Raw genomic sequence first — 105,596 nt, 5'->3', positions numbered from 1 at the left:
CATTCAAGCAAGCGAACCACGCCATTGGCGTGATTACTTCCTGTATCCACCCATGCAGCACTTTGTTTGCACGGGCGGGCAGTCAGCAATAGGTCGCCGCCTTTTTAACCCTGAAGTAATTCATTTTACTTCAGGGTTTTTTTATGCCTAGAATTGTTATAACAGCTAAAATTCTCCGACGAAGCCCCAGAGTTTTATCAAGATTTATGCCAGCAGTATTTGAATTGTAATAGAGGGTAGTAAAGCTGGGCATTTACTAAATTGATGGCCATAACAAGGTAAAATAGAACACTATTAACCCCCCGGGGGACATACGTCCCTTTACCCCCATGTATAAAAAATAAGGTCTTATCCTGCACCTTCCTATCAGAACCCTACTTATGGATTTTTGAGATCAATTATACTATAAAAAAAAGCCTCAAGAAATAGATAGAAACACTATATACGTGGTAAATCTCCTTCCCCCTTCAGCGGTAAGGAAGAAGAGCCCATCAGGAAAGTATCAACGTGATATGCGGCCTGCCTTCCTTCAGAAATAGCCCATACAATTAAGGATTGACCGCGTCTCTGGTCTCCGGCGACGAACACCCCCGGAACATTAGACTGATAATCCTTAACAGATGCTTTTATATTGGTGCGAGGATCAACTTCCAGACCTAACTGATCAGCTAAAGTCAGTTCCGAACCCGTAAATCCAAGAGCGAGTAAAGCCAGGTCACAAGGCCATTCTTTTTCCGTTCCCTCGATTTCCTTCAATACAGGTCGTTCCCCCGGCTGTTTGATCCACTCTACTTCAGAAGTAATCAATGCCTTAAGATTTCCATCTTTATCCCCGACAAACTTCTTGGTAGAAATACTGAAAAAACGTTCAGCTCCCTCCTTGTGAGACGAACTCGTTCTTAAACGCATTGGCCAGAAAGGCCAGGGCTGATCCTGCGGTCTTTCCGTAGTCGGTTTGTTTAAAATCTCAAAATTGGTAACCGATTTTGCTCCCTGTCTAAAGGATGTTCCTATACAGTCAGATCCCGTATCACCCCCACCTATAACAATTACATTCTTGTCCGTCGCTTTAATTTCTTCCTTGAATTTCTTTTGCCCATCTACACGCCGGTTATTTTGAGCCAGGAAGTCCATTGCCTGCACGACACCTTTCAATTCAGATCCTTCAATGGGGAGGTTTCTGCGAACTGTTGCCCCACCGCAAAGTACAAGGGCATCAAAACTCTCTTTTAATTCCTCAGCAGAGATATCCTTGCCAACATGAATACCACACTTAAATTCAATGCCTTCATCCTCAAGGACCTTTAGTCGTCTGTCAATGATGTGTTTTTCCATTTTAAAATCCGGAATCCCATAGCGCAGTAACCCGCCCGGCTTTTCATCCCTTTCGTAGACCGTTACCAAATGACCGGCACGATTCAATTGCTGAGCGGCTGCCAGACCCGCAGGCCCCGATCCAATTACCGCAACCTTTTTGCCTGTTCTTGATTGGGGAGGGACCGCAATAATCCAACCTTTCTTAAAGGCCGTTTCAACTATATTTTTTTCAATATTCTCAATAGAAACAGGATCCTCATTAATTCCAAGAACACATGCTTCCTCACAGGGAGCCGGACACAACCTCCCGGTAAACTCCGGGAAATTATTCGTGGCGTGTAAAATTTCTGCTGCCTTTTCCCATTTACCCCTGTATACCGCATCGTTGAAATCCGGGATTAGGTTGCCCAGCGGACACCCGCTATGGCAAAAGGGAATTCCGCAATCCATACATCGCGCCCCCTGCTCCTTGAGTTCCTTTTCTTTCATCGGCACGGTAAATTCCCTGAAATTTTTAATTCGCTGGTCTACCGGTTTATAGGGCTCTGTCTTTCTTTCGTACTCTAAAAATCCTGTGATTTTTCCCATGCTTTCGTCCTATGTTATTTGTAATTTTTCTTCCTCTAACCTCAGAAGTGCCTGCCTGTATTCCTCTGGGAATACTTTTATGAATTTCGGCAGGTAATGTTCCCAGTTCTCTAAAATGCGCTGAGCCAGCGGACTGAAAGTCGCATTGTAATGATTTTCAATCAGGCCTTTCAGCGTTTCAACATCCTTATTATCCTCAACGGGAAGGAGATTTAAGGCTTCTTTATTGCACCTCTTCTCAAAAGTTTTCTTATCATCGAGAATGTAAGCAATTCCTCCACTCATTCCGGCTCCGAAGTTTCTTCCTACTTCCCCCAGAATAACGGCTGTACCTCCTGTCATATATTCACATCCATGGTCGCCAATTCCTTCAACTACGGCAGTAGCCCCTGAATTTCGTACACAAAATCGTTCTCCTGCTTTTCCATTGATGTACGCTTCTCCAGATGTTGCCCCGTAAAGGGTTACGTTACCTGTGATAATATTTTCTTCCGGCTTTAATGTCGACTTTGCCGGTATTTTAATAATCAGTTTTGCTCCACTTAATCCTTTCCCCAAATAATCATTGGTATTTCCATTGACGATCATGGTAAGACCTTTAGTGGCAAAAGCACCAAAGCTCTGTCCTGCTGAACCGGTGAAGTTTAGTTTTAAGGTATTATCAGGGAGACCCTCAGCCCCGTAGATTTTGGAAATTTCATTGCTTATTATAGCGCCAACCGTCCGGTCTGTATTGTGGATAGAGAAGTCCAGACTAGTTTTTTCTTTTCTGAAAAGTGAAGGATGGGCCTTTGAGATAATTTCAAACTCTATGGAATCATCCACATGGTGTTCCTGTTGTTGTGTATTGTACAGTTTTGTTCCCTGTGTAACATCGATCTTATGTAAAATGGGGGTAAGATCCAGGCCATTTGCTTTATAGTGATTAATCGCTTTATTCCTGTTAAGTTTCTGCACCTGGCCTACCATTTCACTAATGGTCCTGAACCCGAGCTTTGCCATGATCTCCCTTAATTCCTGTGCCACGAAGTACATATAGTTTACCACGTGTTCTGGTTTTCCTTCAAACTTCTTTCGCAACTCAGGATTTTGTGTAGCGATGCCCACCGGACAGGTGTTGAGATGGCAAACTCGCATCATAATACAACCTGAAGCCACAAGGGGTGCAGTTGCAAATCCAAATTCTTCCGCCCCGAGTAAACAGGCCACTGCAACGTCTCTTCCCGTTTTCAATTGTCCATCACATTCCAGTACCACCCGATTCCTGAGGTCATTCATTACCAGGGTTTGCTGTGCCTCTGCAATTCCGAGTTCCCATGGAAGTCCGGCGTGTTTTAAGGAGGTAAGAGGTGAAGCCCCGGTACCTCCGTCAAATCCGGAAATAAGGATGACATCGGCCTTGGCTTTAGCAACTCCCGCTGCAACAGTTCCCACACCAACTTCTGAGACCAATTTTACATTGATCCTCGCTTCGCGATTTGCTGATTTCAGATCGTAAATCAATTGTGAAAGATCCTCGATGGAGTAAATATCGTGATGAGGCGGGGGTGAAATGAGTCCGACATAGGGTGTTGAATTCCTGGTCTTGGCAATAGAAGGATTGACCTTCGGTCCGGGTAACTGTCCACCCTCACCGGGTTTGGCACCCTGCGCCATTTTTATCTGAATCTCTTGTGCATTGGTCAGGTAATTGGAAGTGACTCCAAACCTGCCGGATGCTACTTGCTTAATAGCGCTGTTTCGCCAGTCACCCGATTGATTTTTGTAAAACCTTTCGGCATCTTCCCCACCTTCACCGGAATTACTTTTGCCTCCAATTCGGTTCATGGCAATCGCCAGATTTTCATGCGCTTCCTTGCTGATAGAACCATAAGACATCGCTCCTGTTTTAAAGCGCTTTACAATATTGGTCCAGGGTTCAACTTCATCGATCGGGATGGGATCGTAATTCGTAAACTCAAAAAGCCCCCTGAGTGTCATCAGGTCCCGCGATTGTTCATTTACAATCTTTGAATACTCTTTGTAGGTTTCCGGTTCGTTGTTTCTAACCGACTTCTGCAATTTCGCAATAGTAAGGGGGTTAAACATATGTTTTTCACCACCCCTTCGCCAACGGTATTCCCCGCCTATCTCTACATCAAGATTAGCAGCTACATGTTTATCTGCATATGCTTTTTTATGGCGTTTAGCGATCTCTTTTTCTATTTCATACAATCCTATTCCCTGAATTCTGGTAGGTGTATTAGGAAAATATGTATTAACCACATTAGTGTTAAGTCCGATACATTCGAAGAGTTGAGATCCGCGATATGAATTCAAAGTGGAAATGCCTATTTTATTCATCACTTTCACAATACCTTTTCCAATAGCCTTATTGTAATTTTTGATGGCTTCATCGAAAGTGTATTCAGTAATGTCGTTCTCTTCTATTTGTTCCCCTATAATTTCATTTACGAGGTAAGGATTAATCGCGCTTGCTCCAAATCCGAATAATAAAGCGAAATGATGAACCTCTCTCGGTTCTGCAGATTCTATGATGATACTCAGATTAGAACGCTTCCCAAGACGCTGCAAACCACTGTTGACAAAGGAACAGGCCAGTAAAGCAGGTATCGGTGCTTTTTTCTTGCTAACAAACCTGTCGGATAGAATGATAATATTTGCCCCCTGGTCTATAGCCTCTGATGCTTGTTTTAAGATTGATTCCAAAGCGTCTTCCAGCCCGTTGTGTCCTCTTTCGATTTCGTAGAGTGAAGAGATGGATACTACTTTGTAATCCGGACTGGCGTCGTAATTTTTAATCTTGTCCAGGTCTTCTTTGGAGATGACCGGATTCTGTATCTTGAGTTTGCGACAATGCAGTTCCGTGATCTCAAAAATATTACGATCTGTCCCAAGCGTTAAACTGATATCAGTAATGAGCTCTTCCCGGATTCCATCCAGTGGAGGATTGGTAACCTGAGCGAATAATTGTTTGAAATAGTTGTATATAAGCTGAGGCCGTTCTGATAAAACTGCAATTGGGGTGTCCGATCCCATAGAACCAATAGGTTCCTTCGCATTTTTTCCCATCGGCAGGATGATGGTATTGATATCCTCAAGGGTATACCCAAAAATCGCTTTTCTCGTCTCCACCGATTCTTCCCCCATGAACAGTGGGCAATCATTATAGGGAATGTCTCTCAGATGCACCAAATTATCTTTAAGCCACTTTTTATAGGGATGTCGTTTTGCTATTTCTTCCTTTATTTCAGTATCGTTGACAATCCTTCCCTCCTCCATGTTAACAAGGAACATCCTGCCAGGCTCGAGTCGCCCGTGATGCTCTATATTTTCAGGTGCAATGTCGAGCACTCCGGTTTCTGATGACATGATTACATAATCATCTTTGGTCACCGAATACCTCGAAGGTCTGAGTCCGTTCCTGTCTAAGACTGCCCCTATGTAGTTGCCATCCGTAAATGGTATAGAAGCCGGGCCATCCCAAGGCTCCATAACACAGGAGTTATACTCGTAAAAGGCCTTTTTTGCCTCAGACATTTCCGTATTTTTTTCCCAGGCTTCCGGAACAAGCATCATCATTACTTCGGGAAGAGAACGACCCGTCATCAATAGCAGTTCAACCACCATGTCCATAGTGGCGGAATCAGATTTGCCGGGAAGTATGATTGGAAGTATTTTTTTAATTTCCTCTCCAAAGAGGGGACTCTTCATTAATTCCTCCCTGGATCGCATCCTCGTCACATTTCCTCTGAGGGTGTTAATTTCTCCATTGTGACACATATATCTGAATGGTTGTGCCAGGTCCCAGGTAGGAAAGGTGTTCGTAGAAAAACGCTGGTGAACCAGTGCCAACCTGGTCACTACCCGTGGATCCATCAGGTCTTTGTAGTATAATTTGATATCCTGGGGCATCAACAGCCCTTTAAAAATGATGATTTTGGTAGAAAGACTTGGGATGTAGAAAAACTTGCTTTCAGAGAGCTTAGAGTTGATCACTGTATGCTCTGTAATCTTTCGGGCGATAAATAACTTTCGGTTTAAAGTGGCAATATCCTCTTCTTCGGAACCTTTTCCTACAAATATCTGCTTTACATACGGTTCGGTTTCAGAAGCCATTCTGCCGGGCACTCCCCTGTTAACAGGCACGTCGCGCCAACCCAGGAGTTGCAGGCCCTGTCTTTTGATCTCCGATTCAAGAATAGAGGTACAGAACTCGCGTTGGTTCTCCTTTTTAGGAAGGAAGACATTCCCGGTGGCATACGCCCCGGGTTCTGGCAATTCAAAATTACAGACTTCCTTAAAGAACTGGTGGGGAATATCTATAAGGATTCCTGCCCCATCTCCGGTTTTACCATCTGCACTAACCGCACCCCTGTGTTCCAGTTTATCCAGAATTTCAAGAGCTTTATGGATAATATCGTTAGATTTTTTTCCTTTCAGGCTACAGATAAACCCCGCACCGCAGTTGTCGTGTTCAAACTCCGGTAAATACAATCCTTGCTTCTTCAACATCAATTTAGTGTATTTTATCAAAAATATCAAAAACACTAAGAATCCTGTAGTGTTTAAAGCCATTTAGGATGAAAAATACATCGTACATAATTTTTTGTTGAAAAAAATGCAAAATAGAATATTTAACCCCGTTTTTATGGTTTTTTCACAATGGAGGAAATGAAAAAAGACCCTCAATGGGGTCTTTTTTTAAGGGCATTATAATTAAGGAATTAATTTTTGAATTCTTTAATCTTTGAGAACACTCCGCGAAATTACAATCTTCTGAATTTCCGAAGTTCCTTCATAGATCTGAGTGATTTTGGCATCTCTCATCAGTCGTTCTACATGGTAATCTTTTACAAACCCATTCCCACCGTGAATTTGAACGGCTTCTACGGTAGTTTCCATAGCCACCTGAGAAGCATAAAGCTTAGCCATCGCCCCGGAAAGGTCATAATTCTCACGACGGTCTTTGTCACAGGCCGCTTTGTAAACCAGAAATCTGGCGGCTTCTATCTGTGTGTGCATATCGGCCAGTTTAAAAGCGATTGCCTGGTGATTCATGATTTCGGTACCGAAGGCTTTTCTCTCCTTAGAGTATTTTTTGGCCAGTTCATAGGCTCCTGCCGCAATACCTAAGGCCTGTGCGGCAATTCCAATCCGGCCACCGGCAAGTGTCTTCATGGCAAATTTAAAACCAAACCCGTCTTCTCCTATCCTATTTTCCTTAGGTACTTTTACGTCATTGAAGTTAAGTGAATGAGTATCACTTCCGCGTATTCCTAACTTATTCTCTTTTGGCCCAATTTCAAAGCCATCCATATCTTTTTCAACGATCAGGGCATTGATTCCTTTGTGTTTTTTCTTAACGTCTGTCTGAGCAATCACAAGGTAAACATCGGCAGAACTACCATTTGTGATCCAGTTCTTTGTGCCATTCAACAGATAGTGATCGCCTTTATCTATTGCTGTTGTTTTTTGAGATGTGGCATCACTTCCTGCCTCGGGCTCGGAAAGGCAAAACGCTCCGATGATCTCACCTGTAGCGAGTCGTTTCAGATATTTTTCTTTTTGTTCCTTATTCCCAAAAGTCTCAAGGCCCCAGCAAACCAGTGAATTATTTACAGATACGATAACCGAAGCAGATGCATCCACTTTTGAAAGTTCTTCCATAACAAGGACATAAGAAAGCGTATCCAGGCCGCTTCCGCCGTACTCCGGGTCAACCATCATCCCCATAAAACCAAGCTCACCCATCATTTTAACCTGGGGGGCAGGAAACTTTTGTTCTTCATCTCGTTCGATTACTCCGGGGAGTAATTCCTGCTGTGCGAAATCACGTGCAGCCTGCTGTATCATCAATTGTTCTTCGGAAAGCGTAAAATCCATACTGCTTGTTATATTGTTAAAAAAGGCTTACAAATATACATCTAGATTAGATATTATTCAATGATTATATGGTCAATTTGAGAATCTCACAATTAAATCTTGCGGATTTGCAGAAGGACATGATGAAAACCTTTTATACCCGGGCAATATTTTTATATTTGTTGCAGACCAAAACGTAAGGGTAAATCTACATTGTATTATGAGACAACACTAGCTTAAATCACATCCAGGGCCTTGAAAATTGGCTGTTCAGCGGAAGTATTACAACTCATAATCTAATCCTTATTTAATGAAAGATCTTTTAAAGCAGTACGAAGACAGAGCTCCTGAAATAGTTTTTAATTGGAAAGACCCCGAAACGGAAGCGGAAGGCTGGACGGTGATCAATTCTCTTCGAGGGGGAGCAGCCGGAGGGGGTACGCGAATGCGGGAGGGCCTTGATATGAACGAGGTCCTGTCCCTTGCAAAAACAATGGAAGTAAAGTTCACCGTGTCTGGTCCTCCTATTGGTGGCGCAAAGTCAGGCATAAATTTTAATCCCAATGATCCGAGGAAAAGGGGCGTCCTGGAACGCTGGTACAGAGCTGTTTCCCCCTTACTTAAGAGTTACTACGGAACCGGTGGTGACCTCAATGTTGACGAAATTCACGAGGTGATCCCGATTACTGAAGATGCCGGAGTCTGGCATCCTCAGGAAGGCGTTTTCAATGGCCATTTCAAACCTACCGAGGCAGATAAGATTAACCGGATTGGTCAACTTAGACTAGGCGTTATTAAAGTACTGGAGAGTGCAGTGCATTCCCCTGATACCTCCAAGAAATACACAGTTGCAGATATGATCACCGGTTTTGGAGTCGCAGAGGCAATCCGGCATTACTACGATATTTACGGAGGCTCTGTAATCGGCAAAAAAGCAGTTGTTCAGGGATTCGGAAACGTAGGTGCTGCGGCAGCTTTTTACCTGGCACAAATGGGTGCTAAAGTAGTAGGTATTATAGACCGTGAAGGAGGTGTGATCAAGGAAGATGGTTTTACTTTTGATGAAATCAAATATTTTTTCCTCCACAAAAAGGGAAATACGTTGATTGCTGATGCCGACAGGATGATACCATTTGAAGAAATGAACGAACGGATATGGAGCTTACCCACAGAAATATTTGCCCCTTGTGCCGCTTCCCGACTCATTACCAAGGAACAGATTGCCCAGATGATCGATACGGGTCTGGAGGTCATTTCCTGTGGTGCCAACGTCCCCTTTGCCGATAAAGAAATTTTTTTCGGTCCCATTATGGAATTTACAGATGAAAAAGTAAGCCTTATCCCCGATTTTATCTCCAATTGTGGAATGGCCAGGGTTTTCGCTTATTTTATGGAAGGCAGGGTGGCGATGGATGATGACTTGATTTTTAATGATACCTCAGATGTCATAAGAAAAGCAATTTTGAATATCTTTAAACAAAATCACACAAGGACCAACATAAGTAAAACGGCTTTTGAAATAGCACTTAAACAACTACTATAAACACCAACTAGTATGGAAACTATTATCATTATCATCTTCGTAGCAGGATATTTGGCAATTACTTTAGAGCATAATTTAAAAATAGATAAGCTGATTCCCGCTTTGGCGATGATGGCTATTCTTTGGGCGATTATTGCACTAACGCATATGCCTGTTTTTGAAGTTAATGCAGATTTAAAGGAATTGGAGCCCTCACATATTGATGAAATGCTACTGCATCATTTGGGTAAGACTGCAGAAATATTGGTTTTCTTATTAGGTGCAATGACAATTGTAGAGATCATCGATTATTTTGATGGGTTCGCTACGATAAAAGGGTATATACGTACTAAAAAGAAGTCAAAACTCTTATGGCTATTTTCCATCCTGGCCTTTATTCTTTCGGCCATCATCGACAACCTTACAGCGACTATTGTTTTAGTTACAATTTTACAGAAGGTGATCAAAGACAGGGAGCTTCGACTTTGGTTTGCAGGTATGATTATTATCGCCGCGAATGCCGGAGGGGCCTGGTCTCCTATCGGAGATGTAACTACAACCATGTTATGGATTGCCAATAAAGTAAGTGCATGGCAGCTTATTGAACATGTATTTATTCCATCGGTGGTCTGTATGGTCGTTCCGGTGCTTTTTGCGCTCCGTTACAAGGTCTTTCAAGGAGAAATAGAAGGTGATCTGGAAGAAAAGGAAATTCCCAAATCGCCCTATGGTGCAACAATGCTATACCTTGGACTGGGATCTATAGTATTTGTGCCTTTTTTCAAGACCATTACTCACCTTCCTCCTTATGTAGGGATGATGTTATCTTTGGCAATTGTTGCTACTTTCGCTGAGATTTATAGTAATGCAAAATTTAGTATTTCTTCCGTTGATGCAGTTTCTGATGAAGCTGCACATCACAGTCCGGTGCATTCATCACTTTCTAAAATAGAGCTACCCAGTATTCTTTTCTTTCTCGGAATTCTTTTGGCAGTGGCAGCACTGGAATCCCTCGGGATGCTATTCGAATTTGCCGAAGTACTCGATAAAACGATGCCAATGATGGGCTCAGAGTCTATGGGTCAGTCAGTTTCTGATTTGGTTATAATGATTCTTGGCGTGGGTTCTGCGATTATTGACAACGTTCCCCTGGTGGCAGCCAGTATGGGTATGTTTTCAATACCCATGGATGATTCTGTATGGCATTTTATTGCGTATTCAGCAGGAACAGGTGGAAGCATGCTCATTATAGGCTCTGCCGCAGGGGTGGTAGCGATGGGAATGGAAAAAATTGATTTCTTCTGGTACTTCCGCAAAATAGCGTGGTTGGCTCTCGTAGGGTTTGTCTCTGGAGCAGCTTGTTTTATACTTATAAGAAATTTAGTGTTGAATGCATAATTAAATCTTCATAACTCCGTTATAGGGGCAAATTAACTAAGAGAATACCTATGATAATATTTCAAGATCTGGCCAATAAAGTCCAGGCAGGGGAGGTAATATCCGAAGAGAAAACACTTTCCGTCATCGATTTGATTCTAAACGGAGGCACAGGAAGTATAGTTATTATTTCTGTACTCTTCGCCATGCTTGCTGTTGCCCTTTACATTTATTTTGAGAGGCTGTTAGCGATTAAAGCCGCATCTACGATTGATAAAAATTTTATGAACCAGATCAGAGATCATGTCATGAACGGGAAACTGGATGCCGCAAAGATCCTTTGTGCGCAAACCGATTCTCCGGTTGCACGTCTTACTGAAAAAGGGGTATCACGGATCGGGAAACCTCTGGACGATATCAACGCTGCAATTGAAAATGCGGGTACTCTTGAGGTGTATAAACTTGAAAAAAACGTGAATATTCTGGCAACGGTAGCCGGCGCAGCACCCATGATAGGATTTCTGGGAACAGTAATAGGGATGATTTTGGCCTTCCATCAAATGGCCAGTAGTGGTGGCCAGGCAGAAATGGGTGCACTCGCCTCAGGGATTTATACGGCAATGACCACAACTGTGGCCGGTTTGGTTGTCGGTATTATAGCCTATATGGGGTATAATCACCTTGTAAACCGAACCGATAAAGTGATCCATAAGATGGAAGCAAATGCTGTTGACTTCCTCGATCTACTCAACGAACCTGTTTAAAGTAGGACCATGAAACTGAAAGGAAGAAATAAGATCAGCCCGGAATTTAGTATGTCTTCGATGACAGACATAGTATTTCTCCTGCTTATCTTTTTTATGTTGACAGCAAATTCACCGAATGCACTTGATTTACTTTTGCCAAAGGCCAAGGGAAAATCAACCAATACCCAAAATGTTTCAGTTTCCATAAATAAGAGCCTGGAATATTTTGTAGACAATCAGCAGATTAACGGAGCATATATTGAAATTGAATTAAAAAAAGCACTGGAAGGGAAAGAGAACCCCACCATTATTCTTAGGGCAGAGGAAAGTGTCGCCATCAAGGAGGCCGTCAATGTCATGGACATTGCCAATAAGAATAATTACAAGGTGATCCTCGCCGTGCGACCTAACTGATGTCGTTCCTGGATACGAGACACAAGAAAAAATCATTCTCACTTACCGTATTTGTGTTAAGTGCACTACTCCTATTGTTATTCTATATTGGATTAACATACATGGATCCGCCAATTGAAAATGGGATTACTGTCGACTTTGGCAGTATGGATTTTGGGTCAGGAAGAAATCAACCGAAAGAAATACTGCAGCCTAAACAAAGTGAAACACCCGAAATAACAGAAGCCGAAAAAGAAGAAGAGGTTGTTGAGGAAATAGAAGAACCTCAGGAAGAGGCAGCCCCCGATAAAGAAGCTGAAGAACTGCTCACTCAGGAAAGGGAAGAGGCTGTTAAAATTGAAAAACAAAAGGAAGCTCAGAGAAAGGCCGAAGAAGCTGCAGAAAAGATCAGGAAAGAAAAAGAAAGGGCTGAACAAGAGCGACTGGCAGCTATAGAGAAAGCAAGACAGGAGGAAGAAGCTAAAAAAAGAAAGTTGGATGCCCTGATGGGTGGAATAAATAACGCTGATGGAACCGCAGAGGGAAATGAAGGTGATGATGAATTACCTGGCGACAAAGGGCGGGCAGATGGAGATCCCTATGCCAATAGTTATTACGGAAGTCCGGGATCGGGAAGCGGAACCGGCGGCTACGGCCTGAAAGGCAGATCCCTTGTCAACCAGGGGAAGGTCCAGCAGGAATGTAATGAAGAAGGTAGGGTAGTAGTCAGGATTGTTGTAGACCGAAACGGAAAAGTAATCGATGCTACACCGGGAGTAAAAGGTACAACCAATAACCATCCCTGTCTTCTGGAACCAGCAAGGAAAACAGCATTTCTTCACCGATGGAATCTCGATCAAAAAGCTCCAAATCAACAAATTGGTTTTGTTGTGGTCAACTTTAAATTAGGCGAATAATAGATGACCTATCGCGACACCTTGGATTGGATGTTTGCTCAACTTCCAATGTACCAGCACAAAGGTGCTGGCGCGTACAACGGTAAACTTCAGGGAATACAGGCCTTCGCTACTCATTTAGGAGAACCACATCTCACTTTTAAAAGTATTCATGTAGCCGGGACCAACGGGAAAGGATCTTCGAGTCATATGCTTGCGTCCATCCTTCAGGAAGCAGGTTACAAAACAGGCTTATACACTTCTCCTCATTTAAAAGATTTCCGGGAACGTATTCGGATTGACGGGCAAATGATCTCGAAAGAAAGCGTAGTCAAATTCATTTCAGAAAACAGAAAATATATAACAAAGAACCGGATGTCGTTTTTTGAGATGTCCGTAGCTCTTGCGTTCGATTTCTTCTCAGAGGAAAAGGTGGATATTGCCGTTGTGGAAGTAGGTTTGGGGGGGCGACTTGATTCAACGAATATCATTTCTCCCGAGGTCTCCCTGATCACTAACATCGGAACGGATCATGCTGATTTGCTCGGAGATTCTGTTGAAAAAATAGCATATGAAAAAGCAGGAATAATTAAGCCATATACTCCGGTGGTGGTTAGTGAGAAACAAAACGAAACCCTCGAAGTTTTTACCGCGGTAGCAAAGCAACAACAGGCGAAATTGATATTTGCGAAAGATTTAGTTAAAAAAGAGTTTACTACTTCCCTGAAAGGAAATTACCAGGACAGGAATATAAAGGGAGTGGTTGCAACAATTGGGTTATTGGAGCAGTTTAACGTAACCGAGGATCATATTAGAGCAGGGTTGCAAAAAGTGGTGGAAAACACCGGACTTTTAGGTCGCTGGCAGGTATTATCACGGGATCCCCTGATTATTGCGGATACCGCGCACAACAGTGAAGGTCTTTCCCTGGTACTGGATCAACTTCTCAAAGTGGACTATAAAGAACTATGGATTATACTCGGAATGGTTAAGGAGAAAAACCTCGATCAGATCCTTCCTTTATTTCCCAAAAATGCCCGTTATCTGTTTAGCAAACCAGACATTCCCAGGGGATTGAATGCAGAGATTCTGAGTGAAAAAGCAAAGGTATTCGGACTTAAAGGTGAAATATCGGGTTCAGTTAAGGAGGCATTGGAAACTGCACAGAAGGCAGCTGGGAAGAACGATTTGATTTTTGTTGGGGGAAGCAATTTTACGGTCGCCGAGGTGCTGTGATTTTTTACTTTTTTTATTTTAGGTATTAAAAAAACTATTCTATATTTGCACCCCGTTTCGGGCTCTTAGCTCAGTTGGTTCAGAGCACCTGCCTTACAAGCAGGGGGTCACTGGTTCGAATCCAGTAGGGCCCACATCACTCAGAAAATCCACGCGATCTCGCGTGGATTTTTTATATCCGATAAACAGGGAACTCGTTCCTGTGTTTAGCGGATATAAAATATCAATGCCGATTTATATCGGCATTGGATTTTCTAATTGCATCAGCGGGTCGAATTGGATCACGAACGCAGTGAGTAATCCTTAACAAACTTGTTTGAGCGACTGCAGGGGATAAAAACATACGCCGCACTGAAGTGCGGTGTGATTTTCTAATTGCATCAGCGGGTCGAATTGGATCACGAACGCAGTGAGTAATCCTTAACAAACTTGTTTGAGTGACTGCAGGGGATAAAAACATATGCCGCACTGAAGTGCGGTGTGGTTTTCTATTTGCATCAACGGGTCGAATTGGATCACGAACGCAGTGAGTAATCCTTAACAAACTTTTTTGAGTGACTGCAGGGGATAAAAACATACGCCGCACTGAAGTGCGGTGTGATTTTCTATTTGCATCAAAGGGCCGAGTCTGGATCACGAATGCAGTGAGTAATCCTTAACAAACTTGTTTGAGCGACTGCAGGGGATAAAAACATACGCCGCAATGAAGTGCGGTGTGATTTTCTACCGTGCCTGCGGCAGGCAGGATTACATCAGCGAACCGAATTGGATCACGAATGCAGTGAGTAATACTTCGCCAAACCTCTTTTAAACAACTTGAGTGGGATATGGTTTTAGTACGGATCCATCCAGAGCAAGGCTCAAATTTCCGTATGTAATGTTGTTTACATAAAGAAAGATATGCTGAAATAAGATAAATATTCTTTGCAGATATCTTCTTATCTTCATGAGGAGAATAAATGAATAATTAGATTAAAAGAAGGACCTCTCTATTGAATAACAGGAGGTTCGTCTAGTGATTATGAATTCACATTTTCGAGCCAAAAAAGATGTCAAATATACTAGCATCCACAAAATCGAATTTTGGTACTCTGCCGGTATTCTTAACCGCCATTTCGACCATTTTGGGTGCCATAATGTTCCTTCGTTTTGGATTTGCAGTAGGTTCCGTGGGCTTTACGGGTACCCTGTTAATCATTTTTATTGGCCATTCGGTGACCTTTGCCACGGCAATGGCCCTTGCTGAAATCGCCACGAATCAAAAAGTTGAAGGAGGAGGGGAATATTTTATCATTTCCCGTTCCTTTGGATTTAATATCGGGGCGGCAATTGGGTTAACCCTCTATTTATCTCAAGCCATTAGTGTAGCCTTTTATGTTATCGCATTCGCTGAAGCTTTTGAGGCAATTAAGCCCTGGATAAATTCAGAATTTGGATTTGAATTAACTGACAACCGGGTGTTCAGTGTACCGGCATTATTGCTGCTCATTTGGCTAATGGTGTCAAAAGGTGCCAATTTGGGTGTTAAAGCACTTTATGTTGTCGTAAGTATTCTGGCCTTATCGCTTATCCTTTTCTTTATGGGCTCTACCCCTTATTCTGAAGCCTTTGACAACTCATTACTTTTTAAAAATGTAACAACAGACAAAGGTTTTTTTTATGTGTTTGCCATTATTTTTCCGGCTTTTACCGGAATGACTGCAGGTGTAGGCCTGTCGGGGGATTTGAGAAATCCCAAGAAATCGATTCCCCTGGGAACGCTTTCGGCTACTATTGTAGGTATGATCGTCTATGTGTTTATAGCTTACAAACTGGCTTCCTCTGCAAGTCCTTCAGATCTTGTGAATGATCAGTTAGTGATGAGCCAGATTGCATTGTGGGGTCCGATAATTCCAATAGGGCTGGCGGCAGCTACAATTTCCTCGGCCATAGGTTCCTTTATGGTAGCTCCAAGGACATTACAGGCGATAGGGGGTGATCAGGTCTTTCCAAACAGATTTATTAATTTCTGGGTAGCCAGGGGAACAAAAGATAGTAATGAACCCAGAAATGCTACTATTCTTACCAGCATAATTGCTTTGATCTTTGTACTGATGGGGGATGTTAATGCGGTAGCCGAAATTATCTCCATGTTTTTTATGGTGACTTACGGTTCATTATGTCTAATCTCATTTTTACAGCACTTCGCTGCTGATCCCTCATACAGACCTTCCTTTAAGTCGAAATGGTACTTTTCACTCTTTGGAGCCATTATGTGTATTTATCTGATGTTCAAAATAAATACTATATATGCCATCGCGGCAATATTGGTAATGGTGTTATTGTATTTTTATATCACCTACAGGGGCGATAACCAGAAGGGTATGGCCCGTATATTCCAGGGGGTGATCTATCAGTTCAGCAGAACCATGCAGGTATTTCTGCAAAAAACAGAAAAAGAAACCGCGGAAGAGTACTGGCGACCTGCTGTTGTGTGCTTATCAAAGGACAGTTTCGAAAGGTATAGCGCTCTGGAAATTATGAAATGGATATCCTATCGTTATGGTTTTGGCACATTTATCCATTTTGTACAAGGTTACCTGTCTAATGAATTGAAGGCTGATGCTAATAATAAACTGCAGAAACTTATTCAACTGGCTGCTTCGAGCAAATCAAATGTTTTTCTTGAAGCCCTTATATCTCCTTCGAATACCGGGGCCATTGCGCACGCTATTCAGCAACCGGGAATCTCCGGGCAACCTAATAATACCATGCTCTTTGAATTTAAAAAAGGAGAGCGGGATTGGCTTTTGGAAATTATTCAAAATTACAGCTTACTTAAGGTAGCCGAATATGACCTTTGTATACTGGCCAGTTCAGACAAAGGGTTTGGGTATAAGAAAAATATTCATATCTGGATTAGAAAGGAAGACTATGAAAATGTCAATCTGATGATTTTGCTCTCCTATATAATTCTGGGGCACCCTGACTGGAAGAAGGGTGAAATCAAGATTTTTGCAACTTTTCCTGAAAAGGATTTAAAACAGGAGCGAGAATATTTGACGGAACTCACATCTAGCGGGCGCCTGCCTATTTCTTCTAAAAATATAAGAGTGTTGCCTATTGAATCAGGCGTTAGTAGAAAAGAAGTAATTAATAAGTATTCTGTAGAAGCAGACCTTACGTTGATCGGTTTTCACGGAAGCATGATGAAATCAGAAAAAGCAATTGAATTATTTGAAGGTTATGATAGTATCGGTAACATCCTTTTTGTAAATACCCTGGTCTCAAAGTATATTAAATAAGTGAATATTTTTTCTTCTGCGAATAAGTACCATGATCGAGAGTAATAATTTTTTACCCTGAAGGGATTATAATATTTTTCTTACAAGTATTAGTTCCCTATCTTTTCTGCTCAATTTATAACCCATATTAAATTTTACGCATGAAAAAATTAATTTCTCTTGTTGTTTTTGCCTTTATCGGACTAACATCACTTCTCGCTCAGACCGATGGTATTAAGACCAGTGCAATTCCGGATGATGCTATTCCTGTCGATTCTGAAGTAAAGGTCGGAAAGTTGTCAAATGGTTTAACATATTATATTCGGAATAATGGTAAACCTGAGGATAAGGTGGAATTACGTCTGGTGGTCGATGCCGGTTCTATAATGGAAACAGAACGCCAACTTGGTCTTGCACACTTTATGGAACATATGAATTTTAATGGAACCAAAAACTTCAAAAAGAATGATTTGGTAGACTACCTTCAGAGTATTGGAGTAAAATTTGGTGCAGATTTAAATGCTTATACGAGTTTTGACGAGACGGTTTACATTCTGCCTATCCCAAGTGATGACCCGGAAAAGTTAGAACAGGGATTTCAAATCCTGGAAGACTGGGCGCATAACACTACCTTGTCTGAAGAAGCAATAGATGGAGAAAGAGGAGTTGTACTTGAAGAATTGCGATTACGCCTTGGGGCTCAGGAACGAATGCAAAAAGTTACACTTCCAAAAATTATGTACGGTTCAAAATATGCAGACCGACTTCCCATTGGGACCAAAGAAAATCTTGAAAATTTCACTTATGAGGATGTTAGAAATTATTATAATACCTGGTATCGCCCTGATTTAATGGCAGTCATCGCAGTAGGGGATTTAGATGTGGCTACCATGGAATCCAAGATCAAAGAACATTTTTCAAAAATTGATTCACAAAAAAATCCCACTGAACGCGAATCGTATGAGTTGCCAAATCACAAAGAAACACTGATTGCGATTGCTTCCGATAAAGAAGCTGCTTTCAGTAGTGTGCAGGTAATTTATAAAGATCCATTTCCTGCTCCCCGGATAACTACTGTAGGTGATTATCGTGAAAGGTTGGTTAAAAATCTCTTCTCAACCCTTATCAATAATCGATTGGATGAAATCCGCAATAGTGCGAATCCGCCATTTGTTTTTGCATACTCTTATTACGGAGGCACTTTCGCAAGAACAAAGAATGCGTACCAGTCTTTTGCACAAACTAGTCCTGAAGGGCAGATGGACGGACTTAAAGCAATTTTAGAAGAGAATGAAAGGGTAAAACGATTTGGATTTCAATCGGGGGAATTTGAACGGGCTAAAAAAAGCCTGTTAGCTCGACTTGAAAAACAATATAATGACCGCGATAAATTAGAGAGCAACCGTATGGTCAATGAATACATCTATAATTATTTGAGAAATGAACCAATCCCGGGAATTGCCTGGGAATTTGAAATGACAAAACGCCTGTTACCTACTATCAAACTGGAAGAGGTGGGAGTTCTTATCAATGATTTCCTGCATGACGATAACCGAGTAATTGTAATGACCGGACCGGAAAAAGAAGGCCTCAATCAGATTAAAGAAGAAGAGGTAACAACACTATTAGAGATGATCAAAACCTCCGACATTTCGGCATATCAGGATGAAGAGGTAAGGGCTGACCTTATTGAGAAAAAGCCCATTCCCGGGACTATTTTAAAGACAGAGGCAAATCCGGAATTGGGACTGACTACACTTACTTTGAGTAATGGAGCGAAGATAACTTATAAGGTAACAGATTTTAAAAATGATGAAGTGCTCTTTAGAGCATTTAGTCCTGGTGGTACCAGCTTGTATTCTGACGAGGAACTCAAGGCAACAGCTTTTGCAAATAACGGACTTTCAGAAGCAGGGATAGGAGGATTGTCCTTGACTGATTTGAGTAAGTTTATGAGTGGTAAAATAGTGAGAGTTTCACCTGGCATAAGTTCTTTTAGTGAAAATTTTAACGGCTCGGCAGCTCCAAAAGACCTGGAAATTTTATTCCAAATGGTTCACCTCTATTTTACTTCACTAAATAAGGATCAGGAAGCCTTCAATTCATTTATTACCAAGCAAAAAAGTTTTCTCGGTAATTTGATGGCCAATCCTCAATTTTACTTCCAGGATCAATTAGGTCAGATTAGAAATGAGGGTAATCCCAGATACACTGGATTCCCAACGATAGAAAAAATGGAATCAGCTGATTACGACCTTGCTTATAGTAAATATCAGGAAAGATTTGCAGACGCAGGTGATTTTCACTTTTACTTTGTGGGAAACATCGATGAGTCAAAATTAAAGGAATATGCCACATCCTATCTTGCTTCACTTCCAGGAAAGAATAGTAATGAGGAGTATATCCCCACAAAATTCAGAAGAAAAGATACATTTCAAAAACACGTGATTAACAGGGGCAGTGACCCAAAAAGCAATGTTAGTATTATATGGGAAGAGGTAATTCCCTATGATAAGGATACTGAAATGGCAGTCAAGGCACTGGGAGAATTATTGACAATAAAACTTGTAGAAAAGTTACGCGAAGAAGAAGGTGGGGTTTATGGGGTAGGTGCCAGAGGCAATTTATCTAAAATTTCTTATTCTAACCTAACATTTAGTATTTCCTTTCCCTGTGGGCCAGAAAACGTTGATAAATTGATCGACGCTGCATTAGGGGAAGTAGAAAAGATTAAAACAGAAGGAGTTAAGCCTGAAGATATGGCTAAAGTGAAAGAGACTTATATGGTGAAGCATAAAGAAGATATGAAGACCAATAGATTTTGGATTGGAAATTTGGTCAAAGCAGATCAGGAAGATCGCGATCTGGAGGGAATGATGCAACTTGAGGTTAATCTCGATCAATTAACGGCTAAGGATCTGCAGACTGTTGCACAAAAATATTTAGATGAAAATTACTTTCTCGGTATTTTAATGCCTGAGTCTGAATAGACTTTACGAGGAGGCTAATTCAATAATTTGTATAGTTAAGAGTAGACAATTTAATTCTGCATCCGTAAAATCATAAATATAATTTGATTTCGGTCTGTCTTCTTACGCAAAATATTTCCGATATTGCAGACCCGTTTAAACGGACCAATAATAGCTGCGGAGTGTTAGCTCAGTTGGTTTAGAGCACCGCCTTGACAGGGCGGGGGTCGTTGGTTCGAATCCAATACACTCCACATCAAGCACTAAATCCATCCGCATTTGCGGATGGATTTTTATTTTCCCGAAACAGCATATACTCGTATGATGATGTGAAGGGAAAATAAAAAACCTTCGGCGACTGAAGTCGCCGGGATTTAGTATTTGCATCAGCGGACTGGCTTTGGATCATGAGCGTTCCTGCCATGAGGCAGGCGAAGCGAATAATCCTTCACCGGAGGTAGTTTGAGATTTTGGTGGGAAATGCAAAAATAACTGCGCCTATGGCGCAGGATTTTCTACAGTGCCTGCGGCAGGCAGGAATGCATCTGCCGAATTAAGGCCAAGCCTCGTTCTCTAACCAGGCAGCCGCCTCTAAAAGGTAGGGCAAGTATAGGCAGGCCTCCTGATGAGATCGTCCTTCTGCTGTAATGACGGTGATGGATGATCCCATATCCCTGCTGTCCTGGACGGCCTGAAGGGCGAGATCATAGGGGTAAAGTTCGTCTTCAGTACCGTGAATGACACAAACTGGAATATTGATTTTCTCATCCCCGAAATAAGCCCCTGCCATCGGGATGGCAGCACTAAAATAATTGTCGTAACTCAAACTGTAATTCCAGGTTCCTGTTCCCCCCAGACTGTATCCGGTAACCGCCATTTTAGAGGTGTCAATCGGCCATTTTTGTCTTGCCAGATCCAGAAAAGCCAGAATCCTTTCTCTGGTCTCTTCCTCAAACCAATTCTCACCGAAACCAATTCTTGGGGAAAATATGATGTACCGTTTCTCTTTAAAAGCGGGTTCCACCAGACATCGCATAGACTCGATGTAACTGTCGTAATTACCAGACCAGTGTAGATTTAGAAGAAAGGGTACTTTTTCACCGTTTTCAAGATCGGGTACAGAGATACGATACTGCCAAACCGAACCATCGGCAAGTTTAATTTCCTCATTGCGTTCTCCCGCAACAAGTGAAATTTTTTCAAATTCTTCAAGGGTCGGAATGGAGTCCTTTTCCGCATCATCTTTATTACATCCTACGAAAAGAAATAGTATTAATACTACCTTTAATACTCGACCTACTTCTGACAAGCCCAATTGATTCGTTTTCGATCCAGGTTTCATGCAGTGCTGATTTAATCTTTTCCGTTTAATTTACTTTTTAAAGTAAATCTAGTATTCTCTCCAGGGCCATACCCCGGGATCCTTTAATCAAAACGGCACCATTTTCCAGGGGGTGTTTTCTTAAAAAGGTTGAAAAATCCTCAAATGATCTGAAGGTTTTGCCATTGGTATGTGTACCGGAAAAATTTTCTCCGACAAAATACCTGTTATCAAAGGACAAGCGTTCTGTCAGATTTGCAATAGCCTGATGTTCCCTGGCGGCATCATCTCCAAGTTCAAACATATCTCCCAGGAGTACAGTTTTTGGCCTTGAAGTGGTTCTGTCGAAGGCCTCAAGTGCTGCTTCCATACTGGTTGGATTTGCATTGTAAGCATCAAGGTAGATCACCAGGTCATTTTTCTTTATGATTTGAGAACGGTTATTCTCAGGCTCATAAGCTTCTATTCCCTTTTTAATTTTAGTCATGGGAACCTTAAAATACAAACCGATAAGAATCGCTATGGCAGCATTTGGAAAATTGTAGCCCCCTGGCAACTTTGTCTTTATTTTCGAGCCCTGTGTTTTAAGTCGAACAAAGGGATCTGCCCCCAGGAATATGATCTGATGGTCGGATGTTTTGGTCCGACTAAAACCTGTTTTATCCCCATAAGTTTCAAGTTTTTCTCTTTGTATGGGATCATCGGCATTCCAGAAAATATGAGCTTTTCGGGACATCAGATTCTGGTAGAGCTCACTCTTACCTTTAATAACTCCTTCAACACCTCCAAAACCTTCCAGGTGAGCTTTTCCGAAGTTGGTGATATAGCCGTAATCGGGAAGTGCGAGTTGACATAAGAACTCGATCTCTTTCTGATGGTTGGCCCCCATTTCAACTACAGCCATCTCGGTATCTCCTTTAATAGAGAGTAGGGTTAAAGGGACGCCGATATGATTGTTGAGATTTCCAACGGTGGCAATGGTATTGAATTTTTGCGAGAGGACTGCTGAAATAAGCTCTTTGGTTGTCGTTTTTCCATTACTTCCCGTAAGGGCAATTATTGTTGCCTCAGACTGGTTCCGATGATATGTACCTAAGCGCTGTAAGGTAGTCAGAACATCATCTACGAGAATACACCTTTCGTTCTGGACATATTCTTCTTCGTCAATAACGGCATAGGCTGCTCCTTCCTGTAATGCTTTTGCTGCAAAGGAGTTTCCATTGAAATTGGGTCCTTTAAGGGCAAAGAAGAGTCCACCTTTTTTAATCTTTCTCGAATCCGTTGATACTTCGGAATGCTTAAGAAATAGTTTGTGTAAAACCTCAATTGTCATGGTCTAAAGATAAAAAAAGCCCCGACTATTACATCGAGGCTTGCCCATTACTTACTGCTAATTAAACTAATCGAAATTTACTATGGTATTTTCAAAATGTTTTATTGTAATTGAAAAAAAAATAGCGCCCATTTCCCCCCGGGCACTATTTTATACATCCCTTGCCTTGATCCCTAATCAAATGCAAAACCTGTGGATGCCCTAAATATGAAAGCAAAAACAACTATTAAATAACTGGCTAAAAATAACCAGGATAAGATTTTTAAATAAGATTTAGCGAAATAACTGCTAATACTCTTAAATGCCTCCAGGTAAAGTACCTTCACTAACATTACATTTTTCATAACTGCTAAGATTTGGGTTCTTATATCTTTTTAATTCTGTTGAGTCATTCAATTACTTGCTAATACTAAAAGCCTTATTGCGATGGCCCGGTATAAGAAGGAATATTCTTACAAAATAGTATTATAAATCGACGAAATACATAAAATATCGATGAAATACATTTAAAATAGTATATCATATACAAAAATGTTGAATTTTAAGAAAGGTAGACTATCAAAAAAAGGATGATTCAAAGAGGTTGAGTGCTACTATTTACAATATAGTCATATTGATTATTCAAGTAATAACTAAAAGTGTCCTTTAATTACATAGGAGGGATCCATATCCCGGGTACAATATTGGAGAGTAAGTTTGTTAGCGCTTATCGGAGTAAAACAAACTCGTTGTATCTACTGCCCGGGCGGTTTAGGCTATTATTAGTAACCAGATATGCATAGTTATTAGTGCATGGTTGGGGTGTCATAAATAAAAAAAGCCCCGGCAGGATTATTGCCAGGGCTTTTGTACTGTATGTATATTCTATTTTTCTATTTCGCTTTCTTACCGCGTACGGTTTTGTTTTTGGTTTTAGCCTTTGAACCTACACGAGACATAGCACATCGGAATCCGATATAATCCGTTGCCATATACTGTGGCAGGAATCTTCGCTGAGCAGGATCTAACCAGTATGCGCGATCTCGCCAGGATCCTCCCTTGTATACACGAACTTCATCGTTGATAAGGGTAGTCCTCTCGTTACTGGTATCATAACCTCTGACAATGTTTCCTGTAGAATCCCTTTCCACTTTATGCTTTGGGGAATCGTACATTTTGCGTTGATTTTCCTGATCTTCCTCATCGCTAAATCTATTGAAAAATCTTGTAGAACCCGGATCACCATCCCTGTAACCCCTGTTATCACTTTTTGAAAAGTTGGTTCTGAGATAGGTTTCTTCCTCATCAACAGGCACCATCAGAATTTCACCTGGTAGATTAACGGCTACAACTTTACCATTTGGCAGAGTGTCATACACGATGCTGTCCCTAAGGATTTCTACTTTTCCGTCTTCGCCAATAGCGGTTTTGGAATAAATATTTCCCCGGTAATAATTAAAGTCACTTATTTCATCATCTACAATAGGTCGGTATACATCCGCTACCCACTCGGCAACGTTCCCTGCCATATCGTATAATCCAAGGTCATTGGGTTTATAAGACTTCACTTCAGCAGTAATATCTGCACCATCATCAGACCATCCGGCAATTCCGCCGTAATCTCCTTTTCCCTGCTTGAAGTTAGCGAGCTGATCACCCCTTCCGACTCTTTGACCGTTTCGGGTATACTCCCCTTCCCAGGGATATTTTTTCCTTCCTCTGTAATTATTGTACTCCCTGCTTCCCTGTAAGGCAGCAGCTGCGTATTCCCATTCCGTTTCGGTGGGAAGACGATATTCCGGACTTATTATTCCGCTACTTCGCTTCGCAAAAGTAGAGACAGAATCTTTTTTCTTATTTCCCTGAAGGGAATCGATCTGACCATTATAAACAGACTCTGGTCTATTCAGGTATGCCTCGGTACTAAATGTACCTGCAACTTCACCGGTTACGGCCTGATATTTTGCATCTTTGGCAAGAAATCCTTCCCGCTCAAGAACCGCTTCATTGACACGGTCGGTTCGCCATTCGGCGAACTGAGTGGCCTGTATCCAGTTTACACCTACAACAGGATATTCTGCATAGGCAGGGTGACGCAGGTAGTTATTGGTCATCGTCTCATTGAAACCCAATCGGTTACGCCATACCAGGGTATCCGGAAGGGCACCTTTATAGATATTAGCATATTTTGGGTTTTCAGGGGGGTATACACTTTTAAGATAGTCGAGGTACTCCAGGTACATAACATTGGTTACCTCGGTTTCATCCATATAAAATGACTGAACGTGTTGTTGTGTAGGGGTGTTATTCCAGTCGTGCATCACATCATCCTGGACTTTTCCTTTGGTGAAGGTTCCCCCTTCAATAAAGACAAGTCCGGGTGCTGTTTCCTGCTCTTTAAAATCTGAGTTGTATTGAAAACCTCCTTCTTTGGCATTGATCTTCCAGCCTGTGGCCCTGGATACATTTTTAGAACTAGAAGATTTTTTACAGCTGGTTACTGTAAATCCTGCTACTAGTACGGTGCAAGAGAGTACAACTTTGATAAATTGTTTTTTCATCTGTTGATCTTTGATTTAATAGTTTTTCAGATTCGGGGAGAATGAACTTTGTGCCGATGAATGCGTTCTTTCGTCAGAATCTGTTCCTTTCAGGACTTCCTTTGCTTTAGTCTGTTCAACCTCTTGAAAAGACTCGGTTTAATGATTAAATTTTACTTTCGGCTACTTAAACGATGTTTTACTTATAATATTTTATTACTCGGTAATTTCTTAAGGCCTGATCACCGTATAATCTGGCCAACATTACAAATTCATAACGGAACAAATATCATTATAGTATGGAGCGCTGTTTTTCTTTCTTGTTTGATGTTAAAAAAATATTAGGTTCTGCGGGCTAAGGCTATATCTTGCGGATGCAAATCGACGAACAGCCTTTTGTTTTCCAAGGGAGAAGCGCAAATTAAGCAGGGTTTTGTACAAGATATTCTCAAATTGGCCGTTTACCAGATGTATAAATAATAAAATTCTGTAGTGAACCTGAGGGTAAAGTAATAAACGGTAAGGACAATTGTCTTATTATCCCACGGCCGTTTTACCATTTCAATGCAGGTTCAGGAAAATATATTAGTTCATTTAAGTGTGAAAAATATGAGAAAATTAACGGGATTGATTCTTTTATTATGTGCTGGTAACCTTCTGGCCCAACAAGAAAGGGTAATCACAACGGCTGTTCCTTTTTTGACTATTGCCGCTGATGCACGTGCTGCGGGGATGGGAGATATGGGTGTTGCTACATCTACAGATGCCTTTTCCCAGCAATGGAACCCTGCAAAATTTGCTTTTGCAGAACGAAAAATGGGAATAGGTGTAAGTTATACACCCTATCTGGAAAGTATTATTACAGATATTTCCTTGTTGAATGGTAGTTTCTACAACAAAATCAATGATAGAAGTGCTTTTGCGTTTAGTCTGCGCTATTTTACCCTTGGTGAAATTGAATTAAGACAATTTGCCAATGATCCGGGGACACTGGCCAAACCCAACGAGCTTGCCCTTGATGGTTCGTATTCTCTGAAATTGAGCGAACAATTTTCCATGGCTGTTGCAGGTCGGTTTATACGATCCAACCTGAGATTACCGGAGATCAGTAATGTTGATTCTCAGGCCGCCAGCTCCTTTGCCGTAGACGTAGCCGGTTACTTTAGATCAAACGAAATTGCATTTTCCAATTTTAACGGAAGATGGAGAGCTGGATTTAATATCTCCAATCTCGGTGGAAAAATACAATACGATGAGGGAGGACAGGAAAACTTTTTACCTACCAACCTGAGATTTGGTGGTGGATTCGATTTTATCCTGGACGAGGACAATGTTCTCGCCATTACTACGGAGTTTAACAAATTGCTGGTTCCTACTCCCCGCGATTTTGACGGCGATGGGGATGTCGATTCTGAGGACAATGATCAATATCAGCAGATAGGTTTTCTTAAAGGGGTTTTTGAATCCTTTGGTGATGCCCCCGATGGAATGAGCGAAGAATTTCAGGAGATAACCTGGGCGCTGGGCGCAGAGTATTCCTTTCAGCAGTCCTTTATGGTACGTACAGGGTATTTTAACGAAAGTGAGAATAAAGGTTCTAGAAAATTCTTTTCCCTGGGTGCCGGATTTAAATTCAAGGCAGCACAAATAGATCTGTCATATCTGTTCTCTTCTTCACAGGTGAGAAATCCGCTTGAAAATACGTTGCGTTTTTCACTGACCTTCAACCTGGGTGAAGAATTCATCAACAATTAAACGATATTACTAAAAGATAAAACCTGCCTCTGAGCAGGTTTTTTTATTTTCGGGTTTGGAGGAATCGTATATTTAGGTATGAAAAAACAAACCCATTCCTTTGATCTTACTATTTATCATTCCATCGCTGAACTATCAGCTGAAGATGCAGCTTTGATAGCACAGGCAAAAAGGGCAAGGGAGGATGCCTATGCACCTTACTCAGCTTTTAAAGTGGGAGCCGCAGTTTTACTTCAAAACGGACAAGTGGTCATCGGGAATAATCAGGAAAATGCCTCATTTCCCTCTGGCTTATGTGCCGAGCGCGTAGCTGTTTTTCAGGCGGGTGCACAATATCCCGACATTCCCATTCTGAAAGTAGCCATCGTCGCCGGATCGGTAAAAAACTCGTCCAGTAAGCCGGCTGCTCCATGTGGCAACTGCCGACAGTCTATTTTTGAATACGAAAAAAGATATGAACAGCCCATTGAATTGCTTTTGATGGGCACCAATGGAGAAGTGTATAAATGTTCTTCTATTAAAGATATCTTACCCCTGGCATTTGGTAGTGATTTCCTCGATTAATCAGAAGAGAAAGAAGAAGAAAAATCATTGATTTGATCGACGAATCAAGGCCCTGTAAGCTTTTTTCTCAATTCTTTTTCACTATGAATATAATGTGTATTTTTGTTTTTCTGTGAATATCTTGAAGAGAGAATACCAGCCGAAGGCACTGTCAACCGAATAAACTACAATTTAAATGAAAAAAATTACCAAAGAGGTCTATCTAAAGTGGTATGAGGACATGTTGTTTTGGCGCAAGTTTGAAGACAAACTCGCCGCAGTCTATATACAACAAAAAGTACGTGGGTTTCTTCACTTGTACAATGGACAGGAAGCCGTGTTAGCAGGTGCCTTGCACGCTATGGATCTTTCTAAGGACAGGATGATCACAGCCTACAGAAATCACGTCCAGCCTATTGGTATGGGAGTTGACCCAAAAAAGGTGATGGCAGAATTATACGGAAAGGTCACAGGGACTTCTAAAGGAATGGGTGGCTCAATGCATATATTTTCCAAGGAACATAGATTCTATGGTGGACACGGAATTGTAGGAGGACAAATCCCATTAGGTGCCGGATTGGCTTTTGCCGATAAGTACTTTAAAAGAGATGCAGTTACGCTTTGTTATATGGGAGATGGAGCGGTTAGGCAAGGGTCGCTGCACGAATCTTTCAACCTGGCCATGTTATGGAACTTACCCGTGGTGTTTATCTGTGAGAATAATGGATATGCTATGGGGACCTCAGTTGCGCGTACTTCCCATTCTACGGAAATTTGGAAACTGGGCCTTGGTTATGAAATGCCATGCGGACCTGTAGACGGAATGGACCCCGTTACTGTTGCAGAGGAAATGAGTAAGGCTATAGAACGGGCAAGGAGCGGTGGAGGACCCACTTTTCTCGAAATGAAGACCTACAGATACAGAGGTCATTCGATGTCAGATGCCCAGCACTACAGGACGAAAGAAGAAGTTGAAGAGTACAAGAAAATCGACCCAATTACTCAGGTTCTGGAAGTTATCAAGGACAAGAAATACGCAACAGAAGACGAAATAAAAGAGATAGACAGCAGGGTGAAAAACATGGTGAAGGAGTGCGAAAAATTCGCAGAAGAATCGGATTATCCTCCGACGAATCAACTTTACGACATGGTTTACGAGCAGGAAGACTATCCGTTTATTGAACACAAATCATAATTAAATGGCAGAGATCATAAACATGCCAAGGCTTAGCGATACCATGGAGGAAGGTACCGTAGCTAAATGGCTGAAGAAGGTGGGAGATAAGATTGAAGAAGGAGATATTCTCGCCGAAATCGAAACCGATAAAGCTACAATGGAGTTTGAGTCTTTTCACGAAGGCACGCTTCTCCATATAGGCATTGCTGAGGGAGATGGTGCTCCGGTTGATTCGCTACTTGCCATTATCGGGGAAGAAGGAGAAGATATTTCTGCCTTGCTCGATGGAGGGACTCAGGAATCGGAAGCTTCTGAAAAGGCTCTGGAAACTTCAGGCTCACCCTCAAGTCAGGACATGGCTAAAGAGTCCAACGCCCCGGCATCATCCGGCGAAATCCCCGAAGGGGTTGAGGTTGTAAAGATGCCCAGGTTAAGTGATACTATGGAAGAAGGAACCGTAGCTACCTGGTTAAAAAAAGTTGGAGATGATGTGGAGGAAGGTGATATCCTTGCGGAAATTGAGACGGATAAGGCTACCATGGAATTTGAGTCATTTTATTCCGGAACCCTTTTGTACATAGGAATTAAAGAAGGGGAGTCGGCCCCTGTTGATGATATTCTCGCGATTATCGGACCACAGGGTACCGATGTGGACACGGTCTTGAATCAGACAACTTCGGGCGCTCAGCCCGATGCTTCCGCACGTCAGGAAGTTGAAAAATCAGAATCCCAGAGTCAGGAAACAGACAGTGCAGAATCACCTACTCCAGCCGTAACCCAGGACGGACAACGAATATTCGTTTCTCCCCTGGCAAGAAAAATGGCTGAAGAAAAAGGTATCGATCTCAAGGCGGTAAAAGGAACTGGAGACCAGGGACGAATAGTAAAACGAGATATTGAGAATTTCAGCCCTGAGGCTGCGAAAACAGTAGCAACTCCTGCAGAGGTCAGTTCGCCTCAGGCAGCAGCTCAACAACCTGTCATTCTTCCCGTCGGAGAAGAAGGATCAGAGGAAACGAAGAATTCTCAGATGCGGAAGGTAATCGCTAAAAGACTAAGCGAATCGAAGTTTACCGCACCACATTACTACCTTACCATAGAAGTGGATATGGCAAATGCGGCTAAATCGAGAGCACATATCAATGAACTTCCTGATACCAAGGTCTCATTTAATGACCTTGTTGTGAAAGCATGTGCAATGGCCTTACAGAAACACCCACAGGTGAATACCAGCTGGAATGGAGATACAACACGTTACAACAAACACATTCACGTAGGTGTGGCAGTGGCTGTTGAAGACGGGCTCGTTGTACCTGTTCTGAAGTTTGCTGATCAGATGAGCCTAACACAGATCGGGGCGGCCGTTAAAGACCTGGCCGGAAGGGCACGTATAAAGAAATTAACTCCGGCCGAGATGGAAGGAAGTACCTTTACGGTTTCCAATCTTGGGATGTTCGGTATCCTCGAATTTACTTCTATTATCAATCAGCCTAACAGCGCTATTTTATCGGTAGGGGCTATTGTAGAAAAACCGGTGGTGAGAAATGGAGAAATTGTCGTGGGCAAAACAATGAAACTAACACTAGCCTGTGATCACAGAACAGTGGATGGGGCTACCGGAGCTCAATTTCTTCAGACTCTCAGGGTATATATGGAAAATCCCGTAACTATGCTGGCCTGATGAAGTTGGTCAACAATAAATGAACCGTAAAAAAAGCATTCAACTAAGGCCTGAATGCTTTTTTTATAAACCTAAATTAATATAAATGCACAGAATTTATTTCCTACTTTTTTTGGGCTTATTGCTAGGAGCATGCAAGACTACCAAAAAAACAGCAATCGATGTAGCTAATTTCTCTTCCTCCCTACAGATGGAAGCTCATATGAAGTATCTCGCTTCTGATGAATTAAAAGGGAGGGATACAGGCTCAGATGGTATAGAACTTGCTGCCGGTTTTATAATGGACTTTTTAAAAGCGCAGGACATTGAACCTTATTTCGAGTCCTACCAGGACACTTTGGACAATTATACTCCAGTGGCCTACAATATTGTTGGTGTTATCCCTGGAAATGATCCCGAATTAAGAAAGGAATTTGTACTAATCGGAGCTCACTACGATCACATTGGAATGGGCAAGGTTAAGCTGGGCGACTCCATAGCTAACGGAGCTAATGATAATGCAAGTGGTACTTCTACCGTGCTTGAACTGGCTAGGTACTTCGCCAAAGCGAAAACTAATAAACGAAGCCTTTTATTTGCATGGTTTACTGCAGAAGAGAAAGGCCTCAAAGGGTCAGATCATCTGGCTAAAAAAATGAAAGCTGAAGGAGTAGACCTCTATACCGTATTGAATTACGAGATGACCGGAGTTCCCATGGTGGGAAAGGACCACCTTGTATACGTCAGTGGGTACAACAGATCAAATATTGCCGAGATTAGCAATTCCTATGCAGGTGAAAAGGTCGTAGGATTTCTCCCTACTGCAGAGGAGTTTAATCTTTTTATGCGCTCAGATAACTATCCTTTTTACAAAGCCTTTCAGATCCCGGCCCACACTTTTGCGACCTTTGATTTTACAAATTTTGACCATTATCATCAAGTAGGGGACGAGGCAGATCTGATGGATTTTGCTCATATGGCCAGGGTGGTAAATAAAATGATTCCGGCCATTGAAGGGATAGTCAATGCACCGAACAAAGAAATAATTCTGAAGTAATGGCAAATGTAATTATTACTGGCTGCAGCCGAGGAATCGGGTACCAGTTGGCTCAATTGTTTACAGCCGCCGGACACGAGGTTCTGGCGTTATCCAGGAATGAAGAACCCATTAAAGATTTGAACATCAGTAACTTGCATTGCTTTTCATTTGATATTTCAAAAGAAGATTCCCTTGCAAATGTCAGCGATTTTATCAATAAACACTGGAAGGAGGTTGATATTCTAATCCATAACGCAGGCATGCTTGTGAACCAGCCGTTTTTGGAGACTACTACCGAAATGTTCGAGGAAGTATATAAAGTAAATGTATTTGGCGTTGCTGCGCTAACAAGGACGGTATTGCCATTTATGACTGCAGAGGGGCACGTGTTAACCATAAGTTCCATGGGAGGAGTTCAGGGAAGTGCTAAATTCCCGGGCCTGTCTGCCTATAGTTCCAGCAAAGGAGCTGTGATTACGCTAACTGAATTACTGGCAGAAGAGTTTAAAGAAACCGGCCCTTCATTTAATGTTCTGGCACTGGGTGCAGTTCAGACCGAGATGCTCGAAGAGGCATTTCCGGGATATCAGGCACCCCTCAACGCTACTGAGATGGCCGCTTATATAATGGACTTTGCACTAAACGGTCATTCCTACTACAATGGCAAACTCCTGCAGGTTAGTAATTCCACTCCCTGAGAAAAGGCATTTCAATACTATTTCTGGTGATAACGTTTGGTATGAATGTCATTACGGTTTACCAGATTGACTTTTATCATTGGGCTAAGTTTTCACTTTTAATTTTCCTTATAAAGAACAACTAATTTCAGAACCTTTATTTTTGTCATAATGGATTCTGTTTTACAAAAGTACTTGCCGGAGCATGCAGTAGGTCCCTGCTTTGAATTGATCAGGACGTATTCTGTAAATCTTAAAGTGGTAAATGAAAGGGTGACACGGCATGGAGATTACCGGTTGCTGCCCGATGGCAGTCATCAGATTACGGTAAATGCAAACCTTAACCCGTATCGTTTCCTTATTACATTGGTCCATGAGATAGCTCACCTGGTTGCGTTTGAAAACTATGGAAGACGGATTAAACCACATGGTAAAGAATGGAAATATTCTTTTCAGCAACTGATGCTTCCGTTTTTAAGGCCTCAGATTTTTCCGTCGACACTTCTGCCCCTTTTGGCGAATCATTTCCGGAATCCAAAGGCCAGTAGTACTACGGATGCTAATTTGTCTATAGCTTTGAAGCAATTTGATCCCCCGGGCGAAGAATCGTTATTATATGAGCTTCCTCCGGGCAGCATCTTTCGGATAAAAAATGGTCGTACCTTTAAAAAGGGTCCGCGAAAGATAAAAAGATATCAATGTATGGAAGTGAAATCAGGCCGTATGTACCTGTTTCAACCCAATGCTGAAGTAAGAATAGTTAATGAAAAAACTTATGAAAAATAAAAACTACTATGCCGTTTTAATGGCCGGGGGTGTCGGATCCCGATTTTGGCCTGTGAGTACTACGGAAAACCCAAAACAATTCCACGATATGCTGGGAACAGGGGATACCCTAATACAGCGAACGTTTAAACGCCTTAATACTTTTGTCCCGACGGAGAATATCTTAATTCTAACCAATGAAAGATACAACGATCTGGTGCTGGAGCAATTGCCACAGATCGAACCCGGACAAGTTGTTCTGGAACCTGCCATGCGAAATACAGCCCCCTGTATTCTCTACGCTGCGCTCAAGATCCAGAAAATGAACCCGGATGGGGTGATGATCGTTGCACCCAGTGATCACTGGATCGAAAATGAAGAAGCCTTTGCCATGGATGTAACACGATGTTTTCAGATCTGTGAAACTGAAGAAGCACTTTGTACACTGGGAATCAAACCTTCATTTCCCAATACAGGTTTTGGATATATCGAATACGATAAACAAAGTACGGATGATTTAAAGCCGGTAGCACAGTTCAGGGAAAAGCCAGACTACCAAACTGCAAAGTCTTTCCTTGAGCAGGGAAATTTTTTGTGGAATGCAGGTATTTTTATGTGGAGTGTAAAGACCATAATTAAGGCTTTTCAAAAATACCAGCCTGAACAGTACCAGCTTTTTGAAAAGGGGATTCCATCTTACAATACGGAAAAGGAAGGTGATTTTATCAGACAACACTATTCCCAAGCAGATAATGTCTCTATAGATTATGCAATCCTCGAACGGTCTGACACTATTTATGTACTGCCTGCTAGTTTTGATTGGAATGACCTTGGAACCTGGGGATCCCTCTATGATAAACTGGATAAAGACTCCAATGACAATGCGGTAGTAAATGGCAAATTACTCGAGATGGAATCCAGAGGGAACATGGTTCGTTTGCCCAAAGGTAAAATTGCTGTAATTGACGGCTTAGAAGACTTTATTATTGTAGATAAGGAAGATGTACTGTTGATTGTTCCCAAGGCAAAGGAACAGGATATAAAGGCAATTGTTTCAAAAACAAAGGCTACATTTGGTGAGCAATATACTTAAGGATAGACTCAATTATGAATACAGGGAATGATCCCAATAATGATAAGGATCTAGAGGGAGCTGAGGAAGTAAAAAGGGAGATCAAGGGTGCGCTTGGATCTACCAGACAATTCCTTAGAGAGCTTTTAGATATTCGGAAAAATACGGATAGGGAAAATACCAAAGAAGCCATTATCGCCGATATCCCCTTTAAAGGGCATACCGCCTGGATTCTGGTCTGTTCCATTTTTATTGCCTCCATTGGCTTAAATGCCAATTCAACTGCAGTAGTCATAGGGGCCATGCTTATTAGTCCGCTTATGGGGCCAATCCTGGGTATTGGCTTGTCTTTGGCCGTTAATGACATTGATACCCTTAAGCGCGCATTGCGAAATTTTACAGTGATGGTGGTTCTGAGTGTATTAACCGCCTATCTCTTTTTCGAGTTTTTTCCCCTTAGGGACGAATCATCAGAACTACTCGCCCGTACAAAACCGGATATCAGGGATGTACTGATTGCATTTTTTGGCGGACTGGCCCTTGTCATAGCCCGGGCAAAGAAAGGAACAGTTGCCAGTGTCATTTTTGGAGTAGCTATTGCCACTGCACTTATGCCACCCTTATGTACGGTCGGATTTGGCCTGGCTATCGGAAATTTTGCGTTCGCCGGAGGGGCGATGTATCTTTTTATGATCAATACGATCTTTATAGGCCTGGCGACTTTTCTCGTACTTAAGCTGCTGCGGTTTCCCATGGTGAAATATGCAAATTCTACAAAAAGGCGTTTTATTGCGCGAATTGCTTCTCTTGTGGCAATCCTGGTCATGATTCCCGCAGGTTTCACATTTTACAATGTATTTCAGGAATCCCGGTTTATGAATCAGGCTAATGATTTGATACACAATACAATTGACCTGTATCAATTTAAAAACAGAGGTCGGTTTATGAATAATCTTACCGAAATCGATTATAACCCCAATGGAATTTCTACCATTGAACTGGTTACTATGGGCGACGAATCCATTCCGGAAAATGTGATCGCCACCTGGGAAAACCAAATGGCATCATATTCCAAATTGCAGAATACAGAACTAAAAATTCTTCAGGGAGGACAGGATGATTCTGATCAGATGTTAAACTATGTCAATGAACTCTACGAAGCCAAAAAATCTGAGTTACTCAGCAAAGATGAGCGGATTAGACTCCTGGAACAGGAACTGACGGAGTTGAGTAGTTTTGCCAGGAAACAGATTCCCTTCACAGATATAAGCGCCGAAGCTCAAAGTCAGTACGACAATCTTGAAAAATTGTCTTTTTCCTATATGATCACCACCGATTTTAAGTCGCTCGACACCATTCCCGTATTTGAGGTAAAATGGAAAGAAGGTATTCGAATAGACCAGCTCAATGCAGATTTGAAGAAGTTAAACGAATGGTTAAAGATCAGGTTAAAAGACACAAAAGTGCAGGTTAAGGTAAGCCCGGATTAATTGCGCTCTTCAATATACATTTGCCTCACTTTTTTAAAGAGTTCTGAGGAGTAAACAAAATTTGTCACTGCAGCGTTATCGGTTTTAAAGATCTCCTTGTTAGAGCCTTCCCATTCTTTAAATCCGTCTTTCAGGAAAATAATTTTTTCTCCGATCTCCATTACCGAATTCATGTCGTGACTATTGATCACTGTAGTGATATCGTACTCCTGGGTAATTTCCTGGATGAGGTTATCAATTAAGATAGCCGTTTTAGGATCGAGACCCGAATTGGGTTCGTCACAAAACAGGTATTTTGGATTCATCACAATGGCCCTGGCAATGGCAACCCTTTTCTTCATTCCTCCAGAAATCTCTGAAGGGTATTTGTGATTGGCGTCGATAAGGTTCACTCTTTTAAGTACAAAGTTGACCCGGTCTAACATTTCGGATTTCGATTGTTTTGTAAACATATCCAACGGAAACATAACATTCCCTTCTACAGTCATGGAATCGAATAATGCACTTCCCTGAAAGACCATCCCCATTTCCTGCCTGAGATCACTTCGTTCCCTTGGCCCCAATTCTGAATAGATCCTGCCGTCATAACTAATGGTACCTTCATCGGGTGTGAAGAGACCCAGCAAACATTTGATAAATACCGTTTTCCCCGAACCACTCTGCCCGATAATCAGATTTGTCTTTCCTTTTTCAAAAGAAGTGCTGATCCCTTTCAGGACATGACTCTCGCCAAACGACTTGTGTAAATTGTGTACTTCTATCATCAGCCTAACAATAATTGAGTGAGGATATAATTCAAAATGATAATCACAACACTGGTCCAGACAAAAGCCGTGGTACTCGCTTTCCCAACCTCAAGGGCTCCTCCTTTCATAAAGTACCCGTGGTAGGATGGGACTGTCGCAATGATAAATGCAAACACAACCGATTTAATAAAGGAATAGGTGACATGAAAAGGGATAAAATCGAGTTGCAGACCTTCTACAAAATCGGCGCTGGAGCTAAAACCTCCAAAAACCCCTGCAATCCATCCCCCGAAGATTCCAATATACATCGCAATGGCCACTACGAAAGGATAAAAGAACATAGCTATGATCTTGGGAAATACCAGGTAGTTCAGGGAATTGACGCCCATGACTTCCAGCGCATCAATTTGTTCTGTAACCCGCATAGTCCCTATGCTTGAAGTAATATATGAACCCACTTTCCCGGCCATGATGATCGAGGTAAATGTAGGGGCAAATTCGAGGATCACGGACTGCCTGGTAGCAAACCCTATCAGATTACGAGGAATCAGAGGATTGCTGATGTTCAGGGCAGTTTGTATAGCGACAACCCCGCCGATAAAGAAGGAAATAAAAATGATAATTCCCATGGAACCGTAAATGAGCTCATCAATTTCCTTTAAGATCAAAGATTTCATGATGGGCCATTTGGTAGGTTTCCTGAAAACATCACGGATCATGATGGAATAACTACCAATAGAGGTTACATAATTCATTGGAGATGGTATGCTTATTGCTGTAAAAATAACAATATTAACGCTCTTATAACTCTGAATTAAAATTTATAGGGTTTATTTAATTATTTTTGAGAATACGCTTAATTCTATGAAAAAATATATCAGGTCAATGCTGGTTTTTGGCTCTTTGGTTATAATTCCAGCACTTCAAACAACTGCACAGGAAAACCAGAAACCTATTAAAACAACTCCCAAACTAGTTGTAGGGATTGTCGTAGATCAAATGAGATATGACTATCTCACTCGATTCTGGGATCACTATGGGGATGGGGGTTTTAAAAGGCTGGTCAATGAAGGTTTTAACTGCAAAAACAATCATTTTAATTACGCTCCAACCTCCACAGGTCCGGGCCATACCTCTATTTATACCGGAACAACACCTTCCACACACGGTATCATAGGAAATAATTGGTATGACAAAACCACAGACAAAATTGTGTATTGTGCTTCCGATGAAAATTATGTTTCTGTAGGGACCAGTGCAGGTACCGGAAAAATGTCTCCTCACAGGATGACTGTCTCTACGGTAACAGATGAATTGCGTTTGTTTACTCAAAAAAGAGGCAAGGTAATAGCCCTGGCGTTAAAAGACCGCGGAGCTGTGTTGCCTGGAGGACATATGGCCAATGCTGCTTATTGGTATAATGGCGGTGCAGAAGGGGATTGGATTAGTAGTTCATATTATATGGATGAGCTTCCAAGGTGGGTTAAGAATTTTAATTCCTCTGATGTCGTTGAAAAATACAAGAAACCCTGGACTACTCTAAAAAGTATCAGCACCTATCTGGAAAGTGGCGCGGATAATAATATGTATGAAGGAATGTTCGCTGGTGAAACCGCTCCTGTATTCCCACATGATCTGCCTGCAATATGGGAAAATAACGGTCAGTTTGATCTCCTTAGGGGAACCGCCTACGGAAATAGTCTGACTACTGATTTCGCTCTGGCAGCTATCGATGGGGAAGACCTTGGGAAGGATGCCATCCCTGATTTCCTTGCTGTTAGCTATTCAAGTACCGATTACGTAGGACATCAGTTCGGGGTGAACTCAAAGGAAGTTCAGGATACCTATCTCCGACTTGATCAGGATTTGGAAAGATTACTCGAGGTACTCGACAGAAAAGTGGGAGAAGGGGAATATCTTGTATTTCTCTCTTCGGATCACGGAGCAGTAGACGTTCCGGCCTATTTAAGAGATCAGAAAATACCCGCCGGATATATGGATTCCCAGGGAATGTCTGCCAAGTTTAAGGAGTTTATGTCTTACACCTACGGCGATGCCGATGTGATAAAAAACTACAGCAACGCCCAATTTTTCCTAGATCACGATGTGATCCGAAACCTCGATCTTGAGGTAAAAGATGTTCAATATAAGATCGGACAGGAATTATTAAGCTATGACGGGATAAGCAGGGTATTTACCGGGTATCAGATGGAGCATAACGAATATAATCACGGAATCCCTTACATCATCCAGAATGGATATAATCAGAAAAGGTCAGGGGATATTCTTCTCGTGCTGAATCCGGGGGTAGTTTATTATCCTGAAACAGGATCAACCCACGGTTCACCTTATCCTTATGACACCCATGTACCCTTGTTGTTTTTCGGTAAGGGAATCCCTCAGGGAAGTACGGTAGAAAGAACAGAGATAGATGATATTGCTCCAACCATCTCAGCCCTGCTTGGCATAGCATTTCCAAGCGGAACAACAGGGCAGCCCATAGAGGAAGTACTAGATTAACTTACGCAGGATTCGCTTCCAGCGAAGTTTTCTGATAAATTTGCCCTCCTCGGGGGTGACAATATACGGGACGGCATTTTTCCTGGCGTCCCGATATCCATGAAGGTTATCGCGGATGATTCTCAATTTTCCGTTTTTCAAGGCCATTTTTAGGGAGGCGATCATCGTTATTATGATTCCATATCGCATAAGGAACATCGCCTTACCCTGTGACCTTCTGGCCTTTATATTATAGGCGGCTCCAATAGGCCTTTGATGCTTTACCTTCAGGGAGTTAACCGCGGCCGTTCTGAAGCCGTGGTACTGTGCAAGAAGTTCGTCAACGGTATCCCATCCCATGGCCGTTCTGAGTCCGTTCATAGCCTGAAAACAACTATTAGAGTACGCTTTAAAAGCTCCTCTTATATGATCTTTGTCCATGGGGTGTTTTAAGATCCATTTCCCTTCGGGATTTTTTTCATAAGCGTATCCCCCTGCTATCCCTATATCCGGCGATGACCGGAAGACTTCCGAAACTGTTTCAAAATAGTTGGCTGGTAGAACTACATCCGCATCGAGTTTCACAAGAAAATCATAGTCCTTGTTAAGAAGTGAAAGTCCCTTATTGAAAGCAGCTACTACTTTGCTTCCGGGTAAATGCTCGTCTGAGGAATGATTGTTAACGCCTTTAAAAAATGGATATTTTGAAGAATACTCATCAATTATCTTAGCCGTGCCGTCGGTTGAATGATCGTTTACAATGACTACTTTTTTTGGCAATACAGTCTGACGCGCAACACTTTCCAATGCATCTGCCAGGAATTCTTCCTCGTTGTGTGCGGGAATGACAACATAATAAGAAAGAGCGTCTTGCGATGACATGGTGGGTTCCTTATTTAGGGAGTTGATCGTTCGGCATACACAATGTAGTATCGAGGTGTAAATCGCCTTAAAATGGGTCTTACTCCTATTTTATTTACAGGATGTGTCCATTTTTTTGAGTCGATGATGTTCCACCCTGCTTTTTCAAGTAGCCAATCGAATTGCCAGGATTCGAATTCGTGGTAATGCCGGTCTCTTGGGTCGGTTTTACTTCTGTATGCTGAGGCAAACCAGAGTTTCAAGGGGACACTGGCAACTAACTTCGAGGCTTTAATTTCCCTGAGGACATTTAAGGGAGCCAGCATATGTTCAAAAATCTCAAAAGCCGTTACTACTGAGGCGTCTGAGGAGGAAACGGCAGAATAATCCAGATCAAGATCCTCACCCTGCGTATTTTTTACCCTATACCCATGTTTTTCCATAATATGAGTAAAAGGATTAACCACCCCTAAATCCAGGATTGTTTCTGAAGTGTTTACATGCTTTTGTAGAAAGGAAAGGGTATTCTCGTATCTTTTCTTAGGATAATTTGATTCGTACATTCACTAGCATCTATATACGACGGCATTGATATTCATACCTGCACCGACACTCGCAAAGATAACAACATCCCCTTTGCTGATCTGCTGATTTTTAATTTTTCCCTTTCGTACCATATCGAAGAGGGTGGGAACAGTCGCAACAGAGCTGTTGCCTAATTCGTGAATATTCATGGGCATTACCCCTTCCGGCATCTCCCGATCGTATAATTGATAGAATCGTTTTATGATCGCCTCGTCCATCTTCTCATTCGCCTGGTGGATAAAGATCTTTTTAACTTCGTCGATGGAAATACCACTTTTATCAAGGCATTCTTTCATAGCTCCCGGCACATAGGTAATCGCAAACTCGTAAATCTTCCTCCCGTACATTTTAATGTACCGCAGGTCGTCTGGAATTTCCTGATGGTATGAAGAGCCGTGAAACAAATAATAGGCCTCCTCATTGGCGTATGTAGCCGAGTTATGTGCAAGGATTTCACCTCCTCCTTCTTTTGCTTCCACAATACAAGCTCCTGCCCCGTCTGAATAAATCATAGAATCCCTGTCGTGTGGGTCTACAACACGGGACAGTGTTTCTGCCCCAATTACGAGGCATCTTTTGGCTATTCCACTCTTTATAAATGCATAGGCTTGTATCATACCTTCAATCCATCCCGGGCATCCGAAGAGCAGATCATAGGCAACGCATTTCGGATTTTTTATCTGGAGGTGGTTCTTTACCCGGGTAGCCAGACTTGGTAGTGTGTTTCCCTGGGAAGACCCATAAGAGACATCTCCGAAATTGTGTGCAAAGATGATATAGTCTAAATTTTCGGCACTGATGTTGGCATCTTCCAAAGCATTTTGTGAGGCAAAGAATGCCAGGTCTGAGGCATTGTATTCCTTCTTGGCATATCGACGCTCACTAATACCTGTAATCGCTTTAAATTTTTCAATTATTACGGTATTCGACTGTTGGAAGGTTGAACCGTCACTATTGAGGAAATGTTTGTCTTCAAAGGCTTTATTTGGAACCAGCACCTCAGGGATATAGCATCCTGTACCGGAAATGGCAATACTCATAATGCAAATGTTAATTTATTTCAGAAATGTAAATAAAAGCTGATCAAAATAAAAGTACAATGCAACCTAAATACGATGTCCAAAAAGGAAGAAACAAGACCTTAGTGCTCGTTTTACGAACAGTAAAAGGATAGTGAGCTAAAAAAGACCTATTCACTTTCGGCATATGCCTCGATTGGAGCGCAGGTACATATAAGATTGCGATCGCCATAGGCTTCATCAACACGCCTGATGCTCGGCCAGAATTTACTTTCCTCCACATAGGCTAAAGGAAAGGCGGCTTTTTCGCGTGAATAAGGGAAATTCCAGGTATCAGCCGTAACCATTTTTAATGTGTGAGGTGCATTTTTCATCACATTATTAACTTTTTCTTCCTCGATTTCATCAATTTCCTGCCGGATAGCGATCATCGCATCGCAGAAACGATCCAATTCGGATAACCCCTCACTTTCAGTTGGTTCAATCATCATTGTTCCTGCCACGGGAAAAGAAACTGTTGGAGCATGAAATCCGTAGTCCATTAGTCGCTTTGCAATATCTGTAACTTCTACTTCCTTTATCTTAAATGGCCTGCAATCAATAATCATTTCATGGGCAGCCCTCCCTTGTTCACCAGTGTACAACACCTCGTATTTTCCCTCTAGCCTTTCCTTTATATAATTGGCATTGAGGATCGCAATTTCTGTTGCCCGACGCAGACCTTCTGCCCCCAGCATTTTAATATAGCCATATGAAATCAGGCAAGCCAGGGCACTGCCCCAGGGGGCTGCACTAATTGCTGTAATGGCCTTTTCGCCACCTGTCTTCACTACGGGATTCCCGGGTAGAAATGGTGCGAGCTGCTTTGCTACACATATCGGCCCAACGCCCGGACCACCGCCACCATGTGGGATAGCAAAGGTTTTATGCAAGTTGAGGTGACAAACATCGGCACCGATAATTGCCGGATTTGTCAGTCCTACCTGGGCATTCATATTTGCCCCATCCATATATACCTGTCCTCCGTGATCATGGATCAGTTGGGTAATTTTTCTTATCGATGATTCAAAAACTCCATGGGTAGAAGGATATGTCACCATGAGAGCTGCGAGATTTTCTGAATGCAACTTTACTTTTTCCTCCAGATCGTTGACGTCAATATTTCCTTTTTCATCGGTCTTTGTGACAATAACACGCATCCCGGCCATAACTGCTGAGGCTGGATTTGTTCCATGCGCGGAAGCGGGGATAATACAAATATTCCTGTGTGATTCTCCATTGGATTGGTGATATGCCCTGATGGTCATCAACCCTGCATATTCACCCTGGGCCCCTGAATTGGGCTGTAGTGATGTTGCTGCAAAACCCGTGATAATGCTGAGTTCGCGTGAGAGTTCCTCTAAAACCTCATGGTAACCTGCTGCCTGTTCCAAAGGAACAAAGGGGTGGATATTGCCCCATTCAGGCATACTCAGGGGTAACATTTCGGAAGCTGCATTGAGTTTCATTGTACAAGACCCTAAAGAGATCATAGAATGGTTCAGAGCAAGGTCTTTGCGTTCTAGTCGTTTCAGATAACGCATTAACTGCGTTTCTGAATGGTATGAATTAAAGACCTCATGAGTAAGGTAAACTGATGTTCTCTGCATATCTACACCTAGGAGGGATATTCTTTTACTGGCGTTACCAGTAGGCTTTTCTTTCCCAAGAGCTATTGCAAAAACAGTCAGGATTTCGTTTACCCTTTCTTTTGTGGTTGCCTCATTGAGGGAGATGGCAATGGTCTCCTTATCGACATAGAGAAAATTAATATGATTTTTTTCAGCAATCGGTCGGATCTGTTCCGAATTTGCTTTTACCAGAATGGTATCGAAGAAGGCTGAATTTAATTGGTAAAGTCCCATTTGTTCCAGCCCATCAGCGAGATGAAGGGTATGAGAATGAACCTTATCAGCGATATACTTTAATCCTTTAGGTCCGTGGTAAACGGCATAGGCTCCCGCCATTACAGCCAGTAAAACCTGAGCTGTACATATGTTTGAAGTGGCTTTATCCCTCTTTATATGTTGCTCCCTTGTCTGCAGCGCCATTCTCAGGCCCCGGGCACCATCAGAATCACGTGTAACTCCGATAATCCTTCCCGGAATACTGCGCTTAAAATCTTCTCTTGTGGCAAAAAAAGCAGCATGCGGTCCACCATACCCAAGCGGAATGCCAAAACGCTGAGTAGATCCGACAACTACGTCTGCACCGAATTCACCTGGAGGGGTAAGCAGCACCAGGCTCAAAATATCAGCGACAACAGCCACACGGATGTTATTGTTTTTTGCCTTCGAGACAAAGTCGGAATAATTAAAAATCGCACCGTATTTCCCCGGGTATTGCAGTAATATCCCGAAATAACCCGGGTTTAATTCAATTTCTGTGTGTTTTCCTATAACTAGTTCTATACCCAGGGGTTCTGCCCGCGTCTCAAGCAAAGAGAGAGTCTGGGGTAATACTTCTTCTGATACGAAAAATTTTACGACCTGGTTTTTTTTCTGATCTCTTGTTCTAACATCGAAGAGCATGGTCATGGCTTCTGCAGCAGCCGTACTTTCATCTAATAGTGAGGCATTGGCCAACTCCATCCCGGTGAGGTCGCATACCATGGTCTGAAAATTCAGCAAAGCTTCCAGTCGTCCCTGGGCAATCTCAGCCTGATAAGGAGTATAGGCCGTATACCATCCCGGATTTTCCAGGATATTTCGTTTGATTACCGAGGGCGTAATACTTTCGTGATATCCCAGGCCGATATACGATTTGAACACTTTATTTTTTCGGGACACCTCGTGAATGTGATTTAGAAATTCCTGTTCACTCATGGGTTTATCCAAAGGCAGGTCTTCCTTCAGGCGGATGTCTTGTGGGATGGTCTGAAAAATAAGTTCATCCAGACTATCGACTCCAATAGTTTTTAACATATCAGGAAGGTCCTCTTCTCTAATACCGATATGGCGAAGTGCAAAAGAATCTGTGTTCATAATCGATGCGTAAATTTACATTGCTAAAAGGAGCACAAAATTAGGTAATTATTCCTTTAAATCAGGCAGATAAAAGGCCTGCAAAGCCAAAGTTTTTAACCAAAACCAGTTGATAGAACTGCTTTGTCTATTTTTGTTTAATGCAGTGGGCAGGAAAGATTTTTGATTTTTATGTCAAAGCCAGTATCCATGTGTCTTTGGCCGTGGTTTCCTTTTTATTTCTAACCTCCTGTTTCTTAAACATTAGCGTGCCAAACAGCCTTTATCTTTTCATTTTTTTTGGTACAATACCTGCATATAATTTTATAAAACAAACCAGGGGCGGTCAAAATCAGTATTTCGGTTTATTATCAGGTGATAAAACGATACGCTGGTTCAGTGTTCTCTCCCTTACATTCGCCGCGTATTTTGGAACGCAGCTAACAGCCAATACCATGATGGGTGTTCTTATCCTTGCTGTACTCGCTGTATTTTATACCATACCCATTTTTCCGAGCCGGAAAACGCTCAGACATTCAGGGATCATAAAAATTCTCATAATTGCATTCGTATGGGCCGGCGCTACTGTATTATTACCGGTTATCGAAGTACAACAGAATTTGAGCTGGGATGTATGGATTGAAACTTTGCAACGCTTACTCGTGATTTTGGTCCTGATGGTCCCTTTCGAAATCAGGGACCTTGGCGTTGATCCCAATGAGATGATGACAATCCCTCAGCGATTGGGAATCAGAAAAACAAGACGACTTGGGATTATTTTATGCCTGATTGGCTTTCTGCTGACATTCATGAAAGACGAGCTGTTAGCCTATGAAGTACTTGGTAAATCGATTATTTCGCTTAGTCTTATCGGACTTCTGGTCTGGCTGCCCAAGAAGCAACACAGGTACTTTGCATCTTTTTGGGTGGAGGCTTTTCCAGTTTTTTGGGCTGGGTTCTTATGGGGTATACTTAATACTGTCTAGAGATTATCCCTGAGTTTTTGCTTTAGATCTTCTTTTGCAGCATCGCTGAGGACAATCAATTTGGCCTTTTCGAACAAGCTCGATAGTTGCTTGTTTTTTCTGGAGAAAGATTTGCATGTGCTGCAAAAAAGGATGTGCAGCTTTAGCTTTATCTTTTCAGATACACTTGCCTCATGGTATTGAGATTTATTGCAAATCAATGCGGCTTCATCACAAGAGATCATAACGTAAACCAGTTTTTATTAAGGCATCCCATCAGAGCTGTCCTGGCCCTGTGAATCATTACCCAAAGATTAGACGGATTTATATCGAGTTCTTTACAAATATCTTCAGTAGCAAGTCCGCGCACGGTTTTCATGGTAAATACACGGCGTTGGTTTACAGGTAATAAATCAATACAAGCCTGAATGGCCAACCCTAATTCCTTATTTTCAATAGCATCATTTTCAGTGATACTACCCGGATCTGCTACTTGTTCTTCAAGCCAATCCCCTTCATTTTCTGATGATGATTTATAATTACGGCGTACTTCAGCTTTGCCCTTTTTAGAATTGATCCGGCGATAATGATCAATGATCTTTCTTTTGAGGATTGAAATAAGCCAGGTTCTTTCAGACGCCTTTCCTTTGTAATTTTCAGCCGATTTCAAGGCTGCTATAAAGGTATCCTGGATAAGGTCCTTGGCTATTTCCTGGTCACTCACTCTGGAAATAGCGTAGTTAAAAAGATAGTCGGCATGAGCATCTACCCAGGAATCCGGCTCTAGTTGACGAGGTTTCATAGCGTTTTATTGCTTATAAAAATAAGGGTTTTTAAAGAAAAAAGGTAACTTTGATTCAAATGACAAAAAGGTGAAAAACTATCTATCTTTTTTTGTATTTCTGCTCGTTGCCGGGAGTTGCAAAAACATCACCAATCAATTGCCGATCAATCAGTTTCAGCAAGAGAATCTGGAGAACTACACCTTAGTGGATGTACGTACCCCGGAGGAATTTGAGGCAGGACATCTTGACAATGCGATCAACATCAACTGGTACGATACTGATTTTACTGAGAAGGTTGGTGTTCTGGACAAGGAGCATACCATCTATGTGTACTGCAAGAAAGGGGGTAGAAGTGCCAAAGCACAGGCCGTTCTCGATTCTTTGGGATTCAGGGCTGTAGACCTTACTGGGGGCTATGACGTGATAGCCGGTTCGGAAGAGGATTAAGCCGATCTCTTTAGCAGGCCTGCTCGTTCAAGCAACGCATCGAGCTTAGGTTCACTTCCTCTGAATTTCTTGTAAAGTTCCATAGGTTTTTCTGTACCTCCCTTACTAAGAATGTAGTCCTTAAACTTTCTGGCCACCTCTTTATTGAATATTCCATTTTCCTTAAAGTAGGCAAAGGCATCCGCATCGAGAACTTCAGCCCATTTATAACTGTAATAGCCCGCAGAATATCCTCCCTGAAATATGTGCGAAAACGCCGTACTCATACAGGTTTGGGGAATATCCGCAAATAGCTGAGTATCTTGGAAGGCTTGCAGTTCATATTCTTTCACTTCGTCAATCCCTGAGGGATCCCTGCCATGCCACGCCATGTCGAGAAATCCAAAACTCAATTGCCTTAAAGTCGCCATTCCCTCCAGGAAATTAGAGGACTCCTTTATTTTATCAATCATTTCCATGGGCAGGACTTCCCCCGTCTCATAGTGATGTGCAAATCGTTTGAGGGCTTCCTTTTCAAAGCACCAGTTTTCCATGATCTGGCTAGGTAATTCTACAAAATCCCAATAAACAGAAGTGCCTGAGAGGCTGGGATAGGAAGTATCGGCAAGCATACCGTGAAGGGCATGCCCGAACTCATGGAATAAAGTGGTTACCTCGTTAAAAGTGAGTAATGACGGCTTGGTTTTGGTGGGCTTTGTAAAATTGCAAACAATGGAAATATGGGGTCTTTCATTGTTACCTTCCTTTCTGAATTGAGGCTTGTAGGAGCACATCCATGCGCCTCCCCGTTTCCCCGGTCTTGGATGGAAATCAGCATAAAAAATCGCAATCAGTTCACCATCCTGACCAGTAACCCGATACGTTTTTACATCCTCATGGTAGGTGTCAATATCTGAAACTTCCTTGAACTGTATGCCGTATAATTCACTCGCAATACTAAAAACCCCGCTGATAACATTTTCCAGTTTAAAATAAGGTTTCAGCTTTTCATCATCAAGGTCGAATAGTTTCTGTTTTAGTTTCTCACTATAATAACTATTATCCCACTTTTCAAAAGTCTCTAACCCGTCCAGTTCCTTTGCAAACTCTTTAAGCTGATTTAATTCTCTGAAGGCAGCGGGTTTGGCTTTTTCTTTGAGTTCCTCGAGGAACGACAACACTTTTTCAGGAGTTTCTGCCATACGTTCTTCCAGCACGTAGTGCGCATGGGTGTCATACCCCAGCAATTTAGCCCTTTCATACCTCAGTTGAGAAATTTTCAGAACCAGTTTTTTATTATCGAGTTCATCGTCGTGGAAACCCTTGCTGCTGAAAGCAATTGCCAGCTTTTTGCGTAATTTTCTGTTCTTAGCATAGGTCATAAAAGGGACATAACTGGGATAATCAAGGGTGATGATCCAGCCTTTTTTTCCCTTTGAAGCAGCCAGTTGGGAGGCAGCTTCTTTTGCACCCTCGGGAAGACCTTCCACATCTTCAGCCCTGGTGAGATGCATTTCATATTTGTTGGTTTCGGCCAGCACATGTTCACCAAAAGTCAGTTTTAATTGGGCTAATTCCTTGTCGATGGCACGGAGTTGTGTTTTTTTATCGTCAGGAAGGTGAGCTCCGTTTCTGCTAAAGAATTTGTATTTTTTATCGAGTAACATTTGCTCCTCCTCATTGAGTGCCAAGGAGTCTTTTATTTCAAAAATTGCCGCTACTTTCTCAAACAGAGCCTGATTCAGCGCAATATCGTTGCTGAATTCGGTAAGCATGGGAGAAATTTCCTGAGCCAGTTTTTGAATTTCCTCACTGGTCTCAGCAGAATTCAGATTGAAAAACAGGCTGGAAAGCCTGTCGAGGTGTGCCCCGGCAAATTCGAGGGCTTCAATGGTATTTTTAAAGGTGGGCTTTTCCTTCGAACTTACAATCTCATCGATCTCCAGGCGAGCCTGTTCTAAAGCCTTTTCAAAGGCCGGTTTAAAATGAGCTGTTTTTATGGAACTGAAAGGAGCCAGATCAAATGGCTCTTGCAATGCGTTTTTCATGTACTTGTTAAATTGAATCAGACAAAAGAATGAGAATAGCTACAATTGAGGAAGTATATAATTTTCAACCCTTCTTTACTTCTTTTGCCCCTTTTATCACTTTTTCCTTTAGGCCTTTTTTGTAGAGTACAATTTTGTCAAGGACACAGCTATCCTGGCATCCAATGATCTGAGCGGCGAGTATTCCTGCGTTTTTAGCTCCATTCAGGGCAACAGTAGCAACAGGAACCCCACCTGGCATTTGAAGGATAGAAAGAACAGAATCCCACCCATCTATTGAGTTACTGCTTTTGATCGGTACACCAATAACTGGCAGCGGAGATAAAGAAGCCAGCATACCAGGTAGGTGTGCAGCGCCCCCAGCTCCTGCAATGATCACTTTAAATCCTTCAGTGTGCGCCGATTTTCCAAACTCAAAAAGCTTCTCAGGCGTCCTATGGGCCGAGATGATATCGACCATAACTTCCAGATCGAATCCTTTTAAGATATCAACGGCTTCCTGCATAACCGGAAGGTCACTCGTGCTTCCCATGACAATGGCAACTTTGCTCATACTTTTTGTTTACTGATTACATTGATCGTTTGTTTTACCTCTGCAGCAATTTTTCTGGCTTCCTGCATATCTTCATTTACAATGGTCACATGCCCCATCTTCCTGAATGGCCTGGTAAGGGTTTTTCCATAAATGTGTGGAGTTACCCCTTTCAGCCTAAGAATCTGCTCTATATTTTCATAAAAAACCTCTCCTTCATAACCTTCAGCACCAACCAGATTAACCATGACCCCCGCCACCTTGCTTTCTGTATTTCCCAGAGGTAAACCAAGAATACAGCGAAGGTGTTGTTCAAACTGATTGGTAAAACTGGCTTCAATACTGTAATGACCGCTGTTGTGTGGTCTTGGTGCTACTTCATTGACCAGGACTTCATCATCTTTGGTCTGGAACATTTCTACTGCAAGTAACCCAATATGTTGCAATTCTTCAGAAACTTTAAGAGCCGTTTTAATGGCTTTCCGGGCGATGTGATCTTCAATACGAGCAGGGCACAGTACGTATTCTACCTGATTGGCCTCCGGATGGAATTCCATCTCCACAACCGGGTAGTTAACGCTACTTCCATTGGCACTCCTGGCTACTATGACGGCTAATTCGGTCTTAAAAGGTATCAGCTCTTCCGCCAGACATTCCACATTGGGAAGATTTTTCAGATCCGAAACTTCCCTGATGATCTTAACCCCCTGTCCGTCATACCCAAATTGTGCGCTTTTCCACACAAATGGCAAGTTCAGCCCCCCGTGATTTATACTTTCCTGTATCTCGCTGGTATAGGCAAAACGGGAGAAATCTGCCGTAGGTATACCGTGATCTACATAGAACAACTTCTGGGTAATTTTATTCTGAATGAGCCTTAGTTCCCTGGGGGTTGGGAAAACCCGTACACCCTCTTCTTCCAATTTCTCCAGGGCCTCAATGTTGACATTTTCGATTTCTATGGTAAGTACATCCAGGTTTTTACCAAACTCGTAAACAGCCTGGTAGTCCATCAGATCACCTTGAACAAATTCATTGCAGGACAAACGACATGGAGCATCTTTTGATGGGTCCATAACCCTGGTTGCGATATCCCATTTGCGCGTTTCATAAAGCAACATTTTTCCCAATTGCCCACCACCTAAAATACCCAGGGTGAATGATGAAGAAAAATAACTCGAATTATCAGACGTAGACATGTAATTTGAAGAGGTTTTGACAAAAATACATCTTAATCTTATAAACCAAGGCCAGCGCCTCTAAAAAGAGATTTCAAAATGCTATATTTGCCCTCCTGATGGACAAAACGGACACCATAAAAATCCTTGATAAGAATTTTGAATTATTCCTTACAGAGGAAGAGATTCTCAATGCCGTTAAAAAGGTTGCCGGAGAAATAGCTGCCGACTATAAGGATGAGGTTCCCATTTTTGTCGGTGTGCTCAACGGAGCCTTTATGTTTGTGTCCGATTTCCTGAAGAATTATCCCTATCCTTGTGAGGTTTCTTTTGTGAAATTGAGCTCCTACAGGGGTCTCACATCTACCGGGATTGTGGAAACCCTTCTGGATGTACCCGACAATATAGAAGGACGCAGTGTAATTATCCTCGAGGATATTATAGATACAGGAAGGACTTTACAGGAATTGGTACACCTCTTTTCTAACACCAATGTCAAGAATTTTAAGATCGCCAGCCTCTTTTTTAAATCAGAGGTCTACAATGGGGAATACACCATAGATTATTTTGGAATGAAAATTCCTGATAAGTTTATTGTGGGATATGGCCTGGATTATATGGAGCAGGGGCGAAACCTAAAAGCAGTTTATCAAATTAACCAATCGCATATGATTAACCTCGTTTTATTCGGGAAGCCCGGAGCCGGGAAAGGAACTCAGGCAGGATATTTAAAGGAAAAGTACAACCTTAAGCATATTTCAACAGGAGATGTGTTTCGTTATAATATAAAGAACAATACCAAATTGGGGCAGTTAGCCAAATCTTATATGGATAAAGGCGATCTGGTTCCTGACGAAGTCACCATAAGTATGCTGAAGGACGAGGTTGAGAAAAACCCGGAAGCCAGTGGATTTATCTTCGACGGCTTCCCCCGAACTACGGCCCAGGCAGAGGCTTTGGATAATTTCCTGGATTCCAAGGACATGAAAATCCACGCAACAATAGCCCTGGAAGCTCAGGATGAAATTCTGATTAATCGACTTTTGGAACGTGGGAAGAGCAGTGGTCGTTCGGATGATCAGGACGAGGAAAAAATCAGAAACAGATTTGAAGAATACAATCAGAAAACAGCACCCCTCAAAGAGTTTTATGAGGCACAGGGCAAGTTTCACAGTGTCAATGGGATTGGTGATATTGAAGAAATCACTGAACGTCTGTCAAAGGTGATAGATACCCTTTCGTAAGCGGAACCTTTTTAATAGTTGAGCGCTCGAATACTAACATTCTTCCGGAGCATAATTATTTTGATTTATGACTGAAGGTAATTTTGTTGATTACGTCAAAGTACACGTTGTCTCTGGTAAAGGGGGCAAGGGCTCTACACACCTGCATCGCGAAAAGTATGTACCCAAAGGCGGTCCCGACGGGGGAGATGGTGGCCGGGGAGGTCATGTTATTCTCAAAGGAAACGAAAGCCTGTGGACCCTTTTGCATTTTAAATACAAACGCCATTTTAAGGCGGGTCATGGCGAAAATGGCAGTAAGAACAGGAGTACAGGCGCCGACGGTCAGGATGTATACCTGGAAGTTCCTTTGGGAACCGTAGTGAAGGATTCAGAGACCGGAGAAGTATTAATGGAGATTACCGAACACGGGCAGGAAGAAAAGCTTGCAGAGGGTGGAATGGGGGGTCGTGGGAACTGGCACTTTAAAACCGCAACCAATCAAACCCCCCGATATGCTCAACCGGGCATTCCGGGTCAGGAAAAAGACGTCATCCTCGAACTTAAAGTACTGGCCGACGTAGGTCTTGTAGGTTTCCCCAATGCCGGCAAATCTACCTTACTTTCTGTGCTTACTTCAGCCAAACCTAAGATTGCTGACTACCCTTTTACTACCTTAAAGCCCAACCTGGGGATTGTGGAGTACAGAGACTTTAAAAGTTTTGTGATGGCCGATATCCCAGGGATTATTGAAGGCGCTGCAGAGGGAAAAGGGCTTGGGCATTATTTTCTAAGACATATTGAACGAAATGCTATCCTGCTTTTCCTTATTCCTGCCGATAGTATCGATGTGTCCCAGGAATACGAAATACTTCTGAAGGAACTGAGGGATTACAATCCCGAACTCCTGGATAAGGAAAGACTGGTAGCTATTTCCAAGGCTGATCTTCTCGATGAGGAACTGATGGACGAAATGCGGAAAGAAGTTAAAAAAGACCTTAAAGACGTTCCTTTTATGTTTATTTCTTCAGTTTCTCAATACGGACTTCAATCGCTCAAAGACAAGCTCTGGGGGCTGTTAAACGAATAAGTTTTCTTTCTCTTCCTGAACATTCTGATTTTCCGTAAATTAGAGTTTGACCAACTTAAAGAGTTGAACACCTACGGGATTAATTCAGAAACTCTAGTTCAGAATTCATGAGAAACTGTCTGTTTTTTTTGCTCATTATGTTATCTGCCTGCTCTTCGCTGAAGGTAGATTACGACTATGACGCACAAACTGATTTTAGCAGTTTCCAGACCTACAATTACTATCCCGACATTCAGACGGGCTTAAGTGATTTAGATTCAAGGCGATTATTATCGGCTCTCGATTCAGTGCTTATCTCAAAGGGGTTCAAATCTTCCGAGGAACCCGATTTCTTTATCAATATCGAATCAAGAGAATTTGGCCCCACTCAAAACAGCAATGTGGGAGTTGGCATAGGAGGCGGAGGCAGAAATGTAGGTGGAGGTGTCAGTATTGGCGTGCCCTTGGGTGGGTCAGGGATAGAACGGGAGATTCTGTTCGATTTTATCGATAGTCAGAGGGATATATTATTCTGGCAGGCTATCAGTACAAGTAGCTATCGCGAAAATGCAAGTCCCGCAGAACGAGAACGGCTGTTACGGCAAATTGTAGTTAAGGTAATGTCTAAATATCCGCCCCTTTAGTGGGATAGCCTATGTTGATTATAATCACTTAGGATGTGTGAACATGTCCTTTTACCTGCCTAAAGGGATTTTAACAGGCCTCCGTCTATAGGGATATTGATTCCTGTGATATAAGCGGCCTGATCTGAGGCGAGAAAAGTTGCCAGGTAGCCGTATTCCTCTGGTTTACCCAACCTTTTTAAAGGGACATTACTCGTCATAAAATTCCTTACTTCGCTTGGTTCAATTTGCTGCTGTTCTGCTTTTTTTTGATTGAGTTCATTCAATCGTTCTGTGTCAAAGTATCCAGTTAGAATATTGTTGACCGTAATCTGATGCGGTCCGACCTCAGTTGCCAGACTTTTTGCCCAGGCCACCACGGCAGAGCGGATTGTGTTAGACAGCACAAGATATGACAAGGGTTCTTTTACCGAAACCGAAGCAACATTGATAATTCGGCCCCAACTCCGGGCTTTCATATGTGTTAAGGCCAGCTGTGTGGTGAAGACCACTGTCTTAAACATGGTATCAAAGGCATTTTGATAATCTCCTACCTCTTTTTCTGTAGCTGATCCAGCCAGAGGTCCCTGAGTATTATTGATAAGGATGTCAACAGTATTCGTAGCAAAGTACTCTTCCATGATTCCTTTGTACTGTTCATAATTGTTAAAATCCACTGCCAAATATTGGTGCTCTTGCTCTGGAGTACTTTTATGCAGTGAGGCTACAATCGACCTGAGTTTTTCTTCCCTTCTGGCCATTACTGTAACGCTGGCGCCGCTTTTGGCCAATTGGCGGGCAATGCCAAGTCCTATTCCCCGGCTGCTACCTCCAACAAGAGCATTTTTCCCATTTAAGTTAATGATCATAATCGTTTATCTATAGGCCTCTCTTACCGGACTGAATATATCCATTAGCAGACAGGGAGTTAATGCTTTGCCACTATGTGGGAGGTGTGGCGGAATAACAATGAGCTCACCGGATTTGTAAATTGCCGTACTTCCATCCACGGTAAATTCAAATTCGCCTTCGAGAACCTGCATGATCTGCTCATTTTCATGTGAGTGTTCCGGAACTTCTGCATCTTTCTTTACTTCCCAGTAAACCAGGGTCATTTTTTCTCCATGTATCATTTTGCCCAGAAAGCCCGGGATGATCTCTTCCGGAGTCATTTTTTCTAAATGTATTTTCATTTGATGATAAGTTCAGCTCTTTTGTATAAGGTACATATGTTCGTTGAGTATTTCATCTTCAGATATCGATATGTCTGGTTTGTATCTTGAAGCCAGACTCATGGTATCCTGGTGATCAATGAGGTGATATCCTTGAACGGATGTGTAGAATTCTTCCGGTACGGTCTGATAATTAAATTGCTGATTTTTCTCCAGATTCACTTCTACAAAATCGATTAACTTCTTAAAAACTTTTTGCTTTTCCAGAGAGGGCTCAAAGGAAACACTTCCAATGAAATCTTGCTTTTTCTGTAACCGATTGAAGAGATTAAAAAGTCGAGTAGTATCCTCCCTCCCCAAAAAAAACAAAACTCCTTCAATCAGAATAAATATTTTCTTACCCTCTGACAGCGGAAGTAATTTATTATAAAGATATTCCAGTGAAACCGCATTAAAGTCGGCCGACACATATTCGATATTTCTCTTTGGCAGTAATCCTTCAGCCTGCCATAGGTGGGTTTTATCCTTTTTAAAAGAAATGACATCGGTCGTATCAATTTCCACATATAGAACCGACGGGGGGAGGGTAAAAGGGTACATGCTGAATCCACATCCAAAATTCATAAGGATATCGATTTTATTTTCTTTTGCCAGGGTATTCAGGGTATCGAAAAAGTACCTGTTCCGAAGGCAGTGGGCAAGAGCTTCATAAGAAGATACAGCCTGACTATAGCGTTGGGCATGCACATTTGTAGCTTCATTTGCCCATAGATGGGCAAAAGGATCCAAACTCAGGGAAGGGTCTCCGGCCCTGAATGCAGCTGTGACAAAAGCGGTCTCGTGTATGTTTATTTTCTGTTCCAGAACAAAAATCCTATGCAGAATCTAAGATAGTAAGAATCTCCGTCCCTCTTCACTTTGGGAAGCATATTTCAAACCCTATCTTTGTTCGAAATTTTACTGGCAAATGCGGATCCATTTTATTGCTATAGGGGGAAGTGCCATGCACAACCTCGCCCTAGCCTTGCACGACAAGGGGTATGAAATTTCAGGGAGTGATGATGTTATTTTTGAACCCTCTAAATCGCGGTTAGAGCGGCAAGGCCTGTTACCAGAGCAATTTGGATGGTATCCCGGAAAACTTGACAAAAACATAAATGCTGTCATCCTTGGGATGCATGCAAAAAAAGACAATCCCGAATTATTAAAAGCTCAGGAGCTGGGGTTAAAGATCTATTCCTACCCGGAGTTCCTCTATGAGCAATCAAAAAATAAAACACGGGTAGTGATCGGCGGAAGTCATGGCAAAACAACGATCACATCAATGATACTGCATGTGCTCGCCTATAATGGAAAGGCCGTCGATTATATGGTAGGGGCACAACTGGAAGGATTTAACCGTATGGTTCATCTGACCGAGGAAAACGACTTTATAGTTCTTGAAGGGGATGAGTATTTGTCCTCTCCTATAGATAAACGCCCTAAATTCCACCTGTATCAACCTAATATTGCCCTTTTGAGTGGAATCGCCTGGGATCATATGAATGTCTTTCCCACTTTTGAGAATTACCTCCAGCAATTTCAAATCTTTGTAGATAGCATAGTTAAGGGAGGTAGTATTACTTACAACCAGGAAGACAAATGGGTTGCTGAAGTGGTGGAAAAGACGGAAAACACGATCAGGAAATTTCCCTACGGAACCCCTGATTACCAGGTTATAGAAGGCCAGACCTATCTAAGTACTGAAGAAGGCCCCTTACCCATTGAAGTTTTTGGGAAACATAACCTGAGTAATTTGGCCGGGGCAAAATGGATTTGTCAGCAGATGGGTGTTGATGAGGATGACTTTTACCAGGCCATAAGCACCTTTAAAGGAGCATCAAAGCGTCTGGAGAAACTGGGGGAAAGTAAGTCCTCTGTTGTCTTTAAAGACTTTGCCCATTCGCCTAGTAAAGTAGCGGCAACCACAAAAGCGAGTAAAGAACAATTTCCTGACAAAAAGCTGGTGGCCTGCCTGGAACTACATACTTACAGCAGCCTTAATGAAGCCTTTCTCTCACACTATCAGGGAACGCTTGACGTTGCAGACGTAAGGGCGGTATTTTATTCCCCTGAATCTGTGGCTATCAAAAAACTGGCGCCTTTGTCAGCAGAACAGATCAGAAGGGCTTTTAAAAATGAGAAGCTGGAAGTATTTACCGATCCCGCGGAATTTGAACAATTTTTATACCAGCAGGAAATTGATAATACTGTATTTCTGCTGATGAGTTCCGGAAATTATGGCGGACTAGACCTGCAGGCCTTCCTGGGTCACTTAGGGATTAGTTAAGTTTTCTTATTACAAGAAGGTCAGACACCAAATTGTCTGAGGTGATGATCTAGGTGTTTGTACTGCATCAAACCCCATTGTTCATGAGTAAGGCGCCCGAATAAGGGGTGAGGATTCCATGTTTTTCTGTTGTTCAGCTGGTGGAATTCAGTGATCAACGCCCGTAGTTTTTCTCTTTCAGTAGTAAAATCTTTTGCTTCAGTTGTTTTTGCAAAAGGGGAGGTGGGTAAATTTTTTCGCCACGGTGTGTCGTTATAGAGCGACTTTTTAAAAAACCATCTGACCAGCAGATTGCCTTTTTTTGAATTGGGTTTATTGGCAACAGCCACTTTTAACGGAACCTGACAATGCCATACCATCTGCCCAACAGTCATCTTTCCCCATTGTCCTCTGTCTGTAGCTTTTAATTGGTCTATCCTGTTCAGTATTTCCCTATAAACTTCACTGTCGAAAAGAGATTTCACAACTTGCTTTTTTATTGCACTGGGAAATGTACATTAAAAATATTAGTTGATTATCTTTAGACATGGAAAAAATGGCGGATTCATTCTCCATAAAATCGTGGGCCGACGACGACAAACCGCGGGAAAAATTAAGACAAAAGGGGAGGTCGGTACTCACAGACGCCGAACTTTTGGCAATTCTGATAGGCTCCGGTAGCCGAGAAGACAGTGCCGTTAGCCTTGCTAAAAAGATACTCAATAGTTCAAATGACAACCTTCATCAGTTGGGGAAGTTTTCTGTAGAACGCCTTATGAAATTTAAAGGAATAGGGGAGGCCAAAGCCGTAACTATTGCTGCAGCACTCGAAATAGGGAGAAGAAGAAGAGAATCGGGAAGTCATTCGCCAACCAAAATCAGGGGGAGTGCCGATGCATTTGCTGTACTAGAACCCATTATGGCCGAACTTGAACACGAAGAATTCTGGATACTTTATCTAAATAATGCCAATACTGTAATACACAGGGCTCAGCTTAGTAAAGGGGGGATTACGGGTACCCTGGTCGATGTAAGGCTCGTCTTAAAAAGGGCGCTGGAGCTCGGTGCTGTGGCCATAATCCTGGCCCACAACCACCCTTCCGGAGCTCTTGTTCCGAGCGAAGCAGACAGGGCCATAACAAAAAAATTAAAAGAAGCTGCGAAGGTACTCGATATAAGAGTCCTTGATCATCTGATCATCGCCGAGAAGTCCTTTTACAGCTTTGCAGACCAACAACTACTTTAATATGCTGTTGATCTACACCCATAAAATTACTCCGCGCTTCAGCTATATCATGAAACAGATATTTAAGCGGATGCTTCAGATTGAGGTTGGATATACTACCAAAATAGAAGATTTTATCAAACACTCAGGGCCAAAGATCACCTACACCAAACAGCCGCTACAAAATGAATTCTTTATTAAAAGCCATCCTTTGTTGTTTGAACAGGGTATTCGCAGTGTTGATATTACCATATCTCAATGGGATGAGGTACCCTGTTTTTTTCAGACAGGGGAAAGAAGTAATGTTCCTTTTGATATTTTCGCGGCGAGTTTTTATCTTTTGTCCCGTTATGAGGAATACTTTCCTCATGTTAAAGACCTTTTCGGCAGATTTCCTTTCAGGGAAAGCCTCGCCCATGAGCATAGTTTTCTAAAACGCCCCGTAGTTGATCTCTGGGCTCAGAAACTTCGCATTTTACTTCAGGAGCGATTCCCCGATTTGAAGGTCCCTGTAAGACAGGTGCGATATACTTCCGTTATTGACGTTCCAGTGTCCCACAGCTTTGGACACAGGGGATTTTTTCGCAGTGGAATAGGCTTGTTCCTCGATTTGTTCTCCCTGAAGTTCAGGAGGGTAGCACAAAGGATTATGGTCATTACCAGGCTGAGGAAAGATCCTTTTGATAACTTTTCTGATTTGATTGAGATTCATAAAAAACATGGGGTACCGGGGATGTTTTTCTTTCAATTTGCCCAATACTCGAGATACGATAAAAATATATCTACTGAAAACAACCACTTTCGGTATTTAATAAAATCGGTGGCTGATTACAATAAGGTTTCTCTGGCGGCATCGTATAGTTCTTTTACCAATTTTGATTTACTCAAGGATGAAAAGCTGAATTTGACTAATGTGATCAACAGGCCGGTGGATTATGTGCGGTTGCGCTACAACCGGGTCGACATTCCGGAAACCTACCGGAATCTGGTGGATGCCGAATTTACGGATGATTATTCCATGGGATATACCCATGAAACGGGATTCAAAGCAGGAACCTGCACCTCCTTTTACTTTTATGACATTCCCCTGGAAATACAACAACCGGTAAAGATCCATCCGTTTGCAGCGCATGATTATGCCTTGTTAAAGCTGGAGTCTGAGGAAGAAATATTTTCGGAATTAGACCGGTTACACCGGGAAGTAAAGAATGTCAATGGGCATTTTATCACTGTATTTTCTAACGAATTGCTTGGGACGGAACAAAAAGCAAACTGGCTCAAGTTATATTCAGAAATGATTGTCAGGTATTATGTATAGAGAAGTAGTGACTGATGTTTTCTTCGACCTCGACCATACGCTCTGGGATTTTGAAAAAAATTCTGCACTGACCTTCGAGAAAATATTTGAGGATCATGGTATCGATCTCGAGCTGGAGTTCTTCCTGAAAGAATATAGACCGGTCAATCTGGAATTCTGGAAATTATACAGGGAGAATAAAATTGAAAAAGGAGCTTTGCGTTATCAAAGGCTGCGTAAGGTCTTTGACAGGGTGAATTATGCTGTTGAGGATACTGTGATTAATAGCCTTGCTCATGCCTATATCGAACATCTTTCAACATATGGGCACTTACTGCCCTATACTCGTGAGATTCTTGATTATTTGAAACCGCGATATAAGATGCATATCATTACCAATGGGTTTGAAGAAGTACAGACGAAAAAGTTGTACAACGCAGGAATATCGGGATACTTTGATCAAATTATTAATTCAGAAATGGCAGGAGTTAAAAAGCCAAATCCAATAATATTTCAACTTGCCCTGGCCCGAACCATGGTACTTCCTCAGCATGCCGTTATGGTGGGAGATAACCTTGAAGCTGATATACTGGGTGCACGTGCAATGGGTTTACATACAATTCATCTTAATGTCCATGGCGATCCTCTTCACAAACATGGGGAAATCATTCACCATCTTAGTGAAATAAAATCTTTTTTATAAAGTTATATAGGGAAAGGAGGGCGTATCTCTTGTAAATTCCGATGCCTTTAACAGGGCCCTAAGATGCAGAAATTTAAATACTTCATATTGGTATTAGTGTTAGGTTTGACCTCCTGTGTGGAGGAGCAAAACTTCGATCAGTTTGACGACCTTGAGATCATTCCGACCATTGAAGCGAGCATTTTGTATGTGGAAAGTCCTGAAAGTGTAATTAATGACGCCAATGGTGCTATCTGGTATATTCAGACCTTTAATTTCGATGCTTTTAACGAGAGTTTTTTTGCGGATAACGTCTTGGATGGGGTAATGACTTATGAGCTTGAAAACACTACCAGTAAGGAGCTAGAGATTGTTTTTGAGTACCTCGATGAAGCCGGAAATGTCCTTGATACAGAATTTTTTTCACTCGATCCCGGCCCTGCATCAATAATAAGACGTGAGACCACCTATGGCACTCCGACAGGGCGAAGTTTAGATATTATCAGAAACACTTCGGCAGTTCGGGTAAGTGCCAGTAATCTGGGCGATACAACGAGTGTTTCATCTCTGCCAGACCCTATGGTTGTCTTCAGGTCTAGTGGTAAATTCAGGTTACAATTAAAATGAGATTCTGGGGACTCTTAATTATAGCTGCTCTCTGGGGTAGTGGCTCTCTTTTTAGCCAGAACAAGGAGTTACTCTACGATTTTACTGAGATACCACAGGCTATTTTATTGAATCCCGGGATGAACACCTCTTTTTCCTGGTATGCAGGAGTTCCTCTTGCATCCGGAATTTACGGCCAGGCCGGGACAAGCGGGATTACGGTGAATGATCTGTTTGCCAATGATGGGATTGATTTCAACATAAAAGTTCGTACACGTGCACTTAATGGCTTGTCAAAAAGGGATGAATTTGGAGCAACAGTACAATTAGACCTGCTTCACGGTGGATATAGAAGTAAGAAAAATCCAAGGCATTTTTATTCCTTTGGAGTGTATTTTGAATCGAGTACAATTCTTTACTGGCCACAGGATCTCGCTTATCTCGCCTTTGAGGGGAACGCAGATCAGCTGGGAAGAAGGTTTGATCTGGGGCACCTGAAGACCAGGGGTGAAGGACTTACGGTTTTTCATTTCGGCCTGAACAAAGAATTAAACCGAAGTCTTACCGTGGGTGCCAGAGCCAAGATATATTCCGGCATCTACGATTTCCATTCTTCAACGAATTCGGGTTATTTCGTAACCAATGAAGGTCAGAACAACCTTTTGGCTAATACCCTGGTAGCCGATATGCAATTGCGAACCTCGGGTGTAGAAGAGATAAGGGCTATCATAGATAACGAAGCAGCTGGTACCGTGGCGAATGTGATTACCAAAAGAGCCCTTCTTGGAGGGGACCTGGGTCTTGGGATTGATCTGGGTTTTACTTATCAACTCAATGAAAGAACAGTGGTGACGGGAAGCCTGCTCGATCTGGGATTTGTATATCATTCGGGAGACATCAAAGGATATTCCCTGCAGGGGAGTGCCACTACAGAAGGTATTGAAGTAATTCTGCCCGATGCCTTTGACGATGCCAATTCAGATTTCTGGCAGGATCTGGTCGATGAAATAGAAGCCCAATTACCCTTTGAGGATAACAATACAAGTTATATCACGTTCAGGCCCACTCAACTATACGGGTCGCTGAGATATAATTTTGGTGAACCTGTAAATGGTGATCTTGACTGTGATTGTGATATTGGGGTTACAGATGCTGATACGCGCTTTTCCTACCGAAATGCCCTGGGAGTGCAACTACATGCCATTAACAGACCCAGGGGGCCACAAGCAGCTCTTACAGCTTTTTATCTCCGTAGGATTGGAAATTTCCTTGGATTGAAAACAACCTATACCGTTGATAAATTTTCCATGACCAATATAGGACTAGGGATAAATTTTCAGGCAGGCCCCGTCAATTTTTATGTTCTGGGAAATAACCTCCTGGGATATCAGAACCTTGCCGACAGTCATTATGCGTCTTTTCAAATAGGATTTAATATCCTATCTTGGGGAACTAACCGATAGTTCCGATACATGAAAATTTACAGTACCGTTTTGCTTCTCTTTCTGGGGACCTTTTGCTTTGCGCAGTCTGTCATCAATAACTACAAATACGTCATTGTACCAAAACAATTCGAGAAATTTCGAAGTGAAAATCAGTATAAAACAAGTACGATGGTTAAGTTTTACCTTTCAAAACAAGGTATTAATGCTTTTTACGATGATGCTTTACCCCTGGAATTAGACTCGGATCGTTGTCTGGCGCTCTATACAAAACTGGATGAACAGTCGAACCTATTCTCCACTAAAGTAGCTATTGTATTTGAAGACTGTAAAGGGGAAGAGCAGTACCGTACCCAAATGGGCAGCAGTAAAACAAAAGAATATGTAAAAGCGTATCGGGAAGCCATATCTGAGGCCTTTAGTTCGCTGAGTAGTTTTCAATACGCCTATGCCGAATCAGAAAATAATTCTCCGGTTGTTCTGAATTTTAAGGACGATGTAAAAAAATTACCACCACCACCTCCGCCAGCCGTCGAACCCGAACCGGAGGCGGTTGAAGATACAGCTGAATCCACGCAAGAACAGCAGGATAAAGAAGAGTCGGCCTTACTGCCGATGCCTGAGGAACAAACGGAAGCAGTTACATTGCAGGACGCCGTTGCTGAGGTTGCTGAAAATGAACCGGTATTTTTAGGGACACTTTATGCCCAGAAAACCGAAACGGGCTTTCAATTGGTTGATACAACCCCAAGTATCCAGTTCTATTTAAATGAGACATCCCTTCCCAATGTATTTGTTGCGGAAAGGAAAGGGCAGACCGGCTTGTTGTTCCTGAGGGATGATATTTGGATATTTGAATTTTATCAGGGGGCAGACCGCATCCAGGAAGAATTGCAGATAAAGTTCTAGTACTGGTACTTATCTTTCCATCTTTGGTCCAGATAGTCTTTGATTGCCTTTTCACGTGAGTTGTCACCGGGGGAGTAAAAAACGGTGCCTGTTATAGCATCAGGCAGAAATTCTGCATCCACAAAGTTTTGTTGGTAATCGTGTGCGTATTTGTACTCTTTGCCATACCCGAGATCTTTCATGAGTCGGGTAGGGGCATTTCGCAGGTCTACAGGCACAGAGAGATCACCGTGCTGCCTTACGGCCTCTTGAGCTTTTTTTATGGCTGTATAACTGGAATTGCTCTTGGGGCTTGTCGCCAGATAAATAGCGCATTCACTCAATAGGATTCTTGCCTCAGGATAGCCTATGATTGTAACAGCCTGGAAAGTATTATTGGCGATAACCAGGGCAGTGGGATTTGCCAGGCCGATATCTTCAGAAGCGGAAATTAGCATTCGCCGGGCGATAAACTTTACGTCTTCGCCTCCCTCTATCATTCTTGCCAGCCAGTATACAGCTGCCTGTGGATCACTTCCCCTGATGGATTTTATAAAAGCGGATATAATGTCGTAATGCTGCTCTCCGGTTTTATCGTACAAAACAGTGTTCTTCTGCACTTTGTTCATCACCATTTCATTCGTAATGGTAATTTTCATGTCCGGCTCTGAAGAGACAACCAGTTCAAAAATATTCAGGAGTTTTCGTCCGTCACCTCCTGATAGTCTTAAGAGGGCTTCAGTTTCTTTTAGCTCAATATTTTTCTCTTTAAGGACACGATCTTCATCTATAGCCCTTTTTAATAAAATTTCGAGATCTTCTTTTCCAAAAGGGTTCAGTACGTATACCTGACATCGCGACAGCAAAGCGGGAATAACCTCAAAACTGGGATTTTCAGTGGTGGCTCCGATGAGGGTAATCCAGCCTTTTTCTACGGCACCCAGCAAAGAATCCTGCTGGGCTTTGCTAAACCGGTGAATCTCATCAATAAATAGGATGGGGTTTTTAGTAGTAAAGAGATTGCCTCTTTCCTTTGCCTTGTCAATGACTTCCCTGATATCCTTTACCCCGCTGTTGATCGCGCTCAAAGTGTAAAATGGCCTTTTACTCTCATTGGCGATGATCTGTGCCAGGGTTGTTTTTCCGGTACCGGGCGGACCCCAAAGCACAAGAGAAGGGATTGTTCCCTTCCTGATCTGATGTGTAAGAGATCCCTGCTCACCTACCAGATGGTGCTGACTAATATAGTCTTCCAGAGTCTTGGGCCTTACGCGTTCTGCCAGGGGTTCATTCATGACCTTAAAAGTACATTTTTTCTACGGATGACAAGAGGGCAGGAATTGGCAAAATGGTTCGAAATTTGTACTATTAGGGGAAAGATAACCCGATTGAAAGAAGAGACACATTTCAGGTATTCTAACGGGGTACTACTGGTGCCTATGATTGCGGTCCTGCTGATCTGGACGGTTTTCTGGCTGGAACTGCAATTCAACACTAACTGGAATGAATTTGGAATCTACCCCAGAACAGTTACCGGACTCCGGGGGATACTCTTTAGTCCTTTGTTGCATTCATCTGTTGAACATCTGTACAACAATACCCTGCCATTGGCTATTTTACTGGCCACACTCTTGTATTTCTACCGTAATATTTCCTTTAGATTTCTTTTCTGGGGATTGATTGCCACGGGAATTATCACCTGGGCGATTGGCCGACCTGCTTATCATATTGGGGCGAGTGGACTCATATATCTTCTGGCCAGTTTTATTTTCTTTAAGGGCATCTTTACCAAACATTACCGTTTGGTAGCTGTTTCTCTTGTCGTTTCCTTTATATATGGAAGTATGCTCTGGTATATATTCCCAATTAAGGAAGAGATTTCCTGGGAAGGGCACCTGGGCGGTTTCCTCGTGGGATTGCTGATGGCTGTCTTTTTAAAAGTGAGTCTGCCTCCTCCCGTAAAATACGCCTGGGAAAAGGAGGATTACAATGAAGAGGAGGACGAATTTCTAAAGCATTTCGATGAAGATGGAAATTTTATAGAAAATCTATCGGAGGAAGGGGAAGAGAATCTCAAAATCACTTACCACTATAAAAAGGCTAGGAAGGGTTCTGATAGTAAAAATGATTAACTCATTCTTTGCCTGACCACTTCAAATAAAAATATCCCACAGGCGACCGAAACATTCAATGAACCAATCTCTCCCATCAAGGGAAGTTTAGCCGTATGATCAGATTCTTTGAGAATAGAAGGGGAAATACCCGTGTCTTCAGCACCCATGATCACCGCAACGGCTCCTTTCAGATCCAGGGTGTATAACAAATTATTTGTTTTTTCAGTTGCAGCTACGACCATTACCCCCGATGCCTTTAGATAAAAGACAGCGTCTTTTATGTGGTCCGTTTTGGCAATGGGAATTTTAAAAACAGCCCCTGCTGAAGTTTTTACGGTATCTCCGGTGATTGGGGCAGCGCCTTTTTTCGGCATAATGATACCATCTACACCAGAACATTCTGCGGTTCTGATAATTGCTCCCAGGTTCCGAACGTCTGAAATTCCATCGAGTAAAAGGAAGAGCGGATCTTTTTTCTGCGCCAGGACCTTGTCGATTAAAGATTCCATGGTCTGGAAGGAAATAGGGGAGATTGTAGCCACAACTCCCTGGTGGTTATTCTGACTTAATTTATTGATCTTTTCCAGGGGTACAAAGGAAGCGGGAATACCCTCTTTACGTACGAGATTTTCCAATTCCCTTGAAAGATGGCCTTTCAGTCCTTTCTGAATATATACCTTGTCAATGGGTTCTTTAGACTCAATAGCCTCCATAACGGCTCTAATACCGTAAATCTGGGTGTTTTTAGACATAAGGCAAAGGTAGTGAACAATTACACTGAATAATGCGTGAAATCGGCTTAAAATAAGCCATAAAACAAGAGTTTACAACTCCGCTTCTTCCATATGGGAAATCGCTCTTATCAATTGTGTTTCTTCAGAGAGGTCGATCTTATTTTCTTTTAAATAAGCCTTCATCTTTTCTGCTGAGCTAGCATCTAGCTGTTTGAGGAATTTATTTTTCTTAAGGCTGATTTCCTTGATCTCACCGTCTTTTTTTTGTAGCAAATAAGAGCTGAAGGTGGTGAATTTGCTGGGAGTAGGATTTACCATTGAATTGGCAGCCGGTTTGGCCTCGGTATATTTCGATTCGAGATGTTTGTAGAGTTTAAAGGAGCTGCCGTTGTACAACCGGATAAGGTAGCCTTCTTTTTTTATCGTTTTATCGTTAATAAAAGGAAGATAAAAATATTCCTTGTCCCTTGTAGTAGAAGCAAGAACAACGTTGGGGTCCCTGATCAACGCCTGGTGTTTTTCTTCCGGAAGGTGAGTTCTTTTAAGTTCTATTTCATTAGAAAAAATGTTATACCTGTAATAGAATTCTCCCAGGTCTTCATCTTTATACCAAACATGTCCTTTTTTAAAATCAATTGTTTCATAGGGTGTTCCCACTTCGGCTCCAACATAGTGAGTTACCTTCCCGTCATCGTCACGAACAAGTTGGAATAGTTTCTGCATAGACGGGGTCCATCTTTGGTGGAAATTGGCAAATGGATCATTCTCCACACCTGCCATTTGGGGTGCGGCCTGGTCAACCAGTTGACCGCTCAGCACAAAGAATGATAAAAGAACTATGGGAAGGATTAAATCTTTCATGAGGAAGTGTCTATTGAATTGATATACTCAAAGGTACGAATCAGATCAGTTTCCTCGCTCAGATCAATTTTTTCTTCTTTAATAAATGAATTTACCTGGTCCCTGATTTCTTTATCGAGTATTTTCAAAAGGGCGCCTTTTTTCTGAGTGAGCTGATCAATCCGTTCAACCCCGGCTTTTTTGTAGTAGTATTCTACAAAATGGGCATATCTGCTGGGTATGGCCATCACCATGGAGTTGGCAGCAGCTTTACCTTCGCTGTATTTCACTGCAAGGCGGTGATAAAGAGTATATGAATCACCGGATGAGATAATAGAAAGGTATCCGTTCTTGGTTTCATTTTTTTTGTTGATATAGGTGGTAAACCTCAATTCACGGTTGCCGTATTTCACTCTGAGATCCTGATTGGCTAACAGGCGTTTGGGATTTTCTTCCTCAAGGTCTGTTTCCTTTATTTCAATCTCACTGTTTAATGCGTTGTATCGTACAAAGAAGTCGCCCACAAATTCTTCCCCAAAATACACTTTACTTTTAATGAAGTTTTCTGTGAGGTAAGGAGAACCTAGTATTTCCTCGCCTCCTTTAGTCTTTTCATTTACACGCAGGTTCATCATCACCAGGTTGAGCATGGGACTTCCTCCCTGGGCGGAATTAAATAGTCCGGTTTCACCTAATGGAGCAGCGCCGGTTACCTGAGAATATCCTGTAAAGGATAATATTGATACGAAAACTGCCAGGAATTTAAATTTCATAATTGATAAGTAATAATTTATACATTTAAGAAGTATCCCATGAGTTCTGTAAATAGCTTTGGAAATACATTCATTTTTAAAATTTTTCAAATGTAATAAAAAGAGTTTGGGAAATTCCCGACTAAGAATGAAAAAAGGCCATCTTATTAGGATGGCCTTTTCTGTTTTATATTATAATCCTTCTATGGACATATACTTAAACTACCGGTAAAGTCACCAATAAACGGACTAGGTCCATCTTCAAAGGCAATCTTGCCGTTTGGAGCGTACAATTGGTAAGTAACTTCCGAATCCCAGTCTCCTGAAACATATTCAAAAGTAACTGTTGTAGCTGTGTCAGGAATTGTAAATACCTCTGAGTTTGAGGCACCCTGAGCAGCAGAGATGGTATAATCTGTAGCTACACCATCAACTGTAACTCTAATAGAAGCACCGTTCCACCCATCACCAAAGGAATCCTGCATATCCAAAGTGTAATCACCAGGAACAGGACCTACAGGGATACATGCTACGACAACATCGTACTTATAAGGAGAACTGAAATAAGATCCCCCAAGAACGTTTTGATTACCATTTACATTGGTCCAGCTCGAGCCATCTGTAAGGTTTACTACAAATCGGTAGCTGAACACATCTCCTCCTGAATAATCTGTACCAACTCCTAAAAGGCTGGCCGACTCTGCAAGAGTAGTTGAGAATGTAAGTTCTGGAAGCCCCCGTGAACTAGTAGAGAATTCGCTTGCATCATAAGTGGCAATCAAAATCTCGGCTTTACTGTTGTCATTAGGATCTTCCTGGTTATCTGTAAATGAAGCATACAGATCAACTGAGGCTAACAAGTCTCCAAATTCTGAATCCTGCTCTTCTACGGTAACTGTAAAAACAGATTCCGGTACAAAGGCATTAAATGGATTACCTTCCTGGGTTCTTGTTCTCAACACCGCACCTACGGTGTAGTTTTCAAGTACCTGGTCCACTACTTTGTCATCCGTTTCACAGGAGACAAAGAAGACTGTGGACAACGCTAAAAGAAATACACTAACTTTTTTCATCGTAATTTTTTTTTAAATTAATTAGCAACTGGGAATGTTGGTGAGGAAGGATTAGTATCCCAGAACACCTGGTCTGTAACACCTGATTTCTGCGCTAAGGAAGAATTGGTGTTTGCAGCATTCGCCGGGTAGAAGAAGCTTCGGATAAATGCTCCTGGATTTGGCTCCAAATTAGGCTCCAAATTAGTAGGATATCCAGTTCTTCTATAAAAATTATATGCATCGTGACCGTTCCCTTTCAGGGCAACAAAGAATTGTTCGGCCATGATGTTCCATTTACCTTCATCATCTGCCGCGTCAAAGGCAGCATCGATGGAAGCGATAAAATCTGAAACGTCTGTCGCAGATGGCTCAAAGGAGAGATCCGCAGTGGCATCCAGGGAAGCAAAGGTCTGTACTTTCATAATAGACTTGTCTATCCCGGCAAGGATAAAAGGTTTTCCTGCGGCCGGACTTCCATTCATCGCAAGTTCTGCTCTCCAGAAATCGACTGTTGAGGCAAGGATAACAGGAGTAATACCTGCTCCGCCACCCCCAGTACCTAAACTGGTTTCTCCAAAACTGTTGTCGTCAAACTGACCTCCTTGTGGATAAACTCCAACGGCAGTCCTCAATAAACCATCTGGTGGAATACCAGAATCATTACCATGATTTCTACCCCAGTATCCGTTGTCTAAAGTACAGAATGGGAACCCACCTGCAGTATACTGAGCAGGAGGTGATTGTAGGGAGCAATCCAGTGTTTCTTCATTCGGTGCAACAGGATCACCATCGATATCGTTAGATCCCGGAGTACCTTCGTTTTGGCGATAATAATAGTATCTGATCCTTGGATCATCAGAGGTATCCATCAGGTTCATCATCCAGATTGAAGCATAATCACCACCACCTGTTACAGTATAGTTCTGTGCGTAATTAGGATGTCTTGTATCAGGCTGTACCTGGTTAGACCCCCACTGGAACTGCCAGTCATCATCTGTTGAAGCGATATAGTTTCCTCCGGAGATAATGCTGTTAAAAGCTGAAGTATTTCCAAGATTAAGGTGTAACCTCAATTTCAATGTATTTGCAGCTTTTACCCATGCATCCCAGTCACCGTCATAATAGAAATCAATAGCCGGATCAGCTAAAGCATTGGAATTAAAATTAGCTATTGCCTGATCTGTAAGAGCCAAAGCGGCTGTATAGATGTCAGTACCACTATCAGGAGCAGGATTAAGATTATCGGCCCCACCTATGGCTTCTGAGTAAGGAACATCTCCAAAGTAATCTACAAGCAGGGTCATCGTATATGCCTCGATCAACTGAGCGATGGCAACATGATGTGTCAGACCTGCTTCTTGCGCGATTGGCGTAAGATCTCTGGCGTTCTTGATAACTTCCTGGTAAGCATCTTCCCAGCTAACGTCAAAGCCAGACGGAGAATACGCATTCTGGTAGTTTCTGCTACCCATCCATTCGATACGGGTTACCTCAGCACCTGTTTCACCCAGGGACTCTACCACTCGGGCAAACCTTACCTGAACTTCATTGAGGTAGAAGTCGGGATCAGCCTGAGCAGGTGTCAGAGCATTGGGATTTTCGGTAAGGTCCAGATTGGAGGTTTCGCATCCTGTGAAAAGGACTCCACCCAACAGACCAATACTTAAATATTTAAATATGTTTTTCATGATCAATTTTTATTTTAATTAAAATGAAGCTTTAACACTGAATCCGTATCTTCTTGAACTAGGTCCATTAAGATAATCAAATCCTCTACCATTTCCAATACCGATACCGGCTACGTTGGGATCAAAATTTGTTCCCTTGGGAATGTTAATGGCTTCGTACCACATGTTGAATCCTGAAACAGTAAAGCTCAAGGAACCAAATGGTGTTTTATCCAGGAACTTAGCAGGCACACTATAGCCTAAAGAAACTTCCTGTAACCTTACGGTTGATGCGTCAAAGACTCCTAATTCATCAGGTCCGAATAAAACGTTGTTGAAGTAGAACGTTGAGTTGTTAATCTGAACATCGTTAGGTGTTCCGTCACCCTTCACACCTGGAAGGATAAAGGTATTTAAACGATCTACAACATCTGTGGTCAATCCCCTTCCGATTAATACGGATGCGGTTCTTGAATAAATATCTCCTCCATGTGTATAGTTGAACAAGAAATTAAAATTGAAGTTCTTGTAACTAAAGCTGTTTCCAACGTTTAGTACCCAGTCTGGGTTAGGATCTCCGATTTCAAACAATCCTTCTTCTTCGATATAGTCACCGGCGGCATTTACCACAAAATTATCATTGTCATCCCTTTGGATACGGGTACCTACCATTATTCCTAACGGATCTCCAACCCTTGCAGCATTACCTAAATTGGTAAATCCTGCGTACACAACGATATCAGTATCAAGACCAAGGTCGGTTACCTCTGATTCGTTAAAGAACCAGTTTGAATTCAGGCTCCAGTTTAAGCCTCCCGGCTCACTAGATCTGAAGATATCCAGGGTAGCGTCAACTTCCGTTCCCCATGACTTGATCTCACCCACGTTTGTTTGTGTAGTTGTATAACCAGTCGACGGGTCAAGTGGACGGTCGATAATAAGATCCTCTGTGATCCTTGAATAATAAGAAGCATCTAATGTAAGTCTGCTGTCAAAAAGTCTGGCTTCAATACCAAATTCTAATTCCTGCAGAAGTTCAGGCTTCAGGTTAGGATTACCCAACAAGTTAGCACTTACGTTGGTCACGGTATTGTTTCCGTCTCCATCCTGGAAGTTCTGTGTATCGAGGATCAGCGTGGAAGCTACCGGATACCCTGTTGGGAAGTTAGCCGATGTTCCGTAACCTGCTCTAAGCTTCATGTAGTTAACTCCGTTAGGACTTTGCAATCCTGGGATAAACTTGGTAGGAATAAGCGAAATACTAGCACTGGGGTAGAAGATCGCTCTGTTGTCCTGGGCAAGGTTAGATACCCAGTCATTCCTTCCTGCAAGCGTAAGATAGACCATACGATCGTAGTCGAAGTCTAACTGTCCGTAAACCCCTGCAATGTTTCTTTCTTGTAGAAACTGGATGGGTTCGAACAGGGAGAAGTTGAAATGTCTCAGTACTCCGAATACCTGCTGTCCAGAAGAAGCTACACCATTCTGATCGAATTTCTCGCTTCTTGTAGTAGCACCAGCGTTAAAGCTGAACCCAACTTTCTCTGAGATCTCGTACTGACCTGTAAGGATCAGGTTGTGATCAAAAAGGGTGTTAGTGTTGTTCCAGGTCTGGAGGATACCACTCTGTGTAGCAACGCTACCTCCGATACCACCTTTATTCTGAGACGTAATATTATTTTCACTGTAGACATCCAAACCAAAACGGTAAGTCAGGTTAAGGTTGTCATTGATATCATAAACAAGGGCCATATTTCCGAAAACCCTTTTGGTATCCTGCTCAGTCTTGGAGTTTTTAACGGTCCAAAGCGGATGCTGGATACTGTTGTTCTGACGATAGTATACACTGGAACCGTCAACAGGGCTCTCAAAAGGTAGTCCCTGAATGTCCACACTCCTTGGCGTATAGAATACGTTGGCGAAGACTGAAGAACCTGTACCGAAAACACTGTTACCTGTACTTGCAGCAACCGGTGGCGACTGGAAGTTAGTATTTGCAAAGTTCAGTGTACCTGAAGCAGTGATCTTATTGGAAAGCACTGCTCTACCACCAAGACCTACTGTATATCTTCTCAGGTTGTTACCTGGTGTAAATCCTTGATCGTCCAGGTGACCGAAGTTCATGTTGTAACTCATGCTTCCGTCATCGGAAGAACCGTTTACGTTTACAGAGTTTGTCTGAACAACTCCTTGCTTAAAGAATTTCTCTACACTGTCATAAGGTCTCCAAGGGTATCTGGCTCCCTGAAATTCCGGGAATGCAGCCTGGATAGCTGAAGTAGAAGTAGAGTATGGGTGAGCAAGAGTTCCTGCATCATCGATGGCCGACTGAGTTCCCCAGCCTGCTACTCCGTCTCTGTCGAAACTTGGTCCCCAGTTACTGAAGAACCAACCGAAAGCCTGGTCGAATCCGTTACCGAATTCATCCTGGTAATCAGGAAGGGAAGCAATCTCGTTGATAAAGATCGAGCTGCTCACTGTTACTTCGTTTTTCTTGGCCTGTCCTGTTCCGGCAGCACCGTTCTTGGTAGTAATGAGGATTACCCCGTTACGTCCGGCAGTACCGTAAAGTGTGGCAGCAGCCAAACCTTTTAATACGTTTACACTCTCTATGTTGTTGGGATCCAAATCCAGGAACCTACTGGAACCGTTGTTTCCATCAACGAAGCTGTTACCTTGTCCGTTTTGTGTTTGTCCGTTAGTACCACTGTCAAAAGGTACCCCGTCAACGATAAACAATGGCTGGTTACTACCACTAAAGGTACTGAGACCCCTGATGATAATACTGGTACCAGATCCGGAAAGACCACTCTGGGCCTGAATATTAACCCCGGAAGCCTTACCTGTTAAGATACGACCGACATCACCCTCGGCACGTTGCTCAAGTAGTTCATCACCTACTTCAGAAACCGCATACCCCAGGGCTTGCTTCTCTTTCTTAATACCCTGAGCAGTTACTACTACCTCTTCCAGTGCCTGAGCATCTTCCTGCATCTGCACATTGATAGTGTTGCTCGCTCCAATAGTAACCCGTACATCTCTTTGACCGATGTAACTGAAAAGAAGTGTCTGACCTGCACTACCTCTAATAGAGTAATTTCCGTCGAAATCGGTTTGAGTACCTGAGGTACTTCCTTCAACGACGATGTTTACTCCTGGAAGCGGAAGTCCGTCCTGGTCCGTCACGGTACCGGAGACCGTCTTCTCCTGCGCAAAAGTCAAATGCACAACAAACGCCAATAAAAGCGTCAAGATTCCATTTAAATTTGTTCTCATTTTAAAATTATTTGAATTAGCTAAGTGCGAAAATCACAATTCTATGTTAATAATCCAAACTTATTTTAATAAAACTTTAAGAGAATAATAGGGGTCTCCTGATTTTGAGAACAGTAAAAAGGGCAAATAGGAATTGGTTTTGTTAAAAAATTAATAAATCGAATCCGAATTCATGAGTTGAATTAGAAATGAATATTTAAGGATGTCTGATATTGTGCAGTTCGCAAATCCACTCTAAAAGGCTTAAAGATATTTTTATCGGGAATTATGTTCTAAAACTGTAAAAAATTTTTAAAATGAATTTCCTACATATATTAAGGTATAAACTATGGTGTAAATCAGTTTGGTTTTCAAAGGCAAAGACGACTCTGATTCTCAAAGTATTATGCGTGAAAAAAAAATCCTGCAAAATTAAGCCACAGGCATTTGAATTATAATGAATAATTACTACATTTGCCAGCCCTTAAAAGAGGGTAGATTTATACATTATATAATAGTATGCCAACAATTTCACAATTAGTACGAAAAGGAAGGGCCACAATTACCAAGAAGAGTAAATCGGCTGCTTTGGATTCGTGTCCCCAGCGAAGGGGTGTTTGTACGCGTGTTTATACCACTACACCGAAGAAGCCTAACTCGGCTATGAGAAAAGTAGCCAGGGTGAGGTTAACCAACGGAAAGGAAGTAAACGCATACATCCCCGGAGAAGGACACAATTTACAGGAGCACTCGATAGTATTGGTTAGAGGCGGAAGGGTGAAGGATTTGCCAGGAGTTAGATATCACATAGTGAGAGGAGCTCTGGATACTGCAGGTGTAGCCGGCAGGACACAGAGACGTTCTAAGTACGGTGCCAAAAGACCCAAAAAGTAAGCAACACTTTTAAGAAGAAGCAATGAGAAAAAGACAGGCAAAGAAAAGACCACTATTACCAGATCCAAGATTTAATGATCAGCTGGTAACCCGTTTCGTCAATATGATGATGTGGGATGGAAAGAAATCAGTGGCCTTTAAGGTGTTTTACGACGCGATTGATATCGTGGAAGAAAAAAAGACTGACGAAGAGAAATCAGGTCTCGAATTATGGAAAGACGCACTTTCCAATGTGATGCCTCACGTAGAGGTAAGAAGCAGAAGGGTTGGAGGGGCTACTTTCCAGATCCCGATGCAGATCAGACCGGATCGTAAAATATCAACTGCGATGAAATGGCTGATCAGCTTTTCCCGAAAAAGAAATGAAAAGTCGATGGCTCAGAAGCTGGCAGCGGAAATCCTGGCAGCATCAAAAGAAGAGGGCGCGGCAGTGAAAAAGCGAGTTGATACTCATAAGATGGCAGAAGCCAATAAAGCATTTTCTCACTTTAGATTCTAATACGCAAGATGGCTAGAGATTTAAAATTTACAAGAAATATAGGTATTGCCGCTCATATTGATGCCGGTAAAACCACAACCACAGAACGAATCCTTTTTTATACTGGTGTAAGCCACAAGATTGGAGAAGTTCATGATGGGGCTGCTACCATGGACTGGATGGAGCAGGAGCAGGAGCGAGGAATCACTATTACTTCCGCCGCCACAACCTGTACCTGGAATTTCCCAATGAAAAACGGTCAGCTTACTGATGAGTCAAAGCCTTATCACTTTAACATCATCGATACTCCCGGCCACGTTGACTTTACCGTTGAGGTGAACCGATCTTTGAGGGTTCTCGATGGTCTGGTATTCCTTTTTAGTGCTGTTGACGGAGTTGAACCTCAGTCTGAGACCAACTGGCGTCTGGCAGATAACTACAAGGTGCCGAGAATGGGATTTGTCAATAAAATGGACAGGCAGGGTGCCAACTTCCTGAACGTGTGCAAGCAGGTAAAGGATATGTTGAAATCCAACGCTGTGCCAATCGTACTTCCCATTGGAGATGAAGCTGATTTTAGAGGGATAGTTGATCTGGTTAAAAACCGAGCAATTGTTTGGAATGAGGAAGATCTAGGTGCAACGTTTGATGTGATCGATATCCCGGCTGAAATGGAAGCTGAGGTGAAGGAATACAGAGCGGCGCTTATTGAGGCTGTAGCTGAGTACGATGAAACCCTGATGGAGAAGTTCTTCGAAGACGAAGATTCCATCACAGAAGATGAAGTACATGCTGCCCTGAGAGCTGCGGTTATGGATATGAGTATTATTCCAATGATCTGTGGTTCTTCCTTTAAGAATAAAGGAGTACAATTTTTACTGGATGCCGTATGCCGATACCTTCCTTCTCCTATGGATAAGGAAGCGATTGTAGGAGTAAATCCCGATACAGGTGCTGAGATCTCCAGGAAACCGGATATTAAAGAACCTTTTGCTGCACTTGCTTTTAAGATTGCAACAGATCCTTTTGTGGGTCGACTGGCATTTTTCAGAGCGTATTCAGGAAAACTGGATGCTGGATCCTATGTTTTAAATAACAGATCTGGAAATAAAGAACGTATATCTCGTATCTACCAGATGCACTCCAACAAGCAAAACGCAGTAGATTCTATTGCTGCCGGTGATATTGGAGCTGCTGTTGGATTTAAAGATATCAAGACAGGGGATACCCTTTCTGATGAGAAACACCCTATTGTCCTTGAAAGTATGAACTTCCCCGATCCTGTAATAGGGATTGCTGTGGAGCCAAAAACCAAGGCTGATGTGGATAAATTAGGGATGGCCCTTGCCAAACTGGCGGAAGAAGATCCTACATTCCAGGTAAAAACAGATGAGGCTTCAGGCCAAACGATTATTTCAGGAATGGGAGAACTTCACCTTGATATCATCACCGATCGTCTCCGAAGAGAGTTTAAGGTTGATGTCAACCAGGGACAACCTCAGGTTGAATACAAGGAAGCGATCACAAGACCTGCTAATCACAGAGAGGTTTACAAGAAACAAACAGGAGGTAGAGGTAAATTTGCGGATATCGTATTTACCATGGAGCCTTCTACGGAAGATAAACCCGGACTCGAATTCGTCAATGTGATCAAGGGGGGTAATATTCCTAAAGAATACATTCCTTCTGTTGAGAAAGGATTCAGAGAGGCTATGAAAAACGGTCCTTTGGCCGGATTTGAAATGGATAGCATGAAGGTAGTCCTGAAAGATGGATCCTTCCACCCGGTGGATTCGGATTCTCTTTCTTTTGAATTGGCTGCCAAGCTAGGCTATAAAGAGGCCGCCAAAGCCGCCCGTGCCGTGCTGATGGAGCCGATAATGAAGTTAGAGGTGCTTACGCCGGAAGAGAACATGGGTGATATAGTAGGTGACCTTAACAGACGAAGAGGACAGGTAAACAACATGGACGACAGAGCCGGGGCCAAAGTGATCAAAGCAGAGGTGCCGCTTTCGGAAATGTTTGGATATGTTACTGCTCTGAGGACGCTATCTTCAGGTAGGGCAACAAGTACAATGGAGTTTTCGCACTATGCCGAAACACCTACAAATATTGCAGAAGAGGTGATAAAAGCAACCAAAGGGGTAACCGCTTAATTCTTAGGAGATGAGTCAGAAAATCAGAATAAAGTTAAAATCATACGATTACAACCTGGTAGATAAGTCTGCCGAGAAGATAGTTAAAACAGTAAAAACTACCGGAGCTGTAGTAACAGGACCTATCCCGTTGCCTACACACAAAAAGATTTTTACAGTTTTACGTTCACCTCATGTAAATAAGAAGTCGAGAGAGCAATTTCAATTAAGCTCTTACAAGCGATTACTTGATATTTACAGTTCTTCTTCCAAAACCATCGACGCGCTCATGAAATTAGAGCTGCCAAGTGGGGTGGAAGTAGAGATTAAGGTGTGATAAAAGAATTGGAAGGCAGGATGCTTTCCGCGACATGTCCGGAGCGATTTGCGAAGGAAAAACGGTAACAAAAATATATTCGGGGTCGAATTATTTTTGGCCCTGTTTTTTTGTCAGGTAATTTAGAATAGTAAAAACAATTAATAATAAATAGTATGTCTGGGTTAATAGGAAAAAAAGTAGGCATGACCAGCATCTTTGACGACAATGGAAAGAATGTTCCATGTACGGTCATTGAGGCAGGACCATGTGTGATTACCCAAGTCAGAACCGAAGAGGTAGACGGGTATAATGCCCTTCAGCTCGGTTTCGATGACAAGGCAGAAAATCGTGCTAAGAAGTCCGAAAAGGGACATTTTAAAAAGGCAGGTGCTTCTCCCAAGAAAAAAGTCGTCGAATTCCGTGATTTTGAAGGAGAGCACAAATTGGGAGATACCCTTGGGGTAGATCTGTTTGTGGAAGGGGAGTTTGTGGATGTAACTGCAACTTCAAAAGGTAAAGGTTTTCAGGGGGTTGTTAAAAGACATGGCTTCGCCGGTGTCGGACAGGCTACCCACGGACAGCACAACCGTTTAAGAGCTCCTGGATCTATCGGTGCAGCTTCATATCCCGCCAGAGTATTCAAGGGAATGAAAATGGCCGGAAGAATGGGCGGAGAACGGGTAACTGTTCAAAACCTGCGCGTCTTAAAAATAGTTCCGGAAAAAAACCTGATTGTTGTGAAAGGGTGTGTACCCGGGCATAAAAACGCATATATAACGATCGAGAAATAATGAAGGTAGCAGTCTTAGATATCAAAGGAAAAGAAACAGGGAGAAAGGCAGACCTTTCTGATGCTGTTTTTAAGATAGAGCCTAATACGCATGCCATTTACCTGGATGTAAAACAATACAGGGCTCACCAGAGACAAGGTACTCACAAGGCCAAAGAAAGAGCTGAAATTGTGGGGAGTACCCGTAAGATTAAAAAGCAAAAGGGAACCGGAACCGCAAGGGCAGGTAGCATCAAGTCGCCTATCTTTCGCGGTGGGGGTAGGATCTTTGGGCCAAGGCCTAAGGATTACAGCCTTAAGCTCAATAAGAACCTGAAGCGTCTGGCCCGTAAATCGGCACTGAGTATCAAGAATCAGGAAAAGGCGATTATGGTGGTTGAGGACTTTAATTTCGAGAGCCCCAAGACCAAGGATTTTCTAAAGGTTCTCAAAGGTCTCGGACTGGAAAATAAAAAGTCCCTCTTTGTCTTGGGCGAATCAAATAATAACGTATATTTGTCGTCGCGCAATTTGGAAGGTTCTGAGGTTATAACTAACTCAGAATTAAGCACTTACAAAATATTAAATGCAAATAATATTGTGCTATTAGAAGGGTCGCTGGAAGGTATAGAGGCCAACTTAAATAAATAGGAAATCATGAGTGTGTTAATAAAACCAATCATAACGGAAAAGATGACAGCCGATAGTGAGTTACACAACCGCTATGGTTTCATTGTAAATCCCGGGGCCAATAAATTGCAGATTAAGGATGCGGTTGAAGGAACATACGGGGTATCCGTAAAGAAGGTAAGAACCATGAATTATGGTCCAACCCGCAAGACCAAGTACACCAAAACAGGGGTACAACAAGGGAAGACAAAGGCTTATAAAAAGGCAATTGTTGATGTTGCGGAAGGTGATGTCATTGATTTTTACAGTAATCTATAAAGACACCAAATGTCAGTTAGAAAATTAAAACCGATCACTCCAGGACAGCGATTTAAAGTAGTAAACGGATTTGACGCGCTTACTGCTGATAAGCCGGAGAAAAGCTTGCTTGCTCCGTTAAAAAAGTCCGGAGGTAGAAACAGTCATGGAAAGATGACCATGCGCCATAGAGGTGGAGGTCACAAAAGAAGGTATCGCTTAGTCGATTTCAAAAGGATGAAGCACGGTGTTAACGCCGAGGTGAAATCGATTCAGTACGATCCAAACAGAACCGCCTTTATTGCTCTTATTGAGTATAAGGATGGGGAAAAGAGTTATATCATTGCGCAAAATGGTTTACAGATAGGCCAGAAGGTCACATCAGGAGCCGGTTCTGCACCTGAGATTGGAAATGCGTTACCTATGAATGAAATTCCTTTGGGAACGATCATTTCCTGTATTGAATTACGCCCCGGCCAGGGAGCAGTGATGGCGAGAAGTGCCGGAACATTTGCTCAGCTTATGGCTAAAGAGGGGAAATACGTAACTATTAAATTGCCATCCGGGGAAACCAGAATGGTACTGGGAAATTGCTTAGCCACCGTAGGTGCTGTTTCCAATTCGGATCATCAGCTGATCGTTTCCGGTAAAGCAGGAAGAAGTCGCTGGTTGGGTAGACGACCAAGGACCAGACCGGTAGCTATGAACCCTGTAGACCACCCAATGGGAGGTGGAGAAGGAAGAGCGTCCGGAGGACATCCAAGATCGAAAAATGGTATTCCTGCAAAAGGTTACAGGACTCGTTCCAGGACCAAGGACACCAACAGATATATAATAGAACGTAGAAAGAAATAAAAAGTAGAAAGAAATGGCACGTTCACTAAAAAAAGGACCCTACGTTCACCTGAGCCTGGAGAAAAAGGTAAGACAGAATGTAGATTCGAATAAAAAGACCGTCATCAAAACATGGTCAAGAGCTTCCATGATCACACCAGATTTTGTAGGCCAGACTATCGCGGTACACAATGGGAAGCAGTTTGTTCCTGTTTATGTTACCGAGAATATGGTAGGACATAAATTGGGTGAATTTTCGCCTACGAGATCTTTCCGCGGTCATGCCGGAGCGAAAAATAAAGGTAAAAAGTAAGCTATGGGAGTTCGAAAAAAACAAATGGCCGAAAGAATAAAGGCAGAGAAGAAAGAGCTCGCCTTCGCGAAATTAAACAATTGCCCTACTTCGCCTCGTAAGATGCGTTTGGTAGCAGACCTTGTAAGGGGTGCTGAGGTTGAAAAAGCCCTTGCAATTCTTAGGTTTAATCCTAAGGAAGCTTCCCGAAGGCTGGAAAAGCTCTTGTTGTCAGCCATCGCTAACTGGCAGGCGAAGAATGAAGATGCCGATATTGAAGAAGTAGAACTCTTCGTGAAGGAGATTCGCGTTGATTCTGGCAGAATGCTAAAGCGCCTCAGACCTGCACCCCAGGGAAGGGCTCACAGGATAAGAAAACGTTCAAACCATGTAACCTTGGTTTTAGGCGCTAACAATAATACAGAAGCTTAGTATGGGACAAAAGACAAATCCAATAGGAAACCGACTGGGTATAATCAGGGGATGGGAATCTAACTGGTACGGAGGGAACGATTACGGGGATAAACTCGCAGAAGACGATAAAATCAGGAAGTATGTTTACGCCCGATTGGCCAAAGCAAGTGTTTCCAGAGTCATCATCGAAAGAACATTGAAGTTGATCACTGTTACCATCACTACCGCAAGACCCGGAATCATTATCGGAAAAGGTGGCCAGGAAGTGGATAAACTGAAGGAGGAGCTTAAAAAGATTACAGATAAAGAGGTTCAGATCAACATATTTGAGATCAAAAGACCCGAAGTTGATGCAAACCTGGTTGCTGCCAGTATCGCGCGACAGATAGAAAACAGGATCTCTTACAGGAGGGCCATTAAAATGGCTATTGCGGCCGCAATGAGGATGAATGCTGAAGGAATCAAAATTATGATTTCAGGTAGGCTGAATGGTGCGGAAATGGCACGTTCAGAGTCTTATAAAGAAGGTCGAATTCCTTTATCTACATTCAGGGCTGATATTGATTACGCCATGGAAGAGGCCCATACCACTTACGGACGATTAGGGATCAAGGTGTGGATAATGAAAGGTGAGGTTTACGGAAAAAGAGATTTGTCGCCCTTAGTAGGAATGTCTAAAGGGACGGGCAAGGATAAGTCCGACTCCGGAAGAAAACGTAGAAGAAAATAAATTAATAAAGTAGGAAAAGATGTTACAGCCGAAAAGAACCAAGTTTCGTAAAGCGCAGAAGGGCCGAATGAAAGGAAATTCCGGAAGAGGCCACTTACTCTCTAATGGGATGTTTGGAATTAAGTCATTGGAATCCAGCTTTATTACATCACGTCAGATTGAAGCTGCAAGGATTGCTGCTACAAGATACATGAAAAGACAAGGTCAGCTTTGGATTAAAATATTTCCAGACAAGCCTATTACCAAAAAGCCTCTTGAAGTAAGGATGGGGAAAGGAAAAGGAGCACCGGAATATTTCGTTGCGGTTGTAAAACCGGGAAGAATCATGTTCGAAGTTGCAGGGGTTCCTATGGATGTGGCTCAGGAAGCTTTAAGGCTTGCTGCTCAGAAATTACCGGTGAAGACAAAATTTATTGTGGCTAGAGATTACGATGCCGCTTAATGATACTGATATAGAAGATCATGAAACAATCAGAAGTAAAAGAATTATCGGTAGAGGAATTAAAGGAAAAGATGTCCGATTTCAAAAGGAAACATGCCGATTTGAAAATGGCTCACGCTGTAACACCACTTGAAAATCCTCTTCAACTGAGGCAGGTGAAAAGGACAGTAGCACGATTGGCCACAGAATTAACAAAAAGGGAAAACCAATAACGGGTTCTGCTTTATGGAAAAAAGAAATTTAAGAAAAGAACGAGTAGGCGTTGTAACCAGCAATAGAATGGAGAAATCAATTGTGGTTTCTGAAGTAAAGCGGGTAAAGCATCCTATGTATGGTAAGTTCGTATTGCGGACAAAGAAATATGTTGCACACGATGAAACCAACGATTGCAAAATTGGTGATACTGTAAAGATCATGGAGACCAGACCTTTGAGTAAGACTAAGTGCTGGAGATTGGTAGAAATCCTTGAAAGAGCTAAATAATTATGTTACAGCAAGAATCTAGACTTAAAGTGGCAGATAATACCGGGGCGAAAGAGGTGTTGACCATTCGTGTACTGGGAGGAACCAAAAGAAGATATGCTTCTGTTGGAGATAAGATTGTGGTTTCTGTAAAAGAAGCTACACCTAACGGAACCATAAAAAAAGGAGCCGTGTCTACTGCAGTAGTAGTACGCACCAAGAAAGAGGTCCGAAGACCAGATGGTTCTTATATCCGCTTCGACGATAACGCCTGTGTACTTCTTAACCCAACCGGGGAAATGAGAGGAACCAGGGTATTTGGTCCTGTAGCGAGAGAGCTCAGGGACAAACAATTTATGAAGATTGTTTCATTAGCTCCTGAGGTGCTATAATCAGACAAGACAATGAAATTAAAAATAAAAACAGGAGATACAGTACGAGTAGTAGCCGGTGATCATAAGGGGTCAGAGGGTAAGGTGGTTACTGTAGACCTACAGAAGAATAAGGCGATTGTAGAAGGCGTCAATATGGTGTCTAAGCATGAAAAACCTAGCGCCAAGAACCCTCAGGGGGGAATAGTTAAAAAAGAAGCTCCTATCCATATCTCTAATCTTTCTCTGATCGACGGAAAGTCGGGAGAGACCACAAGGGTTGGTTTTGAGATCAGAGATGGTAAAAAAGTACGGGTTTCAAAGAAATCTAACGAGGTAATATAGTTATGACTTACGTTCCAAGATTAAAGAAAGAATACAAAGAGCGCGTGATAAAAGCGTTGCAGGAGGAATTCGGGTACAAGAACATTATGGAGGTGCCTAAATTGAAGAAGATTGTTGTGAGCAGGGGTGTAGGTGCCGCTGTAGCCGATAAGAAGCTCATCGACCACGCGGTTGAAGAACTCTCAAACATTACCGGGCAAAGAGCAGTCTCCACAATATCCAAAAAGGATGTGGCGTCTTTCAAACTCAGAAAAGGAATGCCTATCGGGGCCAAAGTTACTTTGAGAGGAGAAAGAATGTACGAGTTCCTTGATCGATTGGTAACAACGGCTTTACCAAGGGTACGTGATTTTCAGGGAATCAGAGCTACCGGTTTTGATGGAAGAGGGAATTACAACCTCGGAGTTACGGAGCAGATCATTTTCCCCGAAATCAATATTGACAAGATCAACAGAATTAACGGGATGGATATCACCTTTGTGACCAGCGCCGAAACCGATAAAGAAGCACAATCCCTTTTAGCAGAACTGGGACTACCTTTTAAAAAGAATTAGTATGGCTAAAGAATCAATGAAAGCCCGTGAACGTAAAAGGGCAAAAACAGTAGCAAAATACGCTGAGAAGAGAAAAGCTTTGAAAGAGGCCGGAGATTACGAGGCATTACAAAAATTGCCAAGAAATGCTTCTCCGGTGCGTATGCACAATCGTTGCAAACTCACAGGGAGACCAAAGGGCTATATGAGAACTTTTGGCTTGTCCAGGGTAATGTTCAGGGAAATGGCTAATAAAGGATTGATTCCGGGAGTTAAAAAAGCAAGTTGGTAACACCATAAAAGGCAAGAAGATGTTAACAGATCCTATATCAGATTATTTGACAAGAATTAGAAACGCCAGCAGGGCGGGTCACAGGGTTGTTGAGGTACCAGCTTCCAATCTAAAGAAAGAAATCACCAAGATTTTATTTGATCAGGGGTATATCCTGAGTTATAAATTCGAGGATGATAAAGTTCAGGGTATAATTAAAATTGCCTTGAAATACGATAAGCAGACCAAAGAGCCTGTTATTAAAAAAATTCAGCGAATCAGTAAGCCGGGATTGCGTAAATATGCCGGATCTGATGATATGCCGAGGGTTTTAAATGGTTTGGGTGTAGCGATTGTCTCTACCTCACACGGGGTGATGACCAGCAAACGAGCCAAAAAAGAAAATGTTGGGGGCGAAGTGCTTTGCTACGTTTATTAAACCGATAAAAGTTAAAAAGAAATGTCTAGAATAGGTAACAATCCGATAGCGATCCCAGAGGGAACCTCCGTAGAGGTCAAGGAGAATATCATTACGGTAAAAGGAAAGCTGGGTGAACTTACTCAGGAATACTCTGCCGTTGAGATCAAAGTGGAAGACGGACAAGTATGGATCACCAGGCCTTCTGATTCAAAAGAGCACAAGGCAAAACACGGACTGTACAGATCTTTGGTCTACAATATGATCGAGGGAGTATCCAAGGGTTGGACGAAGGAATTGGAATTGGTAGGTGTAGGATTCAGAGCGAGCAATCAGGGTCAGAAATTAGACCTTGCTCTCGGATTTTCTCACAATATCGTTTTTGACCTTGCACCGGAAGTAAAGGTGGAAACCACTTCTGAAAAAGGTAAAAACCCAACCATTAAACTAACGTCGCACGACAAGCAGTTAATAGGGCAAATTGCAGCCAAAATACGTTCATTCCGCAAACCTGAACCTTACAAAGGGAAAGGAATCAAATTTGTCGGGGAACAATTGAGAAGAAAAGCAGGTAAATCAGCATAAGAGTAAGATTATGGGATTATCAAAAACAGAAAGAAGAGATCGTATCCGTAAGAGAATCAGAAAAATCTCTTTTGGAACGGCAGAAAGACCAAGATTGTCTGTTTACAGAAGCAACAATGAAATCTATGCACAGGTTATAGATGACAATGAGGGCAAAACCCTGGTTGCTGCCTCGTCAAGAGATAAAGAATTGAGTAAAAGCAAAGGGACAAAAATGGAAATTGCCGCCCTGGTAGGGAAGGCGCTGGCCGAGAAAGCTAAAAAAGCCGGTATTGAAACTGTAGCTTTTGACCGTGGAGGGAATTTGTACCACGGACGGGTAAAATCATTGGCCGAAGGTGCCAGAGAAGGTGGATTAAAATTTTAATAGATACTATGTACGGCAAATACAAGAATGTAGAAACAGTAAAACCCGGAGGCCTCGAACTTAAGGACCGCCTGGTAGGCGTTCAAAGGGTAACCAAGGTAACCAAGGGGGGAAGAGCATTTGGTTTTTCTGCCATCGTGGTTGTAGGAGATGAAAACGGAGTTGTTGGCCATGGTCTTGGGAAATCCAAGGAAGTTGCTACCGCGATCGCGAAAGCCATTGAAGATGCTAAGAAGAATCTCATTCGTATTCCTTTGAACAAAGGAACTTTACCCCATGAACAAAAGGGGAAATACGGAGGAGCCAGAGTATACATTCAACCTGCCTCTCATGGTACAGGAGTTATTGCTGGTGGTGCTGTAAGGGCGGTATTGGAATCCGTAGGAGTACAGGACGTTTTGTCTAAGTCTCAGGGATCTTCCAACCCTCATAATGTGGTGAAGGCTACATTTGATGCCCTGCTGCAACTCAGAGATGCCAAAACAGTAGCGTCACAGCGTGGAATCGCCATGGAAAAAGTTTTTAAAGGATAAGGAACGATGGGAAAGATTAAAGTTACTCAGGTAAAAAGCGGGATTAAAAGACCTCAGAATCAAAAGAGGACCCTGGAAGCCCTAGGACTGCGTAAAATTGGACAACAGGTTGTTCACGACGATACGCCTAATATCCTTGGTATGATCAATAAAGTTAAACATTTGGTTTCTACAGAAGAAGCTTAAGAAATAAGTGTTGAAATGAATTTAAGCAATTTAAAACCAGCAGAAGGTTCTGTCCATAAGGATGGAAAGACCATCGGTAGAGGCCAGGGATCCGGGAAAGGCGGTACCGCCACAAGAGGGCATAAAGGAGCCAAATCCCGTTCTGGTTATTCTAAAAAGATTGGATTCGAAGGGGGACAAATGCCTTTACAACGAAGAGTACCCAAGTTCGGATTTACCAATATCAATCGGGTAGAATATCGCGGAATCAATCTCGATAAACTACAGGAGCTGGTAGATAACGGCGCAGTAAAAAAATCAGTGGGGTTAGAAGACCTCATTGCAAATAACCTGGCCGGTAAAAACGATTTGGTTAAAATACTCGGAGGAGGTGAACTCAAAGCTCCACTGAAAATAACAGTACACAAGTATACCGCCAGCGCCAAGAAAGCAATTGAAGCGGCTGGAGGAGAAGCGATAACATTATAAGAGAGTAGGCTCTATGAAGAAATTTTTTGAGATCATATCTAATATCTGGAAGATAGAAGAGCTGAGGAACAGGATTCTGATGACCCTCGGCCTTTTACTTGTCTACCGTTTTGGTGCACAGGTGGTACTTCCCGGTATTGATACCTCACAATTGGCAGCCTTATCTTCAAATACAGAACAAGGTATCCTCGGTATTCTGAATGCATTTACAGGAGGGGCATTTGCGAATGCTTCTGTTTTTGCCCTTGGGATCATGCCTTATATTTCGGCATCCATTGTGGTGCAGCTGATGGGGATAGCAGTACCGTACCTCCAAAAGCTCGATAAAGAGGGAGAAAGCGGCAGGAAGACCAAAAATCAGATCACCCGATGGTTGACTATCGGAATCTGTATCGTTCAGGCGCCTGCTTATTTGTACAGCCTTGGGGCACTTGGAGTTCCCGATAGTGCTTTCCTTCTCGGAAAAGGACTAGGCTTTATTGTACCTTCTGTGATCATACTGGTGACAGGCTGTGTCTTTGCCATGTGGTTAGGGGAAAAAATCACGGATAAGGGGATTGGAAACGGTATTTCCCTCCTTATTATGATCGGAATTATTGCAACAATGCCTCAGGCTTTTGTACAGGAAGCGATCACGAGATGGGACGGAAATGGAGGTCCTATGCTTATCCTGGTTGAAGTAATCCTCTGGTTTGTTGTCATCTTAGCGAGTGTGCTACTGGTGATGGCTACCCGCAGGATCCCTGTGCAGTACGCCAGGAGATCGGCCTCAGGAGGATACGAAAAAAATATAATGGGAAGCAGGCAGTATATTCCGTTAAAGTTGAATGCCTCAGGGGTAATGCCAATCATTTTTGCACAGGCAATTATGTTTGCCCCGGGATTACTTGGCAGAACGTTTAATGACACAGCAATTGGTCAGTGGATGGAAGTTCAGTTCCAGGATATATTTGGTCTGGCTTATAACATCTTATTTGCCTTGTTGATCATCATATTTACCTATTTCTATACGGCCATTACTGTCCCAACCAATAAAATGGCGGACGATCTGAAAAGAAGTGGTGGTTTTATTCCCGGAATCAGACCGGGAAAGGAAACGGGTAGTTTTTTAGATAAAATCATGTCATTGATTACACTTCCCGGTTCAATATTTCTGGCCTTTTTGGCGGTATTGCCGGCTATAGTAGTGAAGTTGATGGATATACAGGCAGGCTGGGCACTGTTTTACGGAGGTACCTCCCTGCTTATTATGGTAGGGGTTGCCATAGATACCGTGCAGCAGGTAAATGCCTACCTATTGAACCGTCATTACGACGGACTTATGAAAACAGGAAAGAACAGAAAAGTAGCATAAGATATGGCCAAACAAGCAGCAATAGAGCAGGATGGAAGTATCATAGAGGCATTGTCTAACGCCATGTTCAGGGTTGAACTGGAAAACGGACATGTGGTTACTGCTCATATCTCGGGAAAAATGCGCATGCATTATATTAAATTATTGCCCGGGGATAAGGTAAAACTTGAGATGAGTCCTTACGACTTGAGTAAGGCCAGAATTACATATAGATATTAAGAAACTCGAGACATGAAAGTAAGAGCATCGATAAAGAAAAGAAGTGCCGACTGCAAAATTGTTCGCAGGAAAGGCAGGTTGTACGTAATTAATAAGAAGAATCCCAGATTCAAACAAAGACAAGGGTAATTATGGCAAGAATTGCAGGGGTAGATATCCCAAAACAAAAAAGAGGTGTTATAGCCCTTACCTACATCTTCGGAATTGGTAAGAGCAGAGCTCAGGAAATTCTGGACAAAGCAAAGGTAAATGCTGATGCGAAGGTGTCTGATTGGAATGATAACGAGATCGGGAGAATCCGGGACGTGGTTTCTTCATACAAGATAGAAGGCGAATTGAGGTCCGAGAACCAGCTGAATATCAAAAGGCTGATGGATATCGGTTGTTACCGTGGAATCCGGCACAGATCCGGACTTCCGTTACGCGGGCAACGAACCAAGAATAATTCCAGGACCAGGAAAGGAAAAAGAAAAACTGTGGCCAACAAGAAAAAGGCTACTAAGTAATAAGGCGTAACATGGCAAAGACAGGTACAAAAACAACCAAGAAACGTAAGGTAATTGTTGAATCTACTGGTGAGGCTCATATTACTGCGTCGTTCAACAATATCATTATTTCCCTGACCAACAAAAAAGGGGATGTGATTTCATGGGCGTCGGCAGGTAAGATGGGATTCAGAGGTTCTAAAAAGAATACTCCTTACGCTGCACAGATTGCTGCAGAAGAATGTGCAAAAACAGCACATGAAGCCGGGTTAAGGAAAGTGAAGGTATACGTAAAAGGACCGGGAAATGGCCGCGAGTCTGCCATCCGTTCCCTGCACAATGCCGGAATAGAGGTTACTGAGATCATCGATGTAACTCCTATGCCTCATAACGGTTGCAGACCGCCCAAACGAAGAAGAGTTTAATCATTATATCCTATAATTAATTTCTCACAAAAGTGTAGTTACGATTATCGAAGGATAAGCCTTAATTCATAATCACACTTTTAATTTTAAAGAAGATGGCAAGATACACAGGACCAAAATCTAAGATCGCTCGTAAATTCGGCGAAGCGATTTTTGGCGACGACAAGTCGTTTGAAAAGAAAAATTACCCTCCGGGACAACACGGTAACAACAGACGCCGTGGAAAAAAATCAGAATATGCTATCCAGCTGATGGAGAAGCAGAAAGCCAAGTATACTTATGGTATTCTGGAAAGACAATTTCGAAACCTTTTTGCAAAGGCTAACCGAAGCAAAGGTGTTACCGGGGAAGTTTTACTTCAATTATGTGAAGCCAGGCTAGACAACGTAGTCTACAGAATGGGTATTTCCACTTCAAGAAGGGGTGCGAGACAATTAGTTTCTCACAGACATATTACTGTTAATGGTAATGTCGTGAATATCCCTTCCTACTCTCTTAAACCGGGTGACGTAGTTGGAGTAAGGGAAAAGTCAAAATCATTACAGACTATTACAGATTCTCTTTCCGCTAACAGCAGTGTATACGAATGGATCACCTGGAATAGCGAAAAGAAAGAAGGAACTTTTGTGGCCGTTCCAGAACGCCTTCAAATTCCGGAGAATATCAAAGAACAATTAATCGTTGAGTTATACTCTAAATAAACCACATATACCCGACTATGGCATTATTTAATTTTCAGAAACCCGATAAAGTTATAATGATCGATTCCTCAGATTTCGAAGGGAAATTTGAATTCCGCCCTTTGGAACCCGGATATGGTCTAACTGTTGGGAACGCACTTAGAAGAGTATTGCTTTCCTCCCTGGAGGGATTCGCCATTACTTCGGTAAGGATAGATAAGGTTGAACACGAATTTTCGGTAATCGAAGGTGTTGTAGAAGACGTTACGGAAATTATTCTCAACTTAAAACAAGTTCGTTTCAAGAGGCAGATCGACGATGTTAACGAAGAAACCGTTTCAGTTTCTGTCAGTGGGAAAGAACAGCTTACAGCTGGAGACTTTCAGAAGTTTATCTCTGGTTTCCAGGTACTGAATCCAGACCTTGTGATCTGCAATATGGATCCTAAGGTAAGTATCAACATGGAGTTGATCATCGAAAAAGGCAGAGGTTATGTACCGGCTGAAGAAAATAAGAAATCAAGTGCACCTATTGGAAGCATCGCTGTCGATTCCATCTTTACTCCGGTAAAGAACGTAAAATACAGCATCGAAAACTTCAGGGTTGAACAAAAGACCGATTACGAAAAATTGGTTTTTGAAATCGTTACCGACGGTTCAATTCACCCTAAAGAAGCACTCACTGAGGCAGCAAAGGTTCTTATTCACCACTTTATGTTGTTCTCTGATGAGCGTATCACCCTTGAAGCTGATGAGATTGCTCAGACGGAAACTTATGACGAGGAGTCTTTGCACATGAGGCAATTGCTCAAGACAAAACTCGTGGATATGGATTTGTCAGTTCGAGCCCTCAATTGCTTAAAAGCAGCAGAGGTGGATACATTGGGAGACCTTGTATCTTTTAACAAGAACGACCTGATGAAATTCAGGAACTTTGGAAAAAAATCCCTGACAGAATTAGAAGAACTTGTGATCAACAAGGGCTTGAATTTTGGAATGGATTTGTCAAAATACAAATTGGATAAAGATTAATTTAAGTTCTGTTTCGTTGCCCTAGAAGGCATACTGAACCAAAAGAACACATAGTACATAAGCATGAGACACGGTAAGAAAATCAATCACTTGGGTAGGAAAACGGCACATAGGTCGGCTATGCTGGCCAATATGGCCTGTTCCCTGATTGAACATAAAAGAATCAATACCACTGTAGCCAAGGCCAAGGCCCTGAAACAGTTTATTGAGCCCCTGATCACTAAATCCAAAGCTGAAAATAATCAGTCATTGGAAAAAGGAACCCATAACAGGCGAATCGTATTCAGAAACCTAAGAGATAAATATGCAGTATCTGAATTGTTCAGCACAGTTGCAGAAAAAGTAGGGGACAGACCAGGAGGATACACCAGAATTATCAAATTGGGAAACCGTCTGGGTGATAACGCTGATATGGCGATGATCGAATTGGTGGATTTCAATGAAATTTACAATGCCGGGAAGCCAAAGAAAAAGAAATCTACGCGTAGAGGCAGAAGCTCTAAGAAAGCAGAAGCTACCGCAGCACCTGCAGCTGAAAGCGTTGAAGAGGTGGAAGTAGCTGAAGCTCCTAAAGCCGAAAAGGAAACCAAAACTGAAGAGCCTAAAGCTGAAGCTCCAAAGAAGGAGAAAGCCAAGGACGCAGAAGAAACAAAAACAGATGACTCCAAAGAATAGGATGTTCATAATGTCTTTAAAATTTGAAAAGGATAGACCTGCAAGTCTATCCTTTTTTTATGTTTATTTGTGAAACCAAAAAATTGCAGTTTAATGAAATATCAAACCAAGAAGAAAGCACTCATATTGCTGGCAGATGGAACTATTTTTTATGGTAAATCGGTTGGAAATGCTGATGGCACGGCCTTTGGAGAGGTGTGTTTTAATACGGGAATGACCGGCTATCAGGAAATTTTTACAGATCCGTCCTATTTTGGACAGTTGATGGTGATGACTAATGCCCATATTGGGAATTACGGGGCCCATAACGAAGAGATTGAATCAGATTCTGTAAAAATTGCCGGCCTCATATGCAAAAATTTCAGTTATGATTATTCCAGGCCGGACGCTGATGAAAGCCTCTTAGAATTTCTAAACAATAATAAGCTCTTTGCTATTTCTGATGTAGACACGCGAGCCCTGGTAAGTTATATTCGGGATCACGGGGCCATGAATGCGGTGATTTCAACAAGAGTAGATGAGCTGGATGCCCTCAAAGCTGAACTTAAAAAGATACCCAGCATGGAAGGCCTGGAGCTTGCTTCAAAAGTATCGACCAAAGAACCATACTACTATGGAAAGGAAGACGCAACCTACAGGATTGCGGCACTTGACATAGGAATCAAAAAGAATATCCTGAGAAATCTTGCAGCAAGGGATGCTTATATTAAAGTGTTCCCATACAATACTCCCTTCTCAGAGCTTAAGGTATGGAATCCCGACGGATACTTTATTTCAAATGGCCCGGGAGATCCGGAACCACTGAAAGGAGTAATTGAAACGGCAAGGGAAATCATCGCCCAGGACAAGCCACTATTCGGAATATGTCTGGGGCATCAGATTATTGCTCTGGCAAACGGGGTTTCTACCTATAAAATGTTCAACGGACACAGGGGAATCAACCACCCGGTGATCAATTTTGAAACTGGGAAGGGGGAAATTACCTCCCAGAATCACGGTTTTGCTATAAACAGAGAAGAAACGGAGGCACATCCTGAACTGGTGATCACTCATGAACATCTCAATGACAAAACAGTAGCAGGGATACAGATGAAAGATAAAAATGTCTTTTCTGTGCAGTACCATCCTGAGGCGAGTCCGGGGCCACATGATGCTTCCTATTTATTCGATCAGTTTTTTCAATTGATTAAAGAGCATTCTAATACAGGAGTTTCAGTATAAAAAAAGAAGGGAGATCAACCATTTTTTGAGGAATCTTCACGATTCACCGGGGCCTTTTGTATCTTTGAAATGAAAGAAATCAACCCATAAAAAGCAAGAATTATGAGTATTATACTAGATGTCCATGCCCGTCAGATATTTGACTCCAGGGGTAATCCTACCGTAGAGGTAGATGTGGTAACACAAAACGGTGTAATGGGCCGGGCAGCCGTGCCTTCCGGTGCTTCTACCGGGGAACATGAGGCCGTTGAATTACGAGATGGCGGGAAAGCCTATATGGGGAAGGGAGTTATGAATGCGGTCGAAAATGTCAATACTAAGATAGCTGAAGAAATTAGGGGGATGATGGTGTTTGATCAGAATCTGATTGACCAGACCATGATCTCACTAGATGGTACCCCAAACAAGTCTAAACTCGGAGCAAATGCTATCCTGGGTGTTTCTCTTGCGGTTGCCAAAGCTGCAGCAAACGAAATGGGGATGTCACTATACAGGTACGTAGGCGGGGTAAGTGCCAATACCCTTCCAGTACCCATGATGAATATTATCAATGGCGGATCGCATTCCGATGCACCTATCGCTTTTCAGGAATTCATGGTGATGCCCGTAAAGGCGAAGAGTTTTTCGCATGCCATACAGATGGGAACGGAAATATTTCATCATCTTAAAAAAGTACTGCACGATCGTGGTTTAAGTACTGCAGTAGGAGATGAAGGTGGATTTGCCCCAACCCTGGAAGGTACGGAAGACGCTTTAGATACAATAAGCATTGCTGTTAAGAATGCAGGATATTCTTTTGGCGATGAGGTAATGGTAGCCCTTGATTGTGCCGCAGCCGAATTCTTTGTGGATGGCAAATACGATTACACAAAATTTGAAGGGGACAAAGGAGCCGTGAGAACTTCGGAAGAGCAAGCGAAATACCTGGCTGAACTTTGTGCCAAATACCCAATTATTTCTATTGAAGACGGAATGGATGAAAATGACTGGAATGGATGGAAGATCTTGTCTGATCTGGTAGGAGATAAGGTACAATTGGTGGGAGACGATTTATTTGTGACCAATGTCACAAGACTTTCAAGAGGGATCTCGGAAGGTATCGCCAATTCAATCCTCATTAAGGTCAACCAGATAGGAACACTCACAGAAACCATAGCAGCTGTAAACATGGCTAAGAATGCCGGGTATACAAGCGTGATGTCTCACCGATCAGGGGAGACTGAAGACAATACCATCGCCGATCTGGCAGTTGCCCTTAATACCGGGCAGATTAAAACTGGTTCTGCTTCTCGTTCAGACAGGATGGCCAAATACAACCAACTGCTTCGCATTGAGGAGGAACTGGGTGAAGTTGCCCATTATCCGGGTGTCGATGCGTTCAAGGTCGGACATTAATAATCAGTTAAGAATAGAAAAGCCTTTCGTAAATTGAAAGGCTTTTTTTAACTTCCCTTATTTCCAGAACTCATCTATGAATCACTTTTTATTTGTCGCCGCCGAAAATGACGCCATTCCTAATTGCAAAGCAGGAGGAATGGGAGATGTGGTACGTGACGTACCCAGGCAGATTGCCGAACGGGGTGATATGGTTCATGTGGTGGTTCCGAGCTATTCAAGATTACATCTCAATGGGGAATTCTTGTCAGAACTTAGCTTTAGTTTAAACGGGAGACCCTATACGGCCGAACTCTACAAGGTGCCACCCAAGAAAGAACTGGAGAATATTCAACACTATGTAATTCACCATCCGGAGATTAAGGCAGGAGAGATAGGTAAAATTTATCACAATGATCCGGAGAAGCCGTTTTTCACTGATTCGAACAAATTTGCCATCTTTTGCACAGCAGTGGCCACAGCGATCAATAACGAGGCTTTTGGAACTTTAGACATTGTGCATTTACACGACTGGCATACGAGTCTTTTACTCTTTCTAAAAACCTATCACGCCAAATACGCTTCCCTTAAGAAATACAGATTTGTTTATAGCATTCACAACCTGGCCATACAGGGCATCCGTCCTTTTGAAGGGAATGAGGCATCGGTCAATACCTGGTTTCCCGAAGTGAGCTATGATATAAAACGACTGATGGACTATCGCTATCAGGACTGTATAAACCTTATGGCAACAGGGATAAGGCTTGCTGATGCGGTTCATACGGTTTCACCTTCGTATAAACGGGATATTTTACAGCCCAGCAGACCGCCTGAATTCATTGGAGGAGAGTCGCTTGAGAAGGATCTTCTGCAGGCCGATAATCAGGGTCGTTTGTTTGGGATATTAAATGGGAGTAACTACAAAAACATTCGATCGGCAAAACGGAATATGCTCTTTAAAAATGCCGTAAAGGCTATTTTTGGTTGGCTGCAGGAAGAGTCAAAGAAATACAAAGCCGATTTTCTTGCTCATACCGGGGAAAAGTTACTTCCCTATTTATACGAAAAACCAAAATTTATTTGCTCCAGTGTTGCCCGACTAACAGAGCAAAAATTCTTTTTCTTTAAGGAATCGCCTGAGGCACTTCTGGCTATTTTAGAGAAACTTGAAAAAGTAAACGGCATCTATATGGTCCTTGGGACAGGGGCTCCTGAATATGAGGAGTTGTTCAGGAAACTAAGCCGGGAACAGGAAAACTTTATATTTTTTAACGGGCAGTCTGAAGATGTGATCGACTCTATTTATCTGGAAACTGATTTGTATTTTATGCCCAGTCAGTTTGAACCTTGTGGGATTAGTCAGATGCTGGCCATGAGAAACGGTAATCCATGCCTTGTACACAGTACGGGGGGATTAAAGGACACTGTATCTCATCTTAAAACGGGCTTCGCGTTTGACGGGGACAGTTATGATGACAAGATCGCCAATATGCTCAGTTGTTTTGATGAGGCCCTGGATATTTATCAGAACAAACCTGAGAAATGGAAGACGATTAAGTCTGAGGCCAAAAAAATGCGCTTTACCTGGAAGAAATCTGTCGATGAATACTATCAGAAACTCTATAGTATTCAAAATTAGACAGATGTTTTTATCACTCTGATAAATTCTTCTAAAAATGTTCATTGTGTACGTATAAAGCCTTGCTTAGAATTGTTAAGAAGGCCCCTTTTTCTTACCTTTAACATCCCGTCAAAATAATCTCAAAATCACCTGCATGAAAGACAAAGCAATACTCGAATACGAAGGAAAAAAATACGAATTCCCTGTGGTTGAAGGCACAGAGCAGGAACTGGCCATAGATATCAAAACCCTGCGTTCCTCTACGGGAATGATCACGCTGGATCCCGGTTATAAAAACACAGGCTCCTGCGAAAGTGCAATAACCTATCTCGATGGGGAGAAAGGTATTTTGCGTTATCGCGGATATAATATCGAGGAATTAGCTAAAAAGGCTGATTTTCTCGAAGTTGCTTACCTCCTTATTTTTGGGGAACTACCCAATAAAGAAGAACTAGAACAGTTCCACGAAGACATCAGGCAGGAATCTCATGTAGACGAGGAGATGAAAAAGATCCTTGATGCCTTTCCAAAATCGGCTCACCCGATGGGAGTTCTTTCCTCCCTTACCAGTGCTTTAATAGCCTTTAATCCTTCTTCCGTAAATATTTCTTCGGAGAAAGAAATGTACTGGGCCATTATCAGGATAATGGCAAAATTTCCGGTTTTGGTAGCCTGGACAATGCGGAAACAAAAAGGACTTCCTCTCGACTATGGGGATGATTCCCTGGGCTATGTGGAGAACCTCCACAAAATGATGTTTAAGAGACCCAATAAGGAGTATGTAAAGAATAAGATTGTCATTGATGCCCTGGATCAGCTCCTTATCCTTCATGCCGATCACGAGCAGAACTGCTCCACTTCTACGGTGCGAATAACGGGATCATCGCATGCCGGACTTTTTGTGTCTCTTTCGGCGGGTATATCGGCCCTATGGGGTCCTCTGCACGGTGGGGCCAACCAGGCGGTATTGGAAATGCTGGAGGCTATAGAAGCAGACGGAGGTGATACACAGAAATATATGAATAAAGCCAAGGACAAGGATGATCCATTCCGATTGATGGGCTTTGGCCACAGGGTTTACAAAAACTTTGACCCCCGCGCCAAGATTATCAAAAAGGCAGCAGATGAAGTTCTTGGTGATTTAGGGATCGAAGATCCTATTCTCTCTATTGCTAAAGGCCTTGAAAAGGTGGCCCTCGAAGATCCTTATTTCGTAAAGCGAAAACTGTATCCCAATGTAGATTTTTATTCCGGGATCATTTACAGGGCTTTGGGTATCCCTACGGAGATGTTTACCGTAATGTTTGCAATGGGTAGACTACCCGGCTGGATTGCCCAGTGGCGCGAAATGCGATTGAGGGGAGAACCCATAGGCAGGCCGAGACAAGTATACATAGGCGAGAATGAACGACCTTTCGTTCCTCTAAAAAAGCGTTAGGCAGCTATCTATGCTTCAACTTAATGTAAGGGATGAGACTTCCCCGCTAAAAGCAGTAGTCCTTGGAATTGCTAACAGTCCCGGCCCTATCCCAAAGCCGGAGGAAGCCTATGACCCCAAATCGCTTGAACATATCCTGGCAGGGACCTATCCAAGGGAAAAGGATATGATAGGTGAAATGGAGGCATTTAACAGCGTGCTCAGGAAACATGGGGTTAAAGTATTCAGGCCTGAGGTCCTGGAGAATTGCAATCAGATATTTTCGAGAGATATCGCTTTTGTTATTGAGGATAAACTCATCAAAGCTAATATCCTTCCTGAAAGGGAAAAGGAGTTTGAAGCAATTATCCATGTTCTCGATGTCATCGACCCCAATAAAATCCTTATCCCACCTGAACCCGTCCATATAGAAGGGGGAGATGTGATGCCCTGGAAGGATTATATATTTGTTGGAACCTACAGGGGAGAAGACTATTCCGACTATATCACCGCACGGACCAATACCGAAGCGGTTGCCTATTTAAAAGAAGCTTTTCCGCATAAAAAAGTAAAATCCTTCGATCTGAGAAAATCAAATACAGATCCAAAACAGAACGCCCTTCATCTCGATTGTTGTTTTCAGCCTATTGGGAGAGACAAGGCCATACTTCATAAAAACGGCTTTCTTGTGGAAGAGGAATACGAATGGCTGCTGAACTACTTTGGAAAAGATCGAGTCTTTGAAATTGACAGCGAGGAAATGTACCAGATGTTCAGCAATGTGTTCTCTATTTCACCTGAAGTGATCGTTTCTGAGCGATCTTTTACCCGTCTCAACAACTGGTTAAGGGATCAGGGATTTACGGTAGAGGAAGTTCCATACAACGAAATCGGCAAACAGGAAGGCCTTCTGCGATGTAGTACCCTGCCCCTGATCAGAGACTAACTCCAGCAATTTCTTCCGATAAAATAAAGGTGGAAGTCCATCAAAAAAATCCGGTTAAAGAGCTACCTTTAGCCTGCAAATTTTTTCCTTCTATGCAGATTACAAATACCATATTAATGGTGAGACCGGTTCGTTTTCGAATGAACGAGGAAACTGCGGTCAACAACTATTTCCAGGAAGATATCGATATAAAAAATCAGACGATCAACCTGAGAGCCCAGCAGGAGTTCGACCAATTTGTGTCCCTTTTGAGATCAAAGGGAGTTGATGTGATAGTTGTAGACGATATTTATGAAAGAGATACCCCTGATTCTATTTTTCCAAACAACTGGGTGTCTTTTCACGCAAGTGGTACCGTAGGATTATATCCGATGTTTGCCGAGAACAGACGCAGGGAGCGACGTGAAGATATTCTGGATGTTCTGGAAGAAAAAGGATTTGAGATCAAAACGGTCATCGATTATACCTCGGCAGAAGAAGAGGGTCTGTTTTTAGAGGGGACAGGCAGTATTATTATGGACAGGGATCACCAGAAAGCTTATTGTGCCTTATCCCCCAGAGCAGATGAAGAGCTTTTTATAGAATTTTGCGAGGATATGGAATGTACGCCAATTATTTTTACCGCTTACCAGTCGGTAGATGGCAGCAGAATGCCCATATATCACACCAATGTCATGATGTGTATAGCAGAAACCTTTGTGGTAATTTGTCTCGATGCGATAGACGACAAAAAGGAACGAAGGAACGTTTTGAACCACCTTAAAGAAGACGGAAAAGAGATCATCGCTATCACCGAAGTTCAGCTGCAAAATTTTGCTGGAAATATGCTTCAGGTCATTGGGAAAGAGGAAAAAAGGTATCTGGCGATGAGTTCAGCTGCGTTTACAAGTCTGACACCCGAACAGATCACGGCAATTAACCGGCATTGTGAGATCCTTCACAGTCCCCTGGAAACCATTGAGACTTGCGGTGGCGGTAGTGCACGCTGTATGATGGCCGAAATATTCCTGCCACGGGCGGTAGATTAGCCTTCTGTAAATTGGAACAAGGAGCCGTCGTAGGGACCTCAGGTTTTTGCCCTGGAAATATTTCGAATCATTCCTCCGAAAATAAAGTAGTGAAAAGGGACAATGGAGTACCAGTATAGGCGACCTCTGAGTCCCTTGGGCCTGAAAGTAGCTGTCTGGTGAAGGACATTGTTCTTGTCAATCTTAAACTCCAGCCAGGCTTCACCCGGCAATCGCATCTCTGCAAATAAGAGAAGGCGTTTTCCTTTTTTATCTGCCAGCAGCACCCTCCAGAAATCGAGGGAATCTCCGGGATAAATCTTATCGGGATGTGTACGTCCCCTGCGTAGACCCACTCCGCCTGTAAGCTTATCGATAAAGCCCCTGATTTTCCATAGCCAGTTCCCGTAGTACCAGCCCTGTTCTCCTCCTATTTTCCAGATATTCCGCAAAACCTGGTCGGGATCATCTACTTTTATCTTCTTTTCATCTTTCAAAACCCCGTATTTAGGGACCTGAATATATTTTTCGAGGTTTTTCTGAAACCGCCCGCTTACCATACTGTCCTTCCAGCTACTGATAACAAGGTTCTGTTCAATTTTTTTAAATGCCATGTCGATGGCTTCCATATAAGTATGGGATTCCAGCTTGAGAAGGTCCTGCAGGCGGTTGTCTCTGGCCACAACTTCCATCTTCATACTATCTACCAGATTTACGGCCAGCTTATAGGAGGTGGAAGTCACAAAGTACAACCAGTAGGAGGATAATTTGGGTGTCATAATGGGCACGGTGATTATCCAGTTTTTAAAACCCCTGGCTTTCGCATATTGATGCAGCATTTCCTTGTAAGTAAGAATATCTTTTCCCCCAATATCAAATGAATCGTCATAGGTGTCTTCTCTGCCCAATACTCCGGAAAGGAAATTGATCACATCCCTTATTCCAATTGGCTGTGTCCTGGTCAAAACCCACTTTGGGGTAATCATTACAGGCAGCTTTTCACAGAGATCCCGGATAATTTCGAAAGAAGAGCTCCCTGAGCCTACGATAATCCCGGCCCGGAGCACGGTGAGGTGATAGGATCCCTGATAAAGGATATTTTCAACATTTTTCCTCGATTTTAAATGCTTTGAAAGTTCTTCATCATTGACAATCCCACTGAGGTAAATGACTTGTTTTACCCCACTTTGATTCATATAGGTATTGAAGTTTTCGGCAGACAGGGCTTCCTTTTCATCAAAATCCTGGGTAGAAGAACTCATGGAGTGGATGAGGTAATAACCTACATCAATATCCCCTGGGATTAAATCGGCTTTCACCTCTTTAAGGAAATCAATTTCTACTATCTCAATACGTGATAGTGTTTCCTCATCAACAGAAAGCCGTTTCTGATCTCTTACGGCGCAGACTACCTCATGGCCCAGCTCTAATAGCCTAGGTAAAAGGCGCATCCCAATATATCCGTTGGCTCCGGTCAGGAAAATTTTCATCGGTTAGAGATCTTCAATATGTGTAGGCGCATTGTCGGCTTTGTAATCCATCAATTTTTTAAAGAATTTCTGAATTGCCTTGGTGTCTGATCTCACTTTGATAAAGTAATGGTCGCGATAGATGGAATATACGGCCAGATCGCCTTTATAAATAGTGAGCTTGTAAAATGGGATGACCAGAGCAAAGGTTTCGAGCAGAGAACGAAATCTGACAATAATTCCTTTCGGTCTTATCTCTACATTGCAGCTATCCAGGTTGTTGTCAAGAATAAGGAGATTTCTGATTTCCAGGCTGGCTTCGGTAATAAATAACTTTGGCGACCCAATTCCGCCCATGGCCCATCGATCTTTCAGGGGAAATGGTTTGCCCACTTCCTCATCTATTTTTTGGGTAATTTCCTTGTTGTTATACGATACGTTGAGTAACATATTCTTTCTTTTTCATTAGCTGCATAAAGTTACCGAAAACATTGGGGAATACCGATTTGAAAAGGTATAAAAGCTTAAAAAATACGTAGTTTTGCATCTTTAAAGCAGGTCATTTAAAAACTATGGAGCAGCAACTTGTCTCAAAGGTAAAAGAAGCGGTTAACAAGCTTTACGAAGTGGACTTACCTTCGGTTGAAGTTCAACCCACAAGGAAGGATTTTGAGGGTGACATAACCCTGGTAATTTTTCCCATGCTCCGTTTTGTCAAAGGAAATCCCGAAAAGATAGGTACGGCCATAGGAGACTATTTATTGGATAAGGTTGCCGAAGTTTCAGGATTTAATGTCATTAAGGGATTTTTGAACCTCACTTTCTCCGATGCGTATTACCTCAGAGAGTTCAATACGATTCTAGGAGAGGAGAACTTCGGAATTGCGGAGGAAAAGAGAGAAGGGGCTGTAATGGTAGAATACTCTTCACCAAATACGAACAAGCCGTTGCATTTGGGCCATATCCGCAATAATCTTTTGGGATATTCAGTAGCGGAAATTCTGAAGGCTTCCGGGAACAAGGTGTACAAGACTCAAATCATCAACGATCGTGGGATTCACATATGCAAGAGTATGCTGGCCTGGAAGCGTTTTGGTAAGGGTGAAACACCTGAGTCTACTGGCCTGAAGGGAGATAAATTGGTTGGGAATTACTACGTTGCCTTTGACAAGGCCTATAAAAAGGAAATAGAGCAGTTGGTCAGTGAAGGTAAGAGCAGGGAGGAAGCTGAACAAAAGGCACCGATTCTTCTTGAAGCCCAGGAAATGCTTCGCCAGTGGGAGGCAGGTAATCAGGATGTGGTGGCCTTATGGGAAACCATGAATTCGTGGGTGTATAAGGGATTTGAAGAAACCTATGCCAATCTGGGAGTCGATTTTGACAAGTTGTATTATGAAAGTAACACCTATTTATTGGGGAAAGATGTGGTAGAGGATGGCCTCAATAGAGGCGTATTTTTTAAAAAGGAAGATGGGAGTGTCTGGATCGACCTCACTGATGAAGGTCTTGACGAAAAGATCGTATTGCGATCCGATGGTACGGCGGTCTACATGACACAGGATATCGGTACTGCCATACAAAGGGTAAAAGATTTTCCCGATATCAGCGGGATGGTTTATACTGTAGGGAATGAGCAGGATTACCATTTTAAGGTCTTATTCCTGATTCTAAAGAAGCTGGGCTATAATTGGGCAGATCATCTTTATCATCTCAGTTATGGGATGGTTGACCTGCCCAGTGGGAAAATGAAGAGCAGGGAAGGCACTGTAGTTGATGCTGACGACCTGATCAGGGATATGGCACAAACTGCAGAGGCGATCTCAGAGGAATTAGGAAAACTTGATGCTTATACAGAAAAAGAAAAACAGGGGTTGTACAGGATCATAGGTTTAGGAGCGTTAAAATACTATATCTTGAAGGTGGATCCCAAAAAGAGGATATTGTTCAACCCTGAGGAATCTGTCGATTTCCAGGGAAATACAGGTCCGTTTATTCAGTATACATACGCCCGAATACAATCTATTCTAAGAAAGGCTAATTTTGATCAATCATTTAAAAGAAATACTTCAACAAAAACTATTGAAGAATTGCATCCGAAGGAAAAGGAACTGATCAAATTGCTGCAACTTTTTGCAGGTGTTATACAGGCTGCTGCGGAGCAGTTCAGTCCGGCTCTTATTGCCAATTATATTTACGATCTGGTGAAGGAATTTAATTCATTTTACCAGCAGGTATCAATTCTGGGAGAGGAAGAAGAAGCGATCAGAGATTTCAGGGTATTACTCTCTGCAGAAGTAGCCGTGGTGATAAAGAGAGGATTTGCACTGCTGGGAATTCAGGTTCCGGATAGGATGTAATAAAAAAGACCGCTCGAGAGCGGTCTTTTCTATAATTGATCAGGAAAATTATTTTTCTTTACTCTGTGCTACAGCAAGGCCGTAGATTACAAGTCCGAATCCAATTTTATTGACGGCATCACCAATGTTGTAAATCACGTCCATATTGAGTCCGATATTACCGAGCCCATCGTACCATCCCGGAGTTCCTGCCATATATCCAAGGGGATAAATAGCCCATCCTACTAGTACGAACCAACACAGTGTTTTGTGAGCGCTCAACACAGAGCCTCCCGCCTGAACCGCCAGCTTTTTTGCTTCGCCAAACCAGATCTCATATACGATCCAGAAGTATGCGAGACCGGAGATTAATCCCCAGAAAGCAGCACTGTCTCTGTATACAGCTTCTCCGAAGTATCCGGTAACAAGCATTATTACAGAGGCAAAGATAAGGCGCCACATCAGAGACTTTTTGGCTCCTGCCACCTTAAGTATTAAAAAGAACTCAACACACATTAGTGGAACAGTCAAAACCCAGTCCACATAGCGGAAGAAAGTTGGGGATTCTGCAAATCCTGCCCAGTAATCCCTCATGTACCAGTAATGTACGGCAGCGATAAAAGTAATTAATCCTGAAACCAGGATTGAAGTTCTCCATTTTTTGTCAAAACTACTCATCGACAAAAAGAAAAATGCAGAGGCTGCCATCATGGCCATACAGCCAACAAAGAAGGTAAACCCTACATAATCATCGGTCGCCATTCTGGAGACCAGTGAAATTGATGCTAAAAAATTTTCCATAGATATAGAATTAGTTAATTTTGTTTAAATAAAAATAATAAAGATTAAACAATATTTCATAAATTTACATCCAGTATTTTATCGATTTGGAAAAAAAACAACAAAATATTAACACTTTCAGCGGTTTTATGATCGTGCTGACGTTTTTCTTCCTCTGGATCACTGTTAGTTTTAACATTGAAGCAGAGGCGGTTTTGGCCTATTTTCTAATTTTTACTTTTGGAATCTTACATGGGTCTAATGATCTGAAGCTTATACAACAGACTTCCTCCGCATCAAAGAAGATGTTTTTCTTCAGAGCTCTGGCCAGTTATGTGGCTGTAATAGCAATGACAGTAGTGTTTTTTGCAATCGTCCCAGCCCTTGCCCTTGTCTTTTTTATTCTGGCCAGCAGCTATCATTTCGGGGAACAACACTGGTCTGCCAGGGTTAAACCCTCTCCACTGTCCTATATTTTTTACAGCTGTTACGGTTTGGTGATCTTTTTTCTTCTTTTTTATACCAATGCAGAAGAAGTATCTTCTATCATTTATCAGGTGACCGGAATACAAATCCTGTCCACCTATTATCTCTATGTCCTATGTACTTCCTTTGGAGGATTTCTGGGTATTTACCTGTGGAGTCAAAGAAAAAAGGAGGTCAAAGTAAATATGGTGAAGGAGCTATTCTATCTCCTGGTTTTTGCGATAGTTTTTAAAACTGCCTCCCTCTTGTGGGCCTTCAGCATCTATTTTGTAGTGTGGCATAGTATCCCTTCGCTTATGGATCAGACTACCTACCTCTATGGGAAAGTCAATAAAAGTACCTTGCTTAAATACCTGAAAACTTCTTTTGTTTACTGGCTGATTTCCATGATTGGTCTGGGGATTCTGTATTTCCTGTTTCATGAAAAACAAGGGTTGTTTCTCTCCCTTATGATCTATTTCCTTGCGGCGATTACCTTTCCTCATGTCATTGTAATGAACCGCCTTAATCAGGGTTAAAAGCTAACTCTGAAACTCGCATTAGGAGTAAGGCCTAAGGAAATACTCTCCACAGTTTCGATTTCATTCTGCTCGTTCAACCGGTAATATATATTTAATACATTCCGCTTCCCAAAAATATTCAAAACCGAAGCTCCTGCCGATGCCTTCACCTTTTCGCTTATCTTAAAGTTATAAATAAGCGATGCATCAGCCCGCAAATAATCGGGGAGTCTGCTGCTATTGGGATCCTGATAGTTGATCCTATTGGGAAACACAGTGGTGATAATGGAGTTATTTCCTTCCTGTGGTTTTGTGTAAGGCTTGCCGGTTCGGTAGTTTAACCCTATCCCCAATTTGAGATTCCTGTAGTTATAAGTGCTTGCCAGGGTAGCGGTATGCCTGATGTCCAGATTATTTGGAAATTCATTTGGGGTAATGTCCTCAAAAAAATAGGTGTTATCATTGAAGGCATAACTCAGCCAACTACTAAATCGGTTGTTCTTGTAATTGACAAGGAATTCGCCCCCTTTGATGGTATAACTCCCGAGCTCACCATTGAACTGGTCTTCATTCTGAAATCCCTGAGTAGCAGTGCTGACGCCGCTTACCTCTTTGTAAAATCCTTCTAAACCGATAAACCATCTGTTCTTATCATAATTGATTCCCAAAGAAGCTTGTTTACTCTTTGTAATGGGCAGTTCATCGTTATCAGACAATATCCATCGTCTTTTTTCAATTCCCAGAAAATTCTGTTCGAGGTCGATAATCTGGTTTGTAGTCTGATTCTTGAATTCCCCCCTGAATTCCAGGCGAAAATCCGGCCAGAGCATATAACTCATATTTAAGCGGGGTTCAAGGATAATCTCCTCAAAGGTTCCCAGATTTTGCAGATAATTGAGGCGGGCACCCCCAAGAAATTCAAATTTTTGATCTGCCGACTTATATTGAAATTCACTAAAGAGGGCATGTGACCTGATAACACCTTTTACATTACTCATAAACGGAGGCTGGCTAACATCGGTAAAGTTTGTGATTCCTACTTCGGTAAACTGATACCCGTTCCTTGTGAGAAGTTCATCAGTAAGCTCGTAATCCGATAGGGCTTTAAAAGAGGATTCAAGAACCCTGTTGTTCTGGAAGAGGGTTTGCTGGCCATTGCCTTCAATATTCTGGGCATCGAGGTTGTATCGAGTGTAATAGGCATTGATTTGTGTGGAAAATCGATCAGACCACTCACTGGAGAGTCGGCCGCCAAAAGAAAAATTGGTCTGGTCGAGCAGGCTTTGATTTGTCCGGTTTGTAGCCTGATTGGTTTCCAGGTAGTCCAGATTATTGTTGATCTGTATGGCACTGACCCTCAATTTATGGTAGGCGTTGATATCGTACAATACCTTTGCTGTAAAATCATAAAAGTAAAAGTTCTCCTCCCTGTCGATCTCCTCATCAGTACCGTTGCTTCCTTTTACTTCAGTATCCTGGAATGCCCGTTCAAAGAATTGGTTGTAGGTGGGCGTATTTAGAAAGTCGGTTACCGACCTTCTGGCCGAAAATTGAACGGCCAGACGGTTCGATAAAGGAATATGCCCGTACATATCGCCGCTGATGAGATTAAAACCTCCGCCTCCGAAAATACCGTCCCGCACCTCGTCTTTGGTTTCCATACTGATAATACCGCT

The 105,596-nt window shown here is 42.4% G+C and carries 104 protein-coding genes and 2 tRNA genes (1 of these 106 cut by a window edge); 73 read left to right on the top strand and 33 right to left on the bottom strand.

Annotated features, from left to right (window positions below; translation table 11 throughout):
• Positions 1 to 438: 438 nt before the first annotated feature.
• From ACA086_RS09780 to ACA086_RS09770, 3 genes are all read right to left on the bottom strand, one after another.
• Complete coding sequence (locus ACA086_RS09780; RefSeq protein ID WP_371003114.1) at positions 439 to 1,905, bottom strand: glutamate synthase subunit beta; 1,467 nt, start codon at positions 1,903 to 1,905, stop codon at positions 439 to 441.
• Positions 1,906 to 1,914: 9 nt separating this feature from the next.
• Positions 1,915 to 6,420 carry a glutamate synthase large subunit gene (gltB, locus tag ACA086_RS09775; protein WP_371003113.1) on the bottom strand — a complete coding sequence of 1,502 codons (4,506 nt, stop codon included), beginning with the start codon at positions 6,418 to 6,420 and terminating at the stop codon, positions 1,915 to 1,917.
• A gap of 228 nt (positions 6,421 to 6,648) precedes the next feature.
• The gene (locus tag ACA086_RS09770; RefSeq protein ID WP_371003112.1) at positions 6,649 to 7,791 is read right to left on the bottom strand and encodes an acyl-CoA dehydrogenase; all 1,143 of its coding nucleotides are present in this window, start codon (positions 7,789 to 7,791) and stop codon (positions 6,649 to 6,651) included.
• Between the two features lie 289 nt (positions 7,792 to 8,080).
• Between ACA086_RS09770 and ACA086_RS09765 the strand changes: the two genes are divergently transcribed.
• The 10 genes from ACA086_RS09765 to ACA086_RS09720 all read left to right on the top strand — a co-directional run bounded on the left by ACA086_RS09765 (position 8,081) and on the right by ACA086_RS09720 (position 20,426).
• The gene (locus tag ACA086_RS09765) at positions 8,081 to 9,313 is read left to right on the top strand and encodes a Glu/Leu/Phe/Val dehydrogenase dimerization domain-containing protein (protein WP_371003111.1); all 1,233 of its coding nucleotides are present in this window, start codon (positions 8,081 to 8,083) and stop codon (positions 9,311 to 9,313) included.
• Positions 9,314 to 9,325: 12 nt separating this feature from the next.
• Positions 9,326 to 10,690 (top strand): sodium:proton antiporter NhaD, encoded by a 1,365-nt coding sequence (gene nhaD / locus ACA086_RS09760; protein ID WP_371003110.1) that lies wholly within the window; start codon positions 9,326 to 9,328, stop codon positions 10,688 to 10,690.
• Between the two features lie 50 nt (positions 10,691 to 10,740).
• A complete protein-coding gene (locus ACA086_RS09755) occupies positions 10,741 to 11,433 on the top strand; it encodes a MotA/TolQ/ExbB proton channel family protein (RefSeq protein WP_371003109.1) in 693 nt (230 codons plus the stop codon).
• A 9-nt stretch (positions 11,434 to 11,442) separates the two neighbouring features.
• Entirely contained in the window at positions 11,443 to 11,829 is a 387-nt protein-coding gene (locus ACA086_RS09750; protein WP_371003108.1) for an ExbD/TolR family protein, read from the top strand.
• Entirely contained in the window at positions 11,829 to 12,725 is an 897-nt protein-coding gene (locus ACA086_RS09745) for an energy transducer TonB (RefSeq protein ID WP_371003107.1), read from the top strand. The genes ACA086_RS09750 and ACA086_RS09745 overlap by 1 nt, the downstream gene beginning before the upstream one ends.
• A 3-nt stretch (positions 12,726 to 12,728) precedes the next feature.
• Entirely contained in the window at positions 12,729 to 13,940 is a 1,212-nt protein-coding gene (locus ACA086_RS09740) for a folylpolyglutamate synthase/dihydrofolate synthase family protein (protein WP_371003106.1), read from the top strand.
• Positions 13,941 to 13,999: 59 nt separating this feature from the next.
• A tRNA-Val gene (locus tag ACA086_RS09735) sits at positions 14,000 to 14,074 on the top strand.
• 915 nt (positions 14,075 to 14,989) lie between these two features.
• Positions 14,990 to 17,224: a hypothetical protein gene (locus ACA086_RS09730; protein ID WP_371003105.1), complete on the top strand. Its 2,235-nt coding sequence runs from the start codon at positions 14,990 to 14,992 to the stop codon at positions 17,222 to 17,224.
• Positions 17,225 to 17,364: 140 nt separating this feature from the next.
• Positions 17,365 to 20,193, top strand: coding sequence for a M16 family metallopeptidase (locus ACA086_RS09725; protein WP_371003104.1), 2,829 nt, complete (start codon positions 17,365 to 17,367; stop codon positions 20,191 to 20,193).
• A 158-nt stretch (positions 20,194 to 20,351) separates the two neighbouring features.
• Positions 20,352 to 20,426 (top strand) — tRNA-Val (locus tag ACA086_RS09720).
• A gap of 299 nt (positions 20,427 to 20,725) precedes the next feature.
• On the opposite strand, the gene ACA086_RS09715 is transcribed toward ACA086_RS09720, so the two are convergent.
• The 4 genes from ACA086_RS09715 to gldJ form a co-directional block, all read right to left on the bottom strand.
• Positions 20,726 to 21,514, bottom strand: coding sequence for a dienelactone hydrolase family protein (locus tag ACA086_RS09715; RefSeq protein WP_371003103.1), 789 nt, complete (start codon positions 21,512 to 21,514; stop codon positions 20,726 to 20,728).
• A gap of 37 nt (positions 21,515 to 21,551) precedes the next feature.
• A complete protein-coding gene (gene murF, locus ACA086_RS09710; RefSeq protein WP_371003102.1) occupies positions 21,552 to 22,826 on the bottom strand; it encodes a UDP-N-acetylmuramoyl-tripeptide--D-alanyl-D-alanine ligase in 1,275 nt (424 codons plus the stop codon).
• 173 nt (positions 22,827 to 22,999) lie between these two features.
• Complete coding sequence (locus ACA086_RS09705) at positions 23,000 to 23,158, bottom strand: DUF6747 family protein (protein WP_371003119.1); 159 nt, start codon at positions 23,156 to 23,158, stop codon at positions 23,000 to 23,002.
• A gap of 540 nt (positions 23,159 to 23,698) precedes the next feature.
• Positions 23,699 to 25,366 carry a gliding motility lipoprotein GldJ gene (gldJ, locus tag ACA086_RS09700; protein ID WP_371003101.1) on the bottom strand — a complete coding sequence of 556 codons (1,668 nt, stop codon included), beginning with the start codon at positions 25,364 to 25,366 and terminating at the stop codon, positions 23,699 to 23,701.
• A 588-nt stretch (positions 25,367 to 25,954) separates the two neighbouring features.
• Here gldJ and porV point away from each other — a divergent pair.
• The 9 genes from porV to ACA086_RS09655 all read left to right on the top strand — a co-directional run bounded on the left by porV (position 25,955) and on the right by ACA086_RS09655 (position 35,523).
• A complete protein-coding gene (gene porV / locus ACA086_RS09695; protein ID WP_371003100.1) occupies positions 25,955 to 27,100 on the top strand; it encodes a type IX secretion system outer membrane channel protein PorV in 1,146 nt (381 codons plus the stop codon).
• Positions 27,101 to 27,178: 78 nt separating this feature from the next.
• Positions 27,179 to 27,664, top strand: a complete 486-nt coding sequence (cdd, locus tag ACA086_RS09690; RefSeq protein WP_371003099.1) for a cytidine deaminase — start codon at positions 27,179 to 27,181, stop codon at positions 27,662 to 27,664.
• A gap of 175 nt (positions 27,665 to 27,839) precedes the next feature.
• Positions 27,840 to 28,838: a pyruvate dehydrogenase (acetyl-transferring) E1 component subunit alpha gene (gene pdhA, locus ACA086_RS09685; RefSeq protein WP_369749127.1), complete on the top strand. Its 999-nt coding sequence runs from the start codon at positions 27,840 to 27,842 to the stop codon at positions 28,836 to 28,838.
• A gap of 4 nt (positions 28,839 to 28,842) precedes the next feature.
• Entirely contained in the window at positions 28,843 to 30,501 is a 1,659-nt protein-coding gene (locus ACA086_RS09680; RefSeq protein ID WP_371003098.1) for a pyruvate dehydrogenase complex dihydrolipoamide acetyltransferase, read from the top strand.
• Between the two features lie 85 nt (positions 30,502 to 30,586).
• Positions 30,587 to 31,537 (top strand): M28 family peptidase, encoded by a 951-nt coding sequence (locus tag ACA086_RS09675; RefSeq protein WP_371003097.1) that lies wholly within the window; start codon positions 30,587 to 30,589, stop codon positions 31,535 to 31,537.
• Positions 31,537 to 32,217, top strand: coding sequence for an SDR family NAD(P)-dependent oxidoreductase (locus ACA086_RS09670; RefSeq protein WP_371003096.1), 681 nt, complete (start codon positions 31,537 to 31,539; stop codon positions 32,215 to 32,217). The genes ACA086_RS09675 and ACA086_RS09670 overlap by 1 nt, the downstream gene beginning before the upstream one ends.
• A 150-nt stretch (positions 32,218 to 32,367) precedes the next feature.
• Positions 32,368 to 32,982, top strand: a complete 615-nt coding sequence (locus tag ACA086_RS09665) for a SprT-like domain-containing protein (RefSeq protein WP_371003095.1) — start codon at positions 32,368 to 32,370, stop codon at positions 32,980 to 32,982.
• Complete coding sequence (locus ACA086_RS09660; RefSeq protein ID WP_369749122.1) at positions 32,972 to 34,054, top strand: mannose-1-phosphate guanylyltransferase; 1,083 nt, start codon at positions 32,972 to 32,974, stop codon at positions 34,052 to 34,054. The genes ACA086_RS09665 and ACA086_RS09660 overlap by 11 nt, the downstream gene beginning before the upstream one ends.
• A gap of 14 nt (positions 34,055 to 34,068) precedes the next feature.
• Entirely contained in the window at positions 34,069 to 35,523 is a 1,455-nt protein-coding gene (locus ACA086_RS09655; RefSeq protein ID WP_371003093.1) for a DUF389 domain-containing protein, read from the top strand.
• Here ACA086_RS09655 and ACA086_RS09650 read toward each other — a convergent pair.
• Together ACA086_RS09650 and ACA086_RS09645 are read right to left on the bottom strand one after the other, a co-directional pair.
• Positions 35,520 to 36,287, bottom strand: a complete 768-nt coding sequence (locus ACA086_RS09650; RefSeq protein ID WP_371003092.1) for an ABC transporter ATP-binding protein — start codon at positions 36,285 to 36,287, stop codon at positions 35,520 to 35,522. The genes ACA086_RS09655 and ACA086_RS09650 overlap by 4 nt on opposite strands.
• The gene (locus ACA086_RS09645) at positions 36,287 to 37,024 is read right to left on the bottom strand and encodes an MlaE family ABC transporter permease (protein WP_369749119.1); all 738 of its coding nucleotides are present in this window, start codon (positions 37,022 to 37,024) and stop codon (positions 36,287 to 36,289) included. The genes ACA086_RS09650 and ACA086_RS09645 overlap by 1 nt, the downstream gene beginning before the upstream one ends.
• A 109-nt stretch (positions 37,025 to 37,133) precedes the next feature.
• Between ACA086_RS09645 and pafA the strand changes: the two genes are divergently transcribed.
• The gene (pafA, locus tag ACA086_RS09640) at positions 37,134 to 38,789 is read left to right on the top strand and encodes an alkaline phosphatase PafA (protein WP_371003090.1); all 1,656 of its coding nucleotides are present in this window, start codon (positions 37,134 to 37,136) and stop codon (positions 38,787 to 38,789) included.
• On the opposite strand, the gene ACA086_RS09635 is transcribed toward pafA, so the two are convergent.
• The 4 genes from ACA086_RS09635 to gcvP all read right to left on the bottom strand — a co-directional run bounded on the left by ACA086_RS09635 (position 38,781) and on the right by gcvP (position 44,256).
• Positions 38,781 to 39,650, bottom strand: a complete 870-nt coding sequence (locus ACA086_RS09635; RefSeq protein ID WP_371003089.1) for a glycosyltransferase family 2 protein — start codon at positions 39,648 to 39,650, stop codon at positions 38,781 to 38,783. The two genes, pafA and ACA086_RS09635, sit on opposite strands and share 9 nt — an antisense overlap.
• A 14-nt stretch (positions 39,651 to 39,664) precedes the next feature.
• A complete protein-coding gene (locus ACA086_RS09630; RefSeq protein ID WP_371003088.1) occupies positions 39,665 to 40,192 on the bottom strand; it encodes a methyltransferase in 528 nt (175 codons plus the stop codon).
• A gap of 3 nt (positions 40,193 to 40,195) precedes the next feature.
• Positions 40,196 to 41,254 (bottom strand): 3-oxoacyl-ACP synthase III family protein, encoded by a 1,059-nt coding sequence (locus tag ACA086_RS09625; RefSeq protein ID WP_371003087.1) that lies wholly within the window; start codon positions 41,252 to 41,254, stop codon positions 40,196 to 40,198.
• A gap of 149 nt (positions 41,255 to 41,403) precedes the next feature.
• The gene (gcvP, locus tag ACA086_RS09620) at positions 41,404 to 44,256 is read right to left on the bottom strand and encodes an aminomethyl-transferring glycine dehydrogenase (RefSeq protein WP_371003086.1); all 2,853 of its coding nucleotides are present in this window, start codon (positions 44,254 to 44,256) and stop codon (positions 41,404 to 41,406) included.
• A gap of 248 nt (positions 44,257 to 44,504) precedes the next feature.
• Between gcvP and ACA086_RS09615 the strand changes: the two genes are divergently transcribed.
• A complete protein-coding gene (locus ACA086_RS09615) occupies positions 44,505 to 45,221 on the top strand; it encodes a hypothetical protein (protein ID WP_371003085.1) in 717 nt (238 codons plus the stop codon).
• Here ACA086_RS09615 and ACA086_RS09610 read toward each other — a convergent pair.
• Together ACA086_RS09610 and ACA086_RS09605 are read right to left on the bottom strand one after the other, a co-directional pair.
• On the bottom strand, positions 45,218 to 45,445 hold the full coding sequence (locus tag ACA086_RS09610; protein WP_371003084.1) for a hypothetical protein: 228 nt from the start codon (positions 45,443 to 45,445) through the stop codon (positions 45,218 to 45,220). The genes ACA086_RS09615 and ACA086_RS09610 overlap by 4 nt on opposite strands.
• Positions 45,442 to 46,002: a sigma-70 family RNA polymerase sigma factor gene (locus ACA086_RS09605; RefSeq protein WP_369749111.1), complete on the bottom strand. Its 561-nt coding sequence runs from the start codon at positions 46,000 to 46,002 to the stop codon at positions 45,442 to 45,444. Before ACA086_RS09605 ends, ACA086_RS09610 begins: the two co-directional genes overlap by 4 nt.
• 70 nt (positions 46,003 to 46,072) lie before the next feature.
• Between ACA086_RS09605 and ACA086_RS09600 the strand changes: the two genes are divergently transcribed.
• On the top strand, positions 46,073 to 46,432 hold the full coding sequence (locus tag ACA086_RS09600) for a rhodanese-like domain-containing protein (RefSeq protein WP_371003083.1): 360 nt from the start codon (positions 46,073 to 46,075) through the stop codon (positions 46,430 to 46,432).
• Here ACA086_RS09600 and ACA086_RS09595 read toward each other — a convergent pair.
• The 3 genes from ACA086_RS09595 to ACA086_RS09585 form a co-directional block, all read right to left on the bottom strand.
• Positions 46,429 to 48,459 carry a M3 family metallopeptidase gene (locus tag ACA086_RS09595; protein WP_371003082.1) on the bottom strand — a complete coding sequence of 677 codons (2,031 nt, stop codon included), beginning with the start codon at positions 48,457 to 48,459 and terminating at the stop codon, positions 46,429 to 46,431. The genes ACA086_RS09600 and ACA086_RS09595 overlap by 4 nt on opposite strands.
• Before the next feature lie 64 nt (positions 48,460 to 48,523).
• Positions 48,524 to 49,012, bottom strand: a complete 489-nt coding sequence (gene purE / locus ACA086_RS09590; RefSeq protein WP_371003081.1) for a 5-(carboxyamino)imidazole ribonucleotide mutase — start codon at positions 49,010 to 49,012, stop codon at positions 48,524 to 48,526.
• Positions 49,009 to 50,190, bottom strand: a complete 1,182-nt coding sequence (locus ACA086_RS09585; RefSeq protein WP_371003080.1) for a 5-(carboxyamino)imidazole ribonucleotide synthase — start codon at positions 50,188 to 50,190, stop codon at positions 49,009 to 49,011. Before ACA086_RS09585 ends, purE begins: the two co-directional genes overlap by 4 nt.
• Positions 50,191 to 50,288: 98 nt before the next feature.
• Here ACA086_RS09585 and ACA086_RS09580 point away from each other — a divergent pair, with 98 nt between their 5' ends.
• From ACA086_RS09580 to ACA086_RS09570, 3 genes are all read left to right on the top strand, one after another.
• A complete protein-coding gene (locus ACA086_RS09580) occupies positions 50,289 to 51,413 on the top strand; it encodes an adenylate kinase (protein WP_371003079.1) in 1,125 nt (374 codons plus the stop codon).
• A 67-nt stretch (positions 51,414 to 51,480) separates the two neighbouring features.
• Positions 51,481 to 52,482: a GTPase ObgE gene (gene obgE, locus ACA086_RS09575; RefSeq protein ID WP_369749104.1), complete on the top strand. Its 1,002-nt coding sequence runs from the start codon at positions 51,481 to 51,483 to the stop codon at positions 52,480 to 52,482.
• A gap of 107 nt (positions 52,483 to 52,589) precedes the next feature.
• Positions 52,590 to 53,105, top strand: coding sequence for a DUF4136 domain-containing protein (locus tag ACA086_RS09570; protein ID WP_371003078.1), 516 nt, complete (start codon positions 52,590 to 52,592; stop codon positions 53,103 to 53,105).
• Positions 53,106 to 53,164: 59 nt separating this feature from the next.
• Here ACA086_RS09570 and ACA086_RS09565 read toward each other — a convergent pair whose 3' ends face one another.
• Genes ACA086_RS09565 through ACA086_RS09555 form a run of 3 tightly spaced genes read right to left on the bottom strand, consistent with a single transcriptional unit; the run spans position 53,165 to position 55,045 of the window.
• Positions 53,165 to 53,953 carry an SDR family oxidoreductase gene (locus ACA086_RS09565; protein WP_371003077.1) on the bottom strand — a complete coding sequence of 263 codons (789 nt, stop codon included), beginning with the start codon at positions 53,951 to 53,953 and terminating at the stop codon, positions 53,165 to 53,167.
• A 6-nt stretch (positions 53,954 to 53,959) separates the two neighbouring features.
• Positions 53,960 to 54,277: a cupin domain-containing protein gene (locus ACA086_RS09560; protein ID WP_371003076.1), complete on the bottom strand. Its 318-nt coding sequence runs from the start codon at positions 54,275 to 54,277 to the stop codon at positions 53,960 to 53,962.
• Positions 54,278 to 54,289: 12 nt separating this feature from the next.
• Positions 54,290 to 55,045, bottom strand: coding sequence for a class I SAM-dependent methyltransferase (locus ACA086_RS09555; RefSeq protein ID WP_371003075.1), 756 nt, complete (start codon positions 55,043 to 55,045; stop codon positions 54,290 to 54,292).
• A gap of 178 nt (positions 55,046 to 55,223) precedes the next feature.
• Here ACA086_RS09555 and murC point away from each other — a divergent pair, with 178 nt between their 5' ends.
• On the top strand, positions 55,224 to 56,585 hold the full coding sequence (gene murC, locus ACA086_RS09550) for a UDP-N-acetylmuramate--L-alanine ligase (RefSeq protein WP_371003074.1): 1,362 nt from the start codon (positions 55,224 to 55,226) through the stop codon (positions 56,583 to 56,585).
• Positions 56,586 to 56,605: 20 nt separating this feature from the next.
• Here murC and ACA086_RS09545 read toward each other — a convergent pair whose 3' ends face one another.
• Complete coding sequence (locus tag ACA086_RS09545; RefSeq protein ID WP_371003073.1) at positions 56,606 to 57,049, bottom strand: DUF1569 domain-containing protein; 444 nt, start codon at positions 57,047 to 57,049, stop codon at positions 56,606 to 56,608.
• A gap of 62 nt (positions 57,050 to 57,111) precedes the next feature.
• On the opposite strand from ACA086_RS09545, the gene radC reads away from it, so the two are divergent.
• From radC to ACA086_RS09515, 6 genes are all read left to right on the top strand, one after another.
• The gene (gene radC, locus ACA086_RS09540) at positions 57,112 to 57,810 is read left to right on the top strand and encodes a DNA repair protein RadC (RefSeq protein ID WP_371003072.1); all 699 of its coding nucleotides are present in this window, start codon (positions 57,112 to 57,114) and stop codon (positions 57,808 to 57,810) included.
• A gap of 49 nt (positions 57,811 to 57,859) precedes the next feature.
• Complete coding sequence (locus ACA086_RS09535; RefSeq protein ID WP_371003071.1) at positions 57,860 to 59,107, top strand: polysaccharide deacetylase family protein; 1,248 nt, start codon at positions 57,860 to 57,862, stop codon at positions 59,105 to 59,107.
• Entirely contained in the window at positions 59,100 to 59,789 is a 690-nt protein-coding gene (locus ACA086_RS09530; protein ID WP_371003070.1) for a YjjG family noncanonical pyrimidine nucleotidase, read from the top strand. Before ACA086_RS09535 ends, ACA086_RS09530 begins: the two co-directional genes overlap by 8 nt.
• A 63-nt stretch (positions 59,790 to 59,852) precedes the next feature.
• Complete coding sequence (locus ACA086_RS09525; protein WP_371003069.1) at positions 59,853 to 60,395, top strand: hypothetical protein; 543 nt, start codon at positions 59,853 to 59,855, stop codon at positions 60,393 to 60,395.
• A complete protein-coding gene (locus tag ACA086_RS09520) occupies positions 60,392 to 61,837 on the top strand; it encodes a DUF5723 family protein (RefSeq protein WP_371003068.1) in 1,446 nt (481 codons plus the stop codon). Before ACA086_RS09525 ends, ACA086_RS09520 begins: the two co-directional genes overlap by 4 nt.
• A gap of 9 nt (positions 61,838 to 61,846) precedes the next feature.
• Positions 61,847 to 62,725, top strand: coding sequence for a hypothetical protein (locus ACA086_RS09515; protein WP_371003067.1), 879 nt, complete (start codon positions 61,847 to 61,849; stop codon positions 62,723 to 62,725).
• On the opposite strand, the gene ACA086_RS09510 is transcribed toward ACA086_RS09515, so the two are convergent.
• Positions 62,722 to 63,999: a replication-associated recombination protein A gene (locus ACA086_RS09510; RefSeq protein WP_371003066.1), complete on the bottom strand. Its 1,278-nt coding sequence runs from the start codon at positions 63,997 to 63,999 to the stop codon at positions 62,722 to 62,724. The genes ACA086_RS09515 and ACA086_RS09510 overlap by 4 nt on opposite strands.
• A gap of 93 nt (positions 64,000 to 64,092) precedes the next feature.
• On the opposite strand from ACA086_RS09510, the gene ACA086_RS09505 reads away from it, so the two are divergent.
• Positions 64,093 to 64,836 carry a rhomboid family intramembrane serine protease gene (locus ACA086_RS09505; RefSeq protein ID WP_371003065.1) on the top strand — a complete coding sequence of 248 codons (744 nt, stop codon included), beginning with the start codon at positions 64,093 to 64,095 and terminating at the stop codon, positions 64,834 to 64,836.
• On the opposite strand, the gene rlmB is transcribed toward ACA086_RS09505, so the two are convergent.
• The 6 genes from rlmB to ACA086_RS09475 form a co-directional block, all read right to left on the bottom strand.
• Positions 64,833 to 65,570 carry a 23S rRNA (guanosine(2251)-2'-O)-methyltransferase RlmB gene (gene rlmB, locus ACA086_RS09500; RefSeq protein WP_371003064.1) on the bottom strand — a complete coding sequence of 246 codons (738 nt, stop codon included), beginning with the start codon at positions 65,568 to 65,570 and terminating at the stop codon, positions 64,833 to 64,835. The genes ACA086_RS09505 and rlmB overlap by 4 nt on opposite strands.
• A gap of 72 nt (positions 65,571 to 65,642) precedes the next feature.
• Entirely contained in the window at positions 65,643 to 66,413 is a 771-nt protein-coding gene (locus tag ACA086_RS09495; RefSeq protein ID WP_371003063.1) for a hypothetical protein, read from the bottom strand.
• Entirely contained in the window at positions 66,410 to 67,165 is a 756-nt protein-coding gene (locus tag ACA086_RS09490) for a hypothetical protein (protein WP_371003062.1), read from the bottom strand. Before ACA086_RS09490 ends, ACA086_RS09495 begins: the two co-directional genes overlap by 4 nt.
• Before the next feature lie 182 nt (positions 67,166 to 67,347).
• Positions 67,348 to 68,217 (bottom strand): hypothetical protein, encoded by an 870-nt coding sequence (locus tag ACA086_RS09485; protein ID WP_371003061.1) that lies wholly within the window; start codon positions 68,215 to 68,217, stop codon positions 67,348 to 67,350.
• A gap of 17 nt (positions 68,218 to 68,234) precedes the next feature.
• On the bottom strand, positions 68,235 to 69,887 hold the full coding sequence (locus ACA086_RS09480) for a SusD/RagB family nutrient-binding outer membrane lipoprotein (RefSeq protein WP_371003060.1): 1,653 nt from the start codon (positions 69,885 to 69,887) through the stop codon (positions 68,235 to 68,237).
• A gap of 18 nt (positions 69,888 to 69,905) precedes the next feature.
• Positions 69,906 to 73,142 carry a SusC/RagA family TonB-linked outer membrane protein gene (locus ACA086_RS09475; RefSeq protein WP_369749080.1) on the bottom strand — a complete coding sequence of 1,079 codons (3,237 nt, stop codon included), beginning with the start codon at positions 73,140 to 73,142 and terminating at the stop codon, positions 69,906 to 69,908.
• Between the two features lie 498 nt (positions 73,143 to 73,640).
• On the opposite strand from ACA086_RS09475, the gene rpsL reads away from it, so the two are divergent.
• The 38 genes from rpsL (at position 73,641) to ctlX (ending at position 98,370) form a co-directional block, all read left to right on the top strand.
• Complete coding sequence (gene rpsL, locus ACA086_RS09470) at positions 73,641 to 74,015, top strand: 30S ribosomal protein S12 (protein ID WP_013305196.1); 375 nt, start codon at positions 73,641 to 73,643, stop codon at positions 74,013 to 74,015.
• 22 nt (positions 74,016 to 74,037) lie between these two features.
• Positions 74,038 to 74,514, top strand: coding sequence for a 30S ribosomal protein S7 (rpsG, locus tag ACA086_RS09465; RefSeq protein WP_369749079.1), 477 nt, complete (start codon positions 74,038 to 74,040; stop codon positions 74,512 to 74,514).
• Positions 74,515 to 74,522: 8 nt separating this feature from the next.
• Positions 74,523 to 76,649, top strand: a complete 2,127-nt coding sequence (fusA, locus tag ACA086_RS09460; protein WP_371003059.1) for an elongation factor G — start codon at positions 74,523 to 74,525, stop codon at positions 76,647 to 76,649.
• Positions 76,650 to 76,659: 10 nt separating this feature from the next.
• The gene (gene rpsJ / locus ACA086_RS09455; protein ID WP_008613600.1) at positions 76,660 to 76,965 is read left to right on the top strand and encodes a 30S ribosomal protein S10; all 306 of its coding nucleotides are present in this window, start codon (positions 76,660 to 76,662) and stop codon (positions 76,963 to 76,965) included.
• Positions 76,966 to 77,120: 155 nt separating this feature from the next.
• Positions 77,121 to 77,738 (top strand): 50S ribosomal protein L3, encoded by a 618-nt coding sequence (gene rplC / locus ACA086_RS09450; RefSeq protein ID WP_371003058.1) that lies wholly within the window; start codon positions 77,121 to 77,123, stop codon positions 77,736 to 77,738.
• On the top strand, positions 77,738 to 78,367 hold the full coding sequence (gene rplD, locus ACA086_RS09445; RefSeq protein WP_371003057.1) for a 50S ribosomal protein L4: 630 nt from the start codon (positions 77,738 to 77,740) through the stop codon (positions 78,365 to 78,367). The genes rplC and rplD overlap by 1 nt, the downstream gene beginning before the upstream one ends.
• A gap of 6 nt (positions 78,368 to 78,373) precedes the next feature.
• Positions 78,374 to 78,664, top strand: coding sequence for a 50S ribosomal protein L23 (gene rplW, locus ACA086_RS09440; RefSeq protein ID WP_369749074.1), 291 nt, complete (start codon positions 78,374 to 78,376; stop codon positions 78,662 to 78,664).
• 9 nt (positions 78,665 to 78,673) lie between these two features.
• Positions 78,674 to 79,498, top strand: a complete 825-nt coding sequence (gene rplB / locus ACA086_RS09435) for a 50S ribosomal protein L2 (RefSeq protein ID WP_371003056.1) — start codon at positions 78,674 to 78,676, stop codon at positions 79,496 to 79,498.
• A 13-nt stretch (positions 79,499 to 79,511) separates the two neighbouring features.
• Positions 79,512 to 79,790 (top strand): 30S ribosomal protein S19, encoded by a 279-nt coding sequence (gene rpsS, locus ACA086_RS09430; protein ID WP_369749072.1) that lies wholly within the window; start codon positions 79,512 to 79,514, stop codon positions 79,788 to 79,790.
• 3 nt (positions 79,791 to 79,793) lie between these two features.
• Complete coding sequence (gene rplV / locus ACA086_RS09425) at positions 79,794 to 80,201, top strand: 50S ribosomal protein L22 (RefSeq protein WP_371003055.1); 408 nt, start codon at positions 79,794 to 79,796, stop codon at positions 80,199 to 80,201.
• A 1-nt stretch (position 80,202) separates the two neighbouring features.
• Positions 80,203 to 80,913 (top strand): 30S ribosomal protein S3, encoded by a 711-nt coding sequence (rpsC, locus tag ACA086_RS09420; RefSeq protein ID WP_371003054.1) that lies wholly within the window; start codon positions 80,203 to 80,205, stop codon positions 80,911 to 80,913.
• 19 nt (positions 80,914 to 80,932) lie between these two features.
• Entirely contained in the window at positions 80,933 to 81,355 is a 423-nt protein-coding gene (rplP, locus tag ACA086_RS09415) for a 50S ribosomal protein L16 (protein WP_371003053.1), read from the top strand.
• A 20-nt stretch (positions 81,356 to 81,375) separates the two neighbouring features.
• Positions 81,376 to 81,567, top strand: coding sequence for a 50S ribosomal protein L29 (gene rpmC / locus ACA086_RS09410; protein WP_369749067.1), 192 nt, complete (start codon positions 81,376 to 81,378; stop codon positions 81,565 to 81,567).
• A 13-nt stretch (positions 81,568 to 81,580) separates the two neighbouring features.
• On the top strand, positions 81,581 to 81,838 hold the full coding sequence (rpsQ, locus tag ACA086_RS09405; protein ID WP_369749066.1) for a 30S ribosomal protein S17: 258 nt from the start codon (positions 81,581 to 81,583) through the stop codon (positions 81,836 to 81,838).
• Between the two features lie 2 nt (positions 81,839 to 81,840).
• Positions 81,841 to 82,209, top strand: coding sequence for a 50S ribosomal protein L14 (gene rplN / locus ACA086_RS09400; RefSeq protein WP_129605547.1), 369 nt, complete (start codon positions 81,841 to 81,843; stop codon positions 82,207 to 82,209).
• Between the two features lie 12 nt (positions 82,210 to 82,221).
• Positions 82,222 to 82,533 carry a 50S ribosomal protein L24 gene (gene rplX / locus ACA086_RS09395; RefSeq protein ID WP_371003052.1) on the top strand — a complete coding sequence of 104 codons (312 nt, stop codon included), beginning with the start codon at positions 82,222 to 82,224 and terminating at the stop codon, positions 82,531 to 82,533.
• A 2-nt stretch (positions 82,534 to 82,535) separates the two neighbouring features.
• Positions 82,536 to 83,087, top strand: a complete 552-nt coding sequence (gene rplE / locus ACA086_RS09390) for a 50S ribosomal protein L5 (protein WP_371003051.1) — start codon at positions 82,536 to 82,538, stop codon at positions 83,085 to 83,087.
• Between the two features lies 1 nt (position 83,088).
• Positions 83,089 to 83,358 (top strand): 30S ribosomal protein S14, encoded by a 270-nt coding sequence (rpsN, locus tag ACA086_RS09385; protein ID WP_369749063.1) that lies wholly within the window; start codon positions 83,089 to 83,091, stop codon positions 83,356 to 83,358.
• A 19-nt stretch (positions 83,359 to 83,377) separates the two neighbouring features.
• The gene (gene rpsH / locus ACA086_RS09380) at positions 83,378 to 83,776 is read left to right on the top strand and encodes a 30S ribosomal protein S8 (RefSeq protein WP_371003050.1); all 399 of its coding nucleotides are present in this window, start codon (positions 83,378 to 83,380) and stop codon (positions 83,774 to 83,776) included.
• 21 nt (positions 83,777 to 83,797) lie between these two features.
• Entirely contained in the window at positions 83,798 to 84,340 is a 543-nt protein-coding gene (rplF, locus tag ACA086_RS09375; protein ID WP_371003049.1) for a 50S ribosomal protein L6, read from the top strand.
• 10 nt (positions 84,341 to 84,350) lie between these two features.
• Entirely contained in the window at positions 84,351 to 84,707 is a 357-nt protein-coding gene (gene rplR, locus ACA086_RS09370; RefSeq protein WP_369749060.1) for a 50S ribosomal protein L18, read from the top strand.
• Between the two features lie 8 nt (positions 84,708 to 84,715).
• The gene (gene rpsE, locus ACA086_RS09365) at positions 84,716 to 85,240 is read left to right on the top strand and encodes a 30S ribosomal protein S5 (RefSeq protein ID WP_369749059.1); all 525 of its coding nucleotides are present in this window, start codon (positions 84,716 to 84,718) and stop codon (positions 85,238 to 85,240) included.
• Between the two features lie 6 nt (positions 85,241 to 85,246).
• Positions 85,247 to 85,426, top strand: coding sequence for a 50S ribosomal protein L30 (gene rpmD, locus ACA086_RS09360; RefSeq protein ID WP_369749058.1), 180 nt, complete (start codon positions 85,247 to 85,249; stop codon positions 85,424 to 85,426).
• 15 nt (positions 85,427 to 85,441) lie between these two features.
• Positions 85,442 to 85,894 (top strand): 50S ribosomal protein L15, encoded by a 453-nt coding sequence (gene rplO / locus ACA086_RS09355; RefSeq protein WP_369749057.1) that lies wholly within the window; start codon positions 85,442 to 85,444, stop codon positions 85,892 to 85,894.
• Positions 85,895 to 85,907: 13 nt separating this feature from the next.
• Complete coding sequence (gene secY / locus ACA086_RS09350; RefSeq protein ID WP_129605529.1) at positions 85,908 to 87,248, top strand: preprotein translocase subunit SecY; 1,341 nt, start codon at positions 85,908 to 85,910, stop codon at positions 87,246 to 87,248.
• Between the two features lie 3 nt (positions 87,249 to 87,251).
• On the top strand, positions 87,252 to 87,467 hold the full coding sequence (gene infA / locus ACA086_RS09345; protein WP_013751343.1) for a translation initiation factor IF-1: 216 nt from the start codon (positions 87,252 to 87,254) through the stop codon (positions 87,465 to 87,467).
• Positions 87,468 to 87,479: 12 nt separating this feature from the next.
• On the top strand, positions 87,480 to 87,596 hold the full coding sequence (gene ykgO / locus ACA086_RS09340; RefSeq protein ID WP_010519235.1) for a type B 50S ribosomal protein L36: 117 nt from the start codon (positions 87,480 to 87,482) through the stop codon (positions 87,594 to 87,596).
• 2 nt (positions 87,597 to 87,598) lie between these two features.
• Positions 87,599 to 87,973 (top strand): 30S ribosomal protein S13, encoded by a 375-nt coding sequence (gene rpsM / locus ACA086_RS09335; RefSeq protein ID WP_371003048.1) that lies wholly within the window; start codon positions 87,599 to 87,601, stop codon positions 87,971 to 87,973.
• Positions 87,974 to 87,984: 11 nt separating this feature from the next.
• Positions 87,985 to 88,377 (top strand): 30S ribosomal protein S11, encoded by a 393-nt coding sequence (gene rpsK / locus ACA086_RS09330; protein ID WP_129605525.1) that lies wholly within the window; start codon positions 87,985 to 87,987, stop codon positions 88,375 to 88,377.
• 95 nt (positions 88,378 to 88,472) lie between these two features.
• On the top strand, positions 88,473 to 89,078 hold the full coding sequence (gene rpsD, locus ACA086_RS09325) for a 30S ribosomal protein S4 (protein WP_371003047.1): 606 nt from the start codon (positions 88,473 to 88,475) through the stop codon (positions 89,076 to 89,078).
• Positions 89,079 to 89,095: 17 nt separating this feature from the next.
• On the top strand, positions 89,096 to 90,088 hold the full coding sequence (locus ACA086_RS09320; RefSeq protein WP_129605521.1) for a DNA-directed RNA polymerase subunit alpha: 993 nt from the start codon (positions 89,096 to 89,098) through the stop codon (positions 90,086 to 90,088).
• A gap of 63 nt (positions 90,089 to 90,151) precedes the next feature.
• Entirely contained in the window at positions 90,152 to 90,763 is a 612-nt protein-coding gene (gene rplQ, locus ACA086_RS09315; protein ID WP_371003046.1) for a 50S ribosomal protein L17, read from the top strand.
• A gap of 93 nt (positions 90,764 to 90,856) precedes the next feature.
• Positions 90,857 to 91,984, top strand: coding sequence for a glutamine-hydrolyzing carbamoyl-phosphate synthase small subunit (gene carA, locus ACA086_RS09310; RefSeq protein ID WP_371003045.1), 1,128 nt, complete (start codon positions 90,857 to 90,859; stop codon positions 91,982 to 91,984).
• A 102-nt stretch (positions 91,985 to 92,086) separates the two neighbouring features.
• Positions 92,087 to 93,379: a phosphopyruvate hydratase gene (eno, locus tag ACA086_RS09305; RefSeq protein ID WP_371003044.1), complete on the top strand. Its 1,293-nt coding sequence runs from the start codon at positions 92,087 to 92,089 to the stop codon at positions 93,377 to 93,379.
• Between the two features lie 76 nt (positions 93,380 to 93,455).
• On the top strand, positions 93,456 to 94,997 hold the full coding sequence (locus tag ACA086_RS09300; RefSeq protein ID WP_371003043.1) for a glycogen synthase: 1,542 nt from the start codon (positions 93,456 to 93,458) through the stop codon (positions 94,995 to 94,997).
• Positions 94,998 to 95,133: 136 nt separating this feature from the next.
• Positions 95,134 to 96,417, top strand: coding sequence for a citrate synthase (locus ACA086_RS09295; RefSeq protein ID WP_371003042.1), 1,284 nt, complete (start codon positions 95,134 to 95,136; stop codon positions 96,415 to 96,417).
• Positions 96,418 to 96,427: 10 nt separating this feature from the next.
• The gene (locus ACA086_RS09290) at positions 96,428 to 97,342 is read left to right on the top strand and encodes a dimethylarginine dimethylaminohydrolase family protein (RefSeq protein ID WP_371003040.1); all 915 of its coding nucleotides are present in this window, start codon (positions 96,428 to 96,430) and stop codon (positions 97,340 to 97,342) included.
• 92 nt (positions 97,343 to 97,434) lie between these two features.
• The gene (gene ctlX, locus ACA086_RS09285) at positions 97,435 to 98,370 is read left to right on the top strand and encodes a citrulline utilization hydrolase CtlX (protein WP_371003039.1); all 936 of its coding nucleotides are present in this window, start codon (positions 97,435 to 97,437) and stop codon (positions 98,368 to 98,370) included.
• Positions 98,371 to 98,408: 38 nt separating this feature from the next.
• Here ctlX and ACA086_RS09280 read toward each other — a convergent pair whose 3' ends face one another.
• A complete protein-coding gene (locus tag ACA086_RS09280) occupies positions 98,409 to 99,839 on the bottom strand; it encodes an SDR family oxidoreductase (protein ID WP_371003038.1) in 1,431 nt (476 codons plus the stop codon).
• Positions 99,840 to 99,842: 3 nt separating this feature from the next.
• Positions 99,843 to 100,268: a hypothetical protein gene (locus tag ACA086_RS09275; RefSeq protein ID WP_371003037.1), complete on the bottom strand. Its 426-nt coding sequence runs from the start codon at positions 100,266 to 100,268 to the stop codon at positions 99,843 to 99,845.
• A gap of 122 nt (positions 100,269 to 100,390) precedes the next feature.
• Between ACA086_RS09275 and argS the strand changes: the two genes are divergently transcribed.
• Complete coding sequence (gene argS / locus ACA086_RS09270) at positions 100,391 to 102,175, top strand: arginine--tRNA ligase (protein WP_371003036.1); 1,785 nt, start codon at positions 100,391 to 100,393, stop codon at positions 102,173 to 102,175.
• Positions 102,176 to 102,223: 48 nt separating this feature from the next.
• On the opposite strand, the gene ACA086_RS09265 is transcribed toward argS, so the two are convergent.
• Positions 102,224 to 102,955 carry a bacteriorhodopsin-like gene (locus ACA086_RS09265; protein WP_371003035.1) on the bottom strand — a complete coding sequence of 244 codons (732 nt, stop codon included), beginning with the start codon at positions 102,953 to 102,955 and terminating at the stop codon, positions 102,224 to 102,226.
• Between the two features lie 128 nt (positions 102,956 to 103,083).
• Between ACA086_RS09265 and ACA086_RS09260 the strand changes: the two genes are divergently transcribed.
• Positions 103,084 to 103,938 carry a Brp/Blh family beta-carotene 15,15'-dioxygenase gene (locus tag ACA086_RS09260; RefSeq protein WP_371003034.1) on the top strand — a complete coding sequence of 285 codons (855 nt, stop codon included), beginning with the start codon at positions 103,084 to 103,086 and terminating at the stop codon, positions 103,936 to 103,938.
• Here the strand turns inward: ACA086_RS09260 and ACA086_RS09255 are convergent.
• Positions 103,935 to 105,596, bottom strand: the 3' portion of a protein-coding gene (locus ACA086_RS09255) for a carboxypeptidase-like regulatory domain-containing protein (protein ID WP_371003033.1). 888 nt of this gene lie beyond the right edge of the window; 1,662 of the gene's 2,550 nt are visible here — the last part of the coding sequence; the start codon falls outside the window, past its right edge; its stop codon occupies positions 103,935 to 103,937. The genes ACA086_RS09260 and ACA086_RS09255 overlap by 4 nt on opposite strands.

It is taken from the genome of Muriicola sp. E247 (assembly GCF_041358175.1).
Taxonomy (GTDB): domain Bacteria; phylum Bacteroidota; class Bacteroidia; order Flavobacteriales; family Flavobacteriaceae; genus Muriicola.
This window is presented reverse-complemented; position numbering and strand designations above follow the sequence as displayed.

What these genes read in the sequence shown, in the direction of transcription:
- ACA086_RS09320 (WP_129605521.1), top strand. Translation starts at nt 89,096, where the DNA reads ATGGCATTATTTAATTTTCAGAAACCCGATAAAGTTATAATGATCGAT.
- ACA086_RS09765 (WP_371003111.1), top strand. Translation starts at nt 8,081, where the DNA reads ATGAAAGATCTTTTAAAGCAGTACGAAGACAGAGCTCCTGAAATAGTT.
- ACA086_RS09290 (WP_371003040.1), top strand. Translation starts at nt 96,428, where the DNA reads ATGCTTCAACTTAATGTAAGGGATGAGACTTCCCCGCTAAAAGCAGTA.
- rplD (WP_371003057.1), top strand. Translation starts at nt 77,738, where the DNA reads ATGAAGGTAGCAGTCTTAGATATCAAAGGAAAAGAAACAGGGAGAAAG.
- ACA086_RS09485 (WP_371003061.1), bottom strand. Translation starts at nt 68,217, where the DNA reads ATGAAAAAAGTTAGTGTATTTCTTTTAGCGTTGTCCACAGTCTTCTTT.
- ACA086_RS09275 (WP_371003037.1), bottom strand. Translation starts at nt 100,268, where the DNA reads ATGTTACTCAACGTATCGTATAACAACAAGGAAATTACCCAAAAAATA.
- rpsL (WP_013305196.1), top strand. Translation starts at nt 73,641, where the DNA reads ATGCCAACAATTTCACAATTAGTACGAAAAGGAAGGGCCACAATTACC.
- ACA086_RS09535 (WP_371003071.1), top strand. Translation starts at nt 57,860, where the DNA reads ATGAAACAGATATTTAAGCGGATGCTTCAGATTGAGGTTGGATATACT.
- ACA086_RS09265 (WP_371003035.1), bottom strand. Translation starts at nt 102,955, where the DNA reads ATGGAAAATTTTTTAGCATCAATTTCACTGGTCTCCAGAATGGCGACC.
- gcvP (WP_371003086.1), bottom strand. Translation starts at nt 44,256, where the DNA reads ATGAACACAGATTCTTTTGCACTTCGCCATATCGGTATTAGAGAAGAG.
- rpsK (WP_129605525.1), top strand. Translation starts at nt 87,985, where the DNA reads ATGGCAAAGACAGGTACAAAAACAACCAAGAAACGTAAGGTAATTGTT.
- infA (WP_013751343.1), top strand. Translation starts at nt 87,252, where the DNA reads ATGGCCAAACAAGCAGCAATAGAGCAGGATGGAAGTATCATAGAGGCA.
- rpmC (WP_369749067.1), top strand. Translation starts at nt 81,376, where the DNA reads ATGAAACAATCAGAAGTAAAAGAATTATCGGTAGAGGAATTAAAGGAA.
- ACA086_RS09475 (WP_369749080.1), bottom strand. Translation starts at nt 73,142, where the DNA reads ATGAGAACAAATTTAAATGGAATCTTGACGCTTTTATTGGCGTTTGTT.
- ACA086_RS09750 (WP_371003108.1), top strand. Translation starts at nt 11,443, where the DNA reads ATGAAACTGAAAGGAAGAAATAAGATCAGCCCGGAATTTAGTATGTCT.
- ACA086_RS09780 (WP_371003114.1), bottom strand. Translation starts at nt 1,905, where the DNA reads ATGGGAAAAATCACAGGATTTTTAGAGTACGAAAGAAAGACAGAGCCC.
- ACA086_RS09665 (WP_371003095.1), top strand. Translation starts at nt 32,368, where the DNA reads ATGGATTCTGTTTTACAAAAGTACTTGCCGGAGCATGCAGTAGGTCCC.
- ACA086_RS09630 (WP_371003088.1), bottom strand. Translation starts at nt 40,192, where the DNA reads ATGTACGAATCAAATTATCCTAAGAAAAGATACGAGAATACCCTTTCC.
- gltB (WP_371003113.1), bottom strand. Translation starts at nt 6,420, where the DNA reads ATGTTGAAGAAGCAAGGATTGTATTTACCGGAGTTTGAACACGACAAC.
- murF (WP_371003102.1), bottom strand. Translation starts at nt 22,826, where the DNA reads ATGACAATTGAGGTTTTACACAAACTATTTCTTAAGCATTCCGAAGTA.
- ACA086_RS09660 (WP_369749122.1), top strand. Translation starts at nt 32,972, where the DNA reads ATGAAAAATAAAAACTACTATGCCGTTTTAATGGCCGGGGGTGTCGGA.
- rplP (WP_371003053.1), top strand. Translation starts at nt 80,933, where the DNA reads ATGTTACAGCCGAAAAGAACCAAGTTTCGTAAAGCGCAGAAGGGCCGA.
- rplN (WP_129605547.1), top strand. Translation starts at nt 81,841, where the DNA reads ATGTTACAGCAAGAATCTAGACTTAAAGTGGCAGATAATACCGGGGCG.
- rplW (WP_369749074.1), top strand. Translation starts at nt 78,374, where the DNA reads ATGAGTGTGTTAATAAAACCAATCATAACGGAAAAGATGACAGCCGAT.
- ACA086_RS09560 (WP_371003076.1), bottom strand. Translation starts at nt 54,277, where the DNA reads ATGAAAATACATTTAGAAAAAATGACTCCGGAAGAGATCATCCCGGGC.
- ACA086_RS09525 (WP_371003069.1), top strand. Translation starts at nt 59,853, where the DNA reads ATGCAGAAATTTAAATACTTCATATTGGTATTAGTGTTAGGTTTGACC.
- argS (WP_371003036.1), top strand. Translation starts at nt 100,391, where the DNA reads ATGGAGCAGCAACTTGTCTCAAAGGTAAAAGAAGCGGTTAACAAGCTT.
- ACA086_RS09680 (WP_371003098.1), top strand. Translation starts at nt 28,843, where the DNA reads ATGGCAGAGATCATAAACATGCCAAGGCTTAGCGATACCATGGAGGAA.
- ACA086_RS09725 (WP_371003104.1), top strand. Translation starts at nt 17,365, where the DNA reads ATGAAAAAATTAATTTCTCTTGTTGTTTTTGCCTTTATCGGACTAACA.
- rplQ (WP_371003046.1), top strand. Translation starts at nt 90,152, where the DNA reads ATGAGACACGGTAAGAAAATCAATCACTTGGGTAGGAAAACGGCACAT.
- carA (WP_371003045.1), top strand. Translation starts at nt 90,857, where the DNA reads ATGAAATATCAAACCAAGAAGAAAGCACTCATATTGCTGGCAGATGGA.
- rpsN (WP_369749063.1), top strand. Translation starts at nt 83,089, where the DNA reads ATGGCTAAAGAATCAATGAAAGCCCGTGAACGTAAAAGGGCAAAAACA.
- ACA086_RS09570 (WP_371003078.1), top strand. Translation starts at nt 52,590, where the DNA reads ATGAGAAACTGTCTGTTTTTTTTGCTCATTATGTTATCTGCCTGCTCT.
- ACA086_RS09675 (WP_371003097.1), top strand. Translation starts at nt 30,587, where the DNA reads ATGCACAGAATTTATTTCCTACTTTTTTTGGGCTTATTGCTAGGAGCA.
- ACA086_RS09580 (WP_371003079.1), top strand. Translation starts at nt 50,289, where the DNA reads ATGGACAAAACGGACACCATAAAAATCCTTGATAAGAATTTTGAATTA.
- pdhA (WP_369749127.1), top strand. Translation starts at nt 27,840, where the DNA reads ATGAAAAAAATTACCAAAGAGGTCTATCTAAAGTGGTATGAGGACATG.
- purE (WP_371003081.1), bottom strand. Translation starts at nt 49,012, where the DNA reads ATGAGCAAAGTTGCCATTGTCATGGGAAGCACGAGTGACCTTCCGGTT.
- ACA086_RS09595 (WP_371003082.1), bottom strand. Translation starts at nt 48,459, where the DNA reads ATGAAAAACGCATTGCAAGAGCCATTTGATCTGGCTCCTTTCAGTTCC.
- ACA086_RS09655 (WP_371003093.1), top strand. Translation starts at nt 34,069, where the DNA reads ATGAATACAGGGAATGATCCCAATAATGATAAGGATCTAGAGGGAGCT.
- rlmB (WP_371003064.1), bottom strand. Translation starts at nt 65,570, where the DNA reads ATGTCTAAAAACACCCAGATTTACGGTATTAGAGCCGTTATGGAGGCT.
- ACA086_RS09610 (WP_371003084.1), bottom strand. Translation starts at nt 45,445, where the DNA reads ATGATCTCTTGTGATGAAGCCGCATTGATTTGCAATAAATCTCAATAC.
- rplV (WP_371003055.1), top strand. Translation starts at nt 79,794, where the DNA reads ATGGGAGTTCGAAAAAAACAAATGGCCGAAAGAATAAAGGCAGAGAAG.
- ACA086_RS09625 (WP_371003087.1), bottom strand. Translation starts at nt 41,254, where the DNA reads ATGAGTATTGCCATTTCCGGTACAGGATGCTATATCCCTGAGGTGCTG.
- ACA086_RS09650 (WP_371003092.1), bottom strand. Translation starts at nt 36,287, where the DNA reads ATGATAGAAGTACACAATTTACACAAGTCGTTTGGCGAGAGTCATGTC.
- ctlX (WP_371003039.1), top strand. Translation starts at nt 97,435, where the DNA reads ATGCAGATTACAAATACCATATTAATGGTGAGACCGGTTCGTTTTCGA.
- ykgO (WP_010519235.1), top strand. Translation starts at nt 87,480, where the DNA reads ATGAAAGTAAGAGCATCGATAAAGAAAAGAAGTGCCGACTGCAAAATT.
- rplC (WP_371003058.1), top strand. Translation starts at nt 77,121, where the DNA reads ATGTCTGGGTTAATAGGAAAAAAAGTAGGCATGACCAGCATCTTTGAC.
- rpsS (WP_369749072.1), top strand. Translation starts at nt 79,512, where the DNA reads ATGGCACGTTCACTAAAAAAAGGACCCTACGTTCACCTGAGCCTGGAG.
- gldJ (WP_371003101.1), bottom strand. Translation starts at nt 25,366, where the DNA reads ATGAAAAAACAATTTATCAAAGTTGTACTCTCTTGCACCGTACTAGTA.
- rpsG (WP_369749079.1), top strand. Translation starts at nt 74,038, where the DNA reads ATGAGAAAAAGACAGGCAAAGAAAAGACCACTATTACCAGATCCAAGA.
- rplX (WP_371003052.1), top strand. Translation starts at nt 82,222, where the DNA reads ATGAAATTAAAAATAAAAACAGGAGATACAGTACGAGTAGTAGCCGGT.
- rpsC (WP_371003054.1), top strand. Translation starts at nt 80,203, where the DNA reads ATGGGACAAAAGACAAATCCAATAGGAAACCGACTGGGTATAATCAGG.
- ACA086_RS09520 (WP_371003068.1), top strand. Translation starts at nt 60,392, where the DNA reads ATGAGATTCTGGGGACTCTTAATTATAGCTGCTCTCTGGGGTAGTGGC.
- radC (WP_371003072.1), top strand. Translation starts at nt 57,112, where the DNA reads ATGGAAAAAATGGCGGATTCATTCTCCATAAAATCGTGGGCCGACGAC.
- pafA (WP_371003090.1), top strand. Translation starts at nt 37,134, where the DNA reads ATGAAAAAATATATCAGGTCAATGCTGGTTTTTGGCTCTTTGGTTATA.
- ACA086_RS09645 (WP_369749119.1), bottom strand. Translation starts at nt 37,024, where the DNA reads ATGAATTATGTAACCTCTATTGGTAGTTATTCCATCATGATCCGTGAT.
- ACA086_RS09605 (WP_369749111.1), bottom strand. Translation starts at nt 46,002, where the DNA reads ATGAAACCTCGTCAACTAGAGCCGGATTCCTGGGTAGATGCTCATGCC.
- eno (WP_371003044.1), top strand. Translation starts at nt 92,087, where the DNA reads ATGAGTATTATACTAGATGTCCATGCCCGTCAGATATTTGACTCCAGG.
- ACA086_RS09585 (WP_371003080.1), bottom strand. Translation starts at nt 50,190, where the DNA reads ATGTCTACGTCTGATAATTCGAGTTATTTTTCTTCATCATTCACCCTG.
- porV (WP_371003100.1), top strand. Translation starts at nt 25,955, where the DNA reads ATGAGAAAATTAACGGGATTGATTCTTTTATTATGTGCTGGTAACCTT.
- ACA086_RS09295 (WP_371003042.1), top strand. Translation starts at nt 95,134, where the DNA reads ATGAAAGACAAAGCAATACTCGAATACGAAGGAAAAAAATACGAATTC.
- fusA (WP_371003059.1), top strand. Translation starts at nt 74,523, where the DNA reads ATGGCTAGAGATTTAAAATTTACAAGAAATATAGGTATTGCCGCTCAT.
- ACA086_RS09490 (WP_371003062.1), bottom strand. Translation starts at nt 67,165, where the DNA reads ATGAAATTTAAATTCCTGGCAGTTTTCGTATCAATATTATCCTTTACA.
- ACA086_RS09635 (WP_371003089.1), bottom strand. Translation starts at nt 39,650, where the DNA reads ATGTCATCGCAAGACGCTCTTTCTTATTATGTTGTCATTCCCGCACAC.
- rpsH (WP_371003050.1), top strand. Translation starts at nt 83,378, where the DNA reads ATGTTAACAGATCCTATATCAGATTATTTGACAAGAATTAGAAACGCC.
- ACA086_RS09770 (WP_371003112.1), bottom strand. Translation starts at nt 7,791, where the DNA reads ATGGATTTTACGCTTTCCGAAGAACAATTGATGATACAGCAGGCTGCA.
- ACA086_RS09515 (WP_371003067.1), top strand. Translation starts at nt 61,847, where the DNA reads ATGAAAATTTACAGTACCGTTTTGCTTCTCTTTCTGGGGACCTTTTGC.
- ACA086_RS09280 (WP_371003038.1), bottom strand. Translation starts at nt 99,839, where the DNA reads ATGAAAATTTTCCTGACCGGAGCCAACGGATATATTGGGATGCGCCTT.
- ACA086_RS09740 (WP_371003106.1), top strand. Translation starts at nt 12,729, where the DNA reads ATGACCTATCGCGACACCTTGGATTGGATGTTTGCTCAACTTCCAATG.
- rpsE (WP_369749059.1), top strand. Translation starts at nt 84,716, where the DNA reads ATGTACGGCAAATACAAGAATGTAGAAACAGTAAAACCCGGAGGCCTC.
- ACA086_RS09300 (WP_371003043.1), top strand. Translation starts at nt 93,456, where the DNA reads ATGAATCACTTTTTATTTGTCGCCGCCGAAAATGACGCCATTCCTAAT.
- rpsQ (WP_369749066.1), top strand. Translation starts at nt 81,581, where the DNA reads ATGGAAAAAAGAAATTTAAGAAAAGAACGAGTAGGCGTTGTAACCAGC.
- rpsM (WP_371003048.1), top strand. Translation starts at nt 87,599, where the DNA reads ATGGCAAGAATTGCAGGGGTAGATATCCCAAAACAAAAAAGAGGTGTT.
- murC (WP_371003074.1), top strand. Translation starts at nt 55,224, where the DNA reads ATGCGGATCCATTTTATTGCTATAGGGGGAAGTGCCATGCACAACCTC.
- ACA086_RS09530 (WP_371003070.1), top strand. Translation starts at nt 59,100, where the DNA reads ATGTATAGAGAAGTAGTGACTGATGTTTTCTTCGACCTCGACCATACG.
- rplE (WP_371003051.1), top strand. Translation starts at nt 82,536, where the DNA reads ATGACTTACGTTCCAAGATTAAAGAAAGAATACAAAGAGCGCGTGATA.
- ACA086_RS09745 (WP_371003107.1), top strand. Translation starts at nt 11,829, where the DNA reads ATGTCGTTCCTGGATACGAGACACAAGAAAAAATCATTCTCACTTACC.
- rplR (WP_369749060.1), top strand. Translation starts at nt 84,351, where the DNA reads ATGGGATTATCAAAAACAGAAAGAAGAGATCGTATCCGTAAGAGAATC.
- ACA086_RS09705 (WP_371003119.1), bottom strand. Translation starts at nt 23,158, where the DNA reads ATGTTAGTGAAGGTACTTTACCTGGAGGCATTTAAGAGTATTAGCAGT.
- ACA086_RS09670 (WP_371003096.1), top strand. Translation starts at nt 31,537, where the DNA reads ATGGCAAATGTAATTATTACTGGCTGCAGCCGAGGAATCGGGTACCAG.
- ACA086_RS09755 (WP_371003109.1), top strand. Translation starts at nt 10,741, where the DNA reads ATGATAATATTTCAAGATCTGGCCAATAAAGTCCAGGCAGGGGAGGTA.
- rplB (WP_371003056.1), top strand. Translation starts at nt 78,674, where the DNA reads ATGTCAGTTAGAAAATTAAAACCGATCACTCCAGGACAGCGATTTAAA.
- ACA086_RS09480 (WP_371003060.1), bottom strand. Translation starts at nt 69,887, where the DNA reads ATGAAAAACATATTTAAATATTTAAGTATTGGTCTGTTGGGTGGAGTC.
- ACA086_RS09730 (WP_371003105.1), top strand. Translation starts at nt 14,990, where the DNA reads ATGTCAAATATACTAGCATCCACAAAATCGAATTTTGGTACTCTGCCG.
- obgE (WP_369749104.1), top strand. Translation starts at nt 51,481, where the DNA reads ATGACTGAAGGTAATTTTGTTGATTACGTCAAAGTACACGTTGTCTCT.
- rplO (WP_369749057.1), top strand. Translation starts at nt 85,442, where the DNA reads ATGAATTTAAGCAATTTAAAACCAGCAGAAGGTTCTGTCCATAAGGAT.
- rpsJ (WP_008613600.1), top strand. Translation starts at nt 76,660, where the DNA reads ATGAGTCAGAAAATCAGAATAAAGTTAAAATCATACGATTACAACCTG.
- secY (WP_129605529.1), top strand. Translation starts at nt 85,908, where the DNA reads ATGAAGAAATTTTTTGAGATCATATCTAATATCTGGAAGATAGAAGAG.
- ACA086_RS09715 (WP_371003103.1), bottom strand. Translation starts at nt 21,514, where the DNA reads ATGAAACCTGGATCGAAAACGAATCAATTGGGCTTGTCAGAAGTAGGT.
- rpsD (WP_371003047.1), top strand. Translation starts at nt 88,473, where the DNA reads ATGGCAAGATACACAGGACCAAAATCTAAGATCGCTCGTAAATTCGGC.
- rplF (WP_371003049.1), top strand. Translation starts at nt 83,798, where the DNA reads ATGTCTAGAATAGGTAACAATCCGATAGCGATCCCAGAGGGAACCTCC.
- cdd (WP_371003099.1), top strand. Translation starts at nt 27,179, where the DNA reads ATGAAAAAACAAACCCATTCCTTTGATCTTACTATTTATCATTCCATC.
- ACA086_RS09565 (WP_371003077.1), bottom strand. Translation starts at nt 53,953, where the DNA reads ATGATCATTAACTTAAATGGGAAAAATGCTCTTGTTGGAGGTAGCAGC.
- rpmD (WP_369749058.1), top strand. Translation starts at nt 85,247, where the DNA reads ATGGGAAAGATTAAAGTTACTCAGGTAAAAAGCGGGATTAAAAGACCT.
- ACA086_RS09495 (WP_371003063.1), bottom strand. Translation starts at nt 66,413, where the DNA reads ATGAAAGATTTAATCCTTCCCATAGTTCTTTTATCATTCTTTGTGCTG.
- ACA086_RS09260 (WP_371003034.1), top strand. Translation starts at nt 103,084, where the DNA reads ATGATCGTGCTGACGTTTTTCTTCCTCTGGATCACTGTTAGTTTTAAC.
- ACA086_RS09510 (WP_371003066.1), bottom strand. Translation starts at nt 63,999, where the DNA reads ATGAATGAACCCCTGGCAGAACGCGTAAGGCCCAAGACTCTGGAAGAC.
- nhaD (WP_371003110.1), top strand. Translation starts at nt 9,326, where the DNA reads ATGGAAACTATTATCATTATCATCTTCGTAGCAGGATATTTGGCAATT.